General features: G+C 67.3%; 100 protein-coding genes, 1 other RNA gene, 4 pseudogenes and 1 other annotated feature. Of the genes and pseudogenes, 53 read left to right on the top strand and 52 right to left on the bottom strand.

What is annotated here, in order from left to right; genetic code table 11:
• Window positions 1-270 (top strand): annotated as a pseudogene (locus BU28_RS0110560) (IS110 family transposase); the annotation flags it as partial.
• Between the two features lie 211 nt (window positions 271-481).
• Here the strand turns inward: BU28_RS0110560 and BU28_RS24625 are convergent.
• Window positions 482-1,289, bottom strand: a pseudogene (locus tag BU28_RS24625) (IS3 family transposase); the annotation flags it as partial.
• 182 nt (window positions 1,290-1,471) lie between these two features.
• On the opposite strand from BU28_RS24625, the gene BU28_RS22665 reads away from it, so the two are divergent.
• From BU28_RS22665 to BU28_RS25425, 4 genes are read left to right on the top strand one after another with little or no spacing between them, the layout of a single operon-like run.
• On the top strand, window positions 1,472-3,481 hold the full coding sequence (locus tag BU28_RS22665) for an AAA family ATPase (RefSeq protein ID WP_051578116.1): 2,010 nt from the start codon (window positions 1,472-1,474) through the stop codon (window positions 3,479-3,481).
• Between the two features lie 49 nt (window positions 3,482-3,530).
• Window positions 3,531-4,481, top strand: coding sequence for a helix-turn-helix transcriptional regulator (locus BU28_RS22660; RefSeq protein WP_158212780.1), 951 nt, complete (start codon window positions 3,531-3,533; stop codon window positions 4,479-4,481).
• Between the two features lie 32 nt (window positions 4,482-4,513).
• Window positions 4,514-5,260 (top strand): hypothetical protein, encoded by a 747-nt coding sequence (locus BU28_RS25430; protein ID WP_143809707.1) that lies wholly within the window; start codon window positions 4,514-4,516, stop codon window positions 5,258-5,260.
• On the top strand, window positions 5,257-5,844 hold the full coding sequence (locus tag BU28_RS25425) for a hypothetical protein (protein ID WP_143809706.1): 588 nt from the start codon (window positions 5,257-5,259) through the stop codon (window positions 5,842-5,844). The genes BU28_RS25430 and BU28_RS25425 overlap by 4 nt, the downstream gene beginning before the upstream one ends.
• A 94-nt stretch (window positions 5,845-5,938) precedes the next feature.
• On the opposite strand, the gene BU28_RS0110530 is transcribed toward BU28_RS25425, so the two are convergent.
• From BU28_RS0110530 to BU28_RS0110490, 10 genes and pseudogenes are all read right to left on the bottom strand, one after another.
• Window positions 5,939-6,499 carry a hypothetical protein gene (locus BU28_RS0110530; protein ID WP_028719448.1) on the bottom strand — a complete coding sequence of 187 codons (561 nt, stop codon included), beginning with the start codon at window positions 6,497-6,499 and terminating at the stop codon, window positions 5,939-5,941.
• 320 nt (window positions 6,500-6,819) lie between these two features.
• Window positions 6,820-6,987: a Pam3-gp28 family putative phage holin gene (locus BU28_RS25970; protein ID WP_169738989.1), complete on the bottom strand. Its 168-nt coding sequence runs from the start codon at window positions 6,985-6,987 to the stop codon at window positions 6,820-6,822.
• A gap of 15 nt (window positions 6,988-7,002) precedes the next feature.
• Entirely contained in the window at window positions 7,003-7,422 is a 420-nt protein-coding gene (locus BU28_RS26715) for a CHAP domain-containing protein (protein ID WP_332908354.1), read from the bottom strand.
• Window positions 7,423-7,482: 60 nt separating this feature from the next.
• A pseudogene (locus BU28_RS22650) lies at window positions 7,483-8,463 on the bottom strand (major capsid protein); the annotation flags it as partial.
• Window positions 8,464-8,517: 54 nt separating this feature from the next.
• Window positions 8,518-8,898 (bottom strand): head decoration protein, encoded by a 381-nt coding sequence (locus BU28_RS0110515; RefSeq protein WP_028719447.1) that lies wholly within the window; start codon window positions 8,896-8,898, stop codon window positions 8,518-8,520.
• A gap of 41 nt (window positions 8,899-8,939) precedes the next feature.
• Complete coding sequence (locus BU28_RS0110510) at window positions 8,940-10,265, bottom strand: S49 family peptidase (protein ID WP_036762620.1); 1,326 nt, start codon at window positions 10,263-10,265, stop codon at window positions 8,940-8,942.
• Entirely contained in the window at window positions 10,265-11,779 is a 1,515-nt protein-coding gene (locus BU28_RS0110505; protein WP_028719445.1) for a phage portal protein, read from the bottom strand. Before BU28_RS0110505 ends, BU28_RS0110510 begins: the two co-directional genes overlap by 1 nt.
• A gap of 3 nt (window positions 11,780-11,782) precedes the next feature.
• A complete protein-coding gene (locus BU28_RS0110500) occupies window positions 11,783-11,998 on the bottom strand; it encodes a phage head-tail joining protein (RefSeq protein ID WP_028719444.1) in 216 nt (71 codons plus the stop codon).
• 1 nt (window position 11,999) lies between these two features.
• Window positions 12,000-14,057 (bottom strand): phage terminase large subunit family protein, encoded by a 2,058-nt coding sequence (locus BU28_RS0110495; protein ID WP_028719443.1) that lies wholly within the window; start codon window positions 14,055-14,057, stop codon window positions 12,000-12,002.
• Window positions 14,005-14,541, bottom strand: coding sequence for a hypothetical protein (locus BU28_RS0110490; RefSeq protein ID WP_028719442.1), 537 nt, complete (start codon window positions 14,539-14,541; stop codon window positions 14,005-14,007). Before BU28_RS0110490 ends, BU28_RS0110495 begins: the two co-directional genes overlap by 53 nt.
• A gap of 117 nt (window positions 14,542-14,658) precedes the next feature.
• Here BU28_RS0110490 and BU28_RS0110485 point away from each other — a divergent pair, with 117 nt between their 5' ends.
• Together BU28_RS0110485 and BU28_RS0110480 are read left to right on the top strand one after the other, a co-directional pair.
• On the top strand, window positions 14,659-14,889 hold the full coding sequence (locus tag BU28_RS0110485) for a hypothetical protein (RefSeq protein ID WP_028719441.1): 231 nt from the start codon (window positions 14,659-14,661) through the stop codon (window positions 14,887-14,889).
• A gap of 92 nt (window positions 14,890-14,981) precedes the next feature.
• Window positions 14,982-15,548, top strand: a complete 567-nt coding sequence (locus BU28_RS0110480; protein ID WP_028719440.1) for a DUF3489 domain-containing protein — start codon at window positions 14,982-14,984, stop codon at window positions 15,546-15,548.
• Between the two features lie 51 nt (window positions 15,549-15,599).
• Here the strand turns inward: BU28_RS0110480 and BU28_RS0110475 are convergent, their stop codons facing one another.
• The 9 genes from BU28_RS0110475 to BU28_RS25415 all read right to left on the bottom strand — a co-directional run bounded on the left by BU28_RS0110475 (window position 15,600) and on the right by BU28_RS25415 (window position 26,803).
• A complete protein-coding gene (locus BU28_RS0110475; RefSeq protein WP_028719439.1) occupies window positions 15,600-15,797 on the bottom strand; it encodes a hypothetical protein in 198 nt (65 codons plus the stop codon).
• Between the two features lie 44 nt (window positions 15,798-15,841).
• Window positions 15,842-16,057, bottom strand: a complete 216-nt coding sequence (locus tag BU28_RS0110470) for a DUF7220 family protein (protein WP_028719438.1) — start codon at window positions 16,055-16,057, stop codon at window positions 15,842-15,844.
• Window positions 16,054-17,430 carry a site-specific DNA-methyltransferase gene (locus tag BU28_RS0110465; protein ID WP_028719437.1) on the bottom strand — a complete coding sequence of 459 codons (1,377 nt, stop codon included), beginning with the start codon at window positions 17,428-17,430 and terminating at the stop codon, window positions 16,054-16,056. Before BU28_RS0110465 ends, BU28_RS0110470 begins: the two co-directional genes overlap by 4 nt.
• Window positions 17,427-18,689 carry a site-specific DNA-methyltransferase gene (locus tag BU28_RS0110460; protein WP_028719436.1) on the bottom strand — a complete coding sequence of 421 codons (1,263 nt, stop codon included), beginning with the start codon at window positions 18,687-18,689 and terminating at the stop codon, window positions 17,427-17,429. The genes BU28_RS0110465 and BU28_RS0110460 overlap by 4 nt, the downstream gene beginning before the upstream one ends.
• 619 nt (window positions 18,690-19,308) lie before the next feature.
• The gene (locus tag BU28_RS0110455; RefSeq protein WP_028719435.1) at window positions 19,309-21,066 is read right to left on the bottom strand and encodes a type I restriction-modification system subunit M; all 1,758 of its coding nucleotides are present in this window, start codon (window positions 21,064-21,066) and stop codon (window positions 19,309-19,311) included.
• Entirely contained in the window at window positions 21,063-22,292 is a 1,230-nt protein-coding gene (locus BU28_RS0110450) for an AAA family ATPase (RefSeq protein WP_028719434.1), read from the bottom strand. Before BU28_RS0110450 ends, BU28_RS0110455 begins: the two co-directional genes overlap by 4 nt.
• Window positions 22,289-23,593, bottom strand: coding sequence for a restriction endonuclease subunit S (locus BU28_RS0110445; protein ID WP_028719433.1), 1,305 nt, complete (start codon window positions 23,591-23,593; stop codon window positions 22,289-22,291). Before BU28_RS0110445 ends, BU28_RS0110450 begins: the two co-directional genes overlap by 4 nt.
• Window positions 23,583-26,390 carry a type I restriction endonuclease subunit R gene (locus BU28_RS22645; protein WP_269845831.1) on the bottom strand — a complete coding sequence of 936 codons (2,808 nt, stop codon included), beginning with the start codon at window positions 26,388-26,390 and terminating at the stop codon, window positions 23,583-23,585. Before BU28_RS22645 ends, BU28_RS0110445 begins: the two co-directional genes overlap by 11 nt.
• A gap of 116 nt (window positions 26,391-26,506) precedes the next feature.
• The gene (locus tag BU28_RS25415; RefSeq protein ID WP_143809705.1) at window positions 26,507-26,803 is read right to left on the bottom strand and encodes a hypothetical protein; all 297 of its coding nucleotides are present in this window, start codon (window positions 26,801-26,803) and stop codon (window positions 26,507-26,509) included.
• A 218-nt stretch (window positions 26,804-27,021) separates the two neighbouring features.
• On the opposite strand from BU28_RS25415, the pseudogene BU28_RS22640 reads away from it, so the two are divergent.
• The 6 genes and pseudogenes from BU28_RS22640 to BU28_RS0110410 form a co-directional block, all read left to right on the top strand.
• Window positions 27,022-27,301 (top strand): annotated as a pseudogene (locus BU28_RS22640) (P-type conjugative transfer protein TrbJ); the annotation flags it as partial.
• Window positions 27,302-27,761: 460 nt separating this feature from the next.
• Window positions 27,762-28,550 carry a glycoside hydrolase family 25 protein gene (locus BU28_RS0110430; protein ID WP_036762614.1) on the top strand — a complete coding sequence of 263 codons (789 nt, stop codon included), beginning with the start codon at window positions 27,762-27,764 and terminating at the stop codon, window positions 28,548-28,550.
• Window positions 28,517-29,182 carry a CPBP family glutamic-type intramembrane protease gene (locus BU28_RS0110425; RefSeq protein WP_028719430.1) on the top strand — a complete coding sequence of 222 codons (666 nt, stop codon included), beginning with the start codon at window positions 28,517-28,519 and terminating at the stop codon, window positions 29,180-29,182. The genes BU28_RS0110430 and BU28_RS0110425 overlap by 34 nt, the downstream gene beginning before the upstream one ends.
• A 60-nt stretch (window positions 29,183-29,242) precedes the next feature.
• A complete protein-coding gene (gene aspS, locus BU28_RS0110420) occupies window positions 29,243-31,021 on the top strand; it encodes an aspartate--tRNA ligase (RefSeq protein WP_028719429.1) in 1,779 nt (592 codons plus the stop codon).
• A gap of 161 nt (window positions 31,022-31,182) precedes the next feature.
• A complete protein-coding gene (locus BU28_RS0110415; RefSeq protein ID WP_028719428.1) occupies window positions 31,183-32,553 on the top strand; it encodes a DUF1800 domain-containing protein in 1,371 nt (456 codons plus the stop codon).
• Between the two features lie 10 nt (window positions 32,554-32,563).
• Window positions 32,564-33,742 (top strand): DUF1501 domain-containing protein, encoded by a 1,179-nt coding sequence (locus tag BU28_RS0110410; RefSeq protein WP_036762612.1) that lies wholly within the window; start codon window positions 32,564-32,566, stop codon window positions 33,740-33,742.
• A 27-nt stretch (window positions 33,743-33,769) separates the two neighbouring features.
• On the opposite strand, the gene BU28_RS0110405 is transcribed toward BU28_RS0110410, so the two are convergent.
• Window positions 33,770-34,504, bottom strand: a complete 735-nt coding sequence (locus BU28_RS0110405) for a response regulator (RefSeq protein WP_028719426.1) — start codon at window positions 34,502-34,504, stop codon at window positions 33,770-33,772.
• A gap of 132 nt (window positions 34,505-34,636) precedes the next feature.
• Between BU28_RS0110405 and mce the strand changes: the two genes are divergently transcribed.
• On the top strand, window positions 34,637-35,041 hold the full coding sequence (gene mce / locus BU28_RS0110400) for a methylmalonyl-CoA epimerase (protein ID WP_028719425.1): 405 nt from the start codon (window positions 34,637-34,639) through the stop codon (window positions 35,039-35,041).
• Window positions 35,041-35,301, top strand: a complete 261-nt coding sequence (locus BU28_RS0110395) for a DUF1467 family protein (RefSeq protein ID WP_028719424.1) — start codon at window positions 35,041-35,043, stop codon at window positions 35,299-35,301. The genes mce and BU28_RS0110395 overlap by 1 nt, the downstream gene beginning before the upstream one ends.
• Here the strand turns inward: BU28_RS0110395 and BU28_RS0110390 are convergent.
• On the bottom strand, window positions 35,267-35,971 hold the full coding sequence (locus BU28_RS0110390; RefSeq protein ID WP_036762610.1) for an EI24 domain-containing protein: 705 nt from the start codon (window positions 35,969-35,971) through the stop codon (window positions 35,267-35,269). The two genes, BU28_RS0110395 and BU28_RS0110390, sit on opposite strands and share 35 nt — an antisense overlap.
• Window positions 35,968-36,534 (bottom strand): nitroreductase family protein, encoded by a 567-nt coding sequence (locus tag BU28_RS0110385; protein WP_028719422.1) that lies wholly within the window; start codon window positions 36,532-36,534, stop codon window positions 35,968-35,970. Before BU28_RS0110385 ends, BU28_RS0110390 begins: the two co-directional genes overlap by 4 nt.
• Before the next feature lie 191 nt (window positions 36,535-36,725).
• Between BU28_RS0110385 and BU28_RS0110380 the strand changes: the two genes are divergently transcribed.
• On the top strand, window positions 36,726-38,171 hold the full coding sequence (locus tag BU28_RS0110380; protein ID WP_028719421.1) for a CYTH and CHAD domain-containing protein: 1,446 nt from the start codon (window positions 36,726-36,728) through the stop codon (window positions 38,169-38,171).
• A gap of 12 nt (window positions 38,172-38,183) precedes the next feature.
• Here BU28_RS0110380 and tpiA read toward each other — a convergent pair whose 3' ends face one another.
• Together tpiA and BU28_RS0110370 are read right to left on the bottom strand one after the other, a co-directional pair.
• Entirely contained in the window at window positions 38,184-38,915 is a 732-nt protein-coding gene (gene tpiA, locus BU28_RS0110375) for a triose-phosphate isomerase (protein ID WP_028719420.1), read from the bottom strand.
• Between the two features lie 88 nt (window positions 38,916-39,003).
• Window positions 39,004-39,375 (bottom strand): HesB/IscA family protein, encoded by a 372-nt coding sequence (locus BU28_RS0110370; RefSeq protein ID WP_028719419.1) that lies wholly within the window; start codon window positions 39,373-39,375, stop codon window positions 39,004-39,006.
• A 192-nt stretch (window positions 39,376-39,567) separates the two neighbouring features.
• On the opposite strand from BU28_RS0110370, the gene rpsD reads away from it, so the two are divergent.
• A complete protein-coding gene (rpsD, locus tag BU28_RS0110365) occupies window positions 39,568-40,188 on the top strand; it encodes a 30S ribosomal protein S4 (RefSeq protein WP_028719418.1) in 621 nt (206 codons plus the stop codon).
• A gap of 207 nt (window positions 40,189-40,395) precedes the next feature.
• Window positions 40,396-40,998, top strand: coding sequence for a hypothetical protein (locus BU28_RS0110360; RefSeq protein WP_233144976.1), 603 nt, complete (start codon window positions 40,396-40,398; stop codon window positions 40,996-40,998).
• 102 nt (window positions 40,999-41,100) lie between these two features.
• On the opposite strand, the gene acnA is transcribed toward BU28_RS0110360, so the two are convergent.
• Window positions 41,101-43,881 carry an aconitate hydratase AcnA gene (acnA, locus tag BU28_RS0110355; protein WP_028719416.1) on the bottom strand — a complete coding sequence of 927 codons (2,781 nt, stop codon included), beginning with the start codon at window positions 43,879-43,881 and terminating at the stop codon, window positions 41,101-41,103.
• A gap of 311 nt (window positions 43,882-44,192) precedes the next feature.
• Between acnA and BU28_RS22635 the strand changes: the two genes are divergently transcribed.
• The 5 genes from BU28_RS22635 (at window position 44,193) to BU28_RS0110330 (ending at window position 50,733) form a co-directional block, all read left to right on the top strand.
• Window positions 44,193-45,314: a DUF1223 domain-containing protein gene (locus BU28_RS22635; RefSeq protein WP_233144975.1), complete on the top strand. Its 1,122-nt coding sequence runs from the start codon at window positions 44,193-44,195 to the stop codon at window positions 45,312-45,314.
• A 51-nt stretch (window positions 45,315-45,365) separates the two neighbouring features.
• Window positions 45,366-45,968, top strand: coding sequence for an inner membrane-spanning protein YciB (locus BU28_RS0110345; RefSeq protein WP_028719415.1), 603 nt, complete (start codon window positions 45,366-45,368; stop codon window positions 45,966-45,968).
• A 57-nt stretch (window positions 45,969-46,025) separates the two neighbouring features.
• A complete protein-coding gene (metZ, locus tag BU28_RS0110340) occupies window positions 46,026-47,198 on the top strand; it encodes an O-succinylhomoserine sulfhydrylase (protein ID WP_028719414.1) in 1,173 nt (390 codons plus the stop codon).
• Between the two features lie 94 nt (window positions 47,199-47,292).
• Window positions 47,293-48,273, top strand: coding sequence for a GTP cyclohydrolase FolE2 (folE2, locus tag BU28_RS0110335; RefSeq protein WP_028719413.1), 981 nt, complete (start codon window positions 47,293-47,295; stop codon window positions 48,271-48,273).
• A gap of 72 nt (window positions 48,274-48,345) precedes the next feature.
• Entirely contained in the window at window positions 48,346-50,733 is a 2,388-nt protein-coding gene (locus tag BU28_RS0110330; protein ID WP_028719412.1) for an ATP-dependent helicase, read from the top strand.
• Here the strand turns inward: BU28_RS0110330 and BU28_RS0110325 are convergent.
• Complete coding sequence (locus BU28_RS0110325) at window positions 50,730-51,569, bottom strand: SDR family oxidoreductase (RefSeq protein WP_028719411.1); 840 nt, start codon at window positions 51,567-51,569, stop codon at window positions 50,730-50,732. The genes BU28_RS0110330 and BU28_RS0110325 overlap by 4 nt on opposite strands.
• A gap of 104 nt (window positions 51,570-51,673) precedes the next feature.
• Between BU28_RS0110325 and BU28_RS0110320 the strand changes: the two genes are divergently transcribed.
• The 17 genes from BU28_RS0110320 to BU28_RS25410 all read left to right on the top strand — a co-directional run bounded on the left by BU28_RS0110320 (window position 51,674) and on the right by BU28_RS25410 (window position 69,129).
• Window positions 51,674-52,003 carry a winged helix-turn-helix transcriptional regulator gene (locus BU28_RS0110320; RefSeq protein ID WP_081791344.1) on the top strand — a complete coding sequence of 110 codons (330 nt, stop codon included), beginning with the start codon at window positions 51,674-51,676 and terminating at the stop codon, window positions 52,001-52,003.
• An 88-nt stretch (window positions 52,004-52,091) separates the two neighbouring features.
• An RNA gene (gene rnpB, locus BU28_RS24175) (RNase P RNA component class A) lies at window positions 52,092-52,463 on the top strand.
• A gap of 113 nt (window positions 52,464-52,576) precedes the next feature.
• Complete coding sequence (locus BU28_RS22630) at window positions 52,577-52,960, top strand: SH3 domain-containing protein (protein ID WP_051578114.1); 384 nt, start codon at window positions 52,577-52,579, stop codon at window positions 52,958-52,960.
• Window positions 52,961-53,094: 134 nt separating this feature from the next.
• On the top strand, window positions 53,095-53,262 hold the full coding sequence (rpmG, locus tag BU28_RS0110310; RefSeq protein ID WP_028719409.1) for a 50S ribosomal protein L33: 168 nt from the start codon (window positions 53,095-53,097) through the stop codon (window positions 53,260-53,262).
• A gap of 258 nt (window positions 53,263-53,520) precedes the next feature.
• Window positions 53,521-54,438, top strand: coding sequence for a dihydrodipicolinate synthase family protein (locus tag BU28_RS0110305; RefSeq protein ID WP_415839872.1), 918 nt, complete (start codon window positions 53,521-53,523; stop codon window positions 54,436-54,438).
• 1 nt (window position 54,439) lies between these two features.
• Window positions 54,440-55,945 carry an aldehyde dehydrogenase gene (locus BU28_RS0110300; RefSeq protein ID WP_028719407.1) on the top strand — a complete coding sequence of 502 codons (1,506 nt, stop codon included), beginning with the start codon at window positions 54,440-54,442 and terminating at the stop codon, window positions 55,943-55,945.
• Window positions 55,945-57,291 carry an NAD(P)/FAD-dependent oxidoreductase gene (locus BU28_RS0110295; RefSeq protein ID WP_028719406.1) on the top strand — a complete coding sequence of 449 codons (1,347 nt, stop codon included), beginning with the start codon at window positions 55,945-55,947 and terminating at the stop codon, window positions 57,289-57,291. The genes BU28_RS0110300 and BU28_RS0110295 overlap by 1 nt, the downstream gene beginning before the upstream one ends.
• Window positions 57,288-58,265, top strand: coding sequence for a LysR substrate-binding domain-containing protein (locus BU28_RS0110290; protein WP_224767357.1), 978 nt, complete (start codon window positions 57,288-57,290; stop codon window positions 58,263-58,265). The genes BU28_RS0110295 and BU28_RS0110290 overlap by 4 nt, the downstream gene beginning before the upstream one ends.
• A gap of 302 nt (window positions 58,266-58,567) precedes the next feature.
• The gene (locus BU28_RS0110285) at window positions 58,568-59,419 is read left to right on the top strand and encodes a glycine betaine ABC transporter substrate-binding protein (protein WP_028719404.1); all 852 of its coding nucleotides are present in this window, start codon (window positions 58,568-58,570) and stop codon (window positions 59,417-59,419) included.
• A gap of 68 nt (window positions 59,420-59,487) precedes the next feature.
• Window positions 59,488-60,549 (top strand): quaternary amine ABC transporter ATP-binding protein, encoded by a 1,062-nt coding sequence (locus BU28_RS0110280; RefSeq protein WP_028719403.1) that lies wholly within the window; start codon window positions 59,488-59,490, stop codon window positions 60,547-60,549.
• A gap of 11 nt (window positions 60,550-60,560) precedes the next feature.
• Complete coding sequence (locus BU28_RS0110275; protein WP_028719402.1) at window positions 60,561-61,388, top strand: ABC transporter permease; 828 nt, start codon at window positions 60,561-60,563, stop codon at window positions 61,386-61,388.
• On the top strand, window positions 61,385-62,209 hold the full coding sequence (locus tag BU28_RS0110270) for an ABC transporter permease (RefSeq protein WP_028719401.1): 825 nt from the start codon (window positions 61,385-61,387) through the stop codon (window positions 62,207-62,209). The genes BU28_RS0110275 and BU28_RS0110270 overlap by 4 nt, the downstream gene beginning before the upstream one ends.
• A gap of 114 nt (window positions 62,210-62,323) precedes the next feature.
• Entirely contained in the window at window positions 62,324-62,518 is a 195-nt protein-coding gene (locus BU28_RS0110265) for a heavy-metal-associated domain-containing protein (RefSeq protein ID WP_028719400.1), read from the top strand.
• Window positions 62,519-62,527: 9 nt separating this feature from the next.
• A complete protein-coding gene (gene copM / locus BU28_RS0110260; protein ID WP_028719399.1) occupies window positions 62,528-62,920 on the top strand; it encodes a CopM family metallochaperone in 393 nt (130 codons plus the stop codon).
• A gap of 5 nt (window positions 62,921-62,925) precedes the next feature.
• The gene (locus BU28_RS0110255; protein ID WP_028719398.1) at window positions 62,926-65,397 is read left to right on the top strand and encodes a heavy metal translocating P-type ATPase; all 2,472 of its coding nucleotides are present in this window, start codon (window positions 62,926-62,928) and stop codon (window positions 65,395-65,397) included.
• Window positions 65,394-65,828, top strand: coding sequence for a Cu(I)-responsive transcriptional regulator (gene cueR, locus BU28_RS0110250; protein ID WP_028719397.1), 435 nt, complete (start codon window positions 65,394-65,396; stop codon window positions 65,826-65,828). Before BU28_RS0110255 ends, cueR begins: the two co-directional genes overlap by 4 nt.
• A 643-nt stretch (window positions 65,829-66,471) precedes the next feature.
• Window positions 66,472-69,129 carry a calcium-binding protein gene (locus BU28_RS25410; RefSeq protein ID WP_051578113.1) on the top strand — a complete coding sequence of 886 codons (2,658 nt, stop codon included), beginning with the start codon at window positions 66,472-66,474 and terminating at the stop codon, window positions 69,127-69,129.
• Here BU28_RS25410 and BU28_RS0110240 read toward each other — a convergent pair.
• On the bottom strand, window positions 69,126-70,613 hold the full coding sequence (locus BU28_RS0110240) for a SulP family inorganic anion transporter (RefSeq protein WP_028719396.1): 1,488 nt from the start codon (window positions 70,611-70,613) through the stop codon (window positions 69,126-69,128). The genes BU28_RS25410 and BU28_RS0110240 overlap by 4 nt on opposite strands.
• Before the next feature lie 57 nt (window positions 70,614-70,670).
• Window positions 70,671-70,728, bottom strand: a sequence feature (sul1 is cis-regulatory element that is thought to sense ions involved in sulfur or methionine metabolism; They are found in Alphaproteobacteria).
• A 198-nt stretch (window positions 70,729-70,926) separates the two neighbouring features.
• Here BU28_RS0110240 and BU28_RS0110235 point away from each other — a divergent pair.
• Genes BU28_RS0110235 through BU28_RS0110220 form a run of 4 tightly spaced genes read left to right on the top strand, consistent with a single transcriptional unit; the run spans window position 70,927 to window position 74,284 of the window.
• Window positions 70,927-71,727, top strand: coding sequence for a MetQ/NlpA family ABC transporter substrate-binding protein (locus BU28_RS0110235; protein ID WP_028719395.1), 801 nt, complete (start codon window positions 70,927-70,929; stop codon window positions 71,725-71,727).
• 25 nt (window positions 71,728-71,752) lie between these two features.
• The gene (locus BU28_RS0110230; protein WP_028719394.1) at window positions 71,753-72,550 is read left to right on the top strand and encodes a MetQ/NlpA family ABC transporter substrate-binding protein; all 798 of its coding nucleotides are present in this window, start codon (window positions 71,753-71,755) and stop codon (window positions 72,548-72,550) included.
• On the top strand, window positions 72,550-73,650 hold the full coding sequence (locus BU28_RS0110225) for a methionine ABC transporter ATP-binding protein (protein WP_081791339.1): 1,101 nt from the start codon (window positions 72,550-72,552) through the stop codon (window positions 73,648-73,650). Before BU28_RS0110230 ends, BU28_RS0110225 begins: the two co-directional genes overlap by 1 nt.
• Window positions 73,631-74,284, top strand: a complete 654-nt coding sequence (locus tag BU28_RS0110220; protein WP_028719392.1) for a methionine ABC transporter permease — start codon at window positions 73,631-73,633, stop codon at window positions 74,282-74,284. Before BU28_RS0110225 ends, BU28_RS0110220 begins: the two co-directional genes overlap by 20 nt.
• Window positions 74,285-74,348: 64 nt before the next feature.
• Here BU28_RS0110220 and BU28_RS0110215 read toward each other — a convergent pair whose 3' ends face one another.
• The 14 genes from BU28_RS0110215 to hutI all read right to left on the bottom strand — a co-directional run bounded on the left by BU28_RS0110215 (window position 74,349) and on the right by hutI (window position 91,331).
• Entirely contained in the window at window positions 74,349-75,734 is a 1,386-nt protein-coding gene (locus BU28_RS0110215; protein WP_028719391.1) for an LLM class flavin-dependent oxidoreductase, read from the bottom strand.
• Window positions 75,734-76,918, bottom strand: coding sequence for an SfnB family sulfur acquisition oxidoreductase (locus BU28_RS0110210; RefSeq protein ID WP_198944944.1), 1,185 nt, complete (start codon window positions 76,916-76,918; stop codon window positions 75,734-75,736). The genes BU28_RS0110215 and BU28_RS0110210 overlap by 1 nt, the downstream gene beginning before the upstream one ends.
• A 2-nt stretch (window positions 76,919-76,920) precedes the next feature.
• The gene (locus BU28_RS0110205; RefSeq protein ID WP_028719389.1) at window positions 76,921-78,153 is read right to left on the bottom strand and encodes an SfnB family sulfur acquisition oxidoreductase; all 1,233 of its coding nucleotides are present in this window, start codon (window positions 78,151-78,153) and stop codon (window positions 76,921-76,923) included.
• Window positions 78,154-78,327: 174 nt separating this feature from the next.
• Window positions 78,328-80,538, bottom strand: a complete 2,211-nt coding sequence (gene treY, locus BU28_RS22620; RefSeq protein WP_081791338.1) for a malto-oligosyltrehalose synthase — start codon at window positions 80,536-80,538, stop codon at window positions 78,328-78,330.
• The gene (locus tag BU28_RS22615) at window positions 80,535-81,719 is read right to left on the bottom strand and encodes an alpha-amylase family protein (protein WP_233144974.1); all 1,185 of its coding nucleotides are present in this window, start codon (window positions 81,717-81,719) and stop codon (window positions 80,535-80,537) included. Before BU28_RS22615 ends, treY begins: the two co-directional genes overlap by 4 nt.
• Window positions 81,720-81,794: 75 nt before the next feature.
• Window positions 81,795-82,268: an alpha-amylase family protein gene (locus BU28_RS26315; RefSeq protein WP_233144973.1), complete on the bottom strand. Its 474-nt coding sequence runs from the start codon at window positions 82,266-82,268 to the stop codon at window positions 81,795-81,797.
• Window positions 82,269-83,110: 842 nt separating this feature from the next.
• Complete coding sequence (locus BU28_RS0110190; RefSeq protein ID WP_028719388.1) at window positions 83,111-83,881, bottom strand: amino acid ABC transporter ATP-binding protein; 771 nt, start codon at window positions 83,879-83,881, stop codon at window positions 83,111-83,113.
• Window positions 83,882-83,884: 3 nt separating this feature from the next.
• Window positions 83,885-84,547: an amino acid ABC transporter permease gene (locus BU28_RS0110185; RefSeq protein WP_028719387.1), complete on the bottom strand. Its 663-nt coding sequence runs from the start codon at window positions 84,545-84,547 to the stop codon at window positions 83,885-83,887.
• Entirely contained in the window at window positions 84,547-85,194 is a 648-nt protein-coding gene (locus BU28_RS0110180; protein WP_028719386.1) for an amino acid ABC transporter permease, read from the bottom strand. The genes BU28_RS0110185 and BU28_RS0110180 overlap by 1 nt, the downstream gene beginning before the upstream one ends.
• A gap of 54 nt (window positions 85,195-85,248) precedes the next feature.
• Window positions 85,249-86,058, bottom strand: coding sequence for a transporter substrate-binding domain-containing protein (locus BU28_RS0110175; protein ID WP_028719385.1), 810 nt, complete (start codon window positions 86,056-86,058; stop codon window positions 85,249-85,251).
• Window positions 86,059-86,126: 68 nt separating this feature from the next.
• Window positions 86,127-87,803, bottom strand: a complete 1,677-nt coding sequence (hutU, locus tag BU28_RS0110170; protein ID WP_028719384.1) for a urocanate hydratase — start codon at window positions 87,801-87,803, stop codon at window positions 86,127-86,129.
• Between the two features lie 3 nt (window positions 87,804-87,806).
• A complete protein-coding gene (gene hutG, locus BU28_RS0110165; RefSeq protein ID WP_028719383.1) occupies window positions 87,807-88,598 on the bottom strand; it encodes an N-formylglutamate deformylase in 792 nt (263 codons plus the stop codon).
• Complete coding sequence (gene hutH, locus BU28_RS0110160) at window positions 88,595-90,160, bottom strand: histidine ammonia-lyase (protein ID WP_198944943.1); 1,566 nt, start codon at window positions 90,158-90,160, stop codon at window positions 88,595-88,597. Before hutH ends, hutG begins: the two co-directional genes overlap by 4 nt.
• Window positions 90,129-91,331: an imidazolonepropionase gene (gene hutI / locus BU28_RS0110155; RefSeq protein ID WP_028719381.1), complete on the bottom strand. Its 1,203-nt coding sequence runs from the start codon at window positions 91,329-91,331 to the stop codon at window positions 90,129-90,131. Before hutI ends, hutH begins: the two co-directional genes overlap by 32 nt.
• A 96-nt stretch (window positions 91,332-91,427) precedes the next feature.
• On the opposite strand from hutI, the gene BU28_RS0110150 reads away from it, so the two are divergent.
• The 3 genes from BU28_RS0110150 to BU28_RS0110140 are packed head-to-tail and all read left to right on the top strand — an operon-like array spanning window position 91,428 to window position 93,785.
• Window positions 91,428-92,789 (top strand): formimidoylglutamate deiminase, encoded by a 1,362-nt coding sequence (locus tag BU28_RS0110150; RefSeq protein ID WP_028719380.1) that lies wholly within the window; start codon window positions 91,428-91,430, stop codon window positions 92,787-92,789.
• A complete protein-coding gene (gene hutC, locus BU28_RS0110145) occupies window positions 92,786-93,493 on the top strand; it encodes a histidine utilization transcriptional repressor HutC (protein WP_028719379.1) in 708 nt (235 codons plus the stop codon). The genes BU28_RS0110150 and hutC overlap by 4 nt, the downstream gene beginning before the upstream one ends.
• 40 nt (window positions 93,494-93,533) lie before the next feature.
• The gene (locus tag BU28_RS0110140; protein ID WP_028719378.1) at window positions 93,534-93,785 is read left to right on the top strand and encodes a DUF167 domain-containing protein; all 252 of its coding nucleotides are present in this window, start codon (window positions 93,534-93,536) and stop codon (window positions 93,783-93,785) included.
• On the opposite strand, the gene BU28_RS0110135 is transcribed toward BU28_RS0110140, so the two are convergent.
• Window positions 93,782-94,036, bottom strand: coding sequence for a hypothetical protein (locus tag BU28_RS0110135; protein WP_028719377.1), 255 nt, complete (start codon window positions 94,034-94,036; stop codon window positions 93,782-93,784). The two genes, BU28_RS0110140 and BU28_RS0110135, sit on opposite strands and share 4 nt — an antisense overlap.
• Before the next feature lie 143 nt (window positions 94,037-94,179).
• Between BU28_RS0110135 and BU28_RS0110130 the strand changes: the two genes are divergently transcribed.
• Window positions 94,180-94,923 carry a M48 family metalloprotease gene (locus tag BU28_RS0110130; protein ID WP_028719376.1) on the top strand — a complete coding sequence of 248 codons (744 nt, stop codon included), beginning with the start codon at window positions 94,180-94,182 and terminating at the stop codon, window positions 94,921-94,923.
• Between the two features lie 257 nt (window positions 94,924-95,180).
• Window positions 95,181-95,531 carry a hypothetical protein gene (locus tag BU28_RS0110125; protein ID WP_028719375.1) on the top strand — a complete coding sequence of 117 codons (351 nt, stop codon included), beginning with the start codon at window positions 95,181-95,183 and terminating at the stop codon, window positions 95,529-95,531.
• Between the two features lie 4 nt (window positions 95,532-95,535).
• On the opposite strand, the gene ilvN is transcribed toward BU28_RS0110125, so the two are convergent.
• The 3 genes from ilvN to BU28_RS0110110 form a co-directional block, all read right to left on the bottom strand.
• Window positions 95,536-96,096, bottom strand: coding sequence for an acetolactate synthase small subunit (gene ilvN / locus BU28_RS0110120; protein WP_028719374.1), 561 nt, complete (start codon window positions 96,094-96,096; stop codon window positions 95,536-95,538).
• A gap of 15 nt (window positions 96,097-96,111) precedes the next feature.
• Window positions 96,112-97,869, bottom strand: a complete 1,758-nt coding sequence (locus BU28_RS0110115) for an acetolactate synthase 3 large subunit (RefSeq protein WP_028719373.1) — start codon at window positions 97,867-97,869, stop codon at window positions 96,112-96,114.
• 173 nt (window positions 97,870-98,042) lie between these two features.
• Entirely contained in the window at window positions 98,043-98,876 is an 834-nt protein-coding gene (locus tag BU28_RS0110110) for an arginyltransferase (RefSeq protein ID WP_028719372.1), read from the bottom strand.
• Between the two features lie 289 nt (window positions 98,877-99,165).
• Here BU28_RS0110110 and BU28_RS0110105 point away from each other — a divergent pair, with 289 nt between their 5' ends.
• Complete coding sequence (locus BU28_RS0110105; protein WP_028719371.1) at window positions 99,166-101,988, top strand: [protein-PII] uridylyltransferase family protein; 2,823 nt, start codon at window positions 99,166-99,168, stop codon at window positions 101,986-101,988.
• A gap of 88 nt (window positions 101,989-102,076) precedes the next feature.
• On the opposite strand, the gene BU28_RS22610 is transcribed toward BU28_RS0110105, so the two are convergent.
• Window positions 102,077-104,164 (bottom strand): glycosyltransferase, encoded by a 2,088-nt coding sequence (locus tag BU28_RS22610; protein ID WP_036762602.1) that lies wholly within the window; start codon window positions 104,162-104,164, stop codon window positions 102,077-102,079.
• A gap of 74 nt (window positions 104,165-104,238) precedes the next feature.
• Window positions 104,239-105,384: a glutamine-hydrolyzing carbamoyl-phosphate synthase small subunit gene (gene carA, locus BU28_RS0110095; RefSeq protein WP_028719370.1), complete on the bottom strand. Its 1,146-nt coding sequence runs from the start codon at window positions 105,382-105,384 to the stop codon at window positions 104,239-104,241.
• Between the two features lie 168 nt (window positions 105,385-105,552).
• Between carA and BU28_RS0110090 the strand changes: the two genes are divergently transcribed.
• Window positions 105,553-106,032, top strand: a complete 480-nt coding sequence (locus BU28_RS0110090) for a GatB/YqeY domain-containing protein (protein WP_374384047.1) — start codon at window positions 105,553-105,555, stop codon at window positions 106,030-106,032.
• A gap of 200 nt (window positions 106,033-106,232) precedes the next feature.
• On the opposite strand, the gene BU28_RS0110085 is transcribed toward BU28_RS0110090, so the two are convergent.
• The 3 genes from BU28_RS0110085 to BU28_RS0110075 are packed head-to-tail and all read right to left on the bottom strand — an operon-like array spanning window position 106,233 to window position 108,384.
• Entirely contained in the window at window positions 106,233-107,369 is a 1,137-nt protein-coding gene (locus BU28_RS0110085; RefSeq protein WP_028719368.1) for an alpha-D-ribose 1-methylphosphonate 5-triphosphate diphosphatase, read from the bottom strand.
• A gap of 24 nt (window positions 107,370-107,393) precedes the next feature.
• Window positions 107,394-108,074 carry an NAD-dependent deacylase gene (locus BU28_RS0110080; protein ID WP_028719367.1) on the bottom strand — a complete coding sequence of 227 codons (681 nt, stop codon included), beginning with the start codon at window positions 108,072-108,074 and terminating at the stop codon, window positions 107,394-107,396.
• 7 nt (window positions 108,075-108,081) lie between these two features.
• A complete protein-coding gene (locus tag BU28_RS0110075; RefSeq protein WP_088239180.1) occupies window positions 108,082-108,384 on the bottom strand; it encodes a hypothetical protein in 303 nt (100 codons plus the stop codon).
• Between the two features lie 284 nt (window positions 108,385-108,668).
• Here BU28_RS0110075 and BU28_RS0110070 point away from each other — a divergent pair, with 284 nt between their 5' ends.
• The gene (locus BU28_RS0110070; protein WP_028719365.1) at window positions 108,669-109,571 is read left to right on the top strand and encodes a DMT family transporter; all 903 of its coding nucleotides are present in this window, start codon (window positions 108,669-108,671) and stop codon (window positions 109,569-109,571) included.
• 41 nt (window positions 109,572-109,612) lie between these two features.
• Window positions 109,613-111,412, top strand: a complete 1,800-nt coding sequence (gene lepA / locus BU28_RS0110065; RefSeq protein ID WP_028719364.1) for a translation elongation factor 4 — start codon at window positions 109,613-109,615, stop codon at window positions 111,410-111,412.
• Window positions 111,413-111,460: 48 nt separating this feature from the next.
• Here the strand turns inward: lepA and BU28_RS22605 are convergent, their stop codons facing one another.
• Window positions 111,461-112,909 carry an APC family permease gene (locus tag BU28_RS22605; RefSeq protein ID WP_036762597.1) on the bottom strand — a complete coding sequence of 483 codons (1,449 nt, stop codon included), beginning with the start codon at window positions 112,907-112,909 and terminating at the stop codon, window positions 111,461-111,463.
• Window positions 112,910-113,003 lie beyond the last annotated feature (94 nt).

The following is a 113,003-nucleotide window of genomic DNA, read 5'->3' as shown; positions in this document are numbered from 1 at the left end:
AATGCTCGCCTGCGTCGCACACTCTGGCTGGCAAGTCAGGCCGCCGTGCTGAAGCCCGCCAACAGCTTCCGCGACAAGTTCGAGCGATACATCGCACAGGATCGGCACAACCCCGATCTGCGCCGCAAGGCCTACACCGCCATCGCAGCGAAGATGGCCCGCACCATTCACGCCGTGATCAAATCCGGCGAACCCTATCGCCCCTTCTTCGAGGGGGCGAGCCCAGGCGGAAGGACCCCTCTCTGTAGAGCCGTGGAGGCAGCTTTCTGACCTCGTAGATAATGTTCGGGCCTTCCGCTTGGGATTTAGGATCTCGTCTTGAGGACGGTGAGGGCGGCAACCTGGCCGACCCTGTATTTGCTATGGAAGAGACCACTTCTTGACGGCGGAGCCCGTCTGGGCAACCATCTTCAAGGCATCCAGTCGCTCGGATGCCCCGTGAACTGATGCCTCAAGCGGCAAATCCTTCCCGACATAGGACGTTGTCCGAGACGATCACGCCGGGCCTGCCGCGCCGCTCGATCAGCGCCGTCAGTTCCCTGGCAACCCTGCGGCCGGAAATCGAGGTGTCGACCACGGCAGCCAGGCTTCCTTGGTGACATCGTCGATCACGTTCAGGATGCGGAAGCGGCGGCCGTCCGCGAACTGGTCCTGCACGAAATCGACCGACCAGCGGGCGTTGGCCAGAGCCTCGGTCACCAGCGGTGCCCGTGTGCCGATGGCCCGCTTGCGGCTGCGGCGCCGACGCACGGATAGCCCCTCCTCGCGGTAGAGCCGCTGCGTGCGCTTGCGATTCAGCACATGCCCGTCCCGTCGCAGGATCACGTGCAGGCGGCGATAGCCAAACCGCCGATGCGTCTCGGCAGCCTTGCGCAACTCGTCGCGCAGTTCGGCGTCGGTCGTCCGACGATGGAGGTATCGCACCGACGACCGATCCGCACCGATCAGGGAACACGCCCGCCGCTCGCTCATCTCGTAGCCCTGTTCGAGATGGGCGACGGCCTCGCGCCTGGCGGCGGGCGTCACCATTTTTTTGACAGCAGATCCTTCAGCGCCGTGTTGTCGAGCATTGCCTCGGCCAGCAGGCGCTTCAGCTTGGCGTTCTCGTCTTCGAGCGCCTTCAGACGCTTCGCCTCGGACGGCTCCATTCCGCCGAACTTCGCCTTCCAGGCGTAGAACGTGGCGCTACTGATCCCGTGCCTGCGGCAGACCTCGGCCGTCTTTGCGCCCGCCTCCTGCTCCCGCAGGATCGCGATGATCTGCTCTTCGGTGAACTTCGATCTCTTCATGTCCGGTCCTCTCATTGGGCCGGACTCTAGCATCACATGGACGAGTTATCGGGGGTCACAGCATTCGACACCAAAGACGGCATCCGACCGCATCCGCCGACATTCAACGGTACCAGTTGTTGGCGTGCGTCCGAATCTGACGGGGTCGCAGGTTATCTTTTCTTCATCAACGGAGGGAACGGATGACCAGCGAAAAATACCTTGCGCTCGGCCTCGTCGCAACTCTGGCGGAGCGCTTCGGACCCGGAAGCAAGATCGCCAAGGAGCTGCCGGGCTGGATTGAATACCTGACCGATGCCGAATGTCCCGAACGGCCCCGGACACGCGCGGGCGCCGCGTGGTGGGGCCGGGTGCGCGACTTGCTGGACGACCTCTGCAAGGAGGCAGCTGGCGGCGACAGCAATGTGGTGCGGACAAATGCAACGCGGATCGGCCAGCACTTCGGGCTGACAGCCATCGAAGTGCGCGTCCTCGAGTTTTTCGCCGACTACCGCACATTCGACATGTTCGAGCATGTGGTCGACCAGGCGCTGGAGACGCGGGAGGTGACTTTGCCGTTCCTGATCGCGCAATTCTCGGGCGCAGAGCAGGGGGAGATTCGAGCGGCGCTTCGGCCGGATGCGCGGCTGAAAGCCTCTGGCCTGCTGCAGAATGAGGGACGCAACTGGTCCAGCCAGAGGGTCCCTTACGCTGTTTCGCCGCGGCTCGCGGATGCCATGCTGGCGGATGTCGACGACATCGAAGACCTGGTTGCGCTGCTGTTTCCGCCTGCGCCCTTGCCCGATGCCGAATGGCAGGATTTCGAAGGGATGAGCGAGAGCGCTGATCTGATGCGCAAACTGCTGACCAATGCCCTCGCGAATGGCACGCCGGGCGTGAACATCCTGCTGTATGGCGCGCCCGGCACGGGCAAGACCGAGTTCTGCAAGGTGCTGGCGCGCGAAGTGGGGGCAAGGCTGCGTGCCGTCGGAGAGACCGATGACAGCGGCGATGAGCCTTCGCGTGGCGAGCGGCTGGCCGAGCTTGGGATCGCCGGACGGATGCTGTCGGCGCGGCGCGATGCGGTCCTGCTGCTGGACGAGATGGAGGACCTGTTCGGCGGCGCTGTGCCGCAGTCTTTCCGCCCGGAGCGGATCTCGAAGGTCTTCGCGAACCGGCTGCTCGAAACAAACCCCGTGCCGATATTGTGGACCACCAATGCCATCGACTCCTGCGACCCGGCCTTCCTGCGCCGCATGACCTTCTCGGTCGAGATGCGCACGCCTTCGGAACAGGTGCGCAAACGCATCTGGCAACGGCTCGCCGACCGGCATCAGCCGGTGGCCGAAACGGGTGCGCTGATCGCGCTGGCCGGGATCCATGACCACCCCCCGGCGCTGGTGTCGGATGCAATGCGAGTGGCGCGCGACTGCGGCGGCGGGATCGAGACCTTCACGCAGGTGCTGGGGGCTTCGGCCAAGCTGACCAATGGCGGCATCGCGCCGCCACCGCAGCATCATTCCGAGGTCGCGTGGGAGCCGGCGCTCGCCAACACCGATACAAGCCTCGCGCTCTTGGAATCGCAGTTGCGCAGGGCCTCGCAGCCGCTGCGGATTTCCTTCTGCCTCGACGGCCCGGCCGGGACGGGCAAGAGTGCCTGGGCGCGGCATCTCGCCCGGCAGCTCGGTCTGCCGGTGCATCAGAAGCGCGCCTCCGACCTGCTGTCGATGTGGGTTGGCAGCAGCGAAAAAGCGATCGCGCGGGCCTTCGCCGAGGCGCGGGCAGACGGTGCGCTGCTGATCTTCGACGAGGCCGACAGTCTGCTGGCCGACCGGCGCAACGCCGCGCATCAGTGGGAGGTCAGCCAAGTGAACGAGATGCTGACCTGGATGGAAGGGCATCCATTGCCCTTCGTCTGCACCACGAATCTTGTCGAGCACCTCGACCCTGCGACCCAGCGGCGCTTCACCTTCCGCATCCGCTTCGACTGGTTGCGTGAGGATCAGCTGCCGCTGGCATGGTCCACGCATTTCGCCGCGCCCGTGCATGCGGATGTCATGTCCATCGACCGGCTGGCGCCGGGAGACTTTGCCAATGTGGCCCGCAGGATGCGCGCCCTCGGGCAGGACGACCCGGCTGCAATCCTTGGCGAGCTGCGGCGCGAATCTGAGGCCAAGGAGGGCAAGGCGCGGCCCATTGGCTTCGGCTGTTGACGCCCCGTGTATTCGCGAGGAAAGTGTGCGGCGAACGACCGGAAGCAGAATGCGTTACTCACGCCAGGAAGACCTTCTCAGACTGGCGCTGATGATGCAGGGTTCGGCGGAAGGGCTTTCCATCGCCGACATCGAGCGCGCCTTTTACGTCTCCCGCCGCACAGCCGAGCGGATGCGCGATGCCGTGCTGCGCGCCTATCCGCAACTCGAGGAACGCCCGGGCCCCAATGGGCAGAAGTACTGGCGCTTCCCGACCGGCACCCTGGGACGGATGGAGGAACCGACCCTCGACGAACTGACCGCGGGTCATCGCGCGGTCAGCATTGCCCGGCGCGAGGGCGATTTTGCCACGGCTGAAACGCTGGAGCATCTGCTGGCCAAGGTGCAGGCGATGTTTCGCGCCGACCGCCGCCGCCGAGTCGCCGCGGACCTGGAGGCGCAGCTTCTGGCTGACGGGGTGGCCTTTCGCCCCGGCCCGCGCGAACGCATCGCGCCCGATATCCTGTCTGCCTTGCGCGAGGCGATCCTGGCCGGGGTGATGATCTCGGCCGATCACCGCGCCCGTGCCTCGGGCAGGCTCTCGCGCGGCACCCGCCTTGGCCCGATCGCCATGCTGCTGGGCGAGGGGCGGCAATACCTGCTGGCCTGGAGCGAGTATCAGGACGACCTGCGCCTGTTCGCCCTGGCCGGATTCGAGCGGATCGCGCTGGAAGATGACATTTACGAGTGTCCCGAGGGTTTCGATCTGCAGGACTGGCTGGCCGAAAGCTTCGGAATCTGGCGCGAGGAGCCGCAGGACGTGGAATGGCGCTTCCTGCCTGAAGTGGCGGACGAGGCGGCGACCTATGTGTTCCACCCGCGGCAGGAATCAGAGCGTTTGGCCGATGGTTCGCTGGTGGTGCGGTTCCGGGCCGGAGGGCAGCAGGAAATGGAATGGTATCTGGCCAGATGGGGGGAGAATGTGGAAGTCGTATCAAAAGGAAACCTGAATGATATGTGACCGGAAATTTCAAGGCATGACGGGGGTGGGTAATGCTTCATGCGATAAACGCAAAAAAAGCTAGGCTCGATCGGGTGATAGATGGCGTTGGAAAGCAGCCGCGCGAGGATTTGATAACCTCGGCGCTGTTTGGTACAATCCAGTTTCTTTCCGCACCTGCGCAGAAGTTGGCACTGAAGGCACTGATCGGTCAGGAATTGCGTGGTGACGCAGAAATCTTTCTCTGGCCGTATTTGAGGCACCCGGAAGAAAATGCAGAGCCGGATGTGGTCCTGAGAATTCGCACTGATGATGGCCCTGTCTACTGGATCGTCGAGGTGAAATGGGGCGCACCTCTCGGTGATGAGCAAGTCGGTCGTGAAGTCCGGACACTTCGTGATGGCGAATGTCGTCGCGGCGGCCTGCCCGCTGAAAATCGGAACGTGATTGGCTATACTCTGCTCGGAGCGGAGATGAAGCATACGGAAGCTATGCAGGTAGCCGAGGGAGAGTTTCCCAAACTGACATTCCGTAGCCTGACATGGCCAGCGGTAACGGAGCGGCTGCGCCGTCTATCCACCAAAAAAAATGACGATCCCGGATTGATTTCGTGGACCAGAACGGCTGAAGATTTTCTCAGGGGCACTCCGAAGGGAAGTGTGCTGGGATCATGGCCTCCTGATGTCATGATGCCGCCGGCCGCAAGTTTTACTTTCGCAGCAGGCAGACAGTTTGATTCCGGAAACGCGGTCGGATCAGTACCTGCAGCGCAATTCAATTTTACCGAGAGGCACAAATGACCACTGGCGAAACCATCTGGCAATCTGCCCAGAATCTATTGAGGTCTTCCGAAAACCTCGACAAGCTCTGCGAGGCATTCAGTGTGATCGAATGCGACGAGAAGAAACTTGTTATCGAGCATTCTGATGAAGGTTCGCAGGATAATGGATGGATATATCCAGTCTGGGAGGCTTATTACAAAGTCAGGCAGGCACCAAACGGAAAAAAGAGGGATGTCGGTTGGATAACTCTGGCCATCCAGCTTACCTGCGACGTTGGCGTTGAGGGTGACTGGCAACACGGAAAACGCGCCAAGGTTCTGGCGGGGTATTCGCCGTCCAAGGATTTCGACGACGCATGGGGATTTGATAGCGAAGACCCCAACTCGTCAGGCTATGTCGATGAGTGCACCACCGACGAGTATCGCTGGCTTCATTCAGACAAAGTAAGCTGGTTCTTCGCAGTTCCTCTTGACGCGCTGACTAGCACAGATGACGTGGAAAAATATATCACCACGCCGATGCGTCGACTTGTGCAGGACGAAACCCCTGATGAGGTGCTTGGAGCGATCCGCAACAATCTGTGTCTGCCACCGCAAGCTTGATACCTCGCAGCCGGATCGGGATCGCGCGCCCGATCCGGCCTCCTGCGCAGATTTCGCTGCCGCCGCGCCCACCTCGGCTATCGACAGACTCCGCTCATTCGGCGGCTAACCCGACTCCTTCCGCCACCTCATGCAATTGTGACGGCGGCAGCAACATGGCCTCCAACTCGGCCTGATCGGTGCTGACGGGGGCAAAGTCCCACTGATCGACGCCGACATTCACCTGACCCTCGGCGCCGCGCCAGCGGGTATGGACATGACCGAAAAGCTGGATTGCCCCATCTCGCGCGCCGTTCCAGGTGACCAGCGGATAGTGACACAGGACGAAGCGGCGCTCTCCGATGCGGATTTCGACCAGATCGTGAACCGAGGCCCACGGCAGCGCTCGCACCAGCCAGTCGGGATCGTGGTTGCCGCGCACCAGATGCTTCCGCCCCGGCAGCGCGGCAAAGGCCGCCTGCGCGGCCATGCGCCCGGCCTCGGTCTCGCAGGCGGCGAAATCGCCGATGATCCACAGGTCGTCATCGGCTCCGACAACGCCGGCACGGACGATCATCGCGGCACCCATCGCCTCGATCGAGGCAAAGGGCCGGCGAAAGAAGCGCCGCACCGGGTCGTCTGCAAAGTGTGTGTCGGCAGTAAAGAAATGGGCCATGCACGATCTTTGTTGGCTGGCACGGGGTGGCTCTGATGCTGCAACCGCGCGCCGACGTCATCCATGGTCCAAGGTGGGGTTGCAAGCGTACCCAAGGGGCTGCGATGGTATTCTGGATCCGCGAGCTTCTGATCCGGCAACGCAGGCAGACGATCAACACCCTGCGTGGGGCCTGATCCATCGCGGGTTTCCATCACGACGATGCAGTAGACCCTCGAGCTTGAGGACCGCGGATCGCTCTCTCGGGCACTGGCAGAAACAAGCACGACCCGAACACAAGCATTTCGGGTTCGGATCGGCCCATTTCAGTTATCTGGTGTCTAGCGCACCCGCTTGTCGGCGACCGACCACACCACCGACCCGATGGTCAGCATGGCACCGATGACAGGTTCCACGTCGGAAGCCTGAATGTAGCCCTTGGCGACCAGCGCGGTGCCCGCGACGGTCAGAACCTGGCGGATGAGCGCCAGAATGGCAGGTTTCAGCATGGAAAGATCTCCTGATCAGGCTTCGTTGGTGGTGGTGAGGAGTTCGCCAGGCTTCATCGTCGGCAGAGGCCGGGCACGAGGCGGAACGGTGGCGGGCCAGCGGGCGCCGAGCAGACGGGATCTGGCGATGCGGGCGATGGTGATGGCGTCGGACTGGTTGCCGCCCAGCACATGGAAATGCGTGTCGTCCTGACCCACGGCGAAGCCGACATGACCGCCGGATCCGCGCGAGAAGACCAGCACCGCGCCGGGGGTGGGCGTGACCTCCTGCCCGAACAGCAGCCAGTTGCGTGCCCAGTACGGATTGCTGCCGAGCGCGCCGAGCAGCGGCTCGTCGGGCAGGGCGATGCGGATGCAGGTCTCGACGAAGTCGCCGCACCACGGGTTTCTGGACGGATCGCCGAGGCCGCGTCCATCTCGCTTCAGCCAGCCCATCAGCCAGGAGCGATCGCGGACCTCGTGACGGCCCAGCGCGGATCTGGCTTCGATGATCCACGGCCACGGCAGGATCGAGGCCTCCGTCATCAGGTCGATCCAGCGGCCCTTCTCGTCGAGATGCTGGCGCGCGTAGAGCGGCAGGCCCATGGTGTTGGCCGCCTCGAGCAGGTTGGCGGGGCCGCCATAGGTGGTGAAGGTGTCCATCGTGCCGAGCGGGAAGGCGATGCCTTCGTTCGCCGGGACCAGCCGCTCGGTCGCCTTCGTGGAGAGGGTCACGGCGCCCGCATATTCCTCGAAGACGATCCCCGCGAAGGGGAAGTTGCGGCGCATATCCTGGCGGAGCGGCTGGGCGCCGGTGGCGGCGTAGAACTTGTACGCCTCCTCGGTCTTGGGATGGGCGATCAGCTTGTCGAAGAACTCGCGGCTGACGAGTGCGTGCACGTTGGTCATGCTTTCGCCCAGCAAGTTGTCCTCGACCGCCCGCAGCACCTCGCGCACCTTGCCCTGCACATCGGTGCCGGCGGTGCCGAGGACGAAGTCCACCGAGATCTGGGTGAGCCCGAATTCGGTGAAGTAGTTGTAGAGTATGGTGCCCGCGCCGTCCTTCACGATGCCGCGGAGCGCGTTCATCTCCATGTATTCGCGGGTCTGGGCGTGCTTACGCCGCATCAGCAGCAGCTTGCGGTTCATGACCTCGACCAGCGGATCGGCGGCGTCGAAGGCTCCCAGTGCGGGCTGCCCCTGGATGTCGGCGGGCAGGATGACATCGTCATGCGGGATCCACGGCAGGGCGAAGCTGCGCATCGATCGGCCCTCGCGGGTGCCGACCGTGGCCGGGCCGCCGAGCGGCACCGAGGGCAGCAGGTTCAGGACGCCCTCATACTGCTCGATGATCACCGAGCGCTGGCTGACCCCTTCGAAGCGGAACAGGCCGAGCTGGGCGAGGCGGGTATAGGGGTTGGGCAGGATGTTGATGGCCTGCGTCATCTCGGCCAGCGAATAGCCGCCGGCGTCGAAGGGGTTGCGGACGAGGGTCATGGACGGGCTCCGGAGAGAAGGGGGTGGGCGGTGAAGGGTCGGTGACGCGAACCGTCAGACGCCGTCGCGGGCGATGATGCCGGCGCTCGCCAGCTGTCCGAGCTTGGCGGTGATCTTGGCCGCATCGTTGACCGTGGCCTCGTAAGCGAGCGCGGCGCGCGAAACGATGGCGGGGCCGCGGGCCACGACGATACCGACTGCATCCGCGAGGGTGGCGTTCACGGGATAGAGCAGGACGCCGACGGCGGTCTGCGCACCATCTGCGCCGGTCGCGGCCGAGAGGGTGTACTTGCCGTTGACGGTGATCCTGCCGAGGACCGACCCGGCTGGATAGGGCATGCCCATCAGCAGCGTCACGGTTTCGCGGGTGTAGTTCGGGTTGACCTCGTATTTGAGGACGTCGCCCATGCTGGGCGGTTCCGTCAGGACGGGCATGGTTCAGTCTCCGGAATGTTTGGGGATCGAGAGGCGTCGGATCAGCGCGAGGCGGCGGCGGCCTTCTTCGCGGCCGCAACGATCGGGCTCTCCCTGGCTGTGGCGGCCGGAGCCGTGGCGACGATCCCGGCGGCATCGCTGCGGGCGGCGAGATCGGCCAGCACCTTCGCACGCAGCGCCTCGGGCTTCAGGCCGCGCGTGACCGCATCGGCCGCGTCGATGGTCACACCCAGCCGCGCGGCCTGCGCGCAGACCTGCGCGACTTCGGCCGCCTCGGCGCGGATGGCATCGACTGAGGGCATCGCGTTCGCGCCCGGTGTCTCGGCTGCAGGGGACGCGGCCGGTGCCGGCGCGGCGGCGGGCTGTTGCAAAGCGGCCGGCGGATCATCATCGGAGTCGGTGCTCATCGGGGGGGCCTTTCCTTTCGGGGTGATGTGGCGGTGTGTGGTGGGACGGCTGTCGCAGGGCGCGGCGGCGAAAGCGCGGAAGGCGGTGACGGGATCGGCCACTTCGTCGGCAAGACCGGCAAGGACGGCCGCCTCGCCGCGGAACACGGCGGCTTCGGTGGAGAGCGCCCGCGCGGCGTCGATCCGGTCGCCACGGCCATCGGCCACGGTCCGGGCGAAGAGCACACGGAGGTTCTCAAGCTCCGCCTGCATCTGATCGCGCACGACTGCCGGCAGCGGCTGCCAGGGGTTCGCATCGACCTTGCGCGCCCCGGCATGGACCAGGGTGACGGCGATGCCCTTCTGATCCAGCGCGCTGCTCATGTCGGTATGCAGGGCGACGACGCCGATGCTGCCGACGGCACCAGTGCGCGGCAGGATGATCCGGTCCGCCTGCGAAGCCAGCGCATAGCCGGCCGAGAGCGCGTGTTCGGCGACGAAGGCGCGGACCGGCTTTTGCGTCCGCGCGGCGCGGATGCGATCGGCCAGATCGAATGCCCCCGCCACCTCGCCGCCAAAGCTGTCGACGTCGAGGGCGATGCCGCGCACGCCGGGGTCCGCCAGCGCGGCCTGCAGTTGGGCCGCGATGCCCTCGTAGGACGTCAGCCCCGAGGATTGTCCGATCCACGCGCCCCGATGCACGAGCGTGCCGGCGATCTCGATCACGGCGATGCCGTCCACCAGCGCATAGGGCTGGATGCCATTGCGCTGGCGGCGCTGGGCGAGGTCATTGCCAAACAGCGACGCGCGGGCGGGCAGGGCGGCGCCCGCCTGATCTGCAGCAGCGACCTCCAGTCCGTGCAAGGTGATCTCCCGTCCGGTAATGCGCGGCCCCAGCCCCGAGAGGAAGGCCAGAGCCTTGGCCGGCTCCACCATCAGCGGCGTGTTGAAGGCGCGCTGGGCAATCTGGACGTGATGCATCACTCGTCCTCCTCGGGATCGGGCTTGGCGTCCGCATCCTCCGGCTCATCTTCGCCCTCGCCGGTGTTCCGCGGGTCGGCACCGGCATCGCCATCCCCGTTGCTGCCTGCTGCGCCCGGCCCCTTTGCCGGGGATCCCGGACGGCAGAAGTCGAGGCCGAGCGCCAGCTCGCGTTTGCGTTCCGCGGCGATTTCCCGATCGACCTGCTCGGCGTCGAAGCCGCGTTCCGACAGCGCCTGGGTGCGGGATTTGAGCCCCGCCTCGATCTGCAGGATCTCGGCCGAGGCGTCCTTCATCGGATCGACCCAATCCCATTTGGTGGGTAGCCACGCGCAGGCCTGATAATGTTGCCGCCGGCTGTCGTAGCCGGGCAGGTCCAGCGCGCCCGACAGCACCGCCACATCCATCCAGCGTGACCAGACGGCCCGGCAGAGCTGGAAGACCATCACCGAATGCTGGAAAGCGGAGATGCGACGGCGGAAGTCGACGAGCGCGATCCGCGTGTTCGAAAAGTTGCCCTTCGCCGTGTCTCCGGTCAGATAGCCATAGGGCACGCCCAGCGCCGCGCCGATCTGCAGCAGCGTGCGGTACTGGAAGGGCTCATAGGTCGAGCCGGAATCCGGCGTGGCCGGGGTCGAGACATCCTCGCCAGGATCGAGGCGCACCACCTGGCCGGGCTCGACCTCCAGATCCTCTTCGGCGGGTTCAAGCGCGGTCTCCGGCGCCGGCGAGGTGATGAACATCGCGAACATTGCCGCGATCTTCTTCCGTTCGAGCTCGGCATCGTCATAGAGGTCCAGCGTGAACAGCTTCACGATGGCGGCGGCAAAGCGCGACACCCCGCGCAGCTGCCCGGCCTCGACCGGGTCCAGCACATGGATCACCTCCGAGGCTGGCACCCGGACGGTTTCCCCCGCAAGCCCCGGATCAGTCAGGTCGCCGGGATGACGGCGCAGGAAGTGGTAGGCGACGCGGCGGCCGATCGGATCGAACTCGATCCCCTGACGGATCATCCCGGCGCCGGGCAGGGTGCGGTTCATGTCGAGCGGCAGCATCTCCGATGGCAGCATCTGCAACTGCAGCGGCACGGTCAGGCCGTCCTCGGCCCGCCGCATGCGGATGCGGACGAACACCTCGCCCGAGAGGAACACCTCACGCGCCGCCCGGCGCTGCAAGCCATAGAAATCCGTCAGCCCTTCGGCATCGGCATCGTCGGTCCAGGCCAGCCACAGCGCCTGCAGCTGTTCCTTCAGCGCCGCGTCGGTGATGGAACTGGACGGCTTGATGCCATCGCCGACGACATTGCTGGCGAAGGATTCCACGGCATTGGAGGCATAGCCGTTGTTGCGGACCAACCAGCGCGCGCGGGCGGTGATCGTGTCGCCGGAGGCGGCGATCAGCGTGTTCACATGTGCGCGGCTGGCGCGGAAGCCGCGCATCCGCCGGTGCGACTGCGCCGCGTCAAACCCGCCAATGATGCTGCCGATGCGCTGGCGGAAAGCCTCGAACGCCATGGATCACAGGCCCTTCGAGGCGAACGTGCCCCAGCGCCGACGGCGCGGGGCTCCGGAGGTGGCAGTGGAAATCCGGGTTTCCAGATCGCTGATCGCCGTCGCCAGTTCCGCGTCCGAGCCATAGGCGATGGTCTTGCCGTCATAGCTGACCGAGCGGACGCCCGCGTAGCGCGCCTCCTGCAGCGCAGCCCGCAGGGCACGCATCCGTTCCAGATCCATCTCAGTCCCTCATGAAGCTCGGCGTGTAGGCCCGGCGTTTCCGCCGTGGCGTGGTCAGGGATCCGGCCTTCGGCTGGGCCGGTTCAGGCGTGGCAGTTTCGGTCGGCACGGCGCTTGGCATTCGCGTCTCCACCCCCGCCTGCGCCTCGAGCCGCCGCCAGGTGGCCTCGTCCCAGCGGTCGGTACCGAGGATCCATGCCGCGGCACGGGCATAGACCCGGCAGTCGAGCGCCTCGTTCCGCTCGCGCATCTTCTGCCATTCCTGATGGGCGTAGCCGCGCTTGTTGCGCAGCGTGACCAGCTGTTCGGCGACCAGCTGCTTCAGCCATTCGGTGTCGATCCACTCGGGCAGATGCACGGTGCCGGGCGCGTCGACGACGCCCAGCGCCCGGTCTTCATCCGAGGGGCGATCTAGCCGCAGGAAGCGGTAGGTCTCGGTCTTGAACGTCGCTGTTGCCACCGACCACAGCCGTGCGCCGCGCCGCAGACGTTTGCCGCCGATGGTGGCATCGACAAAGGTCGGCCCGGACACCGGCGCGGCCCGGTTGAAGCCCTCGAGCCCCTTGATCGGTGCGACCTGATCGAAGCCCTGCCTGCGCGCCCATGCGTAAACCGCCGCCGCCTCATAGCCGGTGTCGATGGCAAGCCGGGCGATGGGCATCACCGCGCCGTTGGCATGGGTCCAGGTGCGGCCGAGCAGGGCGGTCAGCTTGTCCCAGCAGGCCGGATCATCCGGGCCGCCGGGGATGACTATGTGGTCCACCAGCCAGCTTTCCAGACCCCGGCCCCAGGCCCAGACATCGACCTCGACCCGGTCCTTCTGCACGTCGGCGCCGGCGGTCAGGAACAGCCCGCTTGCGGGGATCGAGGCGCCCGCACGGGCTTCACGCCGGTCCGCCAGCCGCTGCCATTCAGGCGCATCGCCGCTTTCGACCCATGTCTCGCCCAGAAGCGTGTTGCGCGCCGCGCGCAGCATCTCCTCGGAGCCCTGCGCCGCGAGCCAGTCCCGCGCGATGTCGGCCCAGCTCTTCCAGCCCAGCGGCGAATAGAGCGCTGAGAGGTGGAAGCCGATGGCATTGGGATCACCCCCGACCGCCGTCGCCCGCCATTCGCCGCGAGCCAGCATGTCCATCTTGTGGTGCTCGGCGATGGGCCGCTCACAACCCTCGCAATGGTAGATGGCAGTTTCGGGTTTCCCCTTCGCCCAGCGCAGGCGCTCGAACTGCAGCCATTGCATCGCCCCGCAATGGGGGCAGGGCACGAAGTAACGCCGCTGGTCACTGGCTTCGAACTCGCGCTCAATGCGGCTGAGCCCCCGGATCGTCGGGGTCGAGACCATGAACACCTTGCGCCGATGCGCGAAGGTGGTGGTCCGCGCCTCGGCCAGCGTGACCGGATCGCCTTCCTCGTCGGCGGACGCCGGATAGGCGTCGACCTCGTCGAGGAACACATAACGCGCGGGCATCGAGCGCAGGCCGGTGGCCGAGTTGGCGCCGGTCAGCACCAGGATGCCGCCGGGGAATTCCTTCGACAGCATCGAATTGCCCGCGTCGCGCGACCGGGCCGGGTTCACCCGCTCCCGCAGCGCCGGGCTGTCGGCGATCAGCGGATCGAGCCTTCCGCGCGAGGAGCGCTTCGCCATCTCCACCGTCGGCAGCACCGCCAGCATCGGCCCCGGCGCGTGGTGGATGACGAAGCCGATCCAGTTGTTGCCGGCCTCGGTCGCACCCACCTGCGCGGCCTTCATGAAGCTGATGCGCTGCGCCGGGTGGCTGGGCGACAGCGCATCCATGATGCCGCGCAGATAGGGGGTACGGGCGGTGCGGTACCGCCCAGGCTCGGCCGAGGCGCGCGAGCTGAGCCAGCGGTGCTGGTCCGCCCATTCCGATACCGTCAGGTTCGGGTCAGGCCGCATGCCCCGGCGCCAGGCGCGCAGGATGTCCTCGGCGCCGTCGAAGCCGAGGTCGAGGCCTTCGGTCAGATCCCTGTCCGTCAGGTCGTCATCATTACCCGAGGGACACCCGGAGATCGGCGAGGGCGTCGAGCTGTTCGCGGACATGGGCTTCGAGCACCCTCTGCATGATCGCGGTCGCGATCGTCACCGATGCCCCGGTCTGCCCCTCCACTTCCGCCATGATCTGCGCCGCCATCAACGCCGCCACCCGTCCGGGCCAGGTCACCCAGACATCCCGTTCCTGCCGCGCCAGCCGGAACACCAGCGTCTCGGCCTGGGCACGGTCGACGAGCGTGCCCTTCTTCTTCTGGATCGCCAGCTGGCGCTCCTGGGCCTGATAGACCGTCAGCGCCGTTCGTGCCTTCAGATAGGACGAGCTGTCCGCCGGCCCCGAGAACCCGGCATCGCCGCCGGTGCTGCGCCGCTGCTGATCGGGATCGGTCATCTCGGCCCGGCGCGCATCGGAGGCTGCGGCGTTGATCGACCCGTCGCCGTGGACCACCAGCCGTCCGGTCTTGCGCGCCTTCTGGATCGCTCCGCGCGACAGCCCGGAATGGACCGAGTACTCCCGCTCGCTCATCCCTTCCATGGTCGTGTCCGTTCCGATCAAAGCAATGACATTGCTTGCTATTCAGTTGATTACGCTCGCGCGCAGAGCGAGTCTGATCCGGACGGAACGACGCAACTCACCAAGCAAGGGCCTGCCATGACCACCCGTCGTGCCACCGCTTCCAACGACAGCGCCTTGGCCGCGTTCCTCGCCGCCAAGGCCGACATCGACAGCATGCTGGAGCGCCTGACCGTGTTCAGCGACGACCATTTCGGGACCCAGCCCGACGAGATCACCTGGGGCGATGTCGGGACGCTGCAGCACTACGCGGGCCTGCTGCGTCAGATCACCGACCGCGCCTTCAGGGAAGGCGAACACGCCGCCTGACGGGGCGTCCCGCCTGCCCAGTGCCCCGCCATCGCGGGGCGTGAATCCGTAGAAGGCTGCGCAGCCTGCGCGCCGGATCAACGGAGCCAACGATGTCCAGTCTCACCGAAACCCAGAGCCTGATCCTGACCGCCGGGGCCCGGCGCCCGGGCAATCTCGCCCTGCCGCTGCCCGGAAGGCTGGCCGGTGCGGCCGCAAAGATGGCGGTCGGCAGGATGATTGAGCGCGGCTGGCTCGAGGAGCTCGAGGCCGACCGGCGCCGGGGCGAGCCGCTCTGGCGCGAGACCGGCGACGGCCACGGCACCACGCTGGTGGTCACCGTGGCAGGTCTTATGGCCATCGGGATCGAGCCGGTGGTGGCCCATGCCGTCGCCAGTGCGCGGAATGCGAAGCCGGCGCCGGAACCACAGCAGGCGACCGAGGCAGCTGACACCGCGAAACCTGTCGCTATTCGCGCGGGCACGAAGCAGGCGCAGATCATCGCCATGCTCCAGCGCCCCGAAGGCGCCACCGTCGCCGAGATGGTCACGGCAACGGGATGGTTGGCTCACTCGGTTCGAGGGTTGATCTCGGGTGCGCTGAAAAAGAAACTGGGCCTGCCCATCACCGCCGAGAAGGTCGAGGGCAGGGGGACGGTCTACAAGCTGGCTATCGCTTGAGCCTTCCCTGACTGCCGAACTGCGCCGCAGCCCCGACCGGGCGCCGCTCGTTCATTGCCACGACAGAAGATCGCGGGCCGCCGCCTGCAGGATGTCCTGCGCCATGCGCGGTTCACAGGTGTAGATCCCGCCCGGTTCCGGATCGCCGACATTGTCTTCGAACCACGCCCGTCCTTCGTCCGAGATCGGACGCAGGACGACGATGGTCCCGTGATCGTTGATCTCGATATGTTGCCAGCCGTCGGACACGGGCCAAGGCTACCAACCGTGGGCCTGACACGCCAGCGGTCCGGTCAGACCCGTCGCCAGCGTTCGAACAGCCTGCGCAGAACATACCCGCGGACCAGCGAGACGCCGGTGAAGGCAAGACCGATGGCCAGCTGATCGCCCAGAGCGATGTGGAGGTCGAATACCGGGAACACCAAGATCTGCATCCCGACCGCCAGCGCATAGCCGACGATCACGTTGGTCGCGGCCTCGACCAGAGACATCCGGCGCGACTGGGTCATGCCGGTTTCCGCCTGCGGCGCGGCTGGGTCTCGGCCGCATCCTGATGGCCGACGCGACCGGCTGTCCGCCCCGTTGCCAGTTCCCACCGCCGTACGGCGACATCACAATAGACCGGGTCCAGTTCCATGGCGAAGCAACCTCGCCCGGTGCGTTCGGCCGCAATGATCTGCGTGCCTGAGCCGCAGAAGGGTTCGAACACCAGGTCGCCGGGGTCTGAGAACGCCGTCAGCACCGCCTCGACCAGCGCCACCGGAAAGACGGCCGGGTGCGATCCGGCCGCGCCGAGCCCGCCCTTGTGGCGCATGATGCGGAAGACGGAGTCAGGAATGCGGTGGCTCTGGATCGCGTTGCCGCTGCCGGTCTTGGCCTGCACCGTGCCGTCAGCACCGCGCAACCCGCCGCCGCCAAGCGTCTCGCCGGCGTGCTTGCTTTCGACCGTTTTGTTCGGCTTCCGCGGCTGGCGGTTGAAATGGAAGATGAACTCGTGCGAGGGCGCAAGGCGCCCTTGCCAGTCGCCGGGAAGGCCCGGCCCCTGGTCCCACACATACCAGCCGAAGCGCCGCCAGCCGGATTTGCGCATCCAGTCCACCCAGCCTTCCCAATACGGGATCCATTCGCTGTTGCGATGGACGAGGCCGAGGTTCACCAGCAGCTGGGCTGCCTCGCTGACCGGTGCCGCGGCGAAGACGCCCTGCATCAGCGCCTCCCAGTCGCCGACCTTCTCCTTCGCCGCGCCATAGTGGCGCTGCTGGGCATAGGGCGGGGAGGTGAACATGAGCGAAGCCTTCGCGCCCTCCATCAGCCGCGCCACTGCGTTCGGATCGGTGGCATCGCCGCAGATCAGTCGGTGATTGCCCAGCGCCCAGATGTCGCCGAGCCGGGTGATCGGCTCGGCTGGAGCTTCGGGGATGGTGTCGGCCGCGTCGTCGTCGATGGGCGCGCGGTCGTTGTCGGCGTCCTGCAGCAGGGCGTCCAGTTCGTCCTCGGGGATACCGATCAACCCGAGGTCGAAATCCTCCGCCAACAGCCCGCGCAGTTCCTCGAGCAGCAGCGCCTCGTCCCACCCGCCCAGATCGGTGAGCTTGTTGTCGGCGATGCGGTACGCCCGGCGCTGCGCGTCGGTCAGATGGTCGAGTACGATCACCGGCGCCTCGGCCAAGCCAAGGTACGCGGCGGCGAAGACGCGGCCATGGCCGGCGATCAACTCGCCGTCGGCGGCTACGAGGCAGGGAACGGTCCAGCCGAACTCGGCCATGCTGGCCGCGATCTTCGCCACCTGGTCGGCGTCGTGGGTCTTGGCATTGCGGGCATAGGGTTTGAGGCGGGCGAGCGGCCAGTGTTCGATCCGGCCGGGCAGGAGGGGCGCGTTCATGCCGCGAGCCGCCTAGCCTTGAGGGTGGCGAAGCTCTCGCCAGTCTCGGCCAGCATCGCGTCCTCGCCGGTGAAAGACTGCCAGCGCTCGACCGCCACGTCGACATAGGCGGCGTTCAGCTCCACGCCGAAACAGACGCGGCCGGTGGTTTCCGCCGCGATCAGCGTGGTGCCGGATCCCATGAACGGTTCGAACACCGCCTGTCCGGGGCTGGAATTGTTCAGGATCGGGCGGCGCATGCATTCCACCGGCTTCTGGGTGCCATGCACGGTGTCGGCATCCTGATCGCGGTTGGCGATGGCCCAGAGCGTCGTTTGCTTCCGATCTCCTGCCCAATGCCCCTTGCCCTTGGCCCGCACCGCATACCAGCAGGGTTCGTGCTGCCAGTGATAGTCGCCGCGGCTCAGCACCAGCCGGTCCTTGGCCCAGATGATCTGCGACCGGATGGCAAAGCCAGCGGCGGTGAGGCTTTCGGCCACGGTCGCCGCGTGCAGCGCGCCATGCCAGACATAGGCGACATCGCCAGGGAACAGCGCCCATGCCTCGCGCCAATCCGCCCGGTCGTCGTTCAGCACCTTGCCGGTGCGCTTCGTCTTGGCGGCACCCGCCTGGTTGCGCCAGGAGGGATCGTACTCCACGCCATAGGGCGGATCGGTCACCATCAGCAGCGGCTTCACCTCGCCGAGCAGCCGCCGGACCACATCGGCCGAGGTGCTGTCGCCGCAGATCAGCCGATGCGCGCCCAGCTGCCAGAGATCGCCCGGCACGGAGACCGGCGTGACCGGTGGTTCGGGAATGTCGTCCTCGCCTTCGACCGGGCCGTCGCCGCCCAGCGCCTCGGGATCACGCAGGAGCGCATCCAGATCCTCGTCGGTGATCCCCAGCAGCGTCAGGTCGAAGTCTTCCGCCAGCAGCCCCGCGACCTCCTCGCGCAGCATCGCCTCGTCCCAGTCGCCCAACTCCGTCAGCTTGTTGTCGGCGATGCGGTAGGCGCGGCGCTCGGCCTCGTCGAGATGACCAAGCCGGATCACCGGCACGTCCTTTAACCCGAGCAGGGTGGCGGCCAGCACCCGGCCATGGCCGGCGATCAGCTCGCCATCGTCGGCCACCATGCAGGGCACGGTCCAGCCGAACTTCGCCATGCTGGCGGCGATCTTCGCCACCTGGTCGGTGCCGTGGATCTTGGCATTGCGGGCATAGGGCCGCAGCCGATCGAGCGGCCAGGTCTCGATCTGGCTCGGCGTGAACACCAGGTCCATGGGGCGGGTCTCGGCTGTGGGGCAGGGCGGGCAGGGCGATGCGAGCCGACAGGACGGCAAGCGGCAGGATCGGCATCCGCGATGTCGGGAAAACGAAAGCGCCCGCGAGGGGTTTCCTCCGGGCGCAATTCTTCGATGGTCAAGGGGTAGGTCAACGGGGGCAGGTCTGTCAATCGGAAAACTGCTGTGGATTCAACGACCTTCCGGCGCAGTGGCTTCCGCGGAGTGGATTCCGGTCAAGATGGCTTCCTTGCTGGCTCAGGTGGATTCCGCAAAAGAATCCAGCACGGCGAGATCGCGATTCGGTAAGCCTTTGATGATGAATCGCTTTTCCCACGATCACGCGGCAGGTGGATTCCGGGTGGATTCCCCGGTGAGGAAGCCAGTCGCTAGCAAACCGTCGCGCTGCGCCCCCCCGCATACGTTCGGGCCGGGGAGGAACCAAGAGTGGGGGAGGGAATCAGCCAAGCCGAAAGGCAAGTAGATGGCGCATCAAATCGAAATCGCTCCGGTCAGACAGCAGGTCTGGTTGGTCAGCCTCCGTATTAATTTTGCACGTGATCCATCATCAACTGTGCTCCTGACGTTCGGGTAGCGCAAAAAGTCAGAGTGGTATGTTTCATTCCGCCCCCGGAAGAACTGGAAGTCCCAATTCTCTCAGAAACGAGTTGTGATTCGACGTTGCTTCCCGGATCTGGTCTTCGATCGCGACCAATTCCCGCTGCGTTGCATCCAGGTCTATTTCAGCCTCAGCCACAGCGGTGCTGATGTATCGGGAGATGTTGAGGTTGAAGCCCTCCTCGGCGATGCGCTCCATGCTCACGCGCTTGGAGTAGCGGTCCTCTTCCTTGCGGAACTGGTACGTCTCGATGATCTTTTGAATGTCATTCGGCTTGCCATCTAACCCTTCGCGCAGGCGGTTCTGCCGCTTGCCTTTTTCATAGTGCTCGGCCGCGTTGATGAAGAGCACATCATCCGGCTTCTTGCACTTCTTCAGAACGAGGATGCAGACCGGGATGCCAGTCGAATAGAAAAGGTTCGCGGGCAGGCCGATGACCGTGTCGATGTGACCGTCCTTCAGCAGCTTTGTGCGGATGCGCTCCTCTGCCCCACCTCGGAACAGCACGCCGTGCGGCAGGATGATGGCCATCACGCCCTCATCCTTCAAATAGTGGAAACCGTGCAGGAGGAAGGCGAAGTCTGCGGCGGACTTGGGCGCCAGCCCATGGTTCTTGAACCGCACATCGTCGCCCATCACTTCGGTCGGCTCCCAACGGAGGCTGAAGGGCGGATTGGCCACGATGGCATCAAACGAGGGTTTCTTCGCAGGGTTTAGCTCTCGCAGGATGTCCCAGTCATTGTTCAGCGTGTCGCCATGGTAGATTTCGAATTCCGTGTCTTTCACGCCGTGCAGCAGCATGTTCATGCGAGCGAGGTTATAGGTGGTGATGTTCTTTTCTTGCCCGTAGATTTTTCCGATGCCATGCGGTCCCATGCGCTTCCGGACATTCAGCAACAGCGAGCCGGAGCCGCACGCGAAATCGAGCACACTGGCGAGGCGCTCTTTCTTTCCGGTTGCGGGTTCCTGGCTGTCCAGCGTCACGATCGCGGAAAGGATGTCAGACACCTGCTGTGGAGTATAGAACTCACCTGCCTTCTTTCCGGAACCGGCGGCAAACTGGCCGATCAGATATTCGTAAGCATCGCCCAGCGCATCAACATCAGATGAAAAATCGGCGAGCCCATTGGCGATCTCGGTGATGATGGTGCAGAGTTTAGCGTTGCGATCAGTGTAGGTCCGGCCGAGCTTTTCAGAGCCAAGATTGATTTCGGAGAAAAGCCCACCGAACGTGCTCTGGAAGGACTCGTTCTCGATATACTTGAAGCCTGCTTGCAGGGTATTCAGCAGATCGTCACTCTGGGTGCGCGCCATGTGGGCGATGCTGGTCCAGAGGTGTTCCGGCTTGATGACGTAATGTGCCTTGCGCCGCATCTGCTTTTCAAACTCGGCAGCATCGTCGGGATTGCGGCTATACCATAGCTGCAGCGGTGTCGTGATCTCAGGCGGTCCTGCATCCCGAGGCTCAAAGCTGATGTCGTCGATACTGCGAGCCTTCTCCCAAGCTTTTGACACCCTCTGCGCAGCTTCGGCCTTTCGGGCTGCAAACCGGGCTCGCTCAGCGGCAACGTCTGCGTCGCTTGGGTAATCATTACCCAGTTCCCGCTTCGCCGCCGACTCGTAGTTGTCCGACAGGTAGCGCAGAAATAGGAAGGACAGCATGTAATCGCGGAAATCGTCCGCGTTCATCGCCCCGCGCAGCGTGTCGGCGATGTTCCAGAGCGTCTTGCCCAGTTGCTTTTGGATTTGGTCGTTCATTGTGCTGGTGCTTCCAGGGGGACGGGCGCAGGCGCCGGGGCGTGATGCGGGGCCGGAGCGGCGCCCGGCAGGTGAAACTCGAACCGCGTGACGAACTCCCGCAGAATACGGCGAAACAGTTCTTTGTTGTCCTCGCCCATCTCCGTGGGTTCATGGATGGCATAGGCCCCGTGGCTTAAAAGGTTCAGGGCACGATTGAACAGCGCCCTGTCTACGTCTGTGTCGAGAGCCTTCAGGCAAAAGGCAATGCTCGGATGACCGAAGAACGATGCCGTCTTCTCCATGACGCTGCGCAGGGCATTGAAGTGGAAGGTGTAGAGCTTGCCCTTCTTAGGATCAGCCGCGCGCTGCAATTCGGCGAGCGTCGCAACATGGTGAAAGAAGGGCGTGTCTTCCGTCGCCTGAAGCGTGTAGGTCCCGTCCCCACTTGGCCGGTGCAAAAAATAGCGCCGATGGTCGACCGAAGGGGCGTCATCAATCTTCCGGCCGACTTCGTTGCACATGACGTTGAAGAACAGCGCATGGTGCGAAGAGAAGATCACCTTGATCGGGGCAGGCTTGCCCTCGGCGTCTTTCCGTGTAGCCGCCCGGCGGAGGAGCTTGGAAAGGTCACAGGCCACGGAAATCGCGTTGTTGTCGTCCAGTGACGAGATCGGGTCGTCGATATAGAGGTACTTCTTCCCCTGATAGGATTCATGCCCATCCAGCATCCGTTCGCAGATGGCCATGAAGATGCACCAGATGAAGATGTTCTGTTCGCCCCGCGACACCTTGATGTTGGCCTCGCCGCCCTTGCGGAAGCTGACGAAATCCGGCTTGGAAATGGTATCCTTGCCCTGCTGAACTTCCTTGTAGGTGAAGTCGAACTCGAAGTCGGCGTAGCGCGAAAGGTAGCGTGCGATGGTCTCGTCCAGCGCGAGTTCCGTCATCGCATTGAAGAATGATGACTTTTCGCTCAGTTGAAGACGACGCACGCTGTCGCCTTCGAGGTCGTTTTCCCAGACGAAGAGATCCTCGGTGAAAGCATTGAAATAGAGCGTGTCGGGCGTTCCGGTTGGGTTCTTCTTGTTCTTGCGCTTGCCTGCGTCCTTGAACTCCATCGACAGCCGGGTCTTCCCGGTGCGGTTATAGGCATAGATCAGGACCAGCGAGAGCGGCTTCGTCGGGTTGTTCAGATCGTCACGAAGCCGGCCCACCAGAGTTTTCAGGTTCTTGTAGGTGCTCATGCGTCACCCTCCGCGACCTGGGGGAAAAGCTGCTGCATCAGGCCCTTCTTGTGGGTCTTGAGCGTGTCGAGCTTTTGGACTTCAGCAGAGATGAGGTAATCGAGGGATGTGAGGCAGTCGGCGATGCGCTGCTGCTCGGGAGGTTGAGGAATCCGCAGCAGAAGGGCCTTCAATTCGTCGGAATCGATCTTTCCTGTCCCATGGCCAGCTATGTTGACCAAAGCCAGAAGGCGGTCCTTATTGCTGAGCAGCATCCAAGCCAAGAATAGGCTATTTACGCCAGCTTTGGGTCGAAGTCCTTTCACATCTTGGTTGAAACTCATCTCACGGCTCAGGATGCAGATCGGAACATCCTTGAGCAAAGTCATTCCACGGGTCAGAAGCAACAGAGTTCCTTTCGGAACCAATCGCGCGCCGTTCGAAACGGCGTCATCGGAAATATGTTCTTCGCTGTCTTCCAAGAAGAGGCGCTTCATGTCTTTCGCGGAAACCCAAGGGATTGAACCACCCCAGAACTCCGCGTTAGCCTTTGAAGGAGTGGCTCCCGCCTGAATGGTCGCAAGCTTATCGAGACTTTTCTCTGCCCACTCCTCCGCCCCCTCGAACTCGGGGAAGCGGAGGCGCGGTTGGATTTCGCCATCCTGGGGAAAAAGCTGCTGCATCAGACCCTTCTTGTGGGCCTTCAGCGCCTCCACCTTCCGCGCCTGCGCCTCGATCAGCGCGTCCACCGAGTTCAGACATTCGGCGATCTTTTGCTGTTCGGCTTCGTCTGGCCGCCATGCATTCGTCGACAAGAACTGAGTGACGGAAATATTGAACCGGCCCGCTCGGGCGCCCTCGTTGACCAGCCCTCCCAGCGCTGGATCATGACTTCCCGACTCAAAATGCCAGTCCCAGAAGGCTGGATTCTCACTCGGCTGAAAGCGGAAGCACTTGTAGATGGGTGAGACGATCCCATCCGAATAGTTGGAAAGCCGTTTGATCGTTCCGAAACTTGACGCCTTCGTTGTTCGGTCGTTGTAGACAAAGTCGTCTTTGCGAATCCTCAGATAACGATCAGTGCTGTCACCAGCGATCTTCTTGCCAAAGTAGTCGCTTTGCAACACAAGCCCGTGCTCCCCCGAAAGGCTCAGAACGTTGTCTGCATCTCCGGTTGTCGCCCTATCAGTTACTGGCCGGGCCAGCTTCTGCAGCGAGGTTTCCTTCCAACCATCCGCAGCCTGAAACTCAGGAAAGCGCAGCTTCGGCACCAATGCAGCTTCACCGCCCCCTACGGTCGTGGCATTCCCCTTACTGCTCATAAGCGCTCAGCCCCGAAATCTCACGCCCAGCGGCGCGCTTCAGCAGCAGCGGCATCAGGTCGGCCATCAGGTCTAGTTCCTTCACCCGCCGTGCCTTCCAGTTCAGGCCGAGGGGTTCCATCAAATCGGTCAGCGCCTCGCCGTCAAAGATCATGCGTTGCAGGATGGTGTCGACAAAGCCTTGCAGCGCTTCGGTGGCCAGCCCGTGCTTGCCCGCGATGCCCGCCAGTTCCAGCGCGTTCTTTTCCGCCTTGAAGCGGCTGTAGCCCTCGCGGATGGCCTTTTCGGTGAGGCCCTCGCCCGCCTTGAGGGTGTTGATATAGGCCGCAATATCCTCGCGCTCGTCCATGAACTTGGCATCAGACTGGATCAGGCCGATCAGCTGGTCGCGGCTCATCTTCTGCTTGCCGGGCGTCGCCTCGGAATAACGGGCAATCAAGCCCATGATGTAGTCATAATCGATGACGGCCGAGGCGAAGAGGACGAACTCGAAGTCCAGTTGGTCGGCATCCTGGCTCGGCTTGTCCGCGCCCTTGCCCTGCTGGGCTCGGAGGCGCTGGGCGGTTTCCAGATAGGCGCCGCGGAAACCCAGAAGGTTGTCGCGCGGCAGGACCTGTTCGATGGTATTGCGGTGTTCGTCGGTCAGGTCGGTGTACTGGTCAAGCTGGGTCTTGAGCCGCTGAACCTCTTTGAAGTGTTCAATGAACGCCGCACGGGCCGCGTCGCCCTTGAGGTTGGGAACCGCTTCCGGGGCGCAGTCGAGGCCCTGCGATTTCATGAAAGTATCGAGCTTCTGGACCGCAGTCTCCAGTTTCTGGATGACCACGGGGGCCTTGTCGACCAGCCAGATTTCACGGGCCTTTTCGGCGGCTGCCTCGCCTGAGAAGAGCGCAATGGCGGCATCTACCGCGCCTTGCTGCTGGCGGAAGTCGAGAATGTTGCCATAGGGCTTGGTGGCGTTCAGCACCCGGTTCGTGCGCGAGAAGGCTTGGATCAGCCCGTGATGCTTGAGGTTCTTGTCGACGTAGAGGGTGTTCAGGAACTTTGAGTCAAAGCCGGTCAGCAGCATGTCAACGACAATAGTGATGTCGATCTTATGGTGCGCTAAATTGGGATAGGCTTGACGCAGATCGGATTCGGGCCACTGCTGGTCTTTAATACGCTTCTGCACGTCCTGATAATACAGGTCGAACTCGCCGATCTTGTGGTTAGTGCCGTAGTGGGCGTTGTAGTCCACGAGGATGGCTTTCAGGGCCTCCTTCTTCTTTTCCGGCTCGACCGCGTTGTCTTCCTTTTCCTGCGGCAGGTCTTCCTGAATCTGCTTCACGTCAGGATCGCCCTCGGCGGGCGGGGAGAAGACACAGGCGATGTTCAGCGGCTGGAAGCCGGGGTCCGCCGCCAGCTTTTCGGCCTGAATCGTCTTGAAGAGGGTGTGATACTCGATGGCGTCATTGATCGACGAGGTGGCGAGGAGGGCGTTGAACCGGCGCTGACCGGTGGCCGCGTTGTGTTTCGCAAGGATTGCATCGATGACTGCCCGCTTGGCCAGCGGTTCGCCCGGCTTGGGCAGTGTTTTGCCCTGCGACTTGAAGTAATCGACGTGGAACCGAAGTACGTTGCCGTCCTCGATGGCGTGAGTGATGGTGTAGGTGTGAAGGCGCTGCTGGAAGAGGTCTTCCGTCGTCTTCATGCTGGCCTGTGTATCTTCGATCTTCTGCTGGGCGGCGTTCTGATCGAAGATGGGCGTTCCGGTGAAACCGAAGAGCTGGGCGCGCGGGAAGAACTCCTTGATGGCCTTATGGTTCTCGCCGAACTGCGACCGGTGGCATTCGTCGAAGATAAAGGCGATGCGCTTGTCGCGCAGGGGTTCCAGCTGTTCCTTGAAGCTCTTCTTGCCGTCTTTCTTCTGCTGTTTGTTGCGCTTGCTGTTTTCGTCCAGCGCGAGGCCGAGTTTCTGAATCGTGCAGACGATGACCTTGTCGGCGTAGTCGTTCGAAAGTAGGCGCCGAACGAGGGAGGCAGTGTTGGTATTCTCCTCGACGCAGCCTTCCTGGAACTTGTTGAACTCCTCGCGCGTCTGTCGATCGAGGTCCTTGCGGTCCACGACGAAGAGGCACTTCTCGATGTCAGGATTGTCCTTCAGCAGCGTTGACGCTTTAAAGGAGGTCAGCGTCTTGCCGCTGCCAGTCGTGTGCCAAACGTAGCCGTTGCCGCAGTCCTGGGCGATGGAATCGACAATCGCCTTCACCGCGTAGACCTGATACGGCCGCATCATCAGCAGCTTCTGCTCGCTTGCGACCAGAACCATGTACCGGCTGATCGTCTGGCCGAGGGTGCACTTGACGAGGAAAGTTTCAGCGAAGCTGTCTAGGTGGACGATCTTCTTGTTGTCTACATCCGCAAACTCATAGACCGGCAGAAAGCGCTCTTCGGCATTGAAGGCGAAATGGCGCGCATTGTTGTTCGCGAAATAGAAGGTCCGATCGCGGTTGCTGACGATGAATAGCTGAAGGAAGCACAGGATGGTCTTGGTGTAGCCGTTACCCGGGGCGTTCTTGTAATCGACGACCTGCTCCATGGCACGACGCGGGCTTATGCCGAGGGTTTTCAGTTCGATCTGAACGACCGGCACCCCATTGATCAGGAGAATGACGTCATAGCGGTGGTGACTGTTGTCCGTGTTGATGCGGAGCTGGTTGATTACCTCGAAGGAGTTCTTGCACCAGTCCTTGATGTTGACGAGCGTGTAGTTCAGCGGCGTGCCGTCATCGCGGGTGAAACTGTTCCGCTCGCGCAGGGTTCGTGCCGCCGTAAAAACGTCCGGCGTGACGATTTCATCAATCAGCCGCTGAAACTCGCCATCGGTGAGCGTGACGGTCGATCAGCTGCATCAGAGCCCGGTTCACCTCCGTCTCACCCGGTGGCTCGTGGTAGAACGACGAGCGCGAGATCGACAGAAGACGGCACTGCGCCCCGATCGACAGCGCAGGATGGTCCCGCTCGATCATCCCGCGCCTCACTTGCCGGTCCACGGCTTGAGCTTTCGTGACAAAAATCGTTGGCGAAAGCCAGTTCTCCGATCTTGGCATGCAGTGACCGGACCGTCTCCTCATCCACCTCCGCAACAGGCTTTCTGCCGCCGCGCTCGAAGATATCCGCAGCTCCGTCGAGCAGCGCGCTCGCCATTGTCCTCGGACCAATGGCGGACATGGCTCGCTCCATTGATGGATCATCGTTGGATGCACGCCGTATTCGGCCGCCAGTTCCGACACAGTGCGCTCGCCCTTCACCGCCTCGAACGCCACGCGCCTTGAAGCCCGCGTCATGGTTTCTGCGTTTCCGCATTCCTGATCTCCTCGTTCTTGGAGACCAGCAAACGTCAGATCGTAGCTTCCGTCACTGTCCGATTTCCGGGGAGCAGCTCAGACATCGACAGCAACCGCGCCGAGAAGGCCTTGCTTGACGGCCAGAGCCAGCGCGCGACCGGCTCGCTGCAAGTCACGCAGGCCGGCAATCAACTGTTGGCGTTCCAGTCGCAGCAGCTTTCCGACCTGATCGCCGTCATCTCGGCGACCGGCCCCGCCAATGCGCTGACAGAAGCGGAGCGCGACCGCCGCCGAGCAGGGCCGCATCCAGCGCGACCGGTTTCTGACGCCGCGCAGCGCATGCGAACCCGGACATGCGCAGATGTTCAACGGCAACGACTGACCGGGACGCTTGCCATGGACGGCAAGATGCTGGGCCACCACGATGCGGCCATGCCCAAGTTCGGCGAGTTGCCGGTGCAGGCCGTAGCCGCAAGGATCTGCTTCATAGCAAGAATGTAGCCGCTCCCCGCTGACCGCCAGCTTCTCCACGAGCTTGCGAACCTGATCGGGACGGTGCGGCACTGTCCCCGGTGGCGAACCTCGCCACCGCGTTTGCCCTGCGCAACCGCAACTGAAATCGTCGCCTTGTCGACATCCAGGCCGGTGAACATGTTATCCTGAGTTCGGTCTCCCCATTCCTTTCCCCCATCCCCTGTGCGACCCGCGCAACGCGCGCCCTGTTGCGCGGCCACCACCGTCCGCTGACATATTCGTGACTGTCACGCCACCGTGACACAGAGGCCCACCTTTGCGATAAGGGCCCAAGGCGCCGGGACAGGCGCATCGGGCAAGGGGCAGAGATGAAATTCTTCGGCAGAATGATGATGGTCCTGCTGGTCGCGGCGCTCGCGGCCTGCGGTGGCGGAGGCGGGGGCGGCAGCCGTGCCGTGATGGTGGGGCAGGGCAGCGGGCCGGCCTTCGGCGACAGCGCGCCGCACGCCTGGGTGGGCGGACATCCCTATGACCATCCCGTGCATGGCATTGATATTTCCCGCTATCAGGGCAATATCAACTGGAACGCGGTGCGCTCCTCGGGGGTCAGCTTCGCCTTCATCAAGGCCACCGAGGGGGGCGACCACGCCGACCCGAACTTCCGCACCTACTGGCAGCAGGCGGCCCTGGCGCGGATTCCGCGCGGCGCCTATCACTATTTCTACTTCTGCCGCTCGGGCGCGCAGCAGGCGGCCTGGTTCATCCAGAACGTGCCGCGCGAACGCGGCGCCATGCCGCCGGTCATCGACCTGGAATGGACCGCCTCGCGCACCTGCCCGTATCGCCCGCCGGCGAACGAGGTCCTGCGGGAAGCCAAGATTTTCAAGGACATCCTGCATCAATACTACGGCCAGCGGCCGATCATCTACACCACGGTGGATTTCTACCGCGACAACAACCTCGGCTCCTGGCCCGAGGAGTTCTGGCTGCGCTCGGTCGCGGGCCATCCCCGCATCGTCTATCCCGGCCAGCGCTACAGCTTCTGGCAATACACCGGCACCGGCATCGTCCCGGGCATCCAGGGCAACGTGGACCTGAACGTCTTTGCCGGATCGCCCGCCGAATGGCGCCGCTGGCTGAACCGGAGGCTGCAATAGGCCGGTTCCTGCTTGGGCTGGAGTTCGCGGCGCTCTATATCGGGGCGCCGCTGGCCATTGCGTTGTTCATGCCCGGCCACCTGCTGTTCGAGGCGCTGGCGCTGTTCAGCGCCGCCGGGCTGCTGTTGTTGTGGTTCACCGGCGGCTTCGACTGGCGCAGCCTGGTGCGCGGCTGGCGCCGGCTGCCCTGGCTGGAAATCCTGGGCATGATCGCCATCACCACGGCGCTTGGCGCGCTGATCCTGTCGTTCGAGCGCCCCGGCGCCATCTTCAACATGGCCCGAAGCCGGCCCGAATTCATGCTGGTGATCTGGACCTTCTACCCGATCCTCTCGGCCCTGCCGCAGGAGCTGATCTTTCGCCCGCTGTTCTTTCACCGCTATGCGCTGATCCTGCCGCGCGGCCGGGCCGCCATCGCACTGAACGCGGCCATCTTTTCCTTCGCCCACCTGATGTACTGGTCCTGGGTGGTCGCGGCCCTGACCTTCGTGGGCGGCTGGTTCTTTGCCCGAGCCTATCTCAAGCGCGGCTTTCCTTCGGCCTGGGTGCTGCACGCGGTGGCGGGGAATGCGCTCTTCACCGTGGGCATGGGGGTCTATTTCTATTCCGGCAACGTGGTGCGCCCCTTCTAGATCGCTTGACTTCCCGGCCGTGTCGCGCTTCATGCCTCGGCTGATACAAGGGGAAAGATGATGAGCGTCTATCGCAGCCATACCTGCGGCCAGCTGACCGCCGCCAATGCCGGGGAAACCGTCCGCCTTTCGGGCTGGGTGCACCGGGTTCGCGACCACGGGGGCGTGCTTTTCATTGACCTGCGCGACCATTACGGCATCACCCAGGTGATCGCCGACAGCGACAGCCCTGCGTTTTCCGCGCTCGAGCGGCTGCGGGCCGAGACGGTCATCCGCATCGACGGCCGCGTCAAGCTGCGCGACGAAAGCCTGGTGAACCCCAAGCTGCCCACCGGCCAGATCGAGGTCTATGCCACTGGGACGGAGGTTCTGGGCGCCTCGGACGACCTGCCGCTGCCCGTCTTTGGCGAACAGGAATACCCCGAGGAGACGCGCCTTGCCTATCGCTTCCTCGACCTGCGCCGCGACGGGCTGCACCAGAAGATGATGCTGCGGTCGCGCGTCATCAAATGGATCCGCGACAAGATGTGGGACCAGGGCTTCACCGAGTTCCAGACCCCGATCATCACCGCCTCGAGCCCCGAGGGCGCGCGCGACTTTCTGGTGCCTTCGCGGCTGCATCCGGGCAAGTTCTACGCGCTGCCGCAGGCGCCGCAGCAGTTCAAGCAGCTGATCATGGTGGCAGGCTTCGACCGCTATTTCCAGATCGCGCCCTGCTTCCGCGACGAGGATCCGCGCGCCGACCGCTCGCCCACCGATTTCTACCAGCTCGACCTCGAGATGTCCTTCGTCGAGCAGCAGGACGTGTTCGCCGCCGTCCAGCCGGTGATCCAGGGCCTGTTCGAGGAATTCGGCGGCGGTCGCCGGGTCGATGCCGACTGGCCGCTGATCCCCTATGCCGAGGCGATGCTGAAATACGGCAGCGACAAGCCCGACCTGCGCAACCCGATCGAGATGCAGGTGGTCAGCGACCACTTCCGCGGTTCGGGGTTTGCGATCTTCGCGAAGCTCCTGGAGCAGGAGGGGACCGAGGTCCGCGCCATTCCCGCGCCGACCGGCGGCAGTCGCAAGTTCGCCGACCGCATGAACGCCTTTGCGCAGGCGCAGGGTCTGCCGGGCATGGGCTATATCTTCTGGCGCAAGGCCGAGGACGGCTCGACCGAGGCGGCCGGCCCCATCGCCAAGGCGCTGGGTCATGACAAGACCGAGGCGATCCGCGCGCAGCTGGGTCTGGGCGAGGGTGACGCGGTGTTCTTTGTCGCCGGCAAGCCCGAGCAGTTCGAGGCCGTCGCCGGCCGCGCCAGGAACGAGATCGGCCGCGAACTGGGCCTGACCGACGAGAACCAGTTCAAGTTCGCCTGGATCGTCGATTTCCCGATGTATGAAAAGGGCGACGACGGCAGGATCGACTTTTCGCACAACCCCTTCAGCATGCCGCAGGGGGGCCTTGAGGCGTTGGAGAGCCAGGACCCGCTGACCATCAAGGGGTATCAATACGACCTGGCCTGCAACGGCTACGAGCTGATTTCCGGCGCGATCCGCAACCACCGCCCGGACATCATGTTCAAGGCCTTCGAACTGGCCGGCTATGGCCATGACGAGGTGGAAAAGCGCTTCGGCGGCATGGTCAAGGCCTTTCGCTATGGCGCGCCGCCCCACGGCGGCTGCGCGGCCGGCATCGACCGCATCGTGATGCTGCTGGCGGACGAACAGAACATCCGCGAGGTCATCATGTTCCCGATGAACCAGCGCGCCGAGGACCTGATGATGGGCGCCCCCAGCGAGCCCAGCAACGAACAGTTGCGCGAACTGCGCCTGCGAGTGCTGCCCAAGGAATGATACCGGGCAGGTGCAAGGGAATGGCGCAGGCCCGGCGGGCTTTCGGCAGGCCCTTGCCGCATCGCGGCAACCTGCCGAAAGCGTGAACTGACCTTCTGTCATCGACATGCGATAAGCTGGCGCCGGGGACGGTTTTCCCCGGACGAGGAAGGTGCAGGCGCATGTCGATCGAATTTCCCGAAATCGCCGCGATTCGCCTGGGCTACGGTCTGTCGCCGCTGATGGCCCCGCCGCAGGACATCGAGACGGTGCTGGCCTCGGCCGCATCGGCGGGCCCCGGCCCCGAGGCGATGACGACCGCCCGCGCGCAGGAGATGGGGGCGAAGCTCGCCGCCCTGACCAAGGCCCGGCGCGAGGGTGGCGAGGCCGAGGAGGCCGAATTCACCGCCTATAACCGCGAGATGGGCAGGCTGCTCGGGCGCGACCTGCAACGCCGGCTGGCCCGGGCCGTGGACGCCGAGGCGGGCTTCGGCGAACGGCTGGTGCAGTTCTGGGCCGATCATTTCACAATCAGCCCGATGAACGGCGGCCACAATCCGCTGGCCCTGGCTTTCGTGGACGAGGCGATCCGGCCCCATGTGAACGGCCGGTTCGAGGACCTGTTCTTTGCCGCCGACACCCATCCGATGATGCTGCTGTATCTGAACCAGAACGCCAGCCGTGGCCCGAATTCGGTCTTTGCGCGCCGCCGCCCGGGGCAAGAGGTCGGGCTGAACGAAAACCTCGCACGCGAGGCGATGGAGCTGCATTCGCTGGGCGTGGGCGCGCCTTATACGCAGGACGACGTGCGCGAGATGGCCGAACTGCTGACCGGGCTGACCTATTCGACCCAGGCGGGCTTTGCCTTTCGCCCCCAGATCGCCGAGCCGGGGGCCGAGACGGTCCTGGGCAAAAGCTATGGCGGCACAAGGCGCGACGGGATCGAGGCGATCCGCGCGGCCTTTCGCGACATCGCCCGGCGGCCCGAGACGGCGCAGTTCATCTCGCGCAAGCTGGCGGTGCATTTCATCGCGGACGATCCCGCGCCGGACCTGGTGGACGCGATGGCCGCGACCTGGCGCGACACCGGGGGCGACCTGCCGCAGGTCTATCGGGTGATGGCGACCCATCCGGCGCTGGCCGCGACGCTGCGCGCCAAGGCGCGCCAGCCCTTCGATTTCCTGGCCGCCAGCTTTCGCGCGCTTGGCCTGACCGGCCAGCAGATCACCGCCATCGACTTTCCCCAGGTCAACGGCTTCCTGCTGGACCCGATGCTGCGCATGGGCCAGCCCTGGCTGCGCCCGACCGGCCCCGACGGCTGGCCCGAGGATGCGACCGCCTGGATCGCCCCGCAGCTTCTGGCGGCGCGGATCACCTGGGCGCTGCGGGTGCCCGGCAAGGTGGCGCAGCCGCTGCCCGACCCGCGCGACCTTCTGGACGCGGCGTTGGGGGCCACCCGGTCCGAGGCGCTGGCCTGGGCGGTCCCCAAGGCCGAAAGCCAGGCCGAGGGCGTGGCCATCGTGCTGGCCTCGCGCGATTTCAACCGGCGATAGGAGGACGATCATGGACCTGAACCGACGCCTGTTCCTGAAGGGGGCCGCGCTGATCGGCTGCTCGGCCGCCGCGCATCCGCTGATGACCTCGATGACCTTCGCGCAGGTGCCGGGCGACAACCGGCTGGTCGTCATCATCCTGCGCGGCGCGATGGACGGTCTGGACGCGATCCAGCCCTATGGCGACCCGATGCTGGCCCAGTACCGGCGCGAGATTTCGGTCGGGCCGGACCGGGGGGCGCTGGACCTGGACGGCTTCTACGCGCTGCACCCCTCGCTGCAACCGCTGATGCCCCTATGGAAATCGGGTGAGCTGGCCTTTGCCCATGCGGTTTCGACTCCCTATCGCGACAAGCGCAGCCATTTCGACGGCCAGGACCTGCTCGAGGCGGGGACCGGCAACGACCTGCCGGTGGACCGGCGCATCGGTGGCTGGCTGAACCGGCTGCTGCAGGCTTTGCCCAAGGCCTCGGCCGAGACCGCCTATGCGGTCGGCGTCGAGCAGATGAGGATCCTGGCGGGCGATGCGCCCCATCTCAGCTGGGCGCCCCGCGCCTCGCTGACGCTGTCGCCGCAGGCGCAGATGCTGCTGGAGCATGTCTATCACGACGACCCGCTGTTTCGCGACGCCGCCCGCGACGCGATCCGCGTCAGCGCCGAAACCGACCAGATCGCCCGCAGCCAGGGTCCCACGGCGGACGCGACCGCGCTGGGGGCCTTCGCGGCGACCCGGCTGAACGGCGAGGCGCGCATCGCGGCCTTCTCGATCGCCGGCTGGGACAGCCATGTGCGCCAGCCCCAGATCATCGGCCGCTCGCTGGACCGGCTGGCGGCGGCGATCCTGGCGCTGCGCGACGGGCTGGGGCCGAACTGGTCGCGCACGACCGTGCTGGCGATGACCGAATTCGGCCGCACCGTGCGCGAGAACGGCACCGGCGGGACCGACCACGGCACGGGGGGCGCGCTGGTCATGGCGGGGGGTGCGATCCGGGGCGGGCGCGCCTATGGCGACTGGCCCGGCCTGGGAGAGGGGCAGCTTTACGCCGACCGCGACCTGATGCCCACGCGCGACATCCGCGCCTATGCCGGCTGGGCCATGCACGGCCTGTTCGGGATCGACCGCGGCCTGCTGGAACAGACCATCTTCCCGGGGTTGGAACTGGGCGGCGACCCGGGGATGCTGGCCTGAGCGCCGGGCCCTGTCACAAGCCCTGCGTTACAGGCGCTGCACCATCGCCAGCCGGTCCTGCACCATGCCGCTGATCCGCGCCAGGTCCGTGGCAAGCGGCGCGCCCTGCGCATGGTCCCGCGCCAGCGCGGTCGCCGCGACCTCCAGCGGGCGGTCGTGGGCCGAACGCGCGACCCCCGCCAGGAAGCGCGCGATATAGTCGATGGCGGCGGTGTCGTCGGCCAGCGACAGCACCTCGGCCACATGGGCCAGGTCGTCGCGCAGCGCGCCCCGGTCGGGGATCACGACCGTATCGCTGAGCAGGCGCAGCCCCTGGGGACGGTCGCCGGGCGGCAGGGCGTCCAGGATGGCCTGCTGGAACCCGGCCAGGCTTTCGACCGGCTTGGCCAGGAAACCGTCCGCGCCGGCGTCCAGCGCGGCCTGGCGGTTGTCCGGATCGCCCGAGATCCCCAGGATCACCGGCACGCGGGGGGTGTTGCCGGCAATGGCGCGGATCACCTCGGCCCCGTCGCCGTCGGGCAGGCCCATATCCACGAGGACCGCGCCGGGGCGATAGGTCTGCAGGTGGCGTAGCGCCGCCCTGACGGTATCGGCGCGCCGGATCCGCGCGCCCGAGCGCAGGCACAAAAGCCGCACCGCTTCGGAGGCAAAGCGCGAATCCTCGACCACCAGCACGGTCAGGCCGCTGAGCGGACGTCCGGGCAGCAGCGGGCGCGGGGTCGGCAGGTCGTCGTCCAGTCGGTTCGTTCGTTCGTCGCTCATCACCAGAATCCTTGCAAGAGTGAACCTTCGTGCCGCCAGAATCCCGCGATTCGGCTAACAAGCGGTTAATCGCGGCGGTTTTCCTTGGCCCCCGGCCCGCATCCGCCTAAAACGATGCAAACGGAGGACAGCATGATCGGACGCCTGAACCATATCGCCATCGCCGTGCCCGACCTGCAGGCAGCGGCCGCGCAATATGCGGGGACCCTGGGGGCCCGCGTGGGCGCCCCGCAGGACGAGCCCGACCACGGCGTCACGGTGGTTTTCATCGAATTGCCGAACACCAAGGTCGAACTGCTCTACCCCTTGGGCGACGACAGCCCGATCCGCGGATTCCTGGACAAGAACCCCTCGGGCGGGATCCATCACATGTGCTTCGAGGTCGAGGACATCCTGGCCGCGCGCGACCGCCTGAAGGCCGAAGGCGCCCGTGTCCTGGGCTCGGGCGAGCCCAGGATCGGCGCGCATGGCAAGCCGGTGCTGTTCCTGCACCCCAAGGACTTCAACGGCTGCCTGATCGAACTGGAGCAGGTCTGATGAACCTGACCGGCGGCATCGTCCTTTATGCGGTCCTGTGGTTCCTGGTCCTGTTCGTCCTGCTGCCCATCGGCCAGAAAAGCCAGGCCGACGTGGGCCAGGTGACGCCCGGAACGCCCGCGGGAGCCCCGCACGAGCCGCGGCTGAAGCGCAAGATGTGGCTGGCCACGCTGATCGCGGCGGTGATCTGGGCGCTGATCGCCTGGATCATCCTGGGCGGGGTCATCACCCGCGCGGATATCGAGGGCTGGACGCAGTAAGGTGGTAAAGGTGGGTGAATCCCGCCGCCGCCAGCACCGGCACCAGCACGTTCAGCACCGGAACCGTCAGGAGTAGCGCGATCAGGACGCCAAGGCCCGTGGCCTGCGCCGCGCGCGCCTTGCGCAGGGCGGTCGCCTGCGGCGCGTGCAGGTGACGCCGCGCCGCCATCTGAAAGAATTCGCGGCCCAGCAGCCAGCCGTTGCCCAGATAGAACAGCACCGAGGCGAGCGGCCCCAGGAACGGCGTCAGCGCCAGTGTCACCAGCGTGACCAGGATGACCAGCCCGACCACGGCGAGGCTTTCCAGCAGCCCGTCCAGGAAATCGACGGACAGGCCCTTGGCGGCGGGGTAATGCGCGGCCTCGACCGCGTCCGCCACCCGTTCTGCGAACAGCCCGGCGAAACCCGCCGCCACCGGGGCCATCAGAAAGATCGACATGACCGGAAACAGCACCAGCGAGCCCCAGGACAGGAAGGCCGCGATCTCGACCGGGCCGATCCAGGGCAGGGTCAGGCTGTCGGGCGCAAAGGCGCGGATCGCCCAGAAGGCGGCCGCCTGCAGGGCCACGAACAGCAGGAGGGTCAGCCCGACCCCCAGCGCCACCACGCCAAGGATGCGCGGGCGCAGCAGGTCGCGCCAGGCCAGGACCAGCGCGCGCAGCACGCTCATAGAAACACCGTATGGGCTGCGACATCGGGGCGCGGGCGGTCGGGGGGCGTCGCGCCGCGCTGGCCGATGTGGATCAGCCCCGCGATGCGCTCCTGCGGGCCAAGCCCCAGATGGGCACGGGCGAATTCGGGCTGCGCCGCCGGTCCCGTCAGCCAGGCCGCGCCAAAGCCCGCCGCCAGGGCCGCGTTGACCAGTTCCAGGCAGACCGCGCCGGCCGACAGGACCTGTTCCCATTCCGGCACCTTGGGGCTGTCCACCGGGCTGGAGACCACCGCCACGATGACCGGAGAGGCAAAGGCCGAGCGCGCCTTTTCCACCGTCGCCGCGTCGCCGCCCGCCGCCGCCACGTGATCGGCCAGCACCGGCGCCAGCCGGTCCAGCGTGGCGCGCTCCAGCACCACGAAACGCCAGGGCTCGAGCTTGCCGTGGTCGGGGACGCGGGCCGCCAGGACCAGCAGGTCCATCAGCACCTCGCGCGAGGGCGGCGGGCCGCTCAGCAGCTTGGGCGGATGCGAGCGGCGGTTGCGCAGGAAGGAAAGCGTCTGGGGGTCGATCTGTTGCACGTCACACCTTGAAAATGGACAGGACGGGCCCGAACCGCCGGACCATGCGGGGGCGGGCGCTTGGGACGCAGGCATAGCCGGCCCCGGCCCGGGGCGCCAGACGATTTGCGGCCCGAAGGCCCTTGCCCCCGGTTGCGGCGGTCCCATCCTTTCGCGTTAAGATGGGGGCAGGTCCGGTTCAGGAGGATGCGATGCGTCAGGTCAAGGTCAGGCTTCAACTTGCGGGATCATCCTTTGCCGCGCTCGAGGACGATGCCGCGCTGGCCGGCACGCCCCGCCTGACCGAGGAGCGCCGGCTGTATTTCGACACCGCCGACGGCGCCCTGGCGGCAGCGGGGGCGGGGCTTTGCATCTGCCAGCGGGCCGGGCGATCGGTGCAGGTGCTGGAATTGCCCGGCAGCAACCGGGAATGGCCGGTGCCCGGCCCCTGGCCGGTGCTGGAGCCGGGCGGGCCGCTGCTGGCCCTGCTGGGCGAGGGCGCGCGCGACCTGGGCCTGACCGGCATCGCGACGCTTGGCCGCCGCGAATGGCCGGTCGCGCAGGGCGATGCCACGCTGGAGCTTGCACTGGTCGAGGGGACGCTGGGCCTGGCCGACCGGCGGGTGGCGATCCGCGACTGCGAGATCACCCTGACGGCGGGCCCGGTGGCCGAACTCTCTGCCCTGGCCCGGCGGCTGGCCGAGGCCGCCCCGCTGCGCCTGTCGGTCGTGACGGTGGCGCAGCGCGGCCGGATGCTGGCCGAACCCGTGCCCCGCAGCGTCAAGGCCGCCGAGGCCGCGCTGACCCCCGCGATGACCGCGGCCGAGGCGTTTCGCCGCATCGCCCTGTCCTGCCTGACCCAGTTCCGCCTGAACGAGGACCTGGTGCTGGCTCTGCGCTCCGAGGAGGCCCTGCACCAGGCCCGCGTGGCGCTGCGCCGGCTGCGTTCGGCCTTTACGGTGTTCAAGCCGGTCCTGGGGGCCGAGACCGGCACCGACCTGCGCGAAGGGCTGCGCTGGCTGGCGCAGGAACTGGGGCAGGCGCGCGACCTGGACGTGCTGGTGCGCCGCGCGCCGCCGGGGCCATTGCTGGCGCGGCTGACTGCCGAACGCGAGGCGGCCTATGACACGGTGGCCCATGTCCTTGGCTCGCGCCGGGCGCGGCTGTTGGCGCTGGACCTGGTCGAATGGCTGGACCATGGCGACTGGCGCGCCGATCCCGCGACCCGCTCCCTGCGCGAGATGCCGGCGCCGGAATTCGCCGGGCTGGCGCTGTCGCGCTTTCGCCGCAAGGTCAGAAAGGACGGCAAGGATCTGGTGTCCCTGCCCGACGAGCAGCGCCACGAGTTGCGCAAGGATGCCAAGAAGCTGCGCTATGCCGCCGATTTCTTCGCCCCCCTGTTCCAGGCCAAGGCGCTGCGCCGCAAGCGCAAGCGGTTCATGGACGCGCTGGAATCGCTGCAGGACAGCCTGGGCGCGCTGAACGACCTGGCGGCGGGTCCCGAGGTGCTGGACCGGCTGGGCCTCCTGGACCTGCCGGGCGCCGGGGCGCTGGTCGAAGGCGGGGACCGGGCGCCGCTGCTGAAGGCCGCGGCCGAGGCGCATGACCGGCTGGTCGGAACCCGCCGCTACTGGCCCCGGCCCGGTCCCCGGGACTGAAGGCGCGTTCCCTCAGGCAGCGGAAAGCGCCGCGATGATCGGGCCGAAGTCCGCGGCCTTGAGGCTGGCGCCCCCGACCAGCGCGCCGTTCACATGCGCGATGGCAAAGATCTCAGCCGCGTTCGCCGGCTTGACCGAGCCGCCGTAAAGCAGCGCGACATCGGCCCCGTCCGCGAAGCGGGCCGACAGCCGGTCGCGCATCAGGGCATGGACCTCGGCGATCTGGTCATTCGTGGGGGTGCGGCCGGTGCCGATGGCCCAGACGGGTTCATAGGCGATGACCGTGTTCGCAGCCGTGGCGCAGTCGGGCACCGATCCCGCCAGCTGGGCCGAGATCACGTCCAGCGTCTGGCCGGCGTCGCGCTGCGCCTCGGTTTCGCCCACGCAGATGATGGCGACCAGGCCGGCCTCATGAGCGGCCAGGGCCTTGGCCGAAACCATCTCGTCGGTTTCGCCGTGGTCAGTGCGGCGTTCGGAATGGCCCAGGATCACATGGCTCGCGCCCACGTCCTTCAATTGCGCAGCGGCGATGTCGCCGGTGTGCGCGCCCGAGGCCTTGGCATGGCAATCCTGCCCGCCGGTCGGGATGCCCTTGGCCGCCATGGCCTGGATCAGCACCGCGGGCGGGCAGATCAGCACGTCGCAGCCGGGCTTGGGCCCGGCCAGAAGCTGGTCGATCTCGGCCAGGGCGGCCAGGGTTCCGTTCATCTTCCAGTTGCCGGCGGCAAGTTTGCGCGGGGCCATCAGCCTCTCCCTTGTCATGTCCTGACCGGGGGATAGGGCGCGCGCGGGCGGCGATCAAGGATGTGTGCGCTAACCCCGCGCCAAAACCTCAGGTCCGGGCGCGCGAACCCTCCAGCGGACCGAAACTGACCGATTCGCCGCAGCCGCAGCTGTCGGTGACGTTCGGGTTGCGGAACTTGAAGCCCGATTCCAGCAGGCCGGACTCATAGTCGATCTCGGTCCCGAACAGGAACATCTGCGCGGTCGGCGCGATCAGCACCCGCGCCGCGCCCTGTTCGACCACCTCGTCGCCGGGGGCGGGGGTCTGGGCCAGTTCCATGGTGTATTCCATGCCGGCGCAGCCGCCCTTCTTCAGGCCGATGCGCAGGCCGCTGGCCGATTGCGCCGCCATCAGCCGGGCGATCTGACGCTCGGCCGCAGGGGTGATCGAGACGGGGGACTTGCCGGGGATCGAAAACATCGCGGGTCTTTCCTGTTCGCTGCCCTTCATTTAAGGGCGCGGGGGTCGCCGCTCAAGGGGCGCTTGACACGGGGCGCGGGGCGGCTATAAGCGCCGCTTCAATTGGTGTTGGTGGACCCCGCAAGGGGAACCCTGTCGGGCATTATGCCAAAGGACAACGCCCTTCGACAACATGAAAGAAGGAGATCAGCGATGACCAAACGCACCGCTGCCAAGTACAAGATCGACCGCCGCATGGGCGAAAACATCTGGGGCCGCGCCAAGTCGCCGCTGAACAAGCGCGAATACGGCCCGGGCCAGCACGGCCAGCGCCGCAAGGGCAAACTGTCCGACTTCGGCACCCAGCTGCGCGCCAAGCAGAAGCTGAAGGGCTATTACGGCGACCTGACCGAAAAGCAGTTCCGCCGCATCTATGCCGAGGCCGAGCGCGTCAAGGGCGACACGGGCGAGAACCTGGTCGGCTTGCTGGAGCGCCGCCTGGACGCCATCGTCTATCGCGCCAAGTTCGTGCCGACCATCTTTGCCGCGCGCCAGTTCGTGAACCACGGCCACGTCACCGTGAACGGCCAGCGCGTCAACATCGCGTCCTATCGCGTCAAGGAAGGCGACGTGGTCGCCGTCCGGGAACGTTCGCGGCAGCTGGCCATCGTGCTGGAAGCCGTTGCCCTGACCGAGCGTGACGTCCCCGACTACCTTGAAGTCGACCACAACAAGATGACCGCGACCTTCGTGCGCACCCCGGCGCTGGGCGACGTGCCCTATGCCGTGCAGATGGAGCCGAACCTGGTCGTCGAATTCTACGCCAAGAACTGATCCTTCCCGGATCAGGCAGGCTTCAGGGCCGTCCCTTCGGGGGCGGCCTTTTCGCTTGCGGCACGGGTGCATGGGTATTTGGGAAACAGTGAAAACCTGGCGTGGTGCCCGGAACACAACCCCTACGCCTCACGATCCCGTGGATTGCAACCGTGTTGCGATCTAGCCAAGGAAGGGCCGAACGGCTTTTGGAGGGATGCGATGCGGATGATGGCGATTCTGGCGGCGGCGGCCATGGCCTTCCCGGCGGTGGCCGAGGAGGCGCCAGTGACCGAGGAGCGGCTCTGGACCTGCGAGACCTCGATCGCGGGCGAAAAGACCGAGATCAACTATCTCCGCGATGCCGAGTTTCGCCAGAACGTCGGTCGGATCGAGAAGAACTTCTCGGGCTGGGGCAAGATCACCTGCCCGGGCTATGTCACACTGCGCGAGATCCTGCGCCGCAATGCCATGTCCGACGACGGCAGCTATTGCCTGCTTTGGGACAAGCAGGGCGACACCTATATCGGCGCGCAAAAGGGCGCACGCAAGGGCAATGCGCTGTGCCGCAAGACCCTGTGCGAGCGCGTGAACGGCGCGCGCCAGGCCACCTTCCGCAACGCCAATGCCTTGGCTGTGGCCGGTTACGATGCGGTCACGCAGCGCCCGGGCGCGACGATCCTGGCCGCCACCTCGGGTTCGATGGTCGGCACGCTTGAGGCGGCGGGGGCGGCGGCAATGGGCCTTGCCGCCTCGCCCGTGGCCGTGGGCTCGATGGTCATCGGCTCGGCCGCGGTCGGCGGCACGATGTGGTATTGCGCCGAGGAGTGACGCCCTCGGGCTTTCACCGTTTTCCAAATACCCATGCACCCGTGCCGCAAGTGAAAAGGCCGCCCCCGAAGGGACGGCCCTGCAATTCGCCAGCGGGACGGCTCAGGCTTTCGCCAGGTTGCGCAGCACGTAATGCAGCACGCCGCCGTTTTCCAGGTACTCGATCTCGACCTCGGTATCGACGCGCGCCTTCAGCTGGATCACCTTTTCTGTGCCGTCGGCATAGCGGATGGTGGCCGGGACCAGCGACAGCGGCTTGAAGTCGCCTTCCAGACCGTCGATGGAAATCACCTCGTCGCCCGTCAGGCCCAGCGACTTGCGGTTGTCGCCGCCGGTGAACTCGAAGGGGATCACCCCCATGCCGACCAGGTTCGAGCGGTGGATGCGCTCGAAGCTTTCCGCGATGACCGCCTTGACGCCCAGCAGGTTGGTGCCCTTGGCCGCCCAGTCGCGCGACGAACCCGCGCCGTATTCCATGCCGCCCACGATGACCAGCGGGATGCCCGCGTCCTTGTAGGCCATCGCCGCGTCATAGATCGAGGTCTGCTGCCCGTCCGGGCCCTTGGTATAGCCGCCCTCGACGCCGTCCAGCATCTCGTTCTTGATGCGGATGTTGGCGAAGGTGCCGCGCATCATGACCTCGTGGTTGCCGCGGCGCGAGCCGTAGCTGTTGAAGTCGCGCGGCGCGACCTGCCGTTCGGTCAGGTATTTGCCGGCGGGCGTGGTCGGCTTGAACGAACCGGCCGGGCTGATGTGGTCGGTGGTGATCATGTCGCCCAACAGCGCCAGCACGCGGGCGCCGTGGATGTTGTGGATCGCGCCCTTTTCCGCGCCCATGCCCTGGAAATAGGGTGGGTTCTGGATATAGGTCGAGGTGGGCGGCCAGTCATAGGTCTCGCTGTCGGTCACCTGCACGCCCTGCCAGCGCTCGTCGCCCTTGAACACGTCGGCATATTTCTTCTGGAACATCTCGCGGGTGACGATGGTGTCGACCAGATCGGCAACCTCTTTCGAGGTCGGCCAGATGTCCTTCAGGAACACCGGCTTGCCGTCGGCGGTATGGGCCAGCGGCTCGGTCGTCAGGTCGATGTTCATGTCGCCCGCGATGGCATAGGCCACGACCAGCGGCGGCGAGGCCAGGTAGTTGGCGCGCACGTCTGGGCTGATCCGGCCCTCGAAGTTGCGGTTGCCGGACAGGACCGCGACCGCGACCAGGTCGTTGTCGTTGATCGACTTCGAGATTTCCGGCGCCAGAGGACCGGCGTTGCCGATGCAGGTGGTGCAGCCGAAGCCCACCAGGTTGAACCCCAGCGCGTCCAGGTCATCCTGCAGGTTGGCGGCCTTCAGGTATTCCTCGACCACCTGCGATCCGGGCGCCAGCGAGGTCTTGACCCAGGGCTTGCTGGTCAGGCCAAGCGCGCGCGCCTTGCGGGCGACCAGACCCGCCGCCATCAGCACATAGGGGTTCGAGGTGTTGGTGCAGGAGGTGATCGCCGCGATCACCACGGAACCGTCGCGCAGGGTATAATCCTGTCCCTCGACGCTGCCGGTGTTCAGGTGGCCATGCTGGGCGCCGGGGATCTCCTCGGGGGCGGGGTTCGGGGCGCCGCCTTCGCGGGTCATCAGTTCCTTCTCGGTCTTGGGGGCCGAGGGAGCGGGGCGCAAGCCCAGGATATAGTCGCTGAACGCCTTGGCCGAGTCGGTCAGGGCGACGTGGTCCTGCGGCCGTTTCGGGCCGGAGATCGCGGGCACCACGGTCGACTGGTCCAACTCCAGCGTCGAGGAGTAGACCGGCGCATAGTCGCGGGTCCGCCAGAAGCCGTTCGTCTTGGCATAGGCCTCGACCAGGGCGATGCGCGATTCCTCGCGACCGGTCTGGCGCAGGTAGCGCAGGGTTTCATCGTCGATCGGGAAGAAGCCGCAGGTGGCGCCGTATTCCGGGGCCATGTTGGCGATGGTGGCGCGGTCGGCCAGCGGCATGTGGTCAAGGCCTTCGCCGTAGAATTCGACGAACTTGCCCACCACGCCATGCTTGCGCAGCATCTGCACGACCTTCAGCACCAGGTCGGTGGCGGTCACGCCCTCGCGAAGCGCGCCGGTGACCTTGAAGCCCACGACCTCGGGGATCAGCATGGAAATCGGCTGGCCCAGCATCGCGGCCTCGGCCTCGATCCCGCCGACGCCCCAGCCCAGGACGGCCAGGCCGTTGACCATGGTGGTGTGGCTGTCGGTGCCGACCAGCGTGTCGGGATAGGCCACCTCGTTGCCGTTCTGGTCCTTGTCGGTCCAGACGGTCTGGGCCAGGTATTCCAGGTTCACCTGGTGGCAGATGCCGGTGCCGGGCGGCACCACGCGGAAATTGTTGAAGGCGTTCTGACCCCATTTCAGGAAGGTGTAACGCTCCATGTTGCGTTCGTATTCCAGATCGACGTTGCGCTGGAAGGCGCGGGGCGTGCCGAATTCGTCGACCATGACCGAGTGGTCGATGACCAGATCGACCGGGTTCAGCGGGTTGATCTTTTGCGGATCGCCGCCCAGCGACTTGATGCCGTCGCGCATCGCGGCCAGGTCCACCACCGCCGGGACGCCGGTAAAGTCCTGCATCAGCACGCGGGCCGGGCGATAGGCGATCTCGCGCGGGTTCTTGCCTCCCAGGGTCGCCCATTCGGCGAAGGCCTTGATGTCCTCGACGCTGACGGTGCGGCCGCCATCCTCGAAGCGCAGCAGGTTTTCCAGCACCACCTTGAGCGAGGCGGGCAGCTTCGAGAAGTCGCCCAGGCCCGCTTCGCTGGCGGCGTCGATGGAATAATAGGCAAAGGACGATCCGCCGACCTCGAGCTGGCGGCGCGTCCTTGCGGTGTCGGTTCCTGTTTCAATGGGCATGACTCGGCTCCCTATCCTTGAAAAGGTGGCTGAATGGCGGTGACTCCGGGCCCATGTGCCCCTTTTCCGCCAAGGGATCAAGGCAAAAGGCCGGCGTTGTATGCCATTGTATGCCAAGTTTTCGCTGCGTCTGCAAGATGTGGGTTTTAGGCAACGATCACGACACGGGAACGACGGACTAACAAAGCATTGATTTGTCCGGTGGCGCCGGCGGGGGTTAGGTGGTGCGGAACGGAAATTCGGGATTCTCCAAGGGCATGGCATCTGGCTTTGCACATTTTCCCGCCTCGGCGCCCGGCCGGGATGCGGCGTTGCGGCCATGGCCGGGTCTGCGCCGGCGCATCGGATCGGCGCTGGTGGCGGTCCTGGTGCTGGCCCATCCGGCGGCCGCGCAGGACCGAGGCGGGCCGGGCGCGGGCGGCATGGCCGCAGGCGGGCAGGGCGGTGGCGCGGTTTCCCTGGGGGCGGATGCGCCGGGCGGGCCGCGCGGGGGCGAGGGCGCGTTGCCGTCGCTTGACGCGGTGGGCGTCACCGTGCTGGGCGAGCCTGCGACCCAGGGCGGACCCGATGCCGAGCCCCCGCAGGCCGATGCGCCCCGGGACGACAGCCTGGGCCTGATCGAGGCGCCGGACGGCATGCCCGCCATCGGCGCCGGCGGGCTGCCCTTCATCGAAGGCGACCTCTTTCCCGATTCCCCAGCCGTCGCGGCCTTCGCCCAGCGGCCGACCGCGCAGGCCCGGGCCGGCCTGGGGCCGATCAGCCATCCCCCGGTGGTGGTCGAACTGTTCACCTCGCAGGGCTGCACGGCCTGCCCGCCCGCCGACCGGATGCTGGCCGACCTGGCCGAGCGCGACGACATCCTGGCGCTGTCCTGGCATGTCGATTACTGGGATTACCTGGGCTGGGCCGACGATTTCGCCAAGCCGGAATTCACCCTGCGCCAGCAGTCCTATGCCCATGCCTGGGGCGAGCGTGCGATCTATACCCCGCAGATGATCGTGGGCGGGACCGACACGCTGATCGCCCTGCGCCCGGCCGATCTGATGGCGCTGGTCGACATGCAGATGACGCGCCCGGTCCCGATCATGGTCAGCGCCCGCCAGCGGGGCGAGGAGTTCCAGATCGAACTGACGCCCCGCGTCGCCATCCCCGACAAGGTGGCCATCGTGCTGGTGCGCTATGCGCCGCATCGTCACGTCACCATCAAGGCGGGCGAGAACCGCGGCGTCGCGGTGCGCTATACCAATGTCGTGCTGGCGGCCGACCGGATCGGCGAATGGGACGGCCGCGCCGCCCTGCGCATGACGGTGCGCCCCGACCTGGCCAGCGGCGACGCCTTCCCCAAAGACACGCGTCACGCGATCCTTGCCCAGCAAATGGGCCGCGCCGGTCAGCCCACCGGGCCGATCCTGGCCGCGATCAGGCTGGACTAGCCGGCGCCACTGCGGCACAACCCTGAAAATCCCCGTTCAAGGAGGCGCGCCGTGTCTGAGGCCCGCAAGATCAATCCCTGGCTCAAGGCCGGGCTGGAGTTCGGCCCGCTGATCCTGTTCTTCGTCGTCTTCATGCGGTTGCGCGACCGGATGGTGACGATCGGCGGCACCGAGTATTCGGGCTTCATCGTGGCCACGCTGATCTTCATCCCGGTGCTGGTCGCCTCGACCCTGGCGCTGTGGCGGCTGACGGGCAGGCTTGCGCCGATGCAGATCGCGACGCTGGTGCTGGTCGTGGTCTTTGGCGGGCTGTCGGTCTGGCTGAACGACCCGCGCTTCTTCAAGATGAAGCCGACGATCATCTACCTGATCTTCGCCGCCGCCCTGGGGGCCAGCCTGGCGCTGCGCCGCAACTGGCTGGAACTGGTCATGTCCGAGGCCCTGCCCATGCGCCCCGAGGGCTGGCGCGTCCTGTCCCTGCGCATGACCGCGCTGTTCCTGGGCCTGGCCGTCGCCAACGAGGTGATCTGGCGCAGCATGTCCGAAACCGCCTGGGTGAACTTCAAGACCTTCGGCCTGCCGGCGATCATGGTGATCTTCTTCGTGCTGAACGCCCGGCTCTTTGAACGCCACGCCCTGCCGCGCGACGAGTGACGCCTTGCGCCATGCCCTTGGCGGGAGTAACCGGACCTGACCGAAAAGGAGTCCGCCATGTCCCAGAAGCCCTTGCATCCGCGCACCCGCGCCGTCCATCTCGGCATCCGCCGCAGCCAGTATGGCGAGATGGCCGAGGCCTTGTTCATGACGCAGGGCTTTGCCTATGACAGCGCGGAACAGGCCGAGGCGCGCTTCATCAAGACCGGCCCGGACGAATTCATCTATGCCCGCTACGGCAACCCGACCTCGCGCATGTTCGAGGACCGGATCGCCGACCTGGAAGGCACCGAGGACGCCTTTGCGACGGCCAGCGGCATGGCGGCCGTGAACGGCGCGCTGATGTGCTGGGCCAAGCCGGGCGATCATGTCGTGTCCTCGAAGGCGCTGTTCGGGTCCTGCCTTTATGTGCTGGACGTGCTGGCCCGCTTCGGGGTCCGGATCTCCTATGTGGACGGCGCGGACCTGGACCAGTGGCGCGCGGCGATCCAGCCCGACACCAAGGCGGTGTTCTTCGAATCCGTGTCGAACCCCACGCTCGAGGTGGTGGACATCGAAGGGGTGGCTGCCCTGGCCCACGAGGTCGGCGCGCTGGTGATCGTGGACAATGTCTTTGCGACGCCCGTCTATTCGCGCGCGGTCTCGCAGGGGGCGGATGTCGTCGTCTATTCCTCGACCAAGCACATCGACGGGGCGGGGCGTTGCCTGGGCGGCGTCATCTGCGGCACCCGCCATTTCGTGCGCGAGGTGGCCGAGCCCTATCTGAAACACACCGGCGCCGCGATCAGCCCGTTCAACGCCTGGCTGATGCTGAACGGGATGACCACGCTGGACCTGCGGGTGCGCGCCCAGACCGAAACCGCGCTGGCGCTGGCGCTGGCGCTGCAATCCGCGCCGGGTGTCGCCAAGGTGATCTATCCGGGGCTGCCCGATCATCCGCAATACGACCTGGTGCAGCGCCAGATGGGCGCGGGCGGCACGATGGTCGCGGTCGACGCGGGCAGCAAGGACGCGGCCTTCGCGGCGATGAACCGGATGCGGATCTTTCAGATCTCGAACAACCTGGGCGATGCGAAATCCATCGTCACCCACCCCGCCACCACCACGCATTCCCGCCTGTCGGACGAGGTGCGGGCGGAACTGGGCATCACCCCGGGCCTGCTGCGCCTGTCGGTCGGGTTGGAGGATGCCGACGATCTGATCGCCGATCTGCGTCAGGCCCTGGCCTAAGGCCCGTTCGGGGCGCCTGCCGCGGCGGACGCCCCTTTTGTTTTCAGGGCATCGTGCCCACATTGCGCCCGACCGTCACCCCACGAGGACGACCATGACCGAGGCCCGCCCCCTGTTTCCCGGACCCCTCGCCACCGAACGCGCCTATCCGGCGCTCAAGCGGGACTATCCCGCCGACTTTCGGGTGGATGCCAGTTACAAGGCCAGCCTGCCGGACCTGCAGAACGGGCCCGCCAGCCTGATCGTCGGTGCGCGCGCCGCGATCCAGCATGTCGGCATCTCGAACTTTCGCCTGCCGATCCGCTACCAGACCAAGGAGGGGGGCGAGGTCACGCTGGAAACCAGCGTCACCGGCACCGTCAGCCTGGAATCCGACCGCAAGGGCATCAACATGAGCCGCATCATGCGGTCCTTCTACGCCCATGCCGAGAAGCGCTTCTCGATGGGGGTGCTGGAAGCCGCGCTGCAGGACTACAAGTCCGACCTGGACAGCATCGACGCCCGCATCCAGATGCGGCTCAGCTATCCGATGCGGGTCGACTCGCTGCGCTCGGGCCTGACGGGCTGGCAGTATTACGACATCGCGCTGGAGCTGGCAGAACGCGCCGGGCAGCGGCTCAAGATCATGCACTTCGATTACGTCTATTCCTCGACCTGCCCGTGCTCGCTGGAGCTTAGCGAACACGCCCGCCAGATGCGGGGCCAGCTGGCGACGCCGCATTCGCAGCGCTCCATCGCCCGGATCTCGGCCGTGACCCAGGGCGAAACCCTGTGGTTCGAGGACATGGTCGCGCTGTGCCGCCGCGCCGTCGCCACCGAAACCCAGGTCATGGTCAAGCGCGAGGACGAGCAGGCCTTCGCCGAACTCAATGCCGCGAACCCGATCTTCGTCGAGGACGCGGTGCGCGCCTTTGCCGCCGAACTGCTGGCCGAGCCGCGTATCGGCGATTTCCGCGTCGTCGCCAGTCATCAGGAATCGCTGCATTCGCACGATGCCGTCAGCGTACTGACCCAGGGCGAGACCTTCGCCCAGGTCAGCCTGGACCCGTCGATCTTTGCCGGTCTGCGGGCATGACCTGCGGGCGTGATGTGAACAAGGCGTGAACGCGGGCTTTCCTGGCGCGCCTGCAGGGGTTATGTTGGCGGCATGAACGAATTCGACGATTCCGATGCCTTCGAGGCCGCCGCAGCCCCGGTGCCGCTTTCGCAGCGCGCCATGTCGGCGCGGCCGGCGCCCTATCTGGACGGGCTGAACGATGCGCAGCGCGCCGCGGTCGAGGCGTTGGACGGGCCCGTGCTGCTGCTCGCCGGCGCCGGCACCGGCAAGACCCGGGCGCTGACCACCCGCATCGCGCACCTGCTGACCCAGGGCCGCGCGCGCCCCGGCCAGATCCTGGCCGTGACCTTCACCAACAAGGCCGCGCGCGAGATGAAGGACCGCATCGGCCGCCTTCTGGGCGAGATGGTCGAGGGCATGCCCTGGCTGGGCACCTTCCACAGCGTCAGCGTCAAGATCCTGCGCCGCCATGCCGAACTGGTTGGCGATGCGACGCTGCACCTGAAACCCAGCTTCACCATTCTCGACACCGACGACCAGATCCGCCTGCTGAAGCAGCTGATCGCGGCCGAGAACATCGACGAGAAACGTTGGCCGGCGCGGCAGCTTGCCGGGCTGATCGACGGCTGGAAAAACCGCTGCATCACCCCCGCCCGGCTACCCAGGGGCGAGGAGCGCGCCTTCGACGGCTGGGGCGGCAAGCTTTACGCCGCCTATCAGCGCCGCCTGCTGGAGCTGAACGCCGTCGATTTCGGCGACCTCCTGATGCATTGCGTCACCATCTTTCAGGCGCACCCGGACGTGCTGCGCCAATGGCAGGACCGCTTCCGTTATATCCTGGTGGACGAATACCAGGACACCAACGTCGCCCAGTACATGTGGCTGCGGCTGCTGGCGCAGGCGCACAAGAACATCTGCTGCGTGGGCGACGACGACCAGTCGATCTACGGCTGGCGCGGCGCCGAGGTCGGCAACATCCTGCGCTTCGAGGCGGATTTCCCCGGTGCGCAGGTGATCCGGCTGGAACAGAACTATCGTTCCACCCCGCATATCCTGGCCGCCGCCTCGGGATTGATTGCGGCGAACAAGGGGCGCTTGGGCAAGACGCTGTGGACCGAGGCCCAGGGCGGCGAGCCCGTCCGCCTGATCGGCCATTGGGACAGCGAGGCCGAGGCGCGCTGGATCGGCGAAGAGATCGAGGCGTTCCAGGGCGGCCACCGCCACAGCATCGGCAAGCGCAGCCTGAACGACATCGCGATCCTCGTGCGCGCCAGCCACCAAATGCGGGCGTTCGAGGACCGCTTCATGACCATCGGCCTGCCCTATCGGGTGGTCGGCGGGCCGCGGTTCTATGAACGCCAGGAAATCCGCGACGCCATGGCCTATTTCCGGCTGGCGGTCAGCCCGACCGACGACCTCGCCTTCGAGCGCATCGTGAACGTGCCGAAGCGGGGTCTGGGCGACAAGGCGGTGCAGACCATCCAGCGCGAGGCGCGCGAACGCGGCCTGTCGCTGCTCGAGGGCGCGGCCTCGGTCGTGGCCACGCAGGCGATCGGCGGCAAGGGCGGCGCGGCGCTGCGCAACTTCGTTCAGGGCATGGGCCGCTGGCACGCCGATGTGCTGGACGACAGGGTCAACCATGTCGAACTGGCCGAGCGCATCCTGGACGAATCCGGCTACACCGCGATGTGGCAGAACGACAAGTCGCCCGACGCGCCCGGCCGGCTCGACAACCTCAAGGAACTGATCAAGGCCTTGGAGGAGTTCGAGAACCTTCAGGGCTTTCTGGAACATGTCGCGCTGGTCATGGACAACGACACGGGCGAACAGGCCGAGCAGGTCAGCATCATGACGCTGCACGCCGCCAAGGGGCTGGAATATCCCATCGTCTTCCTGCCGGGGTGGGAGGACGGGCTGTTCCCCAGCCAGCGCAGCATGGACGAATCAGGCATGAAGGGTCTCGAGGAGGAGCGCCGCCTGGCCTATGTCGGCATCACCCGGGCCGAGGAGCTGGCCACCATCACCTTCGCCGGCAACCGCCGCATGTACGGGCAATGGCAGTCCTCGCTGCCCTCGCGCTTCATCGACGAACTGCCCGAGGAGCATGTCGAGGTGCTGACGCCGCCCGGACTTTACGGCGGCGGCTATGGCGCGGCGGCGCAGCCCTTCGCCACCTCGGCCATGCACGAGCGCGCCTTCAAGGCCGATGTCTACAATTCCCCGGGCTGGAAGCGGATGCAGCAGCGGTCGTCCGAACGTACACAGCCCGTACACCGCACGCCGGTCGTCATCGACGCCGAACCGGCTGCCCGCTATGCCGTGGGCGACCGGGTGTTTCACCAGAAATTCGGCAATGGCACCATCCGCGGCATCGCCGAGGATACGCTGACGGTCGAGTTTCCGACGGGCTTCAAGACCATCAAGGCGGGCTACGTTCAGCCCGCCTCGGGCGCCTCGACCGGTGACGTGCCGTTCTAAAGCGCGGCGCGCACGACGTCCGCAAGCGGCGTGGTCGGCCGCCCGATCAGCCGCGACAGCGCCCGGCCGTCGTCGAACAGCGCGCCTTGGGCCGCACCCGCGTCCCAGCCGGCGATCGCCGCCGCAAGGCCCTCGGGCAGCCCGGCCTTGACCAGCGCGGCGGCGTATTCGGCCTCGGGCAGGTCCACATAGGGAATGTCGCGCCCGCTCTGGCGCGAGACCTCGGCCGCCAGATCCGCCAGCGTCCAGGCATCGTCCGCGGCCAGCTCATAGGTCTGCCCGGCATGGCCGCCCTCGGCCAGAACCCGGGCGGCGGCCTCCGCGTAATCCGCCCGCGCCGCGCCCGACACCCGGCCCGCGCCCGCCGCGCCGATCAGCGCGCCATGCTGCAAGGCGGTCGGAATCCACCCGGTGTAGTTCTCGGCATACCAGCCATTGCGCAGAATCGTGTGCGGAATGCCCGATTCCGCCAGCGCCGCCTCGGTCTCGACATGCTCCGCCGCCAGCGACAGGGGCGAGCGGTCGGCATGCAGCAGGCTGGTATAGACGATCTCGCCCACGCCCGCGGCCTTGGCGGCCTCGATCACCGTGCGGTGCTGGGGCGCGCGCTTGCCGACCTCGCTCGACGAAATCAGCAGCAGCCGCTCGACGCCCGCCAGCGCGGGCGCCAGCGTCTCGGGCTGGTCATAGTCGAAGGCGCGGGTCTCGACCCCCAGGTCGGCCTTTTCGGGCGACCGCGCCAGGGCGACGATCTGGTCCTCGGGCAGCAGGGTTTTCAGCTTGGCAATGGTCAGGCGGCCCAGTTGGCCGGTGGCTCCGGTAATCGCAACAGTCATGATGATCTCCGTTACTCTTGTGCGGAAACAGATACGCGCCTAACTTATCAATAGTAAGAACATACAGGAATGTTAGTGTGGAAAATCCGCAAAGGGGCGATCTGATGGCCGCGGCCTGCCCGTCGCGCGACGTCCTGCGGCGGCTGACGGGGCGCTGGGGGATGCTGGTGCTGTGGACCCTGGCGGCGGGGCCGCAGCGCTTCAGCGGCTTGCGCCGGCACATCGGCGGGGTCAGCGAGCGCATGCTGGCCCAGACCCTGCAGGGGCTTGAAGCCGACGGCATGGTGCTGCGCCGCGATTTCGGCACCGTGCCGCCGCATGTGGAATACGAACTGACGCCCCTGGGCCAGGAGGCGGCCGCCCGCGTCGATGCGCTGCTGGGCTGGATCGAGGACCGGCTGCCGCAGATCGCCAGCAACTGGTCCCGGCCCTGATCCTTCACCGTCTTCCGAATACCCATGCCGCCCGTGCCGCCGGCGCGGCGCTTGACCCCGGCGCGCGACCGCCCTATCTGCCCCTTGCGCGGATGGCCGGATGACCGCGGCGGGCGACCGTCGAGGAAAGTCCGGACTCCATGAAGGCACGGTGCCGGGTAACGCCCGGCGGGGGCAACCCCAGGGAAAGCGCCACAGAGAAGAGACCGCCCGTGGTCCGCCGCGGGCAAGGGTGAAACGGTGGGGTAAGAGCCCACCGCGGGCCTGGCAACAGGACCGGCAAGGCAAGCCCCACCGGGAGCAATGCCGAATAGGGACCGCGCGTCGCAAGACAGGGCCGCCTTCGCCCCAGCAGGTCCGGGTTGGCAGCTAGATCCCGTCGGCAACGGCGGGGCCAGAGGAATGGTCATCGAAGGGGGCGACCCCGGAACAAAATCCGGCTTACAGGCCATCCGCGCATTTTCCGCCCGCCCTTCGTTTCCGCCGCCGCGCTTTTTCGCGAGCGGCCCTTTTTCGCCCGTGTCAGGGCGGGACAGTATGCTAGGCTCGACCCGATTCATGGGGGATCGATCCATGCGCATGATGCTGACGATGGGCCTGATGGCCTGGGGCGGGGCCGCGCTGGCGCAACAGCTGGCCGTTCCCGTCATCGAGCCCGAGGGCGACGGCCAGGCCGCCACCTGCATCGGCGGCGAGGTCTTCGGCCTGCGCGCCGAGGGCGACGGTTTCCTGGCGATCCGCACCGGCCCGGCCACCACCTATGCCCGGATCGGGCGGCTTCACAACGGCGACCGGGTGCTCATCATCGACCGGCAGGGCGAATGGGTGGGCATCGCGCGCGATGGCGGCCAGACCGACCAGAAGGGGGTCTGCGCCAATGCCGGGCCGGCGCGGCGCATCACCGGGCCGGATGTCGGCTGGGTGCACGGCCGCTGGCTGCGCGAGACGGCGGGCTAGCGCCCTTTGGGCCGTTCCGACGCAAAACCCTGCGATTCGCCGTTGACTTCGCCCGTTCTCGCAGTAAAAGGCGGGCTTCAAGAGATTCCACGGGGTTCGCAGCAGCGTCTTTGCCCCGCAGCAGGAGCAATGAGATGGCGAAGCCGACGACGATCAAGATCCGTCTGAACTCGACGGCCGGGACCGGGCACTTCTATGTCACCAAGAAGAACGCCCGCACGATGACCGAAAAGATGGCGGTCAACAAATACGACCCGGTCGTGCGCAAGCATGTCGAGTACAAGGAAGGCAAGATCAAGTAAGATCTGCCCGGACAGAAATCATGCGGAACCGCGTCCCCGACAGGGGGCGCGGTTTTTTCATGCGCGGCCGTCGCGACGGCCGCGCCTTGCGCCGCCGCACCGCGTCGGGCAGTCGCGCCGGCCAGTCGCGCCGGCCAGCCCCAGTTTTTCTAATGCCTCGATCCAGAACATTCTCCTTTGCGGGACGGGGGCCGGCGGCCTTACCACCGGGGACAGCGAAGGGCCCCGGGGCGGGGCCGACACCCAGGAGGCCGCGACATGACACCCCGGATGGTGCTGGAAGGCATCTACACCCCCCTCATCACGCCGTTCCAGGCGGACGGCAGCTTTGACCTGGATGCCCTGGCCGAGTTGATCGAGCGGCTGATCGCGGCGGGCGTGCACGGGCTGATCTCGGGCGGGTCCACCGGCGAGAACTATGCCGAGACGGTCGAGGAGCGGCTGGAGCTGGCGCGCTTCATCACCGAGCGCGTGGCCGGCCGCCTGCCGGTCATCGTCGGCACCGGCGCGATGCGCACGCCCGATTCCATCGCTCTGGCGCAGGGCGCGCGCGAGATGGGGGCCGATGCGATCCTGCTGGGCACGCCCCCCTATTCGGTGCCCACGGAACAGGAAAACGCCCTGAACGCGCTGGCCATCGACCGCGCCTGCGGGCTGCCGATCATCCTTTACAACTATCCCGGCCGGATGTCGGTCGAGATGGGGACCGAGTTCCTGGATCGCGTGGGGCGGTCCAAGAACGTCATCGGCATCAAGGAAAGCTCGGGCGACATTAACCGGGTGCACCTGCTGGCGCGCGACTATCCGCATATCCAGATGTCCTGCGGCATGGACGACCAGGCGCTGGAATTCTTCGCCTGGGGCGCGCGCAGCTGGATCTGCGCCGGCTCGAACTTCCTGCCCGAGGAGCATGTGGCGCTTTACGAAGCCTGCGCCGTGCAGGGCGATTTCACCAAGGGCCGCCGGATCATGTCGGCGATGCTGCCCTTGATGCGGGTGCTGGAACAGGGCGGCAAGTTCATCCAGTGCGTCAAGCACGGGGTCGAGGTCTCGGGCATCACCGCCGGGCCGATGCGCCCGCCGCTGAAGGGGCTGAACAAGGATGAAAAGCGCGCGCTGGAACAGGTGATCCGCACGCTGAAAACCACCGTCGCCGCGATCACGGAAGGGAACTGAGATGACCGATCTGCTGACCATTCAGGAATACAAGGCCATCGCGGCGTCGCTGGACCTGCCGCAGAACGCCTTCATCGACGGCACCTTCCGGCCCGCGATCGGCGGCAAGACCTTCACCACCGTGAACCCCGCCACCGGCGAGGCGCTGGCCGAGGTCGCCGCCTGCGGGGCCGAGGACGTGGACCTGGCCGTCGCCAAGGCCCGCGAGGCCTTCGAGGACGGGCGCTGGTCGCGCCTGCACCCGGCCGAGCGCAAGGAGATCCTGCTGAAGTTCGCGAAGCTTCTGGAGCGCAATGCCCGCGAACTGGCGGTGATGGAGTCGCTGGACGCCGGCAAGACCATCTACGACTGCGAGACGGTGGACGTGCCGGAAACCATCCACGTCCTGAAATGGCACGCCGAGCTGATCGACAAGATCTATGACCAGGTGGCGCCCGCCTCGGACAACCACATCGCCATGATCGTCCGCGAACCCGTGGGCGTCGTGGGCCTGGTGCTGCCCTGGAACTTTCCGCTGCTGATGCTGGCCTGGAAGATCGGCCCGGCGCTGGCCTCAGGCTGTTCGGTGGTGGTCAAGCCCGCCGCCGAGACCTCGCTGACCGCGCTGCGCGTGGCGGAACTCGCCGCCGAGGCCGGGCTGCCGCGCGGCGTGCTGAACGTCGTGACCGGATCGGGCGCCGAGGTGGGCGAGCCGCTGGGCCGTCACCCGGACGTGGACATGGTCAGCTTTACAGGCTCGACCGTCACGGGGCGGCGCTTCCTGCACTATTCGGCCGACAGCAACCTGAAAGAGGTCGTGCTGGAACTGGGCGGCAAGAACCCCTGCATCGTGCTGGACGATGCCGAGGACCTGGATGCGGTGGCAGCCCACGTGGTGAACGGCGCCTTCTGGAACATGGGGCAGAACTGCTCGGCCGGGTCGCGGCTGATCGTGCAGAAGGGCATCCAGGACCGGCTGATGGCGCGGGTCGAGGCGCATGCCCGCGAATGGATCCTGGGCGATCCGCTGGACCCCGAGGTGCGCGTGGGCGCGCTGGTCAGCAAGGCCCATTTCGGCAAGGTCTCGGCCTATCTCGAGGCGGCGCAGAAGGAAACGATCCTGCTGGGCGGCACGTCCCCGGCCGAGGGCTTCATCGAACCGACCGTGGTGCAGGCCGCGCGCGATTCGAAGCTGGCGGTCGAGGAGATCTTCGGCCCGATCCTGACCGTGATCCCGGTGTCCAGCTTCGAGGAGGCGATCGCGGTCGCCAACGACACCGAATACGGGCTGGCGGCGTCGATCTTTACCGCCAACGGCAAGCGGGCGCTGCGGGGCGCGCGGATGCTGCGGGCCGGGACCGTCACCGTCAACAGCTTTGGCGAGGGCGACATCACCACCCCCTTCGGCGGCTACAAGCAGTCCGGCTTTGGCGGGCGGGACAATTCCATCCATGCCCATGACCAGTATACCCAGCTCAAGACCATCTGGCTGGACCTGACCGACCATTCGGACGCGGCCCTGGACTGATGGGCCGGCACGACGCCATCCGCACCCCGGCGTTCAACGGCCCCGCCGGGTGGAGCGTGATCCTGCCCCCGGTCCCGCCCCGCGCGCGGCTGGAGGGCCAGGCGGGTTGCGACATCGCCATCGTGGGCGGCGGCTTTGCCGGGCTTTCCGCCGCCCGCCGGCTGCACCAGATCGACCCCGGGCTGCGGGTCGTCATCCTGGAGGCGGCGCGCATCTCGGAAGGGGGCACGGGGCGCAACTCGGGCTTCATGATCGACCTGCCGCACGAACTGACCTCGGGCGACTATGCCGGTGCGGGCGACAGCCACGACCAGCAGCTGACGCGGCTGAACCGCCAGGCCATCGCCTTTGCCGCCGGCATCGTCGAGGAATTCGCCATCCCCGAGGGCTATTTCCAGCGCGCCGGCAAGATCAACGGCGCGGCCTCGGACGCGGGGGTGGCGGCGAACGAAAGCTATGCCCGCCACCTGTGCGACCTGGGCGAGGCGCATGAGCGGCTGGACGCCCGGGCCATGCGCGAGATCACCGGCAGCGCCTATTACCGCGACGGGCTTTATACCCCGGGCACGGTGATGATCCAGCCCGCGGGCTATGTCCAGGGCCTGGCCGCCGGGATCGAGCGCGGCGGCGTCACGATCCACGAGAACTCGGCCGCGCTGCGCATCGAAGGCACGGGGCAGGGCTGGACCGTCGCCACCGCTGGCGGAACGCTGAGCGCGGAGCGGCTGATCCTAGCCAACAACGGTCATCTGGAAAGCTTCGGCTTCAAGCGCGGCCAGCTGATGCACATCATGCTGAACGCCTGCATGACCGAGGAACTGGACCCCACGGCGCTGCACGCGCTGGGCGGGCGGGAATGCTGGGGCATCACCCCGGCCGACCCTATGGGCACCACGGTGCGCCGCATCGGCCCGGCCCAGGGCGGCAACCGCATCGTGATCCGGCAGGGCGGCTATTACCGGCCCGGGATGCAGACCAGCAAGGCCGACCTGGACCGCCTGGTCGGGCAGATGCGGCGCAAGTTCGACGCCCGCTTTCCGATGCTGAAGGCCGTGCGGTTCCAGTACAGCTGGTCGGGGCACCTGTGCCTGGCCAGAAACAACGTCTCGGTCATGCGCGAGCTGGAGCCGGGGCTTTACGCGGCCTGCGTCGACAACGGGCTGGGCACCACGCGCAGCACCCTGACCGGGATCGGCGCGGCGGAACTCGCCTGCGGCCGGGAAAGCGAGGTCACCCGCTTCTTTGCCGCCGAGGCCGAGCCGGCGCGCCTGCCGCCGCATCCCTTCGACACCATCGGCGCCAATGCATATCTGCGCTGGAAAGAGTGGCAGACGCGGCTAGAATGACGTCCCAGTCAGAGGGAAAGTCGACCGCCGCCATGCCGCCGATCAAGCGCCGCTACCTGCCGTCTCTGGGGGCCTTCGCGACCTTCGAGGTGGCGGCCAAGCATCTGAGCTTCACGCTGGCCGCCAAGGAACTGAACGTGACCCAGGGCGCGGTCAGCCAGCAGATCCGCCTGCTGGAGCGCGCGCTGGACAAGGCGCTGTTCGTGCGCAAGCACAACGCGCTGGAACTGACGCCCGAGGGGGTCAGCCTGTTTTCGGCCGTGACCGCGGGGCTGGACACGATCAGCGCCGCGGTCTCGGTCCTGACCGAGGATCAGGGCCCGCAGGCGGTCACCGTCTCGGCCACGGACGGCATGGCGCTGTTCTGGCTGCAGCCGATGATCGACAGCTTCCGCGCCCAGCACCCCGAGGTGGGTTTCGTGGTCCTGGCGTCGGACGCGGACGACACCCTGCGCAACTATGCCGATGTGGACATCGCCTTTCTGTGCGGCAACGAGCGCTGCGACGTGGGCGAGGAGCTGCATTTCCTGTTCCAGGAGATCGCCCAGCCGGTCTGCTCGCCCGCCTTTCTGGCCCGGCACGGCCCGTTTCCCGATGCCGAGAGCCTGAACGGGGTGAACCTTCTGCACCTGCACGACCGGCACTGGAGCGCGGATGCCATCGGCTGGCAGCCGATGGGCTGGGCCGAGTGGTTCCGCGCCCAGGGGACGGAATGGGCCAAGGCGCCGTCGAGCCTGTCCACGAACAAGGTCAGCCTGCTGATGCAGGCGGCCATGGCCGGGCAGGGGGTGATGCTGGGCTGGCACCACATGGTGCGCGCGCCCATCGCCGAGGGGCGGCTGGTCTTTGCCCATCCCGCCCCGATCACGGCGGGGCGCGGCAATTTCCTGAACTGCAAGCAGAAATCCCTGAAGCGGCCGGCGGTTGCGGGGTTTGTCGCCCATCTGCTGGCGGCGGTGCGCGAGGCGGGCTGAGGCGGGGGGCTCTGCCCCCGTCGCGTGCCGCGACTCCCCCGGGATATTGGGGCAAGAAAGAAGCCGCGCCCCGGGGCCCTGGGCCAGAATAGCTAATGCGCCGAGGCAGGAAATTCTCGTTTGCCCCGGTGGCGGCTTGCGGGGGATAACTCGGGACAGCCGGGGTCGCGGGGTGCCCGGGGAGGATACGGTCGCAAAGCCCCGGCCATCGAAACCAGGGATCGGGGGGCGCCTTGCCCCGCAGGCCGCGTTCTGCGGCGGCGGGCCCGGCTTGCCCCCGACGAACGACAGCGGAGAACGACATGCGTGGAATTTTCAAGGCCATCCTGGCGGGGGCCGTGGCCCTTGGTCTGGCCTCGCCGGTCCTGGCGCAGGACAAGGTCATCAAGATGGGAACCATGTCCTGGGAGGACCTGACGCCCATCACCGGCATCACCAAGAAGGTGCTGGAGGACAAGGGCTATACCGTCGAGGTCACGCCGTTTTCGGAATGGGGCATCGCCTATGCGGCGCTGGCCAAGGGCGATGTGCAGATCCTGGCCAGCCAGACGGATTACGTCGCGCAGGACTACTGGCAGCGCAACAAGAACCGGCTGGAAAAGATCTCTCCGGTGTCGCACGGGCTGTTCGACGGGATCGCGGTCCCGGCCTATGTCGACATCGATTCGCTTGACCAGCTGAACGACAGGGCCGACGCGTTCGGCGGCAAGATCATCGGCATCGAGCCGGGCGCCGGCATCATGCGCGAGACCGGCGACGCCATCGACGCCTATGGGCTGAAGCTGCAGCTGGTCGAGGGCTCGACCGCCGCCATGACGGCGGCGCTGAAGTCGGCCGTGGACCGCAAGGAGCCGATCGCCGTCACCCTGTGGGAGCCGTCCTGGATGGCGCAGAAGTTCGACATCAAGTTCCTGAAGGACCCCAAGGGCGCCTTCCCGCCGCCGCAAAGCTATTACTGGATCGGCCAGAAGGGCTTTTCCGAGGAGAACCCCGAGGCGCGCGAAGCCATCGCCAGCGTCTTCGTGCCCAAGGAGGAGATCACCGCGATCAACGGCGCGGTGAATGACGGCAAGACCATGGACCAAGCCATCGCCGACTGGATCGCCGCCCACGGCGACCTGATCGGCCGCTGGAGCAACATCAAGTCCTACTGATCCCGCAAGGTCGGGCGGCCCCCTTTGCCGGGCGCCGCCCCAACGGCACGACAATCGACAGGGTAGACATGGAAAGCACAGAGGTTCTGATCGACTGCCAGTCGGTCTGGAAGGTCTTCGGCGACCGCTCGCGCGAGGCGATCGGGGCGATCACCGGCCGGGGCCTGGGCAAGCAGGAGGTGCTGAAGGAGTTCGGCTGCGTGGTCGGCGTCTCGGATGCCTCGATCCAGGTGCGGCGGGGCGAGATCTTCTGCATCATGGGGCTGTCGGGCAGCGGCAAGTCGACGCTGATCCGGCTGCTGAACCGGCTGATCGAGCCGAGCCTGGGCCGCGTCATGGTCAAGGGCCGCGACATCGGCGCCATGGACGCCGCCACCCTGCGCGAGACCCGTGCCCGCCACATCGGCATGGTGTTCCAGTCCGTCGCCCTGCTGCCGCAGCGCAACGTGCTGGAGAACGCGGCCTTCGGGCTGGAGGTGCAGGGCGTGTCCAAGGACGAGCGCAACCGCGCCGCCGAGGCCGCGCTGGACAAGGTCGGCCTGTCGGACTGGAAGCTGCGCTATCCGTCGGAGCTGTCGGGCGGCATGCAGCAGCGGGTGGGGCTGGCGCGCGCGCTGACCTCGGACCCCGAGATCATCCTGATGGACGAGCCGTTTTCCGCGCTGGATCCGCTGATCCGGCGCCAGTTGCAGGACGAGTTCCGCCAACTGACCAAGGACCTGGGCAAGTCGGCGGTGTTCATCACCCATGACCTGGACGAGGCGATCCGCATCGGCGACCGCATCGCCATCATGAAGGACGGCGTCATCATCCAGGTCGGCACCGCCGAGGAGATCGTGATGAACCCCGCCGACCAGTATGTCGCGGATTTCGTCGCCGGGATTTCCCGCCTGCACCTGGTCAAGGCGCATTCGGTCATGGTGCCGCCCGCCGCCTATGGCGGCCCGGTCGAGGGGCTGCCGCGCTGCACGCCCGAGGCCGACATCGACACGCTGATCGAGACGATCACCGCCTCGGGCAGCGATGCCATCGCCATCGCCGAGGGCGGGGCAGTGGTCGGGGTCGTGACCACGCGCAACCTGCTGCTGGGCGTGCGGGGCGAACCCGACGTCCGCGCCGCCGCGGCCTGAGGGGGACGGGGATGGAGGGTTTCGTCACCGTCTTCGACGAGCAGGTCGACAATGCGCTGTTCTGGCTGTCCGATCACGCGGCCTTTGTCTTCGACGGCGCCCGCGCCGTGCTGGAGGGGCTTTACGACGGCGTGCTGTGGCTGCTGATGCTGGCGCCGTTCTGGGCCGTCGCGGCTTTGGCCGGGCTGGTCGCCTGGCGGGTGCTGGGCCTGGGGGCGGGCATCGCGAGCGGGCTTGCGCTGGCGTTCTGCTGGGCCATGGGGCTTTGGCCGGAAACGATGCAGACGCTGGCCCTGGTCATCGCCGCCAGCGTCATCGCGCTGGCGATCAGCCTGCCCATCGGCGTCATGGCCGGGCTGATGCCGCGGCTGGACCGGGCGCTGGTGCCGGTGCTGGACCTGATCCAGACGCTGCCGCCCTATATCTATTTGCTGCCGGCCATCGCGCTGATGGGCTATGGCCCGGCGACCGCGCTGGTCGCGACCGTGATCGTCGCCATGCCGCCCGCGATCCGGCTGACCAGCCTTGGCATCCGCCAGACGCCGGCCGAGTTCGTCGAACTGGGCCAGGCGCTGGGGACCAGCCGGATGCAGCAGTTCTGGAAGATCCGCCTGCCCTTCGCCGTGCCCTCGATCATGGCGGGCGTGAACCAGAGCCTGATGATGGCCTTTGGCATGGTGATCATCGCCGGCATCGTCGGCTCGGGGGGCTTGGGCGAGACGATCTATGGCGCGATCCGCACGCTGGACATCGCGACCTCGATCAACGCCTCGATCGCCATCGTGGTGCTGACCATGGTGCTGGACCGCGTCACCCAAAGCCTTGCGAGGGCGAAATGACCTTCAATCCCGGAGCTTTCCTTGCGCCCCTGGTGGACTGGCTCAACGCCAACTTCCACGGGCTGTTCGCCCTGATCGCCCGCGCCATCGAGACCGTGCTGGGCGCGATCGAGGCGGCGCTGCTGGTCGTTCCCGCCGCTGGCGTCATCGTGCTGGTGGCGGTGCTGGCCTGGTTCGCCGCCGGGCTGCGCGTCGCCATCCTGTCGGCCTGCTGCCTGGGTTTTTGCTGGCTGGCGGGGCTGTGGACCGCGTCGATGCAGACCATCGCCCTGGTCGTGGTGGCCGTGGCCATCGCGGTCGCCATCGCCTTTCCCCTGGGCATCTGGGCCGCCCGCCGCCGCGGGGTCGAAACCGCGCTGCGCCCGGTCCTCGACGTGATGCAGACCGTGCCGCCCTGGGTCTATCTGATCCCGGCGGTGATGATCTTCAGCCTGGGCCGGGTGCCCGCGATCATCGCCACCATCGTCTATGGCGTCCCGCCGATGCTGCGGCTGACCACGCTGGCCTTTCGCGGCGTGCCGAAGGACCTGAAGGAACTGGGCGAGGCCATCGGCGCGAAGCCCGGCACCATCCTGTGGAAGATCGAGCTGCCCGCCGCGCGGCCCACGCTGCTGGTCGGCCTGAACCAGTGCATCCTGCTGTCCCTGGCCATGGTGGTGCTGGCGGGGCTGGTCGGAGCCGGCGGGCTGGGCGCCGAGGTGACGCGCGGCCTGACCCGCATGGAGATGGGCCTGGGCCTGCGCGCCGGCCTTGCCATCGTCGCCGTCGCGCTTCTGCTCGACCGCCTGTCGCGCGGCGCGCTGGAGCGGAAACGGGTCTGAGCGCCGACAGACGAATTCGGGGCGGCGGCGATTAATTTCGCCGCTGCCCTTGACCTTACCATCGTTGGAACCCCCATCTGAGGGTGGTGCAAGACATCACCAATGAGGGTTGCCATGAAATTCCACGTCCCTGACATGAGCTGCGACGGCTGCCTGCGGTCGGTGACCAAGGCGGTCACGACGCTGGACCCGGCCGCGCGCGTCACCGCCGACCACCCGACCCGCACCATCGAGGTCGAGACCTCGGCCTCGGCCGAAGCGGTCGGCCGCGTGCTGGCCGATGCCGGCTTTCCCGCCAGCGCGGCATAGGGGGCGGCCATGAACCAGCGTTCCCTGATCTTCGTCGTGGGTGCGGCGGCGTTTGCGGCCGGGCTGAGCCTGGCCCAGGCCCAGATGCCGGCCGATGACCATGCGGACCATGCCGCACACGACGCGCCGGCGGGCGCGGGCGACAGCGCCTCGACCCAGGCTTATCGCGCCGCGAACCAGCGCATGCACCAGGGCATGGAGATCGCCTATTCGGGCGATGCCGACATCGACTTTCTGCGCGGCATGATCCCCCATCACCAGGGCGCCATCGACATGGCCCGGGTGGTGCTGGAGCATGGCCGCGACCCGCAGGTGCGCGCCCTGGCCGAGGAGGTGATCCGCGCGCAAGAGGCCGAGATCGCCCAGATGCGCGGCTGGCTGGCCGAGCGCGGGCAGGAGTAGGCACCATGGCCAAGGACATCCCCGAAACCCGTCCCGCCGTGACCCTTCCCGTCGAAGGCATGACCTGCGCGTCCTGCGTGGGCCGCGTCGAAAAGGCGCTGCGCGGAGTGCCGGGGGTGGTCTCGGCCTCGGTCAACCTTGCGACGAACAGCGCCCGGGTCCTGACCGATGCGCCGGTGCCGCGCGCGGCCCTGGCCGAGGCGGTCGAGCGGATCGGCTATGCCGTGCCCGCCCCGCCCGCGGTGGAACTGGCGGTCGAAGGCATGACCTGCGCGTCCTGCGTCGGTCGCGTGGAAAAGGCGCTGCTGGCGGTGCCGGGCGTCACCGGCGCCTCGGTCAATCTTGCGACCGAGCGGGCCCGGGTCGAGGGCACGGCCGATGTGCCCGACCTGGTCGCCGCCATCGCGCGCGTGGGCTATGATGCGGCGCCGCTGACGGCCGCCGCGCCGCAGGACGACGGGCGCAAGGACCGCGAACAGCGCCTGCTGCGGCGCGACTTCGGGCTGGCGCTGGCGCTGACCCTGCCGGTCTTTCTGGTCGAGATGGGCGGCCACATGGTCCCCGCGCTGCACCGGCTGATCGCCGCGACCATCGGCATGCAGGCAAGCTGGGTCCTGCAATGGGTGCTGGTCACGCTGGTCCTGGCCTTTCCGGGCATGCGGTTCCTGGAAAAGGGGCTGCCCGCCCTGGCGCGCGGCGCGCCCGACATGAATTCGCTGGTCGCGGTCGGGTCGCTGGCCGCCTATGGCTATTCGATGGTGGCGACCTTTGCCCCCGGCCTGCTGCCGGCGGGCACCGTTCACGTCTATTACGAGGCGGCGGCAGTCATCGTCACGCTGATCCTGCTGGGCCGCCTGCTCGAGGCGCGGGCGCGGGGCCGGACCTCGGACGCGATCCGGCATCTGGTGGGCCTGCAGCCCCCGACCGCGCGACGCCGCAGGGACGGCGCGGTGGCCGAGATCGCCGTGGCCGAGGTCCGGCCCGGCGACATCCTCGAGGTCCGTCCGGGCGAGCGCATCCCCGTTGACGGCGAGCTGGTCGAGGGCGAAAGCCATGTCGACGAATCCATGATCTCGGGTGAGCCGATGCCCGTCGCCAAGCATCCGGGCAGCGCCGTCACCGGCGGCACGGTGAACCAGACCGGCGCATTCGCCTTTCGCGCGACGGCGGTGGGCGGCGACATGGTGCTGTCGCGGATCGTGCGCATGGTCGAGGACGCCCAGGGCGCCAAGCTGCCGATCCAGGCGCTGGTGGACCGGGTGACGATGTGGTTCGTCCCCGCCGTCATGGCGGCGGCGGCGCTGACCTTCCTGGTCTGGCTGGCGCTGGGCCCCGAGCCCGCGCTGGGGCTGGCGCTGGTCAATGCGGTCGCGGTGCTGATCGTGGCTTGCCCCTGCGCCATGGGACTGGCGACGCCGACCTCGATCATGGTGGGCACCGGCCGGGGGGCCGAGATGGGCGTCCTGTTCCGCCGGGGCGAGGCCTTGCAGGCGCTTCGCGATGCCCGGGTCGTGGCGGTGGACAAGACCGGGACGCTGACCGAGGGCCGCCCGGTGCTGACCGACCTTGAACCCGCGCCGGGCTTCCAGCGCGCCGAGGTGCTGGCCCTGGTCGCGGCGGTCGAGGCGCGGTCCGAACATCCGCTGGCCCGCGCCATCGTCGCGGCGGCCGAGGCCGAGGGCCTGTCCCTGCCGGCTGTCTCGGGCTTTCAATCCGTGACCGGCATGGGCGTGCGGGCAGAGGCCGGCGGCCGGCGGGTCGAGGTCGGCGCCGACCGCTTCATGGTCGGGCTGGGGATCGACGTGGCGCCTTTGGCCGAGATCGCCGCGCGGCTGGCGGGCGAGGCGCGCTCGCCCCTTTATGCGGCGGTCGACGGGCGGCTGGCGGCGATCCTGGCCGTCGCCGACCCGCTGAAGCAGACCACCCCCGCCGCCATCCGCACGCTGCACGACCAGGGGCTGAAGGTCGCGATGATCACCGGCGACAATGCCCGCACCGCCCAGGCCATCGCGGCCCGGCTGGGCATCGACGCGGTGGTGGCCGAGGTCCTGCCCGAAGGCAAGGTCCAGGCGCTGCGCGACCTGCGCGCCGCGCATGGCAACGTGGCCTTTGTCGGCGACGGGATCAACGACGCCCCCGCGCTTGCCGAGGCCGAGGTGGGCATCGCCATCGGCACCGGCACCGATATCGCCATCGAGGCGGCGGACGTGGTGCTGATGTCGGGCAACCTGCAGGGCGTCGCCACGGCCATCGCGCTGTCCCGGGCGACCATGGCCAACATCCGGCAGAACCTGTTCTGGGCCTTTGCCTATAACGTCGCGTTGATCCCGGTCGCGGCGGGCCTGCTGTTCCCCGGCTTCGGCATCCTGATGTCGCCGGTCTTCGCGGCGGGCGCGATGGCGCTGTCCAGCGTCTTCGTTCTGGGCAATGCCTTGCGGCTGCGCCGGTTCGGCGCGCCGTCGGAGGGTGCGGCATGAACATCGGACAGGCGGCCAGGGCCTCGGGCGTGTCGGCCAAGATGATCCGCTATTACGAACAGATCGGGCTGGTGCCCCCGGCGGCGCGGACCGGCGCGGGCTATCGGGATTATTCGGACAGCGACGTGCATGTGCTGCGCTTCGTGCGCCAGGCCCGCGACCTGGGCTTTCCGGTGGCCGACATCGCGAACCTGCTGAGCCTGTGGCGCGACCAGACCCGCCACAGCGCCGAGGTCAGGCAGATCGCCAGCGCCCATGTCGAGACGCTCGAGCGGAAGATCCGCGAGATGCAGGAGATGGTCGACACGCTGCGCGACCTGATCGGGGCCTGCCATGGCGACCAGCGACCCGACTGCCCGATTCTGAATCGGCTCGAGGCGCCGCCCCTGGGCGGTCCGGCACCCGTCCGGCGTGGGTCCGGGGTGATCTGACGCTGCGGCATGATGTCCCCCGGGCGCGGCACCGCTTCCGGGCCATGGGGCCACGTCGGCAGGGTGAAATCCGACATTAGCAATGTGCGTTAGGGTAAAGTTTTCATGGCGGTTTCCTGCCTTTGGCCGGAAACCGCCCATGCATGCCGCCCGCTCGGCAAGGTTCGGTTTCCCTCAGGACACGTGGGTTGTGGTCGGCACAATTGGAACTATTTTCCGGCCGCTCCGGTACAGGCAAAGGTTGATGCGGAACCCCGGACGTGAAAAGCTAGTACCGTTAAGGTTGTATTCCAGTACGCGTGGTCGATGACACGGACCCCCGGTTTTCGGGGGCTGCCAGGGAATATCCACATGCCGGAGAAGAGATGACGATATCAGACTGACCGCAATGCGGCAGGCGCAGCCCTGCGCCGACATGCCGCCTTGCCCCGAAAGGCCGCGCGCGGGCCGCGCCGGAAACCCCGCATGGCGCGGGACATCCACGGTCCGCCGGCCTTTCTCGTAACGTAGCCGTTTCGCGGTTTGCACGTCGCCCCGCCGCCCGTCAGGGGCGGTGACCGGGTACGGCTGTCCAATATTCACCCGCCATCCCCGGCTTCGCGCCGCAACCGGGGACTGACTCTCCATTTGCCGGAACCAAGCCATGTCCAACACGTCCGACCTGAATATCCTGTGCCTTCAGATGTCCGCCGACGACCAGATCCGGGTGGACAAGGCCAATGGCACCTTTGATGCCAACCTTGCCGCCGACCCCACCTATTATCTGCAATATTCGCAGTTCCAGACCATTCCCGTGGGCATGGACGGCAACCCCGAACAGTTCGTTCAGCTGCTGGTCGATGCCATGCCGCATGTGAACGCGCTGCGGCTGTGCTTCAACGAACACTGCTTCAACGCCGACGGCTCGCTGCATCCCCAGTTCGAGCGTTTCCTCGAGGCGGCCGCCCAGGCCGGGCTCAAGCTGATCGTGGGCTATTCGGGCAATGAGGTGTCGCGGCTTGGCGACGACGGCTCGGTCGGGGGCGAGGCGCTGCGCGAGACGCTGAACGGATCGGCGATCCAGGGGCTGACCGGCGCGTGGAAGCAGATGCTGGACTGGCTGGACGACCATCCCTCGGTGGCCGATGCCGTGCACGGGCTCGAGATCGCGAACGAGCCTGCCACCTACGCCCGGGCCGAGCGCCTGACCGGCAACACGGGCGAATTCGTCCGCCTGTATGCCGATCACATGCTGGCCCTGGCCGAGATGATCGACGCGCGCAGCGATGCGCGCATCCTGGTCGGTGGATGGAACTATTCGGGCAAGTTCGACATCCTCGCCTCGACCAGCTATGGCGAGGGAACCGTGCTGGACGCGCTGCGCGCGGGGATCGGATCGGACCTGATCTGGTCGGCGCATCTTTACCCCGCCTGGCTGCCCGACGGGGTGCAGACCGGCGACCAGATCGCGGCGGCTTATGAGGCGCTGTGGGGCGCTCTGGGTGACGACGACATCCTGCTGACCGAAACCAATGCCATCGGCAACCTGGTCAACGATGCAAGCCAGCACGACCCTTCCTTCAACATGGCCCGCTATTATGAGCTTCTGTCCGACCGGGGCATCGGCATCGGCTGGTTCCCGGGGGTGGACTATGGCGCCTCCAGCCTTGCGGTGCTGGACGCCTGGGGCCGCGGCGGGGTGCGCTATCTGCACCCGGCGTCGCTGGCCCATGCGCTGAACGCCTTTTCGCTGGGCGAATCCGACCCGGAGGTTGCCGGCGACGACCGGCTTGCGGCCGTCCTGCGCGCCGGCAAGGTCCAGTCCGAGGCGACGGGCCGGCTGATGGCCGGGGTGGACGGGATCGCGACCGCCTTCGGGGGCGATGGCAACGACACGCTGACGGGCATCGCCCGGGCGGTCAACATGCTGTATGGCGGGACTGGCAACGACAGCCTGGTCGGCGCGGAATCCGACGACCACCTGTTCGGACAGGACGGCGACGATACCCTGCGCGGCGGCGACGGCGACGACGTGATCCTGGGCGGGCGCGGCAACGATCTGGTCGATGGCGGGGCCGGCGACAATACCCTGACCGGCGGCCTGGGGGCGGACGTGTTCCGCCTGCTGGACACCGGCGACACCGCCATCACCGATTACGACAGGAGCGAGGGAGACCAGATCTATATCGGCTCGGCCCTGTTCACCCCCGCTCAGCTTGAGGCGCAGGGCACGATGCGCGACCTGGACGGCGATGGCTATGTCGACGACCTGCTGCTGACGACCGCTTCGGGCCGGGTCCGCCTGATCAACTATGCCAATGTGGTGCGCGACGGGATCGTGTCAGGCACCGACGGGAACGACGTGATGGACGACAGCTTCGTCGATTACGACGGCGACACGACGAACTGGCGCGGCTCGACCATCCGGGCCGGGGCGGGCGACGACCGCGTGCTGGGCAAGGCCGGCAACGACACCATCCGGGGCGAGGGCGGGCACGATTCCATCGACGGCCGGGGCGGCGACGACTCCATCATGGGCGATATCGGCGACGACACGCTGCTGGGCAGCGGCGGCCACGATGTCATTGAGGGCGGGCGGGGCTGGGACGTCCTGGACGGTGGCTGGGGCGAGGACACGCTGGACGGCGGGATGGGCAACGACCTGATCCAGGGGCGCGCTGGCAACGATCTGATCCGGGGCGGCGATGGCGCCGACACGCTGTTCGGCGGCACGGACAATGGCAACTGGCTGAACGGCGACGGCTTCGACGGCAGCGCCGGCGGCCTGAACACCCTGGAAGGCGGCAATGGCAGCGACCGGCTTTACGGCGCGCGCGACCGGGACCTGCTGATCGGCGGGACCGGAGCCGACACCCTGGTCGGCAACGACGGCGACGATACCCTGCGGGGCGACACCGGCACCGACCACCTGAACGGCGGACGGGGCGACGACCTGCTGATCGGGGGGGCGGGCAACGACACGCTGGAATGCCTGCGCGGCAGCGACACGCTGATGGGGGGCGCGGGCGACGACGTGATCCTGACCGCGCCGGGAGCGGGCCTGCACGCCCAGCTGTATGGCGAGGACGGGGCGGACAGCTTTGTCTTTCGGGTCGGCCGCGGCGACGGCTGGGGCACGGCGGTCATCCACGACTTTCAGATCGGCCTTGACCGGCTGGTGATCGAGGGGATCGGGGACCTGGCGCAAGTGCTGCACTCGGACCAGGTCGCGTGGATCCGGCAGGTGGGCGCGGATGTGAAGATGCTGGTCCAGGGCGATTACATCACCCTGGCCGACACGTCGCTGGACCTGCTGGCCTAATGCGTCGCCAGGCGCTCGGCCGCGCCGGGCTTGTCGTGCAGGGCCAGCCGCTCCAGGATGGTTGCCGAGGCGGGGTTCAGGCCGGTGATGCCGACCTGGGCCCCGGCGCGGCGGAACTTCAGGACGACCGCGTCCAGCGCCTGCACCGCCGAGATGTCCCAGACATGCGCGGCCGATACGTCGATCACCACGCGCGGCGGTACGTCGCGCAGGTCGAAGGCGGCGGTGAAATCCTCGACCGAGCCATAGAACAGCTGTCCGTGGACCCGATAGGTGCGGGTGCCGTCCGGCGCCATCTCGGAGGTGACGCGGAACAGCCGCGCGATCTTGGCAGCAAAGAAGATCCCCGACAGCAGCACGCCAGTCAGCACGCCGATTGCCAGGTTGTGGGTCCAGACCACCGCCACCACGGTCGCCAGCATCACCACGGATGAGGACCGCGGGTGGCTGCGCAGATTGCCGATCGAGCCCCAGGAAAAGGTCCCGATCGAAACCATGATCATGATCGCGACCAGCGCGGGCATCGGGATCTGCGCCACCCAGGGCCCCAGGAACACGCAAAGGATCAGCAGCATCACCCCCGCGGCAAAGCACGACAGCCGCCCCCGGCCGCCCGATTTCACGTTGATCATGCTTTGTCCGATCATGGCGCAACCGGCCATGCCGCCGATGAAGCCGGTGGCGGTATTGGCCAGGCCCTGGCCGATGCATTCCTGGTTGCGGCTGGACCGCGTCTCGGTCAGTTCGTCCACCAGGTTCTGGGTCATCAGGCTTTCCAGCAGGCCGACAACGGCGACGGCCAGCGCATAGGGAAAGATGATGGCCAGCGTCGCCGCGTCCAGCGGCACCTGCGGGATCAGAAGGATTGGCAGCGTGTCGGGCAGCGCCCCCATGTCGCCCACCGTCCGCACGTCCCAGCCGAAGGCCATCGACAGCGCCGTCAGCACGACGATGGCGACCAGAGGCGAGGGCACCGCACGCGTCACGCGCGGAAGCAGGTAGATGATGGCAAGCCCCGCCGCCGTCAGCACATAGGTCAGGCCGGTGACGCGGGCGGGGTCAAGCTCGGGCAGTTGCGCCAGAAAGATCAGGATCGCCAGCGCGTTGACAAAGCCGGTCATGACCGATTTCGAGACGTAGCGCATGACGAACCCCAGCCGCAGCAGGCCCATGCCGATCTGCAGCAGACCTGCCAGCACCGTCGCCGCCAGCAGGTATTCCAGCCCGTGATCGCGCACCAGCGTGACCATCAGCACCGCCGTCGCCGCCGTCGCGGCCGAGATCATGCCGGGCCGTCCGCCCGCGATGGCGGTGATGACCGCGATGGAGAAGCTGGCGTAAAGTCCGACCTTGGGGTCGACGCCCGCGATGATCGAAAAGGCGATGGCCTCGGGGATCAGCGCAAGCGCGACCACCAGGCCCGACAGCAGGTCGCGGCGAATGTTGCCCAGCCATTGCTGGCGATAGATGTCCCATGAAGGCATGATGTGATGTCCTGACCGGCATCGCGCGACACCGGATTCCGCATTGGGGTTTGGTCAGGTTGTCCGGCGGATCGGCGGCCGGAAGAGCCACCCGGGGATCGCACCCGGGTCCATGTTCGCTGCGTCGCCTGATAGGAAGGTTTCGCGCCGATGGCAACAGGGACCACCCGCCCGCCGAGAGAAAGATGCCTGCGCCGGCCCGCCGGCTTGGAATTCCCCTCTCCTGGCGCGGCGGACTTTGGAATGGCCGCGGGGCCCGGGCTCAGAATAAAACGATCACGTAAGTCGTGTATTCTGACGGGGACTTCTCTTCATGTCGATCCATTCAACCTGGCTTGCAGCGGTGCTGATCGCCTTGGCCCTGCCTGTGGCGGCCGGGATCAGGGTGGGCGTCACGCCCGGTGCTCTGGCCGATTCCATCGCGGTTGCCGCGACCGAGGCCAAGACCCAGGGCCTTGACGTCGAGGTGGTCGAATTCAGCGACTGGACCACGCCCAACCTCGCGCTGGAAAGCGGCGACCTGGACCTGAATTACTTCCAGCATCAGGCTTTCCTGGACAACGCGCTGAAGGAAACGGGCTATCACCTGCGCTCGGTCGCCTTGGGCATCCTGCCCAACATCGGGCTCTACTCCGAAAAATACCAAAGCCTCGACGCCATCCCCGAGGGCGCCCGGGTGGCCATTGCCAGCGATCCGGTCAACCAGGGCCGGGGGCTTGCGCTGCTGGAAACGGCGGGACTGATCGGGCTGACGCCGGGGATCGGCTGGCAGGCGACGCTGGACGACGTGACGGCCAACCCCAGGGGCCTGCGCTTTGTCGAGATCGAGGGGCCGCAGCTGGTGCGCGCCATCGCGGACGTCGATCTGGCGCAGGGCTATCCGGCCCATTACGTCAACGCCGGCCGCGCGGATTTCGCTGGCAAGGCGCTGATCTATTCGGGTCTCGGCGACCGGCATTTCGCCATCCGCTTCGTCACCCGCGACGACAATGCCGCCGACCCCGAGGTCGCGGCCTTCATCCGGCTTTACCAGTCGTCGCCCGCGGTGCGCGCCCGGATCGACGCCGCGAATGCGCATGACCCGAAACTCTATTCGCTGCCCTGGCTGGACTAGGCCGGCCCGACCAAAGGAGACGATGATGAGACTTGCCGCTTTTGCCCTGGCAGCCACGCTGGCGCTGACCGGGCTTGCCCATGCCGACCCGCTGAAGATCGGCGTCGTGCCCGGCGCCTATGGCGATGCCGTCGAGGTCGCCGCGACCGAGGCCAAGGCCCAGGGCCTTGACGTCGAGGTGGTCGAGTTCAGCGATTGGACCACGCCGAACGTGGCCCTGGCCGCCGGCGACATTGACCTGAACTTCTTCCAGCACCGGCCTTTCCTGGAAAACGCCAGCAAGGAGCGGGGCTATGATTTCGCCGTGGTGGGCGACGGCATTCTGGCGAACCTGGGGCTTTATTCGCTGAAGCACAAATCCTTCGACGAGATTCCCGAAGGCGGCAGCCTCGCCATCGCCAACGACCCGGTGAACCAGGGCCGGGGGCTTCTGCTGCTGGAAAAGGCCGGCCTCATCACGCTGCGCCCGGGCGTCGGTTTCCTCGGCACGCTGGACGATATCGCCGAGAACCCGAAGAACCTGACCTTTACCGAGGTCGAGGGGCCGCAGCTGGTGCGCATCACCGGCGACGTGGACCTGGCGCAGGGCTATCCGCATTTCATCGTCGCCTCGGGCGCCTTCGACCCGACTTCGGGCCTGATCTATTCGGGGATCGAGGACAAGCAGTTCGCCGTGGCCTTCGTCGCGCGCGCCGACAACAAGGACGATCCGCGCATCGGGCAGTTCGTGGACCTGTTCCACACCTCGCAGGCGGTCAGGGCGCGGGTGCATGAGTCCTTTGCCCAAAGCGACAAGCTTTACATCCTGGCGTGGCAAGGCTGATGGCGGGGGCAACGGCAATCCTGGGGCGCGTGGCGGCGGGCGAGGCCGCGGCCAGCGCCCCGGCCGTCCGCGGCGGCGGCACCATCCGCATCGAGGGCCTGGGCAAGACCTATCGCTCGGGCGCGGGCGAGGTGCAGGTGCTGGCGGGGATCGAACTGGACATCGCCGCTGGCGAGGTCTTTGGCATCATCGGCCGGTCCGGGGCGGGCAAATCCAGCCTGCTGCGGGCCATCAACCGGCTGGAACACCCCAGCGCCGGCCGGGTCCTGGTCGATGGTCAGGACATCGCGGCCCTGGACGAGGCGGGGCTGGTCGCACTGCGCCGCCGCGTCGGAATGATATTCCAGCATTTCAACCTGCTCTCGGCCAAGACCGTGCGCGAGAACGTGGCCCTGCCGCTGCGCGTCGCGGGGCTGCCGGCGGCCGAGATCGGCCCCCGCGTCGACCAGGCGCTGGAACTGGTCGGGTTGGCGGGCAAGGGCGATACCTATCCCTCGCGCCTGTCGGGCGGGCAGAAGCAGCGCGTCGGCATCGCCCGTGCGCTGGTCAGCCGCCCCGAGATCCTGCTCTGCGACGAAGCGACCTCGGCCTTGGATCCGGAAACCACCGGCTCGATCCTGCGACTGTTGCGCGACATCAACCGGCGGCTGGGCCTGACGGTGGTGCTGATCACCCATGAGATGAGCGTGATCCGTGAGATCTGCGACCGGGTGCTGGTGCTTGAACGCGGCGAGATCGCCGAACAGGGACCGGTCTGGCAGGTCTTTGGCGCGCCCCGCCATGCCGCGACCCGCGCGCTGCTGCAGCCCCTGCAACATGCCTTGCCGGGCGAACTGGCGAACCGGCTGCGCGAGACCCGCCGCGGCCCGCAGGACTGGGTGATCGTCGAACTGGGCTTTGCCGGCCGCACCCCGCCCGATCTGGCGGCGCTGGGCGGGTTGGGCCCGGCGCGGCTGATCCTGTCGCAGATCGACCGCATCCAGGGCCATGCGGTCGGCAGCCTGGTCCTGGCCCTGCCCGGGGTCGCGCGGATCAATGACCTGGCCCGATTGGCCGACAGCACAAGGATCATCGGATATGTTGACAGCGCAGATGATTGACCGCCTGCAACAGGCGTTTCTGGACACGGTGCTGATGGTCTCGGTCTCGGCGGGGATCGCGGTTCTGGCGGGCATTCCGCTGGCGGTGTTCCTGGTCACCTCGGGGCCCGGCGGGTTCTTTCCCGCGCCCCGGCTGAACCGCGTGGTGGGGGCGGTGGTGAACGGGTTCCGCGCGGTGCCCTTCATCGTGCTTCTGGTGGCGCTGATCCCCTTCACCCGGCTGGTCACGGGGACCACCATCGGTGTCTGGGCGGCCATCGTGCCGCTGGCGGTGTCGGCCACGCCCTTTTTCGCCCGCATCGCCGAGGTGTCGCTGCGCGAGGTCGATCCCGGTCTGATCGAAGCCGCGCAGTCCATCGGCTGCCGGCGCTGGGATATCGTGCGCCACGTCCTGCTGCCCGAGGCGCTGCCGGGCATCATCGGCGGGCTGACCATCACGCTGGTGTCGATGATCGGCGCCTCGGCCATGGCGGGGGCGGTAGGCGCGGGGGGACTGGGGGACGTGGCGATCCGCTATGGCTATCAGCGGTTCGACACGACGGTGATGCTGGCCGTCATCGCCATCCTGATCCTGCTGGTCTCGGCCGTGCAGTTCGGCGGCGACTATGCGGTCCGGCGGCTGAAGGCGCGATGATCCGAAAAAGGAATGGGGGCTGACTGCCCCCAAACCCCCGTGGATATTTTTCCAAGAAAGAAACCTATTCGGCGGCCAGCGCGGCGCCCGGGCGAAAGGCCTGGGCAGCGTGGCGTTCAGGCAGGCGGTCGCCCTGGCCGAACAGCTTGCGGCGCAGGGTGCCGGGCGCGTATTCCGTCTTGAAGCTGCCCCGATCCTGCAGTTCCGGCACGATCAGGTCGGCAAAATCCTCATAGGTTTCCGGTGTGGCAAGACGCGTCAGGTTGAAGCCGTCGATCTCGCCCTCGCGGACCCAGGATTCCAGTTCGTCCGCGACCTCGGCGGGGGTGCCCAGGGCCAGCGGATAGCGCCCGCCAAGCGCCAGCTGGCCCAGCAGGTCGCGCTTGGTCCAGGCGCGGCTTTCCGCAAGCGCGGTCGCCGACTGGATCGCATTGGTCTGCCCATAGGGGACCTTGTCGTCGAGCCCGTAGCGGGCGAAGTCGATCCCGGTCGAGGCCGAGAAATGCACCAGCCCGGCCTCGGGGCTGGAATGGGCGCGGTATTCGGCCAGCTTGTCCTGCGCCGCCGCTGCACTGCGGTCCGTCACGACATTGATGCCCATGACGATGCGCACGTCCTCGGGCCGGCGACCGGCGCGGGCCACGGCTTCGCGGATGCTGCGGGCGGCCTTGCGCGCCAGGGCCTTTTCGGGGGCCGCGATGAAGACGCATTCCGCATGCCGCGCCGCGAAGGCCTGGCCGCGTCCCGAGGTGCCGGCCTGGAACAGCACCGGCGTGCGCTGCGGCGAGGGCTCCGACAGATGCCAGCCCTCGACATCGTAGAAGCGGCCGTGATGGATCACCTTGCGCACGCGGGCGGGGTCGGCATAGACCCGCGCGGCGCGGTCGCGGATCACCGCATCGTCGTCCCAGGACCCTTCCCACAGCTTGTAGAGCACGTCGAGGTATTCGTCGGCCTGGTCATAGCGCAGGTCGTGTCCGGTCTGGCCGTCCCGGCCCACCGCCCGGGCGGCGCTGTCCAGATAGCCGGTGACGATGTTCCAGCCGATCCGGCCCTGCGTCAGATGGTCCAGCGTCGACATGCGCCGGGCGAAGGTATAGGGTGCCTCCTGGTTCACGTTCACCGTGACGCCGAAGCCCAGGTCCTGCGTCACCGCAGCCATGGCCGAGACCAGCAGGATCGGGTCATTGACGGGCAACTGCACGGATTCGCGCAGCGTCAGGTCCACGCCCTCGCCATAGATGTCGTAGGTGCCCAGGATGTCGGCCAGGAACAGGCCGTCGAACAACCCGCGCTCCAGCGTGCGGGCCAGGTCGGTCCAGTAATCCAGCCGGGTGTAATCCGCCGAGCGGTCGCGCGGATGTGTCCATTGCCCGTGGTTGATGTGGCCCACGCAGTTCATGGTGAAGGCGTTGACGATGATGTGCTTGCCCAGTCTGTCGTGAGCCATCAGATCGCTCCGTGTCGCGGCGGGTTGATGCCGTTCAGGCTGTGGTTGCCGACGGCGTGGTATTTCCAGCGCACCGGATCGTGTAGGCTGTGGGTGCGGACATTGCGCCAGTGCCGGTCCAGGTTGTCCTCGGCCAGGGTTGCCGATGTGCCGGTCAGCTCGAACAGTTTCGAGGCCGCGAGCAGCCCGGCCGTCGTCGTCAGCGCCCGCGCCGCCGCGACCGCCAGCGAGGCCTGCGCCACGGTGAATTCGGTCGGGTCGGCGACGGCCTCGTCCACCGCATGGCCGGCACGGTCCAGCAGCGCCTCGGCCGCGCGCAGGCGGACGGCGACGTCACCCAGGCCCGCGACGAGCAGCGGGTCATCGGCCGCGCGGTCCACATGCGCGTCCACCCAGGGGCGGGCGCGGTCGCGGACAAAGGGCAGGGTGGCGGCGAAGGCGCCCCTGCCGATGCCCAGGTCGATCGCCGCGTGCATGATCTGCGCCAGGGGGCCGATGGGGGTCGGACGCTCGAAGCTGGCCTGGAAGGGCACCACCCATTCGGGCTGCACCGCGACCCGGTCGAAGGCGACCGAACCCGACCCTGTGGTGCGCTGGCCGAAACCGTCCCAATCGTCGGTGATCTGGACGCCCTCGGCCTCGCGCGGGATGAAGACGATCTGCTGGCGGTCCTCGTCGTCGACGACCAGCGTGGGGATCCAGTCGGCAAAGATCGCGCCGGTGCAGTAGAACTTGCGCCCGGTCACGAACAGCCTGCCGTTCCGAGCCGACAGGCGGGTGCGGCGCCGGAAGTCGCGGGCGCCGATTTCCGCCAGGGCGTTGCCGAAGCGCTGCCCGGCCAGCGCCAGCGCGTCGAACCGGGCGCGCTGCCCCGGGCTGCCGCCGCTGCGCAGGACTTCAAGGGCATAGAAGTGGTTCTGCGGGATCTGCGCCAGCGAACCGTCGGCCGCGCCGATGATGGCGATCACCCGCGCCAGCGTCACGGCCGAAACGCCGGCCCCGCCGTGTTCGCGCGGCACGGTGATGCCCCAGAGGCCCGAGGCCGAGAAGGCGTCGAGTTCATCCCAGGGCAGGACGCGGTCGCGGTCGCGGCGCGAGGCGCCGGGGGCAAAGTCCTGGGCCAGCCGTTCGGCCACGGCGATGGCCTCGGCGTCGCTGGCGATGACATGGGCGTTCCGGGTCATGGTCAGTTCCATTGATGGCGGGCGGGACGGGCGCCGTTCAGGTGCCAGTTGCCCAGCAGATGGTATTTCCAGCGCAGCGGGTCGTGCAGCGTGTGCACACGGGCATTGCGCCAGATGCGGCCCAGGTTCGGGCCGGCCCGCGTTGCCGCCGACCCTGCCAGTTCGAACAGCTTCTCCGCCGCGTTCAGCGCGATTTCCGAAGTCAGGATCTTGGCCTCGGCCACCGCGACCGAGGCGCGGGCCGAGGCATCCTCGGTCACCTCGCCGGCGGCCAGGTCGTCCAGCAGCCGCGCCGCGTCGTGCAGGACCGCCCGCGCGGCCCACAGGTCGATCTGCAACCGGCCCACGTCGGCGATGAGGTGGGGATCGTCCTGGGCGCGCTCGACCCCGCTGTCGACCCAGGGACGGGACTGTTCGCGCACGAAGCGGATCGCCTCGTCCAGGGCGCCGATGGCGATGCCGCTGTCGATGGCGGCCTGGATCAGCTGCGACACCGGCCCGGCCAGGCCCGGCACCTGCGCGCGCTGCCAGACCGGGATGACCTGGTCCTCGGCGATGGGCACGTCCTCGAACACCACGCTGCCCGATGCGGTGGTGCGCTGTCCGAAGCTGGACCAGTCGTCGACGACCCGGACGCCCGGCGCGTCATAGGGCACCCAGACCTGGACCGGCCGTCCCTGTTCGTCATTGGCCCGGGTCGGGATCCAGTGGGCAAAGATCGCGCCGGTCGAATAGAACCGATGCCCATTCAACCGCAGCCCGCCGTCGCGTCCGCGCGACAGGCCCGTGTCGTTCTGCGTCACCGGCTTGCGGCCCTTTTCGGGGCCTGCGTTCCCGATCCGCTTGCCGGCCAGGACATCGGCGAACCAGCGCGCCTTCTGCGCGGGGCTGCCGGCCTCGGTCAGAAGGCGGATGACGCCGAAATGGTTCTGCGGGATCTGACCCACGGAACTGTCCGCCGCGCACAGGATCTCGAACACCTCGGTCAGGGTCAGGTAATCCAGTCCCGGCCCGCCATGGCTGCGTGGTACCGTGATCGCGCCCAGGCCCGACGCCGAGAAGGCCGCGATCTCGTCAAAGGGCAGGATGCGCCGGCGGTCGCGCTCGGCCGCCTTGGGCGCCCAGTCGGCGGCAAGCCGGCGCGCGGCATCCAGCGCCTCGTCCCGGGTGGCGATCCGCGTCGGGATGATGGGCGAGCCCGCCTCTGCCGGCGTGTTCCGTTCGTGGATGGTCATGTCCGCTCTCGTGACTGCACGATTCACGACAACGTTAGGCGTGTTTTTATGGGGGCTCCATTCCAAAGATGGGCGGCGCCGAAGCAACCGTCCGGCTGTTCCAGGCGCGCTTGAGAGACGATTCTTTCCGCCGCCGCACGGCCGGGGCGCCGCGCGGCGGCCGGTCCTTGGCTGTCAGTGCCGGATCACCGCGACGCTGACGCCGTCGAACTCGCCCGCCTTCCAGGCATCCGCGGGGGCGGGGCCGGGCCGCAGTTCCACGACGATCCGCTGGCCGCCGCCTTCGCGGATCAGGCGCAGCGTGCCGTCCGCCACCTCGATGCGGGCGGTGGCGCGGGCCAGGAAATCGGCGCTTTCGCGCCGCAAGGCCAGCAGGGCGCGCGTCCATCCGGCCTTGCTGCCGGGCGCGGGTTCCCAAGCCAGGACGTGCCAGTCCACGGCCAGGCGGTTGTCGGGATCGGTCAGCGCCAGCAATTCGGCCTCATCCCCGCGATAGATGTCGGGAAAGCCGGGCATCAGCATCTGGAAGGCCAGTTGTGCAAGCCCCAGCGCCCGGCCGCGCCCGAGCAGCGCGGTCAGCGCCGGCGGCGGTTCGCGCCACTGGTCCAGCACCGCATCGGCCAGCGCCTTGACGGCGGCTTCGGCGGCCTCGTCCGGATTGGTCCAGAAACTGGTCAGCTTGGCCTCGCGCATGGCCTTTTCGATATGCGAGGCCAGGCGGTCCCGGATCGCCGGGTCGTCGTGCCAGATCGCCAGGGCGGATTGCACGACATACCAGCGCCAGCGCGGCTCGACCCCCTCGGCCTGCGGCAGGGCGGCGGCGGCGCGGTCCAGATCGGCGAAGGCATCGGGCAGGTGGCTGATCGCGGCGATGCGCATCCGGCTGTCGGCGGACCGCTTGGTGTCGTGGGTCGAAACCAGCGTCATCGCGCCCGGTTGCCGCGCGGCCAGGAAGGCGTTGGCCTCGGCCTCGGCCACGCAGGGTTCGTCGGGTTCGGCGCCGACCTCGTTCGCGGCCAGATAGCGGGTCCAGCGAAAGCCTGCCGTATCCTCTTGCGCCTTGGCCAGCAGCGCGCCCGACACCTGCTGGAAGCGAACGACGAAGCGGCGGGCGGCGTCGGTCGGGGGATCGGCCATCAGCCCCGCCAGCAGATCGACCGTCGCCCGCGACCGCAGGCCCTGCGCCGCATCATCGGCCAGCCTGGCCAGCAGAGCGCGATCCTCGTCCCCCGCGCGGTCGGTGACATAGCTGCGATAGCGCGGCATCGCGACCAGCAGCGCCGTCACCGCCTCGCGCAGGGTTTCGGGGCCGGCCTCGATGTCCTGGGATCCTTCGGCGGCGGCGGCGGCCATGTCGCGCAACTGGCGCCGCTCGGCCGCCAACTCGTTGTCAAGGACGGCCAGCTTGGCTTGGGTCAGTTCCTCGCGAAAGCCGGTCTGGATGCCGGTCGCCTCGCGCCACAGCGCGTCCAGCCGCTCGATCCCCTGCGGGTCGGTCAGCAGCCGGGCGATCAGCCGCGCGGCCTCGTACCCGGTCGAGCCAAGGACGGGCCAGCCGGGCGGCATGGCTTCATCGCCCACAAGGATCTTTTCGACCCAGATCGGCGTGTCGGGCACGGCCTTGTGCAGCCGATCCAGATAGGCGGCCGGGTCGGCCAGCCCGTCGACGTGATCGACGCGCAGGCCGTGGACCAGCCCCGCGCGCACCAGGTCCAGGATCAGCGCATGGGTGTCGTCAAACACCGCCGGATCCTCGACCCGCATGCCGATCAGGCTGGTCACGTTGAAGAAGCGCCGGTGGGTGATGCTGTCGCGTTCCATGTCGGATTGGACCAGCCGCCAGTGCTGGCGGTCATGCAGGGTGCGCAGGTCGTCCTGAGGGGCGCTGTCATCGGCCAGCGGGACCTGCACGTCGCCAAAGCACCAGAATCCGTCCCGCAGGCTGAAGGCGCCGTCCGCCAGCATCTTTTCGAAGGGCTCGGGCAGGAAGGGCAGGACCAGCGGCCCGGCCTGCCAGTCGATGTCGAAATGGCGGGCATATCGGCTGTCCGGCCCATGGCGCAGAACGTCCAGCAGCCAGGGGTTTTCCAGCGTGAAGGCCGTGTGGTTCGGCACGATGTCCAGGATGATCCCCAGACCGCGGCCGATCGCGGCGCGGGCCAGCCGCTCGAACCCCTCGCGTCCGCCCAGGGCAGGGTCGACGCGGGTCGGGTCGGTGATGTCGTAGCCATGCGTCGAGCCGGTCGAGGCGGCAAAGATCGGCGACAGGTACAGGTGGGACACGCCGAGCCCGGAAAGATAGGGCAGATGGCGCTCGATTTCGGCGAAATCGACATTGTCGCGCAACTGGATGCGATAGGTCGCAAGGGGAACGGTCGGAATCATGGCACCTCGACGCCGGCAGACAGGGCAAAGGGATCGCGGCCCGGCCGGCCCAGGATAAGACCGGGCGCGTGGGGCAGGGGCAGGTCGGGCTGGGCCTGGCCCAGGCTGAGCGCGACGGAAAGGGTGCCGGCGTGAAACGGCCAGTCCGCCGCCACCGAGGCGGGGCCCAGCCGGCGCACCCGCGCCTCGCCCCACCGGCCGCTTTTGACCAGCGGCACGACCTTTTCGGCGCGAAAGGCCAGGGCGCGGCGCGTCAGTTCCAGCCATTCGCGGGCGCGCGCATCGTCCCGCCAGCCCAGGCGCGAGCGTTCGAAGGTCTCGAAGGCCAGGGGATCGGGCACCGTCTCGCCCAGTTCGGCGATCGCGGCGAATTCGGCGGCGCGGCCTTCGCGCACGGCGCGGGCCAGGTCGCCCTGAAAATCGGCGAAGAACAGGAAGGGCGCCGACTCGCCCCGTTCCTCGCCCATGAAGACCATCGGGATATAGGGGGCGACCAGCAGCAGCGCATAGGCCACCGCGACGCCCTGCGGATCGGCCAGACTGGCCAGCCGTTCGCCATGCGGGCGGTTGCCGACCTGGTCATGGGTCTGGATCGCATTGACGAAGGCCGTCGTCGGCAGGTGCCCGCAGGGCTGGCCGCGCGGATGGTCAAGGCCGGGGCGGGGCTGGCCTTCCTCGATATGGCCCCGCGCCAGCGCCAGCGCCAGATCGCAGATCGGGTCGTGGGCAAAGCTGGCGTAATAGCCGTCGGATTCCCCCGTCAGGGCGGTGTGGACCGCATGGTGGAAGTGGTCGTTCCAGCTTGCGTCATAGCCGTGACGTTCGCGCAGGTCGGGCAGATTGCGCTCATCCTCAGTGATCAGGTGGATGGGGCGGTCGGGCGCGGCCTGCCGCAGGTACCGGGCGAAAGCGTCCAGGAAATCGGTCGCGCCGGGGCCGGTGATCTGGTGGACCGCATCCAGCCGGAACCCGTCCAGCCGGAATGTCCTCAGCCAGTATTCCGCGCATTCGGTCCAGAAGGCGCGGACCGGGGCCTTGGAAAAGTCGATGGCCGCGCCCCAGGGCGTGTGCCGGTCCGGGTCGAAGAAGTCGGGCGCCGCCTGATGGATATAGGCGCCGTCCGGGCCGAAGTGGTTCATCACGAGGTCCAGGATGACCATCAGCCCGGCGCCGTGCGCCATATCCACGAACCGGCACAGGTCGGCGGGCGCGCCATAGGTGGGGTGTAGTGCAAAGGGCAGGACGCCGTCATAGCCTCAGCCCCGGTCGCCCGGGAACTGGTTCAGGGGCATCAGCTCGATGGCGGTAAAGCCCAGGTCCGCCAGGTGCCGCAGCCGACTTGCGGCGGCCGCCAGCGTGCCTTCGGGGGTGAAGGTGCCGACGTGCAGTTCATAGATCACGGCCTCGGCCCAGTCGCGCCCCGCCCAGGGGTGCTGCCAGTCATGGTCCGGGACCGGCTCGGCCAGCGAGGGGTCGTGCACACCGCCCGCCTGCCGCCGGCTGGCCGGATCGGGCATGTCCGCCCCGTCCACGCGCAGGCGATAGGCGATGCCCGCCGGGGCGGGGGTGGTGACGGTCCAGTACCCCTCGGGCAAGGCGGTCATGGACAGCGCCTGGCTGTCCAGCAGCAACTCGACCCGCGCGGCGCGCGGGGCCCACAGGCGCGCGGTCAGCCGCCCGTCGTCCCAGGTCACGCCCCAGCGGGGGCCTTGCGCCGGCCGGCCGGTCATGCGCGGCCCAAGGTGTGGCGGGGTGCCAGAGCCGCCGCCCTGCGGGCGGGCGCCATCGTCACGGGGGCCGCTTGTTCAAGCGCAATCGACATGTCTGGAATCATCACCGCTGAAAGCCCCCGTTCCATTTGGAAACAAACACGGAAGCAGCAGGGCCGGTTCACGGGGCGGGCGGAAATTTGTCGCGGCCGCCCGTGCCGGCGATGCCTTGTCGCCGCACCTGTCCGAACAGACAGGTTCCCGGCAATCGAAAGTTGTGGCAAATAGCTGCCTGTCAAGAACGGGCGGGCCGTTTGCGAGTTTGTGTTTCCGGTTGGTGTTCGGGTCCGCGCGGCAAGTTGTTTGTAATGATGTTTTTGTTTCCGACCTGATATTTGGGGCGGCTTCGGCCGCCCCAAATATGTTTCAGGCCCGCCTGGGTGGCCTGACCAGAACCCTTTCGTCTTCGTCCCCGTCCGTGCAACCGCAGGCCGCATGAGCCCGGAACCTTCGTCGCCATTGACAAGCCCGCTGGTGCGGATCGAGCCTGCGCATGAGCGCGGCTTGGGTTCTTTTGCATGTTTCAGGCGTGGTTTCCGCCCTTTGGGGCAAGCGGGCAACGGGAGTGCCGCGACACCGAATCTTGCGGCCGGCTGTTTCAGCTACAGGCTGTGAGAGGGACAGGCATCATGCGCACTATTCTGGCGAGACGGCAGCGTTGACGCCGGCCGCGCTGTCCTCGGCGGCGGCACAGGAATGGACGGGGGCTTTCGGCGGCTGCACGTCGATTACCGCAGCGCGGCACGCGGCTGGATGTCACCATGTCGGGACCGCTTCTGGGCGTGACTTGGCGGTTCTGGGCCCTAGAAGCTGTTGCGTTCGTGATAGGTGCGCAGGAAGCCCTGGATGCGCTCGTCCCTGGGCGCGTGGAAGATCGCTTTCGGGCTGTCCACCGCGACCAGTTCGCCCTTTTCCATGAAGGCCACCTGGTCGGCGACATGGGCGGCAAAGCCCATCTCATGCGTGACGACGACCATGGTCATGCCCTCGGACGCCAGGGCCTTCATCACGTTCAGAACCTCGCCCACCAGCTCGGGGTCAAGCGCGCTGGTCGGCTCGTCGAACAGCATCAGCCGCGGCTCCATGGCGATGGCGCGGGCGATGGCGACGCGCTGCTGCTGGCCGCCCGACAGGCGCGCGGGGTGGTTGCCTATCTTGTCGGCCAGCCCGACCTTGCGCAGCGCGTCGGCGGCACGAGCCTCGGCCTCGGCCCTGGGCAGGCCGCGCACGCGGACCAGCCCTTCGGCCACGTTCCCCAGGGCGGTCATGTGCGGCCACAGGTTGAACTGCTGGAACACCATGCCGATCGAGCGTCGCATCTCGCGCAGCTTGCGGCCGGTCATCTTGCGGCCCGGCACGTCGTATCCGATCAGCTGGCCGTCGATGCGCACCTCGCCCGAATCGTATTCCTCGAGGAAGTTGATGCAGCGCAGAAGCGTGGACTTGCCCGAGCCCGAGGGCCCGATCAGGCAGGTCACCTTGCCGGGCGGAATGGTCAGGTCCACGTCCTTCAGCGCGTGGAAGGGGCCGTAGAACTTGTTGACCTTGCGGATCTCGACGGAGGATGCCTGCATCGCTCAGGTCCTTTCGATCAGATGTTGGGTGATGCGGCGCTCGAACCGGCGGCCGAGCCGGCTGATCGTCTCGACCAGCAGCCAGAAGAACAGCGCCAGCACCAGGTTCGCCTCGACATAGCGGAAGGTCTCGGTCGACATGCGGCTGACCTGATACATCAGCTCGGGCACGGTGATGATGGACAGGATCACCGTTTCCTTGGTCAGGATGATCGAGAAATTGACCAGCGCCGGCAGCGCCGAGACCAGGCCCAGCGGCAGCAGGATGCGGCGGATGATGGCGGGCTCGGCCATGCCGATGGCGCGCGCCGCCTCGATCTGGCCATGCGGCACGGCGCGAAAGCCCGAGCGGAAGATTTCCGCGAAATAGGGGCTGCCATAGATGGTCAGGCCCAAGAGGCCCGCCGGCAGCGCGTCCAGCCGCAGCCCGATCAGCGGGCCGCCGTAATAGAGCACGAAGAGCTGGACCAGGAAGGGCGTGCCGCGGATCACCTCGATATAGGCCTGGATCAGCCAGCGCAGGGGCCGGGCCGCGTAACGCTGGACCAGCGCGATCATCAGGCCCAACGCCATGGCAAAGATCGTGCCCAGCAGCCAGCACAGCACCGTGATTCCGAAGCCGCGCAGCAGCATCGGCCCGTATTGCTGAAGAACGGAAAGGTCCATCACACGGCCGTCCTGTGTTCAAGATAGCGTCCCAGCGCCGCAAGGCACAGGTTGATCGCCAGATAGATGCAGGCGGCGGCGATATAGACCTCGAGCGGGCGGAAGGTCGTCGCGGCCTGCGCCTGGCTGGCGCGGGTGATTTCCAGGATGCCCACGACCGAGACCAGCGAGCTGGCCTTGACCAGCAGGATCAGTTCGTTGACCAGCGCCGGCAGCGACAGGGTGAAGGCTTGGGGCAGGATCACCCGGGTCCAGGTGTCGCGCGGCGTCATGCCGATGGCGGTCGCCGCCTCGGCCTGGCCGCGGGGCAGGGCGGCGATGGCGCCGCGCCAGATCTCGCTGATATAGGCGCTGGCGCAGATGCCGACGCAGATCACCGCCGCCGCCGTCGCCGGAATGTCCAGCCCGATCACCGGCAGCGAGTAATAGAACACCAGAAGCTGCACCAGCAGCGGCACGCCGCGCAGGAAGCTGACCCAGAGCCCGCCGAAGGCCCGCAGCAGGCGATAGGGCGACAGCCGCGCCGCGCAGATCAGCGTGCCGATCACCAGCCCCAGCCCGATCCCCAGGACCGCGATCAGCAGCGTGTAGCGCGCCGCCCAGATAAGCGGCTCGAAGCTTTGCAGAAAGACGGGGAGGGAGAACATGCGCGCCTCGGACCTTGGGTCGGGGCGGGCGGAGCGAGCCCGCCCGCGACGGGCTTAGTGGGTCGGGACTTCGCGGGGCAGTTCGGTGTAGGTGCCCAGCCATTTTTCCTGGATCGCCTTGACGCGGCCGTCGTCGGTCATCTTCAGGATGGCGTCGTTGATCGCCTTGGCGAAGCTTTCGCTGTCGGCGTCCTTGCGCAGCACCCAGGCGAAATACTTGGGTTCGCCGAACTTGGCGGGCTCGAACAGGGCGAAGGTCTCGGGCCGGTTCTTGACCAGGTAGGTCAGGTTCGGAAGCGACCCTGCCACCGCGTCCAGCCGTCCGGCGGCGAGGTCCGCATAGGCCTCGTCCGTGGTGCCGTATTCCTTGATGGTCACGCCGCCCAGGCTTTCGCCAAAGGTTTGCAGTTGCTTGAACTGCGCGGTGCCCTGCTGGACGCCGACGGTCTTGCCCTTGATGTCCTCGGGTTTCGTCAGGTCGCTGTTCGCGGTCTTGACCAGGGCGACGGTGGCATCGGCGATCGGCAGGGTGAAGGTGTAACGCTCGACTCGCTCGGGGGTGATGGTCACGGGGGCGATGACGATGTCGAACTTCTTGACTTCGAGCCCCGGCAGTTCGGCGGTCCAGGGAATGTCCTGATAGACCGGCTCGACGCCGATTTCCTTGGCGACCTCGTCGAACAGGTCCTTGGTCATGCCCTCGTAGGTGCCGTTCGACAGCATGTCGAAGGGGGCATAGTGCATGTCGGTGGCGGTGACGATCTTGCCGGCCGCCTTGATGTCGGCCAGCTGGTCCGCCTGCGCGGCGGTTCCCAGCGCGATCAGGCCGATGGCGGCGGCCTTCAGGCTCATGTGGAAGCTCATGTCTGTCTCTCCTTGTTGGACGGGTGACGGGCGCGGCGCCGGTGCGTTGCGGCCCCGCGCCCCTTGGATCAGAGAATGCCGGGCAGATTCAAGCCATGCTCGCGCGCGCAGTCCAGCGCGATCTGATAGCCCGCGTCGGCATGCCGCATGACGCCGGTGGCCGGGTCGTTCCACAGCACGCGCGCCAGCCGGGCATCGGCATCCTCGCTGCCATCGCAGCAGATGACCATGCCCGAGTGCTGGGAAAAGCCCATGCCGACGCCGCCGCCATGGTGCAGCGACACCCAGGTCGCGCCGGATGCCGTATTCAGCAGCGCGTTCAGCAGCGGCCAGTCGGACACCGCGTCCGAGCCGTCCTGCATCGCCTCGGTTTCCCGGTTGGGCGAGGCGACGCTGCCGCTGTCCAGGTGGTCGCGGCCGATGACGATGGGCGCCTTCAGCTCGCCGTTGCGCACCATCTCGTTGAAGGCGAGGCCCAGCTTGTGGCGGATGCCAAGGCCGACCCAGCAGATCCGCGCCGGCAGGCCCTGGAAGGCGATGCGCTCGCGCGCCATGTCCAGCCAGTTGTGCAGATGCGGGTCGTCGACCAGTTCCTTGACCTTGGCGTCGGTCTTCAGGATGTCCTCGGGATCGCCCGACAGCGCCGCCCAGCGGAACGGGCCGATGCCCTTGCAGAACAGCGGCCGGATATAGGCGGGGACAAAGCCCGGGAAGGCGAAGGCGCGCTCAAAGCCTTCTTCCAGCGCCATCTGGCGGATGTTGTTGCCGTAATCGACGGTCGGGATGCCTGCGTCATGGAAGGCCACCATGGCCTCGACCTGCTTGCGCATGGAGGCGCGGGCGGCGCGTTCGACGGCCTTGGGGTCGGTCTCCTGCCGGGCGCGCCATTCGGCGACGGTCCAGCCCTGCGGCAGATAGCCATGCACCGGGTCGTGGGCCGAGGTCTGGTCGGTCACGATGTCGGGACGTGCGCCGCGGCGGGCGAGTTCGGGGAATACGTCGGCGGCATTGCCGATCAGCGCCACGGATTTCGCCTCGCCGGCCTTGGTCCAGCGGTCGATCATCGCCAGCGCCTCGTCGAGGTCGTGGGTCTTTTCATCGACATAGCGGGTGCGCAGGCGGAAATCGGCGCGGGTTTCGTCGCATTCCACGGCCAGACAGCAGGCCCCGGCCATGACCGCGGCCAGGGGCTGGGCGCCGCCCATGCCGCCAAGCCCGCCGGTCAGGATCCACTTGCCCTTCAGATCGCCGCCATAGTGCTGGCGCCCGGCCTCGACGAAGGTCTCGTAGGTACCCTGCACGATGCCCTGGCTGCCGATGTAGATCCAGGAACCGGCGGTCATCTGGCCGTACATGGCCAGGCCCTTCCTGTCCAACTCGTTGAAATGGTCCCAGTTCGCCCAATGCGGCACCAGGTTCGAGTTCGCGATCAGCACCCGCGGCGCATCCTTGTGGGTGCGGAACACGCCGACCGGCTTGCCCGATTGCACCAGCAGCGTCTCGTCGGTCTCCAGCTTGCGCAGCGCGTCGACGATCAGGTCGAAATCCTTCCAGGTGCGGGCGGCGCGGCCGATGCCGCCATAGACCACCAGCTCATGCGGGTTCTCGGCCACGTCGGGATGCAGGTTGTTCATCAGCATCCGCATCGGCGCCTCGGTCAGCCAGCTTTTCGCGGTGATCTCGGGACCGGTGGGGGGAAAGATGTCGCGGGTGTTGTGACGCGGATTGGTCTGGGGGTTGTCCATGTCTTACGCCTTCAGTTCGGGGCCAAGGGCCGCGAGTTTCGTCAGGATGGCTTTCAGCGTGACCCGCAGCGCATCGGCCTTGGCCGGGTCATAGTCAAAGGGCGGGGCCTCGGTCGCCAGATGGGTGGACTGGGCCAGTTCCATCTGGATGGCGTGGACGCCGCGCGCGGGCTGGCCGTAATGCCGCGTCGTCCAGCCGCCCTTGAAGCGGCCGTTCAGCACATGGGACCGGCCGGTGGCGGCGCAAAGCGCCAGCGTGGTGGCCTCGATCCGGGGGTCGCACGACGCGCCGCCGTTGGTGCCGATGTTGAAGTCGGGCAGCGTCCCTTCGAACAGGAACGGAATATGGCTGCGGATCGAATGGCAGTCGTAAAGGATCGCGACGCCATGCCGGGCGCGCACCCGTTCGATTTCCGCCGCCAGCGCCGCGTGATAGGGGGCGTGAAAGTGCTCCTTGCGCTCGGCGATCTCCTCGGCCGAGGGTTCGACCTGCCAGATCGGCTGGCCGTCGAAATCGGTCAGCGGCACAAGCCCGGTGGTGTTCTGGCCGGGATAGAGGCTCGCGTCGTCCGGGCCGCGGTTGGCGTCGATCACATAGCGGTGGAAGGTCGCCCTGACTGTGGTCACGCCGGGCAGCAGCCCGTCGTAGAGCCTGTGGATATGCCAGTCGGTATCGGACAGCACCCGGCCGCGGTCGTTCAACCGGCTCTGGATGGCGGCGGGCAGCCATGTGCCCGTATGGGGTAGGCCCAGGATGACCGGGCCCGCGCCCTGCACGACTTCGACCGGGATCATGCCCGCACCTCGTCCAGCAGGCCGGCGGGGACGGCATCGGTCAGGACGCCCGCCCGGACCAGCCGCGCGGCCTCGACCAGATCGGGCGCCAGATAGCGGTCCTGGTCCAGCGCCGGAATGGTGTTCCGCAGCACCCGCACCACCGCGCGCAGCGGTCCCGAGGTTTGCAGCGGCGCACGGAATTCGATCCCGGCGGCGGCGCAGATCGCCTCGATCCCCAGGATCTGGGCAAGGTTCGCGTTCATCCGGCGCAGCCGGCGCGCGCCATGCGCGGCCATGCTGACGTGATCCTCCTGGTTGGCCGAGGTGGGGGTGGAATCGGTCGAGCAGGGCGTCGCGAGATGCTTGTTTTCCGACATCAGCGCCGCCGAGGTCACTTCGGCGATCATCAGCCCCGAGTTCAGGCCCGGGTCCGGCGTCAGGAAGGGTGGCAGGTCGTGGGACAGCGTCGGGTCGACCATCAGCGCGATGCGGCGCTGGGAAATCGCGCCGATCTCGGCGATTGCCAGCGCGATCTGGTCGGCGGCAAAGGCCACCGGCTCGGCATGGAAGTTCCCGCCCGAGACGATGCGGTCGGCGCCGACCAGCACCAGCGGGTTGTCGGTCGCGGCATTGGCCTCGATCTCCAGCGTGCGGGCGGCCTGCCACAACAGGTCGATGCAGGCGCCCGTCACCTGCGGCTGGCAGCGGATGCAATAGGGGTCCTGGACGCGGGTGTCGCCGGTCCGGTGACTTTCGCGAATCTCGGAGCCCTCCATCAGCGCCCGGATGGTCCGCGCCGCGACGATCTGGCCGCGATGGCCGCGCAGGGTGTGGATCTCGTCCAGGAAGGGCGCGGTCGAGCCCATGATCGCGTCGGTCGAAAGCGAGGATGTCACCAGCGCCGCCCGGGCCGCGGCAAATGCGTCCCAAAGCCCCGCCAGCGCAAAGGCGGTCGAGACCTGGGTGCCGTTGATCAGGGCCAGTCCTTCCTTGGCGGCCAGCACCACCGGGGACAGACCCGCGGCGGCAAGCGCGTCGGCCCCCGCCATCTCGCGTCCCTCATGGGTGGCGCGGCCTTCGCCCAGCATCACCGCCGCCATATGCGCCAGCGGCGCAAGATCGCCCGACGCGCCGACCGAGCCCTGCGCCGGGATCACCGGCAGCACGCCGCGCGCCAGCATGTCCTCGATCAGCTGGATCACCTCGGGGCGCACGCCCGAGGCGCCGCGGCCCAGCGACAGAAGCTTCAGCACCAGGATCAGGCGCACCGTCTCGGGCTCGACCGGCTCGCCCACGCCGCAGCAATGCGACAGGATCAGGTTCCGTTGCAGCGTCGCCGTGTCGCCTGCCGCGATCTTGATCGAGGCGAGCTTGCCGAAGCCGGTGTTCACGCCATAGACCGGCGCCTCGCCCTTGACGGCGGCCTCGATGCGGGCGGCCGAGGCGGCGATGCCGGGCCGGGCGCTGTCGGCCAGCCGCACGGCCAAGCCTTCGCGCCAGACGCGCTCGAGCTGGGCAAGCGTGGTGTCGCCGGGGGTCAGGATCAGTTCAGACAAGGTCGCCTCCGAAGATGCGGGCATGAAGGGGGTTGAAGCCGATGCGATAGGTCAACTCGGCCGGGGCGTGGACATCCCAGATCGCCAGGTCGGCCCGCATGCCGGGCGCGATTACGCCCCGGTCGGCCAGGCCCAGGGCGCGGGCCGCATTGCGGGTGACGCCGGCCAGGCATTCGGCCGGGGTCAGGCGGAACAGCGTCGCACCCATGTTCATCGCCAGCAGCAGCGAGGTCAGCGGCGAGGTGCCGGGGTTGCAGTCGGTCGCCAGCGCGATGGGCACGCCGGCATCGCGCAGGGCGCCCACCGGGGGCAGCTGCGTTTCGCGTAGCGTATAGAAGGCGCCGGGCAGCAGCACGGCAACGGTGCCGGATGCGGCCATCGCGTCCACCCCGTCCTGGCCCAGCCATTCCAGATGATCGGCCGACATCGCGCCGTGGCGCGCCGCCATTGCCGCGCCATGCAGGTCGGACAGCTGTTCGGCATGCAGCTTCACCGGCAAGCCCAGGGTTTTCGCATGGTCGAAGATCGCCGCCATCTCGTCGCGGGAAAAGGCGATGCCCTCGCAGAACCCGTCCACCGCGTCGACCAGATCCTCGGCATGGGCGGCGTCCATCCCGGCCAGCACCACGTCGCGGATATAGCCGGCGCGGTCGCCCTGATATTCCGGCGGCAGGGCATGGGCCGCCAGCCAGGTGGTGCGAACGGTCACCTCTCGGCGCGCCTCGATCAGCCGGGCCACGCGCAGCATCTTCAATTCGTCGGCGACGGTCAGGCCATAGCCGGACTTGACCTCGATGGTGGTCACGCCCTCGGCGATCAGGTGATCGATCCGGCGCAGCGCGGATTTCAGCAAGCTGGCTTCGTCCGCGTCGCGGGTGGCGCGGACCGAGGACAGGATGCCGCCCCCGGCGCGGGCGATTTCCTCGTAACCCGCGCCCTCGAGCCGCATCTCGAATTCGCGGGCGCGATCGCCGCCAAAGACGATATGGGTGTGGCAGTCGATCAGCCCCGGCGTCACCAGCCGCCCGCCCAGGTCGCGGCGCGATGCGCCGGCATAGCGTTCCGGCAGGTCCGACTCGGGCCCGACCCAGCTGATTCGATCATCCTCGACCACCAGGGAAGCCTGCGGGATCAGGCCGTAACCCCCTGTTTCGTCGTTCATCGTGGCGATGGCGGCATGGGTCAGAAGCTGCATCGGATGGCGTCCCGCATTGATTTCTTCCTGGTTCTATGTCTAAACTTAAACAGTCTCTATGTCTAAACTTATTTTGGCAGGAAAAAGGGCGTCGCGATGGAAAAGATCTGGGCAGAGCGGGCCTTGCTGCCCGATGGTTGGGCAGAGCATGTCTGCGTGACGATCGACGCGGGCCGAATCGCCCGGGTCGAACCCGGCGCCGCGCCGCAGGGGCGCCGCGTGGCCCTGCTGCTGCCCGCGCTGGCCAACCTGCACAGCCACGCCTTTCAGCACGCCATGGCGGGGCTGAGCGAGGGCAGGGGCCCCGAGCCGCGCGACACCTTCTGGACCTGGCGCCAGATCATGTACCGCTTTCTGGATCACCTGACGCCCGACGATGTCGAATCCATCGCGGCGCTGGTGCAGATGGAGATGCTCGAGGCGGGCTATGCCACCAATGTCGAGTTCCATTACCTGCACCACGGACCCGGCGGCCGGCCCTATGCCAACCCGGCCGAGATGGCCGCGCGGATCGCGGCCGCTGCCGCGCGCACCGGCATCGGCCTGACCCTGCTGCCGGTGCATTACCAGTTCGGCGGCGTCGACCGCCGCCCGCTCGCGCCCGGGCAGGACCGCTTCGGCACCACCCCCGGGGATTTCGCCCGCCTGGTCGAGGCGTCCGACGCGGCGCTGCGCGACCTGCCCGCCGACGCCACCCTGGGCATTGCGCCCCATTCGCTGCGCGCCGTCTCGCCCGAGGGGCTGGCGGACTGCGTGGCGCTGCGCCCCGACCGCCCGCTGCACATGCACCTGGCCGAGCAGGTCCCCGAGGTCGAGGAGATCCGCGCCGCCTATGGCCGCCGCCCGGTCGAATGGCTGCTGGACAATCACGCCCCCGACCGGCGCTGGACCCTGATCCACCTGACGCACATGACCGAGGAGGAGACCCGCCGCCTGGCCGCCACCGGCGCCGTGGCAGGGCTGTGCCCGATCACCGAAAGCTCACTGGGGGACGGCATCTTCAACGGCACCATCTGGGCCGGGGCAGGCGGGCGCTACGGCTTCGGCTCGGACAGCAACATCCGCATCTCGCTGACCGAGGAACTGCGCACGCTGGAATACAGCCAGCGCCTGCGCGACCGCGCCCGGGCCGTGCTGGCCGTGCCCGGACGCTCGACCGGGCGGGTCATCTATGATGCCGGTCTGGACGGCGGCGCCACCGCGGCGGGGCGCGATACGGGCGCGATCCGGCCGGGGCTTTGGGCCGATCTGGTGGTGGTGGACCTGGACAACCCGGTCATGGCGGGGCGCCGGGGCGACCAGATGCTGGACAGCCTGATCTTTGCCGGCCAGGACGGGCTGGTACGCGACGTCTGGTCGGCGGGCCGCCATGTCGTGACCGAGGGCAGGCATCTGGACCGCGACCGCATCATCGCGGATTATCTGGCGACCATCGCCCGGCTTCAGGACCGCATGTGACCGAACGCACCGCCCCAGGCTCCAAGGCGCAGGCCATCGCCGCCGAGGTGCGCCGCCGCATCGTCGACCGCGAATGGCGCCAGGGCGACCGCATCCCGGACGAGGCGGAACTGGCCGTCGAATTCGGCGTCGCCCGCGCCACGGTGAACAAGGCCCTGCAACTGCTGGCCGAGGAGGGGCTCCTGGACCGCAAGCGCCGGGCCGGCACCCGTGTCACGGTGAACCCGGCGCGCAAGGCCACGCTGACCATCCCCATCGTGCGCGAGCAGATCGAGGGCGCGGGCATGGAATACAGCCACCGCCTGATCGACCAGCGCAGCCATCCGCTGCCCCCCGAGGTCGCGGCCCGCATGGGCCTGCCCGAGGGCGCGGCGCTGATCCGCCTGCGCACGGTCCATTACGGCGATGCCCGTCCCTTTCAATCCGAGGACCGCTGGATCAATCCCGTTGCCGCGCCGGGGGCCGAGGCCACCGATTTCCAGCGCATCAACGCGAACGAATGGCTGGTGCGCAACTTTCCCTGGTCGCGCGGCGACATGATCTTTTCGGCCGAGAACGCCGATGCCCGCGACGCGCGGCTTCTGGGTACGCGGCAGGGCACCGCGCTGCTGATCCTGCACCGCACGACCTGGAACGACCTGGGCCCGATCACCTCGGTCCGGCTGGCGTTCCATCCGGGCTATCGCCTGATCGCGACGCCCTGAAAGCTCTTGCCATCCGGGGCGGGCCGCGTTCAACAGGGGCATGACCGACCTCAGCCATCTTGCCGTTCCCGGTGCCCGCATCGCGGTGCGGGTGACGCCCCGTGCCTCGCGCAATGCGGTCCTTTGTGGCCAAGACGGGGCGATCCGGGTCCTGGTGACGACGGTGCCCGAGGACGGCAAGGCCAATGCCGCCGTCGTCAAGCTGCTGGCCAAGGCGCTGGGTGTCGCCCGGACGCGCCTGGTGCTGGAGCGCGGCGCCGGAGCGCGGGACAAGCTGTTCCGGATCGACTAGCGCCGTTCCAGGCGATAGTTGCCCTCGGGCAGGTTCAGGGCAGCGCGCAGCTCCTCGAGCTGCTCGATGGTCAGGATGATCTGGGCCAGCTCGCCGCTGTCGGGGTCGAACTGCTCGACGATCACGCGGTCGTCGAAGGTCTGGATCACGACATCCTCGTTCAGGGGACGCGTGCCGGCCTGGGCCCCCTGGGGCAGTTCGTCCACCAGCGTGATCACCGTGGCGTCGAAGTCGTGCTCGATGGTAAACATGGTGGATCCTTCCTGAACTGGCTTAACCAACATTCGCGTGAAGCGGGTGCAAGGGCAAGCCCGGTGCTTGGCCTCGTCCCCGGCCGCGGCTAAGGTGGCGCCAAGGGATCGGCCTCGGGCCGGCGGAACAGGCGGGGGCGCGGATGACCAGGGCATGGCAGGCAGCGGCGGCGGCGCTATTGCTGGCGGGTTGCGTGGCGCAGCCCGTGCCGCAGGGATCCGGCACGCTGCCGGTGGCCGTGGTCGTCACCCCGTCGCCCGACACGCCGGCAGGCGCGCGCGCCTCGGCCCGGACCTTCATCGACGTCATCAGCCGGATGGAGCCTGCGGTCGAACGCGAATGCCTGCAGCGCCGCACCCAGCCCATCAACTGCGACTTCCAGTTCGTGGTCGACGACCGCCCGGGGCTCGAGGCGAATGCCTTCCAGACCGTGGACGCCAACGGCCGGCCAATCATCGGCTTCACCCTTTCCCTGATCGGCGAGGCACGCAATGCGGACGAACTGGCCTTTGTCGTCGGGCACGAGGCGAGCCACCACATCCTGGGTCATATCGACCGCAAGTCCACCGCCGCGACCATGGGGGCGGTGATTCTGGGCGGCCTGGCCAGCGCCTATGGCGGCAATCCGGATGCCATCGAAAGCGCGCAGGCGATGGGGGCCCAGTTCGGCGCCCGCTACTATTCCCGCGAATGGGAGCTTGAGGCCGATTATCTGGGCGCGATCATCGCCTTGAACGCGGGTTTCGACCCAGAACACGGGGCGCTGTTCTTTGCCCGCATCCCCGACCCGGGCGACAAGATCCTGGGCACCCACCCGTCGCGCGCGGCGCGGATGAACCAGGTGGCGCGCGCGGTGGCCGATTATCGTTCCGGTCGGGTCCGATAAATCTGACAGATGTGGCAGCTTTGCCGCAAATGCGCGCCTTGGCGTTAATTCCTTGAATTTCCCGTCTTCGTGACGTGTCTTTGGATAGGCTCCATGCGCGTCCAAGGCGAAAATGGTCGTTTTTGGCGGGGAAAATTCTAGTATGGCGGGAACTTACCGAAAGAATCCTCTTTCATGCGCGAAGGTTCGCCGATAGTTTCAGCCCGTGATTGACAGGCTTGCCCACCGGAACGGGCGTTTTTTCTTGGGGGCAATTGATGATCGGCGTTATTCTGTGGAGCAGTCTGGCGAAGGAAAAGGCTGTGATCTGGTGCGAAGATCATGCCGCCCTGGCCTATCTGCAAGGACGCGACAACCTGCTCTCGGGACATGACTGGCCCGAAGCGGGCGATCTGGTCGAACTGGACAGCGAAACCATCGACGGGCTGCGTTATGCGCGCGGGGTCTCGTTGGTGTCGGCCCCGAAATGCTCCGAATTGCCCGAACTGCTCAAGGGAATGGCGGCGCCCAAGGGCAGCCGCCAGCCGGTTCTGCGCGTGATTTCCAACAAAAGCCTGACCAGCGACGCCTCTCCGCTGCCGCCGCACCGGGTGGCGGCAGCGGGCTAGCGCGTCAGGCCCCGCGCGACAGCGCGGCGACGCCGGTCCGGGCCAGATGCGACAGTCCCAAGGGACGCATCAGCTCGGCAAAGGCGTCCAGCTTTTCCGGCGTGCCCGTCATCTCGAAGACAAAGCTCTCCAGCGTCGAATCGACCACGTTCGCGCGAAAGATCTCGGCGATGCGCAGCGCCTCGACGCGCTTGTCGCCCTTGCCCGTCACCTTGAACAGGCCAAGCTCGCGTTCGACGCTGGGGCCTTCGACGGTCAGGTCGTGGACCTCGTGCACGACGACGATGCGGCCCAGCTGCGCCTTGATCTGCTCGATCACCGCCGGTGTGCCGCGCGTCACGATGGTGATGCGCGAGCGGTGGCCCAGGTGGTCCACCTCGGCCACGGTCAGGCTATCGATGTTGTAGCCGCGTCCCGCGAACAGGCCGATGACGCGCGCCAGCACCCCCGGCTCGTTCTCGACCAGGACGGCCAGGGTGTGGCTTTCGATGACCTGGGCATTGGGGTCGCGCAGGTCATAGGCGGAATGGCTGGACGCGCCCTTCTGGATGTTCAGTGCTGCCATGATGTCGTTCCTTGATCAGACCAGCGCGGCGCCGGTGCCGGTGATGGCGCCCTCGGTCGAGGTTTCGCCCAGCAGCATTTCGTTATGCGGCTTGCCCGACGGGATCATCGGGAAGCAGTTCTCGTGCTTTTCGACCATCACGTCCAGGATGAAGGGGCCGTCATAGTCCAGCATCTCCTGGATGGCGGCATCCAGATCGGCCGGATCGCTGACCAGCCGGCCCTTGCAGCCGAATGCCTCGGCCAGCTTGACGAAATCGGGCAGGCTTTCCGACCAGCTCTGGCTATAGCGTTCGCCGTGCAGCAACTGCTGCCATTGCCGCACCATGCCCAGGCGTTCGTTGTTCAGGATGAACTGCTTGACCGGGGCGCGGAACTGCACCGCCGTGCCCATTTCCTGCATGTTCATCAGCCAGGACGCCTCGCCCGCGACGTTGATGACCAGGGCATCCGGGTGGGCGACCTGCACGCCGATGGACGCCGGCAGGCCGTAACCCATGGTGCCCAAGCCCCCCGAGGTCATCCAGCGGTTCGGGTCCTGGAACTGCAGGAACTGCGCCGCCCACATCTGATGCTGGCCGACCTCGGTCGTGATATAACGGTCGCGCCGGTGCGCGGTCAGCGCCTCAAGCCGTTCCAGCGCGTGCTGCGGCTTGATGACCTTGTCCGAGTTGCGATAGTTCAGGCATTTCACCGACTTCCACGCCTCGATCTGCGCCCACCACTGGGTCAGCCCGGCCTGGTTCACGCGGCGGCCGCGCGATTTCCAGACCTTCAGCAGGTCCTCGAGCACATGGCCCACATCGCCGACGATGGGCAGGTCGACATGGATCACCTTGTTGATGGAACTGGGGTCGATGTCGATCTGGGCCTTGACCGAGCCGGGGCTGAAATCCGCCACCCGCCCGGTGATGCGGTCGTCGAACCGCGCGCCGACCGCGATCATCAGGTCGCAGTCGTGCATGGCCATGTTGGCTTCGTACAGGCCGTGCATGCCCAGCATGCCGATCCAGCCCTTGCCCGCGGCGGGATAGGCGCCCAGGCCCATCAGGGTCGAGGTGACCGGGAAGCCCGTCGCATCGGCCAGTTCGCGCAGCAGCTGGCTGGCCCCGGTGCCCGAGTTGATGACGCCGCCGCCGGTGTAAAGGATCGGTCGGTCGGCTTTCTCCATCAACTCGACCAGGCGGGTGATCGCGTCGAGATTGCCCTTCTTCGCGGGCTGGTAGCTGGGCGTCTCGATCTGCTTCGGCCCCACATAGTCGCCGGTCGCGAATTGAACGTCCTTGGGAATGTCGACCAGCACCGGCCCGGGCCGGCCCGACGTCGCGACATGGAACGCCTTGTGGATCGTCGCCGCCAGCTCGTCGGTTTCCTTGACCAGCCAGTTGTGCTTGGTGCAGGGCCGGGTGATGCCGACCGTGTCCGCTTCCTGGAAGCCGTCGGTGCCGATCAGGAAGGTCGGGACCTGGCCCGACAGGACGACCAGCGGGATCGAATCCAGCAGCGCATCGGTCAGCCCCGTGACCGCGTTGGTCGCCCCGGGCCCCGAGGTGACCAGGACGACGCCCGGCTTGCCGGTCGAACGCGCATAGCCCTCGGCCATGTGGACGGCGCCCTGTTCGTGGCGCACCAGGATGTGCTTGATGTCGTTCTGCTGAAAGATCTCGTCATAGATGGGTAGCACCGCCCCGCCCGGATAGCCGAATACGGTGTCGACGCCCTGATCGCGCAGAGCTTCGATAACCATCCTTGCACCCGTCATGCTTCGGGACATGTCCCATTCTCCCATCCTGGTTCCTGCGGCCGCCGGCCTTTGGGCCGGCCAGGCCGCGTCGCCGGAACCTATGGGGCCAAGCGGGCGCGGTCAATGGCGATTGTCCAAGAAAATGACGCGTGATGACGAATTATTGTAATTTTATTTCTGATATGAGGCAAAAAGGGTAATATTCATCGCGGCTTTGGAGGCAAGGTGATGCGCGCCACCTGTTCGACGATCGGATCGACCGACAGGGGGTGAATGTCGGAGCTGTGCTGCGCGGGGTCGCCGATCGGCTGCCAGACCCCGCCCTTGTAGATTTCCAGCGCGGAGAACCGCGCCTTGTAGTCCATCTTGCGACTGCCCGGCACCCAGTAGCCCAGATAGACGAAGGGCAGTCCCGCGCTGCGCGCCAGTTCGATATGGTCCAGGATGATGTATGTTCCCAGACTCGCCGGCTCCATCCGCGGGTCGTAGAAGCTGTAGACCAGGCTCAGCCCGTCATCCAGCACATCGGTCAGGCAGACCGCCGCCAGCCTGTCGCTGTCCGAGGGCGGGCTGCCCGGCTCGGTCGCGCGGTATTCGATGACGCGGGTGCGGACAGGGGTTTCCTCGATCATCGCGGCGAATTCGAAGATGTCCATGTCGGCCATGCCGCCGTCGGCATGGCGTTCGTCCAGATAGCGGCGGAACAGCTCGTACTGTTCCTCGGTCGCCCAGGCGCTGGTGGCCAGGCGCCGCAGCTGCGCGTTGCGCCGCCCGATGCGCCGCTGCGTGCGCGAGGGCTGGAATTCGCCCACCCGGATGCGCGCCGACATGCAGGCCACGCAGCTTTCGCAACTGGGCCGGTACAGCACGTTCTGCGACCGGCGAAAGCCCTGCCGGGACAGGGCGTTGTTCAGTTCGTTGGCCGAATCGCCGGCGAGCGCGGTGAACAGCTTGCGTTCCGCGCGGCCGTGCAGATAGGGGCAGGGCTGCGGTGCGGTGACATAGAACTGCGGGGCATGGGGCAAGGAGTGCCGCATCAGCCGTGCCCCTTTCCGGCCGCGCCAATGTCCCCGCGGGACCTATGAAGGGTGTTGCTGTGCGCGCGCATCGGGAATCGAAAGGGGTGAAGGGACTTTCCTGGGTCGGACGGTGGGGCAAAGCCTAGCAACAGTTCCCCCCCGCGCCAAGCGGCGAAACCGCAAGTTTTTGATGGAACGCCACGATTTGCGGGATCGTCGTGGCGATGGAAACGCGGGCCATGCGGCGCGGGTTCCGCCGCGGCCCGCCCGGCATTGACCTTGCCCCGCCGCCCGCTAGGGTCGCGCCATGACCCTTGCATCGCGCATCACCCGCCTGCCGATTCCCATCGACCCCGCGCGCGGCCAGTCCGCGGTCGACCGCGCCGGCATCGCCGATCCGGTGCTGGCCGATCTGGTCCGGGGCGCCGCCGGTTGCAGCCCCTATCTGGCTGGGCTGATCCAGCGCGAGGCCGACTGGCTGGCGGACCGGCTGGCCGATGCCTCGGCCGCCGATGCCGATGTGGTGGCGCAGGAAACCGCCGGGTTCCAGCACCTGGCCGCCGACGCCCTGGGGCCGGCGCTGAGGCAGGCCAAGCGGCGGATCGCGCTTTGGGCGGCGCTGTGCGACCTGGGGGGCATTTGGCGGCTGGACCAGGTGACGGGCGCCCTGACCGGCCTGGCCGACCGTGCGACCGACCTTGCACTGCGCATCCATGTCGCGCACGAGGCTGCGCGCGGCAAGCTGCCGCCCACCGGGTCGGACGCGGGCGGGGTCACCGCGCTCGCCATGGGCAAGATGGGCGCGGGAGAGCTGAACTATTCCTCGGACATCGACCTGATCGTGTTCTACGACGATGCCGCCTATGACCCGGACGACCAGCACGAGGCGCGCGCCGCCCTGATCCGCGCCACGCGCAAGGCGGCCGCGACCATCTCGGACAACACCGACCAGGGCTATGTCTTTCGCACCGACCTGCGGCTGCGGCCCGATGCGGCGGTGACGCCGGTCTGCATCTCGGTTTCGGCGGCGCTGGGATATTACGAGGCCGAGGGCCGCACCTGGGAACGCGGCGCCTATATCAAGGCGCGCCCCTGCGGCGGCAACCTGGCGGTGGGCGAACGCTTCCTGCGCGAACTCGATCCCTTCGTCTGGCGCCGGCACCTGGACTTCGCCACCATCCAGGACACCGACGACATGCGCCGCCGCATCCGCGCCCACAAGGGCCTGAACGGCCGCATCGATGTGCCCGGCCACAACATGAAGCTGGGCCAGGGCGGCATCCGGGAAATCGAGTTCTTTACCCAGACCCGGCAGCTGATCGCCGGTGGCCGCGACCCCGACCTGCGGGTGCGCGGCACCGTTCAGGGGCTTGCGCGCCTGGCTGAGAAGGGCTGGGTGCCCACCGAGGTCGCGGTCGAACTGACCGAGCATTACCGCGAGCACCGCGAGATCGAGCATCGCATCCAGATGGTCAACGACGCCCAGACCCATCTGGTCCCCGCGACGTCCGAAGGGATCGCGACCATTGCCCACATGATGGGCGAGCCCGATGCCTCGGCCTGGTCGGCGCGGCTTGTCCGGCGGCTGGAGCGGGTCGAGGCGCTGACGGCGGATTTCTTCGCTCCCGCGGATCAGCGCAGCCGGCCCGCGCTTTCCCCGGAATCCGAGGCGATCGTCGAGCGTTGGCGGACCTATCCCGCGCTGCGCTCGGAACGCGCGCGCCAGGTCTTTGCCCGGATCGAGCCCGAACTGCTGACGCGCCTCTCCGCCGCCGCCCATGCCGGCGAGGCGCTCGCGCGGTTCGACACCTTCCTGGCGGGGCTGCCCGCCGGGGTGCAGCTTTTTTCCCTGTTCGAGGCCAACCCCCAGCTGATCGACCTGATCGTCGACATCTGCGGCACCGCGCCGGGACTTGCAGCCTATCTGGGCCGCCATGCCGAAGTGCTGGACGCGGTGCTGGGCGGCAGCTTCTTTTCGGAATGGCCGGGCGCGGCGGACCTGCAAAAGCAGCTTGAGCAGGTGCTTGCCAACGTGCTTGCAGCGCCCGACGGCGGCTATGAACGCGCGCTGGACGCGGCCCGTCGCTGGGCGCATGAATGGCAGTTCCGCACCGGCGTCCACCACCTGCGCGCCCTGATCGGCGCCGAAGAGGCGGGCAGCCAATATGCCGACATCGCCGATGCGGCCGTGGGCGCCCTGTTCCCCGTCGTCGCGGACGAATTCGGCTGGCGCCACGGCCCGCCGCCCGGCCGCGGTGCGGTCGTGCTGGGCATGGGCTCGCTCGGGGCGCGGCAACTGAACGCCGGTTCGGACCTGGACCTGATCGTGATCTATGACGCGGCCGGGGCCGAGGTCTCGGACGGGCCGAAACCGCTCGCGCCGCGCGCCTATTACGCGCGGCTGACGCAGGCCGTCATCACCGCGCTTTCGGCGCCGACCTCGGCCGGGCGGCTTTACGAGGTGGACATGCGTCTGCGCCCCTCGGGGCGGCAGGGGCCGGTCGCGACCTCGGTACAAAGCTTCCGCGACTACCAGATGACCGAGGCCTGGACGTGGGAGCATCTGGCCCTGACCCGCGCCCGGGTGATCGGCGGCTGCGGCGCGGACGCCGCGCGCCTGGCCGACGAGGTCGAGGCCCTGCGCATCGGGGTGCTCAAGGCGCGCGGGGGCGATCCGCGCGTCATGCCCGATCTGGCCGAGATGCGGGCCCGGATCTTTGCCGCCAAGGCCCCCGACGGCGCATGGGAGGCCAAGATCGGCCGCGGCCGGCTGCAGGACATCGAGCTTGTCGCCCAAAGCCTCGCTTTGCGCGCCGGATCGCCCAGCCGGGGGGCGCTGGCGCAGCTGCGGGCGGGACCGCGCGCCGGGCTGGTCAGCCGGGACGAGGCCGAGACCCTGGCCCGGGCCCGGCGCTTCCTGTGGAACCTGCAATGCGCCGGCCGCCTGCTGACCGACCGGCCGCTGGACATGGAGACGCTGGGCAAGGGCGGCCAGGCCTTCCTGCTGCGCGAAACCGGGACCGAGACGCTGGCCGCCCTGTCCGAGCGCCTGGCGCAAACCGTCGAGCAGGCGGGCCAGGTGATCGATCAGCTGATGGCCGAGGCGGAACAGGCCGGCGCCGCGCCTTGATCGGCTGCGGAACAAGGCTGCGCCGCCCGGGTGCGGGCGGCCAGTGCGAATGGGTGATGGCGGGCAAGCCATGCTCGGGCCGGCTGGTTCAGCCGATCCGGCCCAAGAGCGGGACGGGGCCGGGGTCCTGCGCCGCACCCTTGGGCTGCGGGGCGGCCGCGCCAGCCGGTCCCGTGCGGCGCAGGGGGATCAGCGCGGCAGGGGCGTCGGGGACGGCAATCGCGCCCTCTTCGGCGGCATCAAAGATGCCGTGCTGGGTCTTGTCCCAGTAGAAGGGCTTGGCCACGACCTCATAGATCGCCTTCCAGGCGGCCAGGCAGCCCAGCGGGAAATACAGGTGCAGGGTCGCGACCCAGGGCAGCAGGTGGCGGTGGGTCCGTCCCCGGACCGCCCAGGCGGCAATGGCCATGTTCAGGAACTCGGCCAGCAGGAACAGCGAAAAGAGCAGGGCGATGGCATTGCCGCCCAGCCGGCCCTCGAGCAGGCCCCGGACCGGATGGGGCAGCCCCAGGCTGAGCAGCCACAGGCTCCAGAGCACGGGTGCCAGCAGGTATTGCGAGACCGAGGCCGCAAGCTGGACCTGCAGGGCGACGAACCGCCGCGTGCCCAGGTCGCGCCACAGCCCCACCGGGTCGCGCATGTGCACGCCCCAGGTCATGACGAAGCCCTTGAGCCAGCGCGACCGCTGCTTGATCCAGGGAACCAGGCGGCAGCAGGCCTCCTCATGCGTGACGGTGTCCAGCATCTGCGTGCGATAGCCGCGCCGGGTCAGGCGCACGCCCAGGTCGCAATCCTCGGTCACGTTCCAGGCATCCCACGCGCCGACCCGCTCCAGCAGGTCGCGGCGAAAGAACAGTGTCGTGCCGCCCAGGGGCACCACCAGGTCCAGTGCGGCGGCTCCGGCGAGCGTACCGCGGAACCAGGCCGCGTATTCCATCGTGAAGGCACGCGACAGCCAGTTGGTCCGAGGGTTGTAGTAATCCAGCACGCCCTGCAGGCAGGCCACGTCCGGCGCCGCGAAGTGAAAGCCGCGGGCAACCTTGTGCAACTGGTCGGGCTCGGGCCGGTCCTCGGCGTCCCAGACCCCGATGATGCTGCCCCGGCAGAAGTTCAGTGCATAGTTCAGCGCCCGGGGCTTGGTGCGGATCGGACCGTCCGGCACCCTGACGACACGCATCCAGCGCGGCAGCTGCACCTGCGCCAGCGCGTCGCAGGTCACGCGGTCGGTTTCCTCGACCACGATCAGGACGTCCATCAGCTCGCGCGGGTAATCCAGCCGCGACAGCCGGCCGATCAGCCGGTCGGCGATATCGGCCTCGGCGAACATCGGCACCATGACCGAGATCACCGGCAGCGATCCCGTCATTTCGGGGCGCGCGACCTGGCCGCGCGCGGCCGCCCGCGCCAGGGCGGCTTCCTGCGCGCGCTGGCGCAGGATGGCCTGGAACGAGAACAGCTTGAGCAGCATCGAGGCGAAAAGCGTCAGCACCGCCCAGGCGGTCAGCACCGCGATCACTGCGACCGGAGCCAGGACCAGCCCCAGCGCCGCGCCGCCCACCAGACCCAGCGCGATCCGCCCGGTGCGGCGTTCGTTGCGGGTCCGGCAGCTTTCGACGGCGGGAACGCGCATCTCGGCCTCGCGGATCAGCGCGGTGCGGCGGCTTTTCAGGACCGCCTCTCGCGCCGCGTTTTCCGAACAGAGCAGCATCCGCACGGTGCCGAAATCGCGCGGCAGGCGGGGAATGAGGTCATCGAAGGCATCGGGGCGCGAGGTCGCGATGAAGGTCACGCCGCCCACCCGCCGCCAGGGCACCAGCCCCTCGGCCAGGCAAAGGCCGGCCCCCACGGCATCGACCAGGCGGGGATCGGGCGGCAGCGCCGCAAGGTCGATGACCGAGGCGCGCCATTGCCGCGACAGCGCGCGGGTCAGCGCCTCTTCCTCGACCCAGCCGTGGGACAGAAGGATTTCGCCCAGCCGCGCGGACTGGCGCTGGCGCATGACGACGGCGCGCAGCAGGTTCCGGGGATCGACCGCGCCGTCCTCCAGCAGGATCTGGCCCAGGGGGCGCAGATCGCGGCCGGCAATGACCGCCGCATCGTCGCGGGGCGCGGGGGCCGCCGGGCGGGCCGGCAATGTCGCGATCGTCGTGGGTTTGCTTAACGCGGTTCCAGCCATGCCCGATTCCCGTCCTTTGGTCCCTCATCTGGCACAGGGAGGGTTAAGGACGGGTTAATCGGGTCGCGGCAGCCTCAGCGCCGCGCGCGCATCGCCTCGGTGAAGCGGTCGAACAGATAGGCGCTGTCCTGCGGGCCCGGGCTGGCCTCGGGGTGGTATTGCACCGAAAAGACCGGACGGTCGCGCATCCGAAGTCCGCAGTTCGAGCCGTCGAACAGGCTGACATGGGTCTCGATCACGCCCTCGGGCAGGGTCTGGGCATCGACCGCGAAGCCGTGGTTCATCGAGGTGATCTCGACCTTGCCGGTTTCCACGTCGCGCACCGGGTGGTTCGCGCCGTGGTGGCCGTGGCCCATCTTGACGGTCCTGGCACCCAGCGCCAGCGCCAGCATCTGATGGCCCAGGCAGATGCCGAAGATCGGCATGTCGCGGTCCAGCAGGTCGCGGATCATCGGCACGGCATATTCGCCCGTGGCCGCCGGATCGCCCGGCCCGTTCGACAGGAACACGCCCTCGGGATTATGGGCCATCACCTCCTCGGCGGTGGCGGTGGCGGGCAGAACCACGACCTCCGCCCCGGTCTGCGCCAACGAGCGCAGGATGTTGCGTTTCGCGCCGTAGTCCAGCGCGACCACGCGGAAGGGCTTCTTTTCCTCGGATTTGCCGAACTGGCCGGGCCATTCCCACAGACCTTCGTCCCAGCGATAGCTTTGCCGGGTGGTGACTTCGCGGGCCAGGTCCAGACCGACGAGACCCTTCCAGTCGCGAGCACGGGCGACCATCGCGGCGATGTCGAAATTGCCCTCGGGGTCATGGGCCAGCACGACATGGGGCGATCCCTGCTGCCGGATCGCGCGGGTCAGGCGCCGGGTGTCGATGCCGCCAATGCCGATGCGGCCGCGCCGCGCCATCCAGTCCACCAGGTCGGACGAGGCGCGCCAGTTCGACGGCTCGGTCGGATCCCATTTCACCACGATGCCCGAGGCGACCGGATCGGGGGCCTCGTCGTCCTGTTCGGTGACGCCGGTGTTGCCGACATGGGGAAAGGTGAAGGTGACGATCTGGCTGGCATAGCTGGGATCGGTCATGATCTCCTGATAGCCGGTCATGGCGGTGTTGAACACCAGCTCGGCCACCACCTCGCCCGTCGCGCCGAAGCCACGGCCATGGAACACGGTGCCATCGGCAAGCGCCAGACATGCGGTCGGTTTTGGGGCCATGGTCATCTCTCCGTGTAAATCGGCGGGAACCTAGGGAAAGCGGCCTGCTGCGTCAAGGCGGGAACTTGACGGGACGGGGCAGGGCGGGGAAAGCTTGCGGAACGGCACGGGTTGACGCCCGGTGCGAAGCCGGGGACAAGCGCCGCCGGATTGTTCAGCGAGGATCGGATGGGCGAGAACCAGTTGGGATTGCGCGAACGCATCGCGGCCGACATCAAGGACGCGATGAAGGCCAAGGATTCGGCCAGGCTGTCGACGCTGCGGCTGATCTCGGCCGCGATCAAGGACCGCGAGATTGCCGCGCGCACCGAAAGCGGCGACGAAACCGGCCTCAGCGACGCGGATCTGACCGCGATTCTGTCCAAGATGGTCAAGCAGCGCCAGGAATCCGCCCGCGCCTATGAAGAGGGCGGCCGGATCGAACTGGCCGAGCGCGAGCAGGACGAGATCGCGGTGATCCAGTCCTATCTGCCGCGCCAGCTCGACCCCGAGGAGACGGCCGCGGCGATCGATCGCGTGATCGCGGACCTGGGCGCGGGCTCGATCCGCGACATGGGACGGGTGATGGCCGAATTGCGCGCCCGCCACGCGGGGCAGATGGATTTCGGTGCGGTCGGGCCCGCCATCAAGACCCGGCTGATGGGCTGACGGCCCGGCCGTCCCACGAAAAACCTGACTGCGGCACGAAAAAAATAGGGGCGAGGTCGAAACCCCGCCCCTCGGCCGCTGCTTGCCCCCTCAGACCCGGGCGGCCGAACTGAAATGATTCCCTGTAATCGGCAGTGCTATGGAATGGGTCCTGCCTAGCGGCCAGGGACGGCGGTTGCCTTGATCCAGATCAAGTCCTGTCAGACGCGAAGCCCCCGCACCCAGGTTTCCCGCAAGACCGGCGTCGCATCGAGCATTCCGAACCGGATCAGGTCGGCGCGCAGCCCGAGCTCCAGCCGGCCGCGATCCGCAAGGCCGGCGGCGCGGGCGGGATTGGCCGTGACCGTAGCCATGGCGCGGGGCAGGTCGTCCCACAGCCGCGCCAGGATCAGCGCACCCGCCAGCAGGCCCGAGGGAACGTAATCCGACGACAGGATGTCGAGATGCCCGGCCCGTGCCAGGTCGGCGGCCGAGACATTGCCCGAGTGCGACCCGCCCCGGATCAGGTTCGGCGCGCCCATCATCACCATGATGCCATGCGCGTGGCAGGCGGCCGCCGCCTCGGGGGTGGTCGGAAACTCGGCCAGCCGCGCCCCGTGCCGGGCCGAGACCGCAACCTGGTCCGCCGTCGTGTCGTCGTGGCTGGCCAGAACCGCGCCCAGGCGGTGCGCCACCGCAACCGCCGCCGCCTCATGCGCGTCGCCGTAGCGGTCGCGCAGGGCCCGCAGCCGTGCGACATGGTCGGCAAAGCCGGCGTCGTCCAGCTTGTACTTGCCCTGCACATATTGCGCCAGTTTCGAGATGTCGCGGAACTGGCGCTGGCCCGGCGTGTGATCCATCAGGCTGATGATGCCCACCCGATCCTGGGGCCCGAACTCGTCCAGTTCGGCGATCAGGGTTTCGGAGCAGACCTCGGCGCGCAGGTGCAGAAGGTGGCTGATCCGCAGCGCCTTGCGCTCGCGCAGCGCGATCAACTCATGCGCCAGTTCGCGGGCGTATTTCTGGTAATCCTGGTCCGGCCCGTCGTTCGGGATCGAGCCGACGCGCATCGCGTCGAAGACCGTCGTGATGCCGCAGCCCGCCAGTTCCGCGTCATGGGCCAGGATTGCGGCGGCGTGGGGCCAGTCGACGCCCGGGCGGGGCCGGATGTGGCGTTCCATGTTGTCGGTGTGCAGCTCCACCAGCCCCGGGGCCAGATAGTCGCCGCCCATGTCCAGCGCGCCGGGCGGCACCCGGTCCCCGGGCAGGATCTCGGCGATGGTCCCGTCCCGGACCGCGACGGCGCCCCGGATGACCGTATCGGCAAGGATCAGGCGGGCATTGGCAAGGATGGTCATGGCTGTCTTTCGAAACGCGCCCGTTCAGGCGCAAAGGGCATCGACCCAGCGGGGCACGATGACGGTCGCGGGCCCGATCAGTCGTTCGTCGAAGTCGCGGCTGTTGACCGAGGCGGCCAGGTTCAGCTCAATCGTGCGCGCCCCCATGCGGCGGGCGTGCTGGGCCAGCCCCGCCGCCGGATAGACCTGCCCCGAGGTGCCGATGGCCGCGAACAACTCGGCGTTCTCGACCGCCTGCCAGATCCGTTCCATGTGATAGGGGATCTCGCCGAACCAGACGATGTCGGGGCGCGTCGCCTGCTTGCCGCAAGCCGGGCAGGCATCCAGCGAGCGCATGACCAGCGTGGCCGGCCAGCGATGCCCGCAGGCCGCGCAAAGCGCGCCCAGCAGGCTGCCGTGCATGTGGATCACGTTGGCCGACCCGCCGCGTTCGTGCAGGTCGTCCACGTTCTGGGTGATCAGCGTCAGGTCGTGGTGCCGCCCCAGCCGCGCCAGCGCCCGATGCGCCGCATTGGGCTGGGCGCGGGCCGCGTCGCCGCGGCGCATGTTGTAGAAGCGGTGCACCAGCACCGGGTCGCGGCGAAACCCCTCGGGCGTCGCCACGTCCTCGATCCGGTGCTCTTCCCAAAGCCCGTCGGTTGCGCGGAAGGTCCTGATCCCGCTTTCGGCCGAAATTCCGGCGCCGGTCAGAACGGCGATGCGCATGGGTGTCTCAGTTCGAGCAATAGGCCTCGGCGGTGGCGGCGAAGTTCTTGTAGCGCGCCCAGAAGGCATTGTCCGCATCGCTTTTCGACATGCGGATTTCCTGCGCCTCGTCGGCGTTGCGAAACAGCCGGGCGGCGCGGCGCTGGTCGGACCGCGACAGGGTCTGGTTCGCGACCTGCTGGATGCAGCCGCACAGCCGGGGGCTTGCGGCGCGTTCGGATCGGATGCATGCGGAATCGATCGGTCCCGCCACGGCAAGCGGCGTGGTCAGCGCCACCGCGGCCGCGGCGATCATCAGGCGGTTCATCATCTCTGTCTCCTCGGCTCTGGCCTGCATGCGGCGGGGTTGGCCCCCTTTGCTGCCGCTTGTTGGTCCGGCGACTCTAGCAGAAGGGCGGCTTCGCCTCAATCGCGGGGCGCCTCAAGCATTGGCGCGGGGCAGGGGGCGGGACGCAAGATGTGCCGCCGGCGCATTGCGCGCCGCGCCTGCGGGCGAATCGCGCGCGATCCCGGCTTTCGCCGGGCCGCGATCCGGCCTATAGCACCGTCGCGGGCGCGGGCGCCGCAGTTTTCCCCAGAATCGAGGTCGGGCGAATGGTCAGCGAAAACTTTCGTGCGGCGATGCTGATGGTCGTCTCGATGGTGCTGTTCGCCTTCGAGGACATGTGCATCAAGTTGCTGACGGCGACGCTGCCCTATGCCCAGGTGTTGGGCATGATCGGGCTTCTGGGCTGGTTCAGCTTCTGGATCATGCTGCGGCGGCAGGGCGGGCGGCTCTGGACGCGGGCGCTGCTGGACCCGCTGGTCCTGCTGCGCAACCTGGCCGAGGCGGTGGGCTCGATCGGCATCGTCGTGGCCCTGGCGCTGACCGAGCTGTCCTCGACCTCGGCCATCATGCAGGCGCTGCCTTTGGCCATCGTGCTGGGCGCGGCGCTGTTTCTGGGCGAGCCGGTGGGCTGGCGGCGCTGGTCGGCGATCATCGCGGGCTTTCTGGGCGTGATCCTGGTCATCCGGCCGGGCCTGGCCGGATTCCAGCCGGTGTCGCTGATGGCGGTGGTCGCGGTCCTGGGCCTGGCGGCGCGCGACCTGGCGACGCGGCGCATTCCGCGCGGCATCCATTCGATGCAGCTGGCGGCCTCGGCCTTCTTCGCGATCTTCGTCGCCGCGGTCCTGATGGGGCTGGTCATGGGCCAGCGCCCGGTCCTGCCGGACGTCCGGGAATGGCTGATCCTGGCGGGCTGCATGGCGGTCGGCATCGGCGGCTACAGCTTGCTGGTCACGGCGACCCGCCTGGGCGAAGCGTCGGCGCTGGCACCCTTCCGCTATGCCCGGCTGGTCTTTGCCCTGATCCTGGCGTTGATCGTCTTTGGCGAACGGCCCGACACCCTGACCCTGACCGGCGCCGCGATCATCGTCGGCTCGGGCTGCTACGCCATGCTGCGCGAAGCGCGCCTGCGCCGGACCCAGTTGCGCGCTGCCGGCATGTCCCCGCGCTGAACCCTCTTTCCGCAACGCCAAAGCCCGAGTATAGCCCGGCCATGACCGACCTTGATCTTATCCGCAACTTCTCGATCGTGGCCCATATCGACCACGGCAAATCCACCTTGGCCGACCGTCTGATCCAGTCGACGGGCACGGTCGCCGACCGCGACATGAAGGCGCAGATGCTGGACAGCATGGATATCGAGCGCGAGCGCGGCATCACCATCAAGGCCAACACCGTGCGCATCGAATATCCGGCGCGCGACGGGCGGACCTATGTGCTGAACCTGATCGACACGCCCGGCCACGTCGACTTCGCCTATGAGGTCAGCCGGTCCATGCGCGCGGTCGAGGGCAGCCTGCTTGTCGTCGATGCCAGCCAGGGCGTCGAGGCGCAGACGCTGGCCAACGTCTATCAGGCCATCGACGCGGGCCATGAGATCGTGCCGGTCCTGAACAAGATCGACCTGCCCGCCGCCGAGCCCGAGCGGGTCAAGGAGAACATCGAGGAGGTCATCGGCATCGACGCCTCGGACGCGCTGGAGATTTCCGCCAAGACCGGGCTTGGCATTCCCGACGTGCTGGAAGCCATCGTCACGCGCCTGCCGGCCCCCAAGGGCGACCGCAACGCGCCGCTCAAGGCCATGCTGGTCGACAGCTGGTATGATGCCTATCTGGGCGTCGTGGTCATGATCCGGGTCATGGACGGGGTCATCCGCAAGGGCGACCGCATCCGCATGATGCAGACGAACGCCGTCTACGGCATCGACAAGCTGGCCGTGCTGAAGCCCGCAATGGTCGACATTCCCGAGCTTGGCCCAGGCGAGATCGGCGTGCTGACCGCCTCGATCAAACAAGTCCGCGACACCCGCGTCGGCGACACCATCACGCATGAGAAGAAGGGCACCGACACGCCGCTGCCGGGCTTCAAGCCCGCCCAGCCGGTGGTCTTCTGCGGCCTGTTCCCGGTCGATGCCAACGATTTCGAGGCGCTGCGCGACGCCATCGAGAAGCTGGCGCTGAACGACGCATCCTTCAGCTATGAGATGGAGACCTCGGCCGCGCTGGGCTTCGGCTTCCGCTGCGGCTTCCTGGGGCTGCTGCACCTGGAAGTGATCCGCGACCGGCTGGAACGCGAATACGACCTGGACCTGATCACCACCGCGCCTTCGGTGGTCTTCAAGCTGCACATGCGCGACGGAGAGGTGCGCGACCTGCACAACCCCGCCGACATGCCCGACCTGACCCACGTCGACCATATCGAGGAGCCGCGCATCAAGGCCACGATCATGGTCCCCGACGAATACCTGGGCGACGTGCTGAAGCTGTGCCAAGACCGGCGCGGCATCCAGCTGGACCTGACCTATGCGGGCAGCCGGGCGATGGTGGTCTATGACCTGCCGCTGGCCGAGGTGGTGTTCGACTTCTATGACCGGCTGAAATCCGTGACCAAGGGCTATGCCAGCTTCGACTACCAGATCAGCGAATACCGCGAGGATTACCTGGTCAAGATGTCGATCCTGGTCAACGACGAGCCGGTGGACGCGCTGTCGATCATGGTCCACCGCGACCGGGCCGAGTCCCGCGGCCGGGCGATGGTCGAAAAGCTCAAGGAGCTGATCCCGCGCCACATGTTCAAGATCCCGATCCAGGCGGCGATCGGCAGCCGGGTCATCGCCCGCGAAACCCTGTCCGCGATGCGCAAGGACGTGACGGCGAAATGCTATGGCGGCGATGCCACCCGGAAAAAGAAGCTTCTGGAAAAGCAGAAGGCCGGGAAAAAGAAGATGCGCCAGTTCGGCAAGGTCGAAATTCCGCAGACCGCCTTCATCCAGGCGCTCAAGATGGACAACTAGGGGCAGGGGCGGGTCGATCCCGCCCCTTCTTCGTCAAGGCCGTCTTCGTCAGTTCCGGGGCGAATCGCCGTGATGGCTGCTCAGCTCCTCGATATGGCTCAGGTCGCCGGGACGGTGGGTGGCCTTGTTCCAGACCCAGGTGACCGCCCAGAGCACGATGCCGATGCCCAGCAGCCAGGCCGCGACGCGGTACTGCTCCATCTGGGCGGCGCTGCGGGCCCAGGGGCCGGCCAGGAACAGGCAGGTCGCCGCGCCGATCCAGGGCAGAATGCGGGGCGTGCGAAAATGCTCATGCTCGACCCGGTGCTTGCGCAGGACCAGCAATGCGATGTTCACGATGGTGAAGACGCACAATAGCAACAGCGCCGTCGTCCCCCCAAGCAGGCTGACCGCCGTCGCGTCCGAGCGCGTGACCACGAAATAGATCAGGCCGAAGGCCAGTGCGGTGGTGAACAGGATCGCGACCCAGGGCGTCCGGCTGCGGTGGTGGACCAGCCCCAGCGCATGGGGCAGGACGCGCTGGCGCGCCAGCCCGTAAAGCAGGCGGCTGGCCATCAGCATGTTGATCAGCGCCGAGTTCGCGACTGCGAACATGCCGATGAACGGAAAGATCCTGTCGAAGGGAAGGTTCGGCGCGCCTGCCCGCACGACCTGCGTCAGGGCCGAGCCGTTGTCGGGATTGGACAGCTCGCCCACGGGAACCAGCGCCACCGCGCAGATTGCCACCAGCACATAGATCACTCCGGTGATGCCCAGGCCGGTCAGCATGATGCGGGGAAAGATGCGGACGGGGTCCTTGACCTCCTCGGCCATGTTGACCGAATCCTCGAACCCGACCATGGCGAAGAAGGCCAGCGCGGTCGCCGCCGTCACGGACAGGAACCAGCCCTTCTCCTCGGACGACCGGAAGATCATCACCTCGGTGAAATCGGCCCGGCCCTGCGCCATCGCATAAAAGCCGATCATGATGATCATCAGCAGGCCCGACAGCTCGACACAGGTCAGCACCACGTTGGCCTTGACGCTTTCGCCGACGCCGCGCAGGTTGATCGCCGCGACCAGCGCCATGAAGCCCAGCGCGATCAGCAGGATGCCCGTGCTGCCGTCGGAAAAGCCCAAGCCGAAGCCGTCGTTCAGAAAGCCCGCGAAGGCGTTCGAGGCCGTCGAGGCCGAGGTGATGCCCGAACACATCACCGTGAAGGCCACGATGAAGGTCAGGAAATGCACGCCAAAGGCGCGGTGCGTGTAAAGCGCGGCGCCAGCGGCCTGAGGATAGCGCGTCACCAGTTCCAGATAGGACAGCGCCGTGATGGTCGCGACCGCAAAGGCGATCAGGAAGGGGGCCCAGGCGGCGCCCCCGACCTCTCCGGCGACGGTGCCGGTCAGGGCATAGACCCCGGTGCCCAGGATGTCGCCGACGATGAACAGCAAAAGCAGCTTTGGCCCCATGACCCGTTTCAGTTCGGGCTGGTGCGGGGCAGCGGTCGTGGCCGTCATGGTGTCCCCCTGACTGGACGTTGCATGACCACTACGTTCCCGCCGATGGCTCTGATGATGTGACCGCCCCCCCGACGGCTTCGCTGTGCCAGGG

It is taken from the genome of Paracoccus yeei ATCC BAA-599, from assembly GCF_000622145.1.
GTDB lineage: Bacteria > Pseudomonadota > Alphaproteobacteria > Rhodobacterales > Rhodobacteraceae > Paracoccus > Paracoccus yeei.
Note: the sequence above shows the minus strand (reverse complement) of the source record. Positions and strands in the feature narration are given on the sequence as shown.

Excerpts from the sequence above, each read along its gene's own strand:
- BU28_RS22665 (WP_051578116.1), top strand. The coding sequence starts at position 1,472 with ATGACCAGCGAAAAATACCTTGCGCTCGGCCTCGTCGCAACTCTGGCG.
- BU28_RS22660 (WP_158212780.1), top strand. The coding sequence starts at position 3,531 with ATGCGTTACTCACGCCAGGAAGACCTTCTCAGACTGGCGCTGATGATG.
- BU28_RS25430 (WP_143809707.1), top strand. The coding sequence starts at position 4,514 with ATGCTTCATGCGATAAACGCAAAAAAAGCTAGGCTCGATCGGGTGATA.
- BU28_RS25425 (WP_143809706.1), top strand. The coding sequence starts at position 5,257 with ATGACCACTGGCGAAACCATCTGGCAATCTGCCCAGAATCTATTGAGG.
- BU28_RS0110530 (WP_028719448.1), bottom strand. The coding sequence starts at position 6,499 with ATGGCCCATTTCTTTACTGCCGACACACACTTTGCAGACGACCCGGTG.
- BU28_RS25970 (WP_169738989.1), bottom strand. The coding sequence starts at position 6,987 with ATGCTGAAACCTGCCATTCTGGCGCTCATCCGCCAGGTTCTGACCGTC.
- BU28_RS26715 (WP_332908354.1), bottom strand. The coding sequence starts at position 7,422 with ATGGGCTGGCTGAAGCGAGATGGACGCGGCCTCGGCGATCCGTCCAGA.
- BU28_RS0110515 (WP_028719447.1), bottom strand. The coding sequence starts at position 8,898 with ATGCCCGTCCTGACGGAACCGCCCAGCATGGGCGACGTCCTCAAATAC.
- BU28_RS0110510 (WP_036762620.1), bottom strand. The coding sequence starts at position 10,265 with ATGCATCACGTCCAGATTGCCCAGCGCGCCTTCAACACGCCGCTGATG.
- BU28_RS0110505 (WP_028719445.1), bottom strand. The coding sequence starts at position 11,779 with ATGGCGTTCGAGGCTTTCCGCCAGCGCATCGGCAGCATCATTGGCGGG.
- BU28_RS0110500 (WP_028719444.1), bottom strand. The coding sequence starts at position 11,998 with ATGGATCTGGAACGGATGCGTGCCCTGCGGGCTGCGCTGCAGGAGGCG.
- BU28_RS0110495 (WP_028719443.1), bottom strand. The coding sequence starts at position 14,057 with ATGTCCGCGAACAGCTCGACGCCCTCGCCGATCTCCGGGTGTCCCTCG.
- BU28_RS0110490 (WP_028719442.1), bottom strand. The coding sequence starts at position 14,541 with ATGGAAGGGATGAGCGAGCGGGAGTACTCGGTCCATTCCGGGCTGTCG.
- BU28_RS0110485 (WP_028719441.1), top strand. The coding sequence starts at position 14,659 with ATGACCACCCGTCGTGCCACCGCTTCCAACGACAGCGCCTTGGCCGCG.
- BU28_RS0110480 (WP_028719440.1), top strand. The coding sequence starts at position 14,982 with ATGTCCAGTCTCACCGAAACCCAGAGCCTGATCCTGACCGCCGGGGCC.
- BU28_RS0110470 (WP_028719438.1), bottom strand. The coding sequence starts at position 16,057 with ATGACCCAGTCGCGCCGGATGTCTCTGGTCGAGGCCGCGACCAACGTG.
- BU28_RS0110465 (WP_028719437.1), bottom strand. The coding sequence starts at position 17,430 with ATGAACGCGCCCCTCCTGCCCGGCCGGATCGAACACTGGCCGCTCGCC.
- BU28_RS0110460 (WP_028719436.1), bottom strand. The coding sequence starts at position 18,689 with ATGGACCTGGTGTTCACGCCGAGCCAGATCGAGACCTGGCCGCTCGAT.
- BU28_RS0110455 (WP_028719435.1), bottom strand. The coding sequence starts at position 21,066 with ATGAACGACCAAATCCAAAAGCAACTGGGCAAGACGCTCTGGAACATC.
- BU28_RS0110450 (WP_028719434.1), bottom strand. The coding sequence starts at position 22,292 with ATGAGCACCTACAAGAACCTGAAAACTCTGGTGGGCCGGCTTCGTGAC.
- BU28_RS0110445 (WP_028719433.1), bottom strand. The coding sequence starts at position 23,593 with ATGAGCAGTAAGGGGAATGCCACGACCGTAGGGGGCGGTGAAGCTGCA.
- BU28_RS25415 (WP_143809705.1), bottom strand. The coding sequence starts at position 26,803 with ATGTCCGCCATTGGTCCGAGGACAATGGCGAGCGCGCTGCTCGACGGA.
- BU28_RS0110430 (WP_036762614.1), top strand. The coding sequence starts at position 27,762 with ATGAAATTCTTCGGCAGAATGATGATGGTCCTGCTGGTCGCGGCGCTC.
- BU28_RS0110425 (WP_028719430.1), top strand. The coding sequence starts at position 28,517 with ATGGCGCCGCTGGCTGAACCGGAGGCTGCAATAGGCCGGTTCCTGCTT.
- aspS (WP_028719429.1), top strand. The coding sequence starts at position 29,243 with ATGAGCGTCTATCGCAGCCATACCTGCGGCCAGCTGACCGCCGCCAAT.
- BU28_RS0110415 (WP_028719428.1), top strand. The coding sequence starts at position 31,183 with ATGTCGATCGAATTTCCCGAAATCGCCGCGATTCGCCTGGGCTACGGT.
- BU28_RS0110410 (WP_036762612.1), top strand. The coding sequence starts at position 32,564 with ATGGACCTGAACCGACGCCTGTTCCTGAAGGGGGCCGCGCTGATCGGC.
- BU28_RS0110405 (WP_028719426.1), bottom strand. The coding sequence starts at position 34,504 with ATGAGCGACGAACGAACGAACCGACTGGACGACGACCTGCCGACCCCG.
- mce (WP_028719425.1), top strand. The coding sequence starts at position 34,637 with ATGATCGGACGCCTGAACCATATCGCCATCGCCGTGCCCGACCTGCAG.
- BU28_RS0110395 (WP_028719424.1), top strand. The coding sequence starts at position 35,041 with ATGAACCTGACCGGCGGCATCGTCCTTTATGCGGTCCTGTGGTTCCTG.
- BU28_RS0110390 (WP_036762610.1), bottom strand. The coding sequence starts at position 35,971 with ATGAGCGTGCTGCGCGCGCTGGTCCTGGCCTGGCGCGACCTGCTGCGC.
- BU28_RS0110380 (WP_028719421.1), top strand. The coding sequence starts at position 36,726 with ATGCGTCAGGTCAAGGTCAGGCTTCAACTTGCGGGATCATCCTTTGCC.
- tpiA (WP_028719420.1), bottom strand. The coding sequence starts at position 38,915 with ATGGCCCCGCGCAAACTTGCCGCCGGCAACTGGAAGATGAACGGAACC.
- BU28_RS0110370 (WP_028719419.1), bottom strand. The coding sequence starts at position 39,375 with ATGTTTTCGATCCCCGGCAAGTCCCCCGTCTCGATCACCCCTGCGGCC.
- rpsD (WP_028719418.1), top strand. The coding sequence starts at position 39,568 with ATGACCAAACGCACCGCTGCCAAGTACAAGATCGACCGCCGCATGGGC.
- BU28_RS0110360 (WP_233144976.1), top strand. The coding sequence starts at position 40,396 with ATGATGGCGATTCTGGCGGCGGCGGCCATGGCCTTCCCGGCGGTGGCC.
- acnA (WP_028719416.1), bottom strand. The coding sequence starts at position 43,881 with ATGCCCATTGAAACAGGAACCGACACCGCAAGGACGCGCCGCCAGCTC.
- metZ (WP_028719414.1), top strand. The coding sequence starts at position 46,026 with ATGTCCCAGAAGCCCTTGCATCCGCGCACCCGCGCCGTCCATCTCGGC.
- folE2 (WP_028719413.1), top strand. The coding sequence starts at position 47,293 with ATGACCGAGGCCCGCCCCCTGTTTCCCGGACCCCTCGCCACCGAACGC.
- BU28_RS0110330 (WP_028719412.1), top strand. The coding sequence starts at position 48,346 with ATGAACGAATTCGACGATTCCGATGCCTTCGAGGCCGCCGCAGCCCCG.
- BU28_RS0110325 (WP_028719411.1), bottom strand. The coding sequence starts at position 51,569 with ATGACTGTTGCGATTACCGGAGCCACCGGCCAACTGGGCCGCCTGACC.
- BU28_RS0110320 (WP_081791344.1), top strand. The coding sequence starts at position 51,674 with ATGGCCGCGGCCTGCCCGTCGCGCGACGTCCTGCGGCGGCTGACGGGG.
- BU28_RS22630 (WP_051578114.1), top strand. The coding sequence starts at position 52,577 with ATGCGCATGATGCTGACGATGGGCCTGATGGCCTGGGGCGGGGCCGCG.
- rpmG (WP_028719409.1), top strand. The coding sequence starts at position 53,095 with ATGGCGAAGCCGACGACGATCAAGATCCGTCTGAACTCGACGGCCGGG.
- BU28_RS0110305 (WP_415839872.1), top strand. The coding sequence starts at position 53,521 with ATGACACCCCGGATGGTGCTGGAAGGCATCTACACCCCCCTCATCACG.
- BU28_RS0110300 (WP_028719407.1), top strand. The coding sequence starts at position 54,440 with ATGACCGATCTGCTGACCATTCAGGAATACAAGGCCATCGCGGCGTCG.
- BU28_RS0110295 (WP_028719406.1), top strand. The coding sequence starts at position 55,945 with ATGGGCCGGCACGACGCCATCCGCACCCCGGCGTTCAACGGCCCCGCC.
- BU28_RS0110290 (WP_224767357.1), top strand. The coding sequence starts at position 57,288 with ATGACGTCCCAGTCAGAGGGAAAGTCGACCGCCGCCATGCCGCCGATC.
- BU28_RS0110285 (WP_028719404.1), top strand. The coding sequence starts at position 58,568 with ATGCGTGGAATTTTCAAGGCCATCCTGGCGGGGGCCGTGGCCCTTGGT.
- BU28_RS0110280 (WP_028719403.1), top strand. The coding sequence starts at position 59,488 with ATGGAAAGCACAGAGGTTCTGATCGACTGCCAGTCGGTCTGGAAGGTC.
- BU28_RS0110275 (WP_028719402.1), top strand. The coding sequence starts at position 60,561 with ATGGAGGGTTTCGTCACCGTCTTCGACGAGCAGGTCGACAATGCGCTG.
- BU28_RS0110270 (WP_028719401.1), top strand. The coding sequence starts at position 61,385 with ATGACCTTCAATCCCGGAGCTTTCCTTGCGCCCCTGGTGGACTGGCTC.
- BU28_RS0110265 (WP_028719400.1), top strand. The coding sequence starts at position 62,324 with ATGAAATTCCACGTCCCTGACATGAGCTGCGACGGCTGCCTGCGGTCG.
- copM (WP_028719399.1), top strand. The coding sequence starts at position 62,528 with ATGAACCAGCGTTCCCTGATCTTCGTCGTGGGTGCGGCGGCGTTTGCG.
- BU28_RS0110255 (WP_028719398.1), top strand. The coding sequence starts at position 62,926 with ATGGCCAAGGACATCCCCGAAACCCGTCCCGCCGTGACCCTTCCCGTC.
- cueR (WP_028719397.1), top strand. The coding sequence starts at position 65,394 with ATGAACATCGGACAGGCGGCCAGGGCCTCGGGCGTGTCGGCCAAGATG.
- BU28_RS25410 (WP_051578113.1), top strand. The coding sequence starts at position 66,472 with ATGTCCAACACGTCCGACCTGAATATCCTGTGCCTTCAGATGTCCGCC.
- BU28_RS0110240 (WP_028719396.1), bottom strand. The coding sequence starts at position 70,613 with ATGCCTTCATGGGACATCTATCGCCAGCAATGGCTGGGCAACATTCGC.
- BU28_RS0110235 (WP_028719395.1), top strand. The coding sequence starts at position 70,927 with ATGTCGATCCATTCAACCTGGCTTGCAGCGGTGCTGATCGCCTTGGCC.
- BU28_RS0110230 (WP_028719394.1), top strand. The coding sequence starts at position 71,753 with ATGAGACTTGCCGCTTTTGCCCTGGCAGCCACGCTGGCGCTGACCGGG.
- BU28_RS0110225 (WP_081791339.1), top strand. The coding sequence starts at position 72,550 with ATGGCGGGGGCAACGGCAATCCTGGGGCGCGTGGCGGCGGGCGAGGCC.
- BU28_RS0110215 (WP_028719391.1), bottom strand. The coding sequence starts at position 75,734 with ATGGCTCACGACAGACTGGGCAAGCACATCATCGTCAACGCCTTCACC.
- BU28_RS0110210 (WP_198944944.1), bottom strand. The coding sequence starts at position 76,918 with ATGACCCGGAACGCCCATGTCATCGCCAGCGACGCCGAGGCCATCGCC.
- BU28_RS0110205 (WP_028719389.1), bottom strand. The coding sequence starts at position 78,153 with ATGACCATCCACGAACGGAACACGCCGGCAGAGGCGGGCTCGCCCATC.
- treY (WP_081791338.1), bottom strand. The coding sequence starts at position 80,538 with ATGATTCCGACCGTTCCCCTTGCGACCTATCGCATCCAGTTGCGCGAC.
- BU28_RS22615 (WP_233144974.1), bottom strand. The coding sequence starts at position 81,719 with ATGGCGCACGGCGCCGGGCTGATGGTCATCCTGGACCTCGTGATGAAC.
- BU28_RS26315 (WP_233144973.1), bottom strand. The coding sequence starts at position 82,268 with ATGACCGGCCGGCCGGCGCAAGGCCCCCGCTGGGGCGTGACCTGGGAC.
- BU28_RS0110190 (WP_028719388.1), bottom strand. The coding sequence starts at position 83,881 with ATGCAGGCATCCTCCGTCGAGATCCGCAAGGTCAACAAGTTCTACGGC.
- BU28_RS0110185 (WP_028719387.1), bottom strand. The coding sequence starts at position 84,547 with ATGGACCTTTCCGTTCTTCAGCAATACGGGCCGATGCTGCTGCGCGGC.
- BU28_RS0110180 (WP_028719386.1), bottom strand. The coding sequence starts at position 85,194 with ATGTTCTCCCTCCCCGTCTTTCTGCAAAGCTTCGAGCCGCTTATCTGG.
- BU28_RS0110175 (WP_028719385.1), bottom strand. The coding sequence starts at position 86,058 with ATGAGCTTCCACATGAGCCTGAAGGCCGCCGCCATCGGCCTGATCGCG.
- hutU (WP_028719384.1), bottom strand. The coding sequence starts at position 87,803 with ATGGACAACCCCCAGACCAATCCGCGTCACAACACCCGCGACATCTTT.
- hutG (WP_028719383.1), bottom strand. The coding sequence starts at position 88,598 with ATGATCCCGGTCGAAGTCGTGCAGGGCGCGGGCCCGGTCATCCTGGGC.
- hutH (WP_198944943.1), bottom strand. The coding sequence starts at position 90,160 with ATGCCCGCATCTTCGGAGGCGACCTTGTCTGAACTGATCCTGACCCCC.
- hutI (WP_028719381.1), bottom strand. The coding sequence starts at position 91,331 with ATGCAGCTTCTGACCCATGCCGCCATCGCCACGATGAACGACGAAACA.
- BU28_RS0110150 (WP_028719380.1), top strand. The coding sequence starts at position 91,428 with ATGGAAAAGATCTGGGCAGAGCGGGCCTTGCTGCCCGATGGTTGGGCA.
- BU28_RS0110140 (WP_028719378.1), top strand. The coding sequence starts at position 93,534 with ATGACCGACCTCAGCCATCTTGCCGTTCCCGGTGCCCGCATCGCGGTG.
- BU28_RS0110135 (WP_028719377.1), bottom strand. The coding sequence starts at position 94,036 with ATGTTTACCATCGAGCACGACTTCGACGCCACGGTGATCACGCTGGTG.
- BU28_RS0110130 (WP_028719376.1), top strand. The coding sequence starts at position 94,180 with ATGACCAGGGCATGGCAGGCAGCGGCGGCGGCGCTATTGCTGGCGGGT.
- BU28_RS0110125 (WP_028719375.1), top strand. The coding sequence starts at position 95,181 with ATGATCGGCGTTATTCTGTGGAGCAGTCTGGCGAAGGAAAAGGCTGTG.
- ilvN (WP_028719374.1), bottom strand. The coding sequence starts at position 96,096 with ATGGCAGCACTGAACATCCAGAAGGGCGCGTCCAGCCATTCCGCCTAT.
- BU28_RS0110115 (WP_028719373.1), bottom strand. The coding sequence starts at position 97,869 with ATGTCCCGAAGCATGACGGGTGCAAGGATGGTTATCGAAGCTCTGCGC.
- BU28_RS0110110 (WP_028719372.1), bottom strand. The coding sequence starts at position 98,876 with ATGCGGCACTCCTTGCCCCATGCCCCGCAGTTCTATGTCACCGCACCG.
- BU28_RS0110105 (WP_028719371.1), top strand. The coding sequence starts at position 99,166 with ATGACCCTTGCATCGCGCATCACCCGCCTGCCGATTCCCATCGACCCC.
- BU28_RS22610 (WP_036762602.1), bottom strand. The coding sequence starts at position 104,164 with ATGGCTGGAACCGCGTTAAGCAAACCCACGACGATCGCGACATTGCCG.
- carA (WP_028719370.1), bottom strand. The coding sequence starts at position 105,384 with ATGGCCCCAAAACCGACCGCATGTCTGGCGCTTGCCGATGGCACCGTG.
- BU28_RS0110090 (WP_374384047.1), top strand. The coding sequence starts at position 105,553 with ATGGGCGAGAACCAGTTGGGATTGCGCGAACGCATCGCGGCCGACATC.
- BU28_RS0110085 (WP_028719368.1), bottom strand. The coding sequence starts at position 107,369 with ATGACCATCCTTGCCAATGCCCGCCTGATCCTTGCCGATACGGTCATC.
- BU28_RS0110080 (WP_028719367.1), bottom strand. The coding sequence starts at position 108,074 with ATGCGCATCGCCGTTCTGACCGGCGCCGGAATTTCGGCCGAAAGCGGG.
- BU28_RS0110075 (WP_088239180.1), bottom strand. The coding sequence starts at position 108,384 with ATGATGAACCGCCTGATGATCGCCGCGGCCGCGGTGGCGCTGACCACG.
- BU28_RS0110070 (WP_028719365.1), top strand. The coding sequence starts at position 108,669 with ATGGTCAGCGAAAACTTTCGTGCGGCGATGCTGATGGTCGTCTCGATG.
- lepA (WP_028719364.1), top strand. The coding sequence starts at position 109,613 with ATGACCGACCTTGATCTTATCCGCAACTTCTCGATCGTGGCCCATATC.
- BU28_RS22605 (WP_036762597.1), bottom strand. The coding sequence starts at position 112,909 with ATGACGGCCACGACCGCTGCCCCGCACCAGCCCGAACTGAAACGGGTC.